This is a genomic window from Kouleothrix sp., from assembly GCF_046328425.1.
Classification (GTDB): Bacteria; Chloroflexota; Chloroflexia; order Chloroflexales; family Roseiflexaceae; genus Kouleothrix.
The window spans coordinates 1-115,343 of sequence record NZ_JAXLWP010000016.1 but is presented as its reverse complement, the minus strand read 5'-3'; the positions used below and the strand labels follow the sequence as shown (position 1 = coordinate 115,343).

Annotated in this window: 85 protein-coding genes and 1 pseudogene (1 of these 86 running past the window's edge); 64 read left to right on the top strand and 22 right to left on the bottom strand. The window is 67.8% G+C overall.

Features of this window, described 5'->3' with window-relative positions:
• Both U0177_RS16155 and U0177_RS16150 read left to right on the top strand, forming a co-directional pair.
• A protein-coding gene (locus U0177_RS16155) for a BTAD domain-containing putative transcriptional regulator (protein ID WP_409571680.1) crosses the window boundary here: on the top strand, window positions 1-38 show its final stretch. 1,996 nt of this gene lie to the left of the window's left edge; the window shows 38 of its 2,034 coding nt (coding positions 1,997-2,034); the start codon falls outside the window, past its left edge; it ends in the stop codon at window positions 36-38.
• 226 nt (window positions 39-264) lie between these two features.
• A complete protein-coding gene (locus U0177_RS16150) occupies window positions 265-561 on the top strand; it encodes a transposase (protein ID WP_409571679.1) in 297 nt (98 codons plus the stop codon).
• Here U0177_RS16150 and U0177_RS16145 read toward each other — a convergent pair.
• The 5 genes from U0177_RS16145 to U0177_RS16125 all read right to left on the bottom strand — a co-directional run bounded on the left by U0177_RS16145 (window position 453) and on the right by U0177_RS16125 (window position 4,028).
• The gene (locus tag U0177_RS16145) at window positions 453-1,052 is read right to left on the bottom strand and encodes a hypothetical protein (RefSeq protein ID WP_409571733.1); all 600 of its coding nucleotides are present in this window, start codon (window positions 1,050-1,052) and stop codon (window positions 453-455) included. The genes U0177_RS16150 and U0177_RS16145 overlap by 109 nt on opposite strands.
• Window positions 1,053-1,488: 436 nt before the next feature.
• Entirely contained in the window at window positions 1,489-3,024 is a 1,536-nt protein-coding gene (locus U0177_RS16140) for a hypothetical protein (RefSeq protein ID WP_409571678.1), read from the bottom strand.
• Window positions 3,025-3,050: 26 nt separating this feature from the next.
• On the bottom strand, window positions 3,051-3,320 hold the full coding sequence (locus U0177_RS16135) for an SIMPL domain-containing protein (protein ID WP_409571677.1): 270 nt from the start codon (window positions 3,318-3,320) through the stop codon (window positions 3,051-3,053).
• On the bottom strand, window positions 3,292-3,522 hold the full coding sequence (locus U0177_RS16130) for a hypothetical protein (RefSeq protein WP_409571676.1): 231 nt from the start codon (window positions 3,520-3,522) through the stop codon (window positions 3,292-3,294). Before U0177_RS16130 ends, U0177_RS16135 begins: the two co-directional genes overlap by 29 nt.
• A 35-nt stretch (window positions 3,523-3,557) precedes the next feature.
• A complete protein-coding gene (locus U0177_RS16125) occupies window positions 3,558-4,028 on the bottom strand; it encodes a hypothetical protein (protein ID WP_409571675.1) in 471 nt (156 codons plus the stop codon).
• A 331-nt stretch (window positions 4,029-4,359) separates the two neighbouring features.
• Between U0177_RS16125 and U0177_RS16120 the strand changes: the two genes are divergently transcribed.
• From U0177_RS16120 to U0177_RS16020, 21 genes are all read left to right on the top strand, one after another.
• On the top strand, window positions 4,360-6,546 hold the full coding sequence (locus tag U0177_RS16120) for an AAA family ATPase (protein ID WP_409571674.1): 2,187 nt from the start codon (window positions 4,360-4,362) through the stop codon (window positions 6,544-6,546).
• 55 nt (window positions 6,547-6,601) lie between these two features.
• Window positions 6,602-7,231, top strand: a complete 630-nt coding sequence (locus U0177_RS16115; protein WP_409571673.1) for a DUF4157 domain-containing protein — start codon at window positions 6,602-6,604, stop codon at window positions 7,229-7,231.
• Window positions 7,228-8,127, top strand: coding sequence for a Pvc16 family protein (locus tag U0177_RS16110; protein WP_409571672.1), 900 nt, complete (start codon window positions 7,228-7,230; stop codon window positions 8,125-8,127). Before U0177_RS16115 ends, U0177_RS16110 begins: the two co-directional genes overlap by 4 nt.
• 104 nt (window positions 8,128-8,231) lie before the next feature.
• Entirely contained in the window at window positions 8,232-9,842 is a 1,611-nt protein-coding gene (locus U0177_RS16105) for a phage tail sheath family protein (RefSeq protein WP_409571671.1), read from the top strand.
• Window positions 9,843-9,904: 62 nt separating this feature from the next.
• A complete protein-coding gene (locus U0177_RS16100; RefSeq protein ID WP_409571670.1) occupies window positions 9,905-10,360 on the top strand; it encodes a phage tail protein in 456 nt (151 codons plus the stop codon).
• A 112-nt stretch (window positions 10,361-10,472) separates the two neighbouring features.
• Entirely contained in the window at window positions 10,473-10,847 is a 375-nt protein-coding gene (locus U0177_RS16095; RefSeq protein WP_409571669.1) for a phage tail assembly protein, read from the top strand.
• Complete coding sequence (locus U0177_RS16090; protein WP_409571732.1) at window positions 10,844-11,011, top strand: DUF6760 family protein; 168 nt, start codon at window positions 10,844-10,846, stop codon at window positions 11,009-11,011. Before U0177_RS16095 ends, U0177_RS16090 begins: the two co-directional genes overlap by 4 nt.
• A gap of 20 nt (window positions 11,012-11,031) precedes the next feature.
• Window positions 11,032-11,184, top strand: a complete 153-nt coding sequence (locus U0177_RS16085; protein WP_409571668.1) for a hypothetical protein — start codon at window positions 11,032-11,034, stop codon at window positions 11,182-11,184.
• Between the two features lie 123 nt (window positions 11,185-11,307).
• Window positions 11,308-11,682: a hypothetical protein gene (locus U0177_RS16080; protein WP_409571667.1), complete on the top strand. Its 375-nt coding sequence runs from the start codon at window positions 11,308-11,310 to the stop codon at window positions 11,680-11,682.
• Between the two features lie 3 nt (window positions 11,683-11,685).
• Window positions 11,686-12,114 (top strand): phage tail protein, encoded by a 429-nt coding sequence (locus tag U0177_RS16075; protein ID WP_409571666.1) that lies wholly within the window; start codon window positions 11,686-11,688, stop codon window positions 12,112-12,114.
• A gap of 2,625 nt (window positions 12,115-14,739) precedes the next feature.
• On the top strand, window positions 14,740-15,162 hold the full coding sequence (locus tag U0177_RS16070; protein ID WP_409571665.1) for a hypothetical protein: 423 nt from the start codon (window positions 14,740-14,742) through the stop codon (window positions 15,160-15,162).
• A gap of 22 nt (window positions 15,163-15,184) precedes the next feature.
• Entirely contained in the window at window positions 15,185-15,883 is a 699-nt protein-coding gene (locus tag U0177_RS16065) for a CIS tube protein (protein ID WP_409571664.1), read from the top strand.
• Window positions 15,884-15,900: 17 nt separating this feature from the next.
• On the top strand, window positions 15,901-17,730 hold the full coding sequence (locus tag U0177_RS16060) for a VgrG-related protein (RefSeq protein ID WP_409571663.1): 1,830 nt from the start codon (window positions 15,901-15,903) through the stop codon (window positions 17,728-17,730).
• A gap of 15 nt (window positions 17,731-17,745) precedes the next feature.
• Window positions 17,746-18,036, top strand: coding sequence for a PAAR domain-containing protein (locus U0177_RS16055; RefSeq protein WP_409571662.1), 291 nt, complete (start codon window positions 17,746-17,748; stop codon window positions 18,034-18,036).
• A gap of 1 nt (window position 18,037) precedes the next feature.
• On the top strand, window positions 18,038-18,439 hold the full coding sequence (locus U0177_RS16050; protein ID WP_409571661.1) for a GPW/gp25 family protein: 402 nt from the start codon (window positions 18,038-18,040) through the stop codon (window positions 18,437-18,439).
• A complete protein-coding gene (locus tag U0177_RS16045; protein ID WP_409571660.1) occupies window positions 18,440-20,473 on the top strand; it encodes a putative baseplate assembly protein in 2,034 nt (677 codons plus the stop codon). It begins immediately after the preceding gene.
• A 15-nt stretch (window positions 20,474-20,488) separates the two neighbouring features.
• Window positions 20,489-21,502, top strand: a complete 1,014-nt coding sequence (locus U0177_RS16040) for a phage tail protein (protein WP_409571659.1) — start codon at window positions 20,489-20,491, stop codon at window positions 21,500-21,502.
• A gap of 9 nt (window positions 21,503-21,511) precedes the next feature.
• Window positions 21,512-26,515 carry an FHA domain-containing protein gene (locus U0177_RS16035; RefSeq protein ID WP_409571658.1) on the top strand — a complete coding sequence of 1,668 codons (5,004 nt, stop codon included), beginning with the start codon at window positions 21,512-21,514 and terminating at the stop codon, window positions 26,513-26,515.
• Window positions 26,516-26,651: 136 nt separating this feature from the next.
• On the top strand, window positions 26,652-27,698 hold the full coding sequence (locus U0177_RS16030; protein ID WP_409571657.1) for an SIMPL domain-containing protein: 1,047 nt from the start codon (window positions 26,652-26,654) through the stop codon (window positions 27,696-27,698).
• A gap of 150 nt (window positions 27,699-27,848) precedes the next feature.
• Window positions 27,849-28,319, top strand: coding sequence for a hypothetical protein (locus tag U0177_RS16025; protein WP_409571656.1), 471 nt, complete (start codon window positions 27,849-27,851; stop codon window positions 28,317-28,319).
• 39 nt (window positions 28,320-28,358) lie between these two features.
• A complete protein-coding gene (locus U0177_RS16020; protein WP_409571655.1) occupies window positions 28,359-29,180 on the top strand; it encodes a hypothetical protein in 822 nt (273 codons plus the stop codon).
• 206 nt (window positions 29,181-29,386) lie between these two features.
• On the opposite strand, the gene U0177_RS16015 is transcribed toward U0177_RS16020, so the two are convergent.
• Window positions 29,387-29,953, bottom strand: a complete 567-nt coding sequence (locus U0177_RS16015; RefSeq protein ID WP_409571654.1) for a hypothetical protein — start codon at window positions 29,951-29,953, stop codon at window positions 29,387-29,389.
• 514 nt (window positions 29,954-30,467) lie between these two features.
• Here U0177_RS16015 and U0177_RS16010 point away from each other — a divergent pair.
• Complete coding sequence (locus U0177_RS16010) at window positions 30,468-34,550, top strand: BTAD domain-containing putative transcriptional regulator (RefSeq protein ID WP_409571653.1); 4,083 nt, start codon at window positions 30,468-30,470, stop codon at window positions 34,548-34,550.
• A 276-nt stretch (window positions 34,551-34,826) separates the two neighbouring features.
• Here U0177_RS16010 and ilvA read toward each other — a convergent pair whose 3' ends face one another.
• The gene (gene ilvA / locus U0177_RS16005; RefSeq protein WP_409571652.1) at window positions 34,827-36,059 is read right to left on the bottom strand and encodes a threonine ammonia-lyase; all 1,233 of its coding nucleotides are present in this window, start codon (window positions 36,057-36,059) and stop codon (window positions 34,827-34,829) included.
• A gap of 309 nt (window positions 36,060-36,368) precedes the next feature.
• On the opposite strand from ilvA, the gene udk reads away from it, so the two are divergent.
• The 6 genes from udk (at window position 36,369) to U0177_RS15975 (ending at window position 41,983) form a co-directional block, all read left to right on the top strand.
• Window positions 36,369-37,001 (top strand): uridine kinase, encoded by a 633-nt coding sequence (udk, locus tag U0177_RS16000; RefSeq protein WP_409571651.1) that lies wholly within the window; start codon window positions 36,369-36,371, stop codon window positions 36,999-37,001.
• Window positions 36,998-37,519: an NUDIX hydrolase gene (locus U0177_RS15995; RefSeq protein WP_409571650.1), complete on the top strand. Its 522-nt coding sequence runs from the start codon at window positions 36,998-37,000 to the stop codon at window positions 37,517-37,519. The genes udk and U0177_RS15995 overlap by 4 nt, the downstream gene beginning before the upstream one ends.
• A gap of 99 nt (window positions 37,520-37,618) precedes the next feature.
• Complete coding sequence (locus tag U0177_RS15990; RefSeq protein ID WP_409571649.1) at window positions 37,619-38,674, top strand: glycosyltransferase; 1,056 nt, start codon at window positions 37,619-37,621, stop codon at window positions 38,672-38,674.
• A gap of 571 nt (window positions 38,675-39,245) precedes the next feature.
• On the top strand, window positions 39,246-40,241 hold the full coding sequence (locus tag U0177_RS15985) for a phosphotransferase family protein (protein ID WP_409571648.1): 996 nt from the start codon (window positions 39,246-39,248) through the stop codon (window positions 40,239-40,241).
• 13 nt (window positions 40,242-40,254) lie between these two features.
• Window positions 40,255-41,073: an alpha/beta hydrolase family protein gene (locus tag U0177_RS15980; protein ID WP_409571647.1), complete on the top strand. Its 819-nt coding sequence runs from the start codon at window positions 40,255-40,257 to the stop codon at window positions 41,071-41,073.
• Window positions 41,074-41,089: 16 nt separating this feature from the next.
• Window positions 41,090-41,983: a 2-hydroxy-3-oxopropionate reductase gene (locus U0177_RS15975; RefSeq protein WP_409571646.1), complete on the top strand. Its 894-nt coding sequence runs from the start codon at window positions 41,090-41,092 to the stop codon at window positions 41,981-41,983.
• Between the two features lie 17 nt (window positions 41,984-42,000).
• Here U0177_RS15975 and U0177_RS15970 read toward each other — a convergent pair whose 3' ends face one another.
• Window positions 42,001-42,636, bottom strand: a complete 636-nt coding sequence (locus tag U0177_RS15970) for a haloacid dehalogenase (protein ID WP_409571645.1) — start codon at window positions 42,634-42,636, stop codon at window positions 42,001-42,003.
• A 204-nt stretch (window positions 42,637-42,840) separates the two neighbouring features.
• A complete protein-coding gene (locus U0177_RS15965; protein ID WP_409571644.1) occupies window positions 42,841-43,548 on the bottom strand; it encodes an HAD family hydrolase in 708 nt (235 codons plus the stop codon).
• A gap of 495 nt (window positions 43,549-44,043) precedes the next feature.
• Between U0177_RS15965 and U0177_RS15960 the strand changes: the two genes are divergently transcribed.
• Window positions 44,044-44,382, top strand: coding sequence for a YnfA family protein (locus tag U0177_RS15960; RefSeq protein WP_409571643.1), 339 nt, complete (start codon window positions 44,044-44,046; stop codon window positions 44,380-44,382).
• Window positions 44,383-44,801: 419 nt separating this feature from the next.
• On the opposite strand, the pseudogene U0177_RS15955 reads toward U0177_RS15960, so the two are convergent.
• The 6 genes and pseudogenes from U0177_RS15955 to U0177_RS15930 form a co-directional block, all read right to left on the bottom strand.
• Window positions 44,802-45,770: pseudogene (locus tag U0177_RS15955) on the bottom strand (hypothetical protein); the annotation flags it as partial.
• Between the two features lie 73 nt (window positions 45,771-45,843).
• On the bottom strand, window positions 45,844-46,824 hold the full coding sequence (locus U0177_RS15950) for a phosphotransferase family protein (protein WP_409571642.1): 981 nt from the start codon (window positions 46,822-46,824) through the stop codon (window positions 45,844-45,846).
• Between the two features lie 33 nt (window positions 46,825-46,857).
• Window positions 46,858-52,137, bottom strand: coding sequence for a protein kinase domain-containing protein (locus tag U0177_RS15945; RefSeq protein ID WP_409571641.1), 5,280 nt, complete (start codon window positions 52,135-52,137; stop codon window positions 46,858-46,860).
• A 117-nt stretch (window positions 52,138-52,254) separates the two neighbouring features.
• On the bottom strand, window positions 52,255-52,905 hold the full coding sequence (locus U0177_RS15940) for a GNAT family N-acetyltransferase (RefSeq protein ID WP_409571640.1): 651 nt from the start codon (window positions 52,903-52,905) through the stop codon (window positions 52,255-52,257).
• A 41-nt stretch (window positions 52,906-52,946) separates the two neighbouring features.
• Window positions 52,947-54,209 (bottom strand): cytochrome-c peroxidase, encoded by a 1,263-nt coding sequence (locus U0177_RS15935; protein ID WP_409571639.1) that lies wholly within the window; start codon window positions 54,207-54,209, stop codon window positions 52,947-52,949.
• Between the two features lie 46 nt (window positions 54,210-54,255).
• The gene (locus U0177_RS15930) at window positions 54,256-54,738 is read right to left on the bottom strand and encodes a FixH family protein (protein WP_409571638.1); all 483 of its coding nucleotides are present in this window, start codon (window positions 54,736-54,738) and stop codon (window positions 54,256-54,258) included.
• Between the two features lie 201 nt (window positions 54,739-54,939).
• On the opposite strand from U0177_RS15930, the gene U0177_RS15925 reads away from it, so the two are divergent.
• Complete coding sequence (locus U0177_RS15925) at window positions 54,940-57,744, top strand: LuxR C-terminal-related transcriptional regulator (protein WP_409571637.1); 2,805 nt, start codon at window positions 54,940-54,942, stop codon at window positions 57,742-57,744.
• Window positions 57,745-59,533: 1,789 nt separating this feature from the next.
• Here the strand turns inward: U0177_RS15925 and U0177_RS15920 are convergent.
• The 3 genes from U0177_RS15920 to U0177_RS15910 form a co-directional block, all read right to left on the bottom strand.
• Window positions 59,534-60,943, bottom strand: coding sequence for an IS4 family transposase (locus tag U0177_RS15920; RefSeq protein ID WP_409571636.1), 1,410 nt, complete (start codon window positions 60,941-60,943; stop codon window positions 59,534-59,536).
• Between the two features lie 174 nt (window positions 60,944-61,117).
• A complete protein-coding gene (locus tag U0177_RS15915) occupies window positions 61,118-63,280 on the bottom strand; it encodes an ADP-ribosylglycohydrolase family protein (RefSeq protein ID WP_409571635.1) in 2,163 nt (720 codons plus the stop codon).
• Window positions 63,281-63,681: 401 nt separating this feature from the next.
• Window positions 63,682-66,696, bottom strand: coding sequence for a tetratricopeptide repeat protein (locus tag U0177_RS15910; RefSeq protein WP_409571634.1), 3,015 nt, complete (start codon window positions 66,694-66,696; stop codon window positions 63,682-63,684).
• A gap of 360 nt (window positions 66,697-67,056) precedes the next feature.
• On the opposite strand from U0177_RS15910, the gene U0177_RS15905 reads away from it, so the two are divergent.
• The 26 genes from U0177_RS15905 to U0177_RS15780 all read left to right on the top strand — a co-directional run bounded on the left by U0177_RS15905 (window position 67,057) and on the right by U0177_RS15780 (window position 101,425).
• On the top strand, window positions 67,057-67,962 hold the full coding sequence (locus tag U0177_RS15905; RefSeq protein ID WP_409571633.1) for a BTAD domain-containing putative transcriptional regulator: 906 nt from the start codon (window positions 67,057-67,059) through the stop codon (window positions 67,960-67,962).
• Between the two features lie 1,391 nt (window positions 67,963-69,353).
• Window positions 69,354-69,611 carry a hypothetical protein gene (locus U0177_RS15900; protein WP_409571632.1) on the top strand — a complete coding sequence of 86 codons (258 nt, stop codon included), beginning with the start codon at window positions 69,354-69,356 and terminating at the stop codon, window positions 69,609-69,611.
• Between the two features lie 22 nt (window positions 69,612-69,633).
• Window positions 69,634-72,234, top strand: coding sequence for a phage tail sheath C-terminal domain-containing protein (locus U0177_RS15895; protein ID WP_409571631.1), 2,601 nt, complete (start codon window positions 69,634-69,636; stop codon window positions 72,232-72,234).
• A gap of 33 nt (window positions 72,235-72,267) precedes the next feature.
• A complete protein-coding gene (locus tag U0177_RS15890) occupies window positions 72,268-72,810 on the top strand; it encodes a phage tail protein (protein WP_409571630.1) in 543 nt (180 codons plus the stop codon).
• Entirely contained in the window at window positions 72,807-73,529 is a 723-nt protein-coding gene (locus U0177_RS15885; RefSeq protein ID WP_409571629.1) for a phage baseplate protein, read from the top strand. The genes U0177_RS15890 and U0177_RS15885 overlap by 4 nt, the downstream gene beginning before the upstream one ends.
• 3 nt (window positions 73,530-73,532) lie before the next feature.
• Window positions 73,533-75,086 carry a hypothetical protein gene (locus tag U0177_RS15880; RefSeq protein WP_409571628.1) on the top strand — a complete coding sequence of 518 codons (1,554 nt, stop codon included), beginning with the start codon at window positions 73,533-73,535 and terminating at the stop codon, window positions 75,084-75,086.
• Window positions 75,083-76,336: a DUF4255 domain-containing protein gene (locus U0177_RS15875; RefSeq protein WP_409571627.1), complete on the top strand. Its 1,254-nt coding sequence runs from the start codon at window positions 75,083-75,085 to the stop codon at window positions 76,334-76,336. Before U0177_RS15880 ends, U0177_RS15875 begins: the two co-directional genes overlap by 4 nt.
• Before the next feature lie 56 nt (window positions 76,337-76,392).
• Entirely contained in the window at window positions 76,393-78,372 is a 1,980-nt protein-coding gene (locus U0177_RS15870; protein ID WP_409571626.1) for an AAA family ATPase, read from the top strand.
• A 396-nt stretch (window positions 78,373-78,768) separates the two neighbouring features.
• Window positions 78,769-79,050: a hypothetical protein gene (locus U0177_RS15865; protein ID WP_409571625.1), complete on the top strand. Its 282-nt coding sequence runs from the start codon at window positions 78,769-78,771 to the stop codon at window positions 79,048-79,050.
• Window positions 79,047-80,561 (top strand): hypothetical protein, encoded by a 1,515-nt coding sequence (locus U0177_RS15860; protein WP_409571624.1) that lies wholly within the window; start codon window positions 79,047-79,049, stop codon window positions 80,559-80,561. The genes U0177_RS15865 and U0177_RS15860 overlap by 4 nt, the downstream gene beginning before the upstream one ends.
• A 25-nt stretch (window positions 80,562-80,586) precedes the next feature.
• On the top strand, window positions 80,587-82,017 hold the full coding sequence (locus U0177_RS15855) for a DUF4157 domain-containing protein (RefSeq protein WP_409571623.1): 1,431 nt from the start codon (window positions 80,587-80,589) through the stop codon (window positions 82,015-82,017).
• A gap of 35 nt (window positions 82,018-82,052) precedes the next feature.
• Entirely contained in the window at window positions 82,053-83,984 is a 1,932-nt protein-coding gene (locus tag U0177_RS15850; RefSeq protein WP_409571622.1) for a DUF4157 domain-containing protein, read from the top strand.
• A 119-nt stretch (window positions 83,985-84,103) separates the two neighbouring features.
• On the top strand, window positions 84,104-84,778 hold the full coding sequence (locus U0177_RS15845; RefSeq protein WP_409571621.1) for a hypothetical protein: 675 nt from the start codon (window positions 84,104-84,106) through the stop codon (window positions 84,776-84,778).
• A 14-nt stretch (window positions 84,779-84,792) separates the two neighbouring features.
• Window positions 84,793-85,095, top strand: coding sequence for a hypothetical protein (locus U0177_RS15840; RefSeq protein WP_409571620.1), 303 nt, complete (start codon window positions 84,793-84,795; stop codon window positions 85,093-85,095).
• A complete protein-coding gene (locus U0177_RS15835) occupies window positions 85,095-86,237 on the top strand; it encodes a hypothetical protein (RefSeq protein WP_409571619.1) in 1,143 nt (380 codons plus the stop codon). Before U0177_RS15840 ends, U0177_RS15835 begins: the two co-directional genes overlap by 1 nt.
• Before the next feature lie 458 nt (window positions 86,238-86,695).
• Entirely contained in the window at window positions 86,696-87,382 is a 687-nt protein-coding gene (locus tag U0177_RS15830) for a phage baseplate assembly protein V (RefSeq protein WP_409571618.1), read from the top strand.
• A gap of 292 nt (window positions 87,383-87,674) precedes the next feature.
• Window positions 87,675-87,998, top strand: a complete 324-nt coding sequence (locus U0177_RS15825) for a hypothetical protein (RefSeq protein WP_409571617.1) — start codon at window positions 87,675-87,677, stop codon at window positions 87,996-87,998.
• 1 nt (window position 87,999) lies between these two features.
• On the top strand, window positions 88,000-88,350 hold the full coding sequence (locus U0177_RS15820) for a GPW/gp25 family protein (protein WP_409571616.1): 351 nt from the start codon (window positions 88,000-88,002) through the stop codon (window positions 88,348-88,350).
• Between the two features lie 22 nt (window positions 88,351-88,372).
• Entirely contained in the window at window positions 88,373-90,463 is a 2,091-nt protein-coding gene (locus U0177_RS15815) for a putative baseplate assembly protein (RefSeq protein ID WP_409571615.1), read from the top strand.
• A complete protein-coding gene (locus U0177_RS15810) occupies window positions 90,460-94,590 on the top strand; it encodes a baseplate J/gp47 family protein (protein WP_409571614.1) in 4,131 nt (1,376 codons plus the stop codon). Before U0177_RS15815 ends, U0177_RS15810 begins: the two co-directional genes overlap by 4 nt.
• Complete coding sequence (locus U0177_RS15805; RefSeq protein WP_409571613.1) at window positions 94,587-96,746, top strand: phage tail protein; 2,160 nt, start codon at window positions 94,587-94,589, stop codon at window positions 96,744-96,746. Before U0177_RS15810 ends, U0177_RS15805 begins: the two co-directional genes overlap by 4 nt.
• 325 nt (window positions 96,747-97,071) lie before the next feature.
• Window positions 97,072-98,868, top strand: a complete 1,797-nt coding sequence (locus U0177_RS15800) for a DUF6519 domain-containing protein (protein WP_409571612.1) — start codon at window positions 97,072-97,074, stop codon at window positions 98,866-98,868.
• A gap of 26 nt (window positions 98,869-98,894) precedes the next feature.
• Window positions 98,895-99,830: a hypothetical protein gene (locus U0177_RS15795; RefSeq protein ID WP_409571611.1), complete on the top strand. Its 936-nt coding sequence runs from the start codon at window positions 98,895-98,897 to the stop codon at window positions 99,828-99,830.
• Window positions 99,831-99,996: 166 nt separating this feature from the next.
• Window positions 99,997-100,350 carry an ArsR/SmtB family transcription factor gene (locus tag U0177_RS15790; RefSeq protein WP_409571610.1) on the top strand — a complete coding sequence of 118 codons (354 nt, stop codon included), beginning with the start codon at window positions 99,997-99,999 and terminating at the stop codon, window positions 100,348-100,350.
• On the top strand, window positions 100,331-100,828 hold the full coding sequence (locus U0177_RS15785) for an SRPBCC family protein (protein WP_409571609.1): 498 nt from the start codon (window positions 100,331-100,333) through the stop codon (window positions 100,826-100,828). Before U0177_RS15790 ends, U0177_RS15785 begins: the two co-directional genes overlap by 20 nt.
• A 180-nt stretch (window positions 100,829-101,008) precedes the next feature.
• Complete coding sequence (locus U0177_RS15780; protein WP_409571608.1) at window positions 101,009-101,425, top strand: VOC family protein; 417 nt, start codon at window positions 101,009-101,011, stop codon at window positions 101,423-101,425.
• A gap of 9 nt (window positions 101,426-101,434) precedes the next feature.
• On the opposite strand, the gene U0177_RS15775 is transcribed toward U0177_RS15780, so the two are convergent.
• From U0177_RS15775 to U0177_RS15765, 3 genes are all read right to left on the bottom strand, one after another.
• Window positions 101,435-102,685 carry a Bcr/CflA family multidrug efflux MFS transporter gene (locus tag U0177_RS15775; protein ID WP_409571607.1) on the bottom strand — a complete coding sequence of 417 codons (1,251 nt, stop codon included), beginning with the start codon at window positions 102,683-102,685 and terminating at the stop codon, window positions 101,435-101,437.
• 260 nt (window positions 102,686-102,945) lie between these two features.
• Window positions 102,946-103,308 carry a VOC family protein gene (locus U0177_RS15770; protein ID WP_409571606.1) on the bottom strand — a complete coding sequence of 121 codons (363 nt, stop codon included), beginning with the start codon at window positions 103,306-103,308 and terminating at the stop codon, window positions 102,946-102,948.
• A 62-nt stretch (window positions 103,309-103,370) separates the two neighbouring features.
• Window positions 103,371-104,201, bottom strand: a complete 831-nt coding sequence (locus U0177_RS15765) for a helix-turn-helix domain-containing protein (RefSeq protein ID WP_409571605.1) — start codon at window positions 104,199-104,201, stop codon at window positions 103,371-103,373.
• 483 nt (window positions 104,202-104,684) lie between these two features.
• Between U0177_RS15765 and U0177_RS15760 the strand changes: the two genes are divergently transcribed.
• The 6 genes from U0177_RS15760 to dapB all read left to right on the top strand — a co-directional run bounded on the left by U0177_RS15760 (window position 104,685) and on the right by dapB (window position 110,623).
• Window positions 104,685-105,866 carry an ABC transporter substrate-binding protein gene (locus U0177_RS15760; protein ID WP_409571604.1) on the top strand — a complete coding sequence of 394 codons (1,182 nt, stop codon included), beginning with the start codon at window positions 104,685-104,687 and terminating at the stop codon, window positions 105,864-105,866.
• 59 nt (window positions 105,867-105,925) lie between these two features.
• Window positions 105,926-106,765 (top strand): ABC transporter ATP-binding protein, encoded by an 840-nt coding sequence (locus U0177_RS15755; RefSeq protein WP_409571603.1) that lies wholly within the window; start codon window positions 105,926-105,928, stop codon window positions 106,763-106,765.
• Entirely contained in the window at window positions 106,762-107,565 is an 804-nt protein-coding gene (locus U0177_RS15750) for an ABC transporter permease (protein ID WP_409571602.1), read from the top strand. The genes U0177_RS15755 and U0177_RS15750 overlap by 4 nt, the downstream gene beginning before the upstream one ends.
• Before the next feature lie 74 nt (window positions 107,566-107,639).
• Window positions 107,640-108,638, top strand: coding sequence for a phosphotransferase family protein (locus tag U0177_RS15745; RefSeq protein WP_409571601.1), 999 nt, complete (start codon window positions 107,640-107,642; stop codon window positions 108,636-108,638).
• 218 nt (window positions 108,639-108,856) lie between these two features.
• Window positions 108,857-109,708, top strand: coding sequence for a class I SAM-dependent methyltransferase (locus U0177_RS15740; RefSeq protein ID WP_409571600.1), 852 nt, complete (start codon window positions 108,857-108,859; stop codon window positions 109,706-109,708).
• 111 nt (window positions 109,709-109,819) lie between these two features.
• A complete protein-coding gene (dapB, locus tag U0177_RS15735) occupies window positions 109,820-110,623 on the top strand; it encodes a 4-hydroxy-tetrahydrodipicolinate reductase (RefSeq protein ID WP_409571599.1) in 804 nt (267 codons plus the stop codon).
• Window positions 110,624-110,821: 198 nt separating this feature from the next.
• On the opposite strand, the gene U0177_RS15730 is transcribed toward dapB, so the two are convergent.
• Window positions 110,822-115,343: amino acid adenylation domain-containing protein (locus tag U0177_RS15730; RefSeq protein WP_409571598.1), on the bottom strand; the 4,522-nt coding region annotated here is incomplete at its 5' end.

Genomic DNA, 115,343 nt, shown 5'->3' with positions numbered 1-115,343 from the left:
CTGCCGCGGCGCAACCGGCAGCATCGGCGGCCAGATAACGACAATTGTCGCTACGACTGTGGTGCGAATCCGATGTACGCGTCCCGACGGCCGCGGGCTATGGCGCCTGAGCCTGGAAAGCCCGTACACCCACAAGCGGTTCGCTGCTTGTGTCGCTCACAACAGCGCAAGCAGGCCGAGGCCGAACGCGGTAGTGGCTAAATCCCGGAGGATATAGTATCCTCGTCGAAGGTGGTCAAGCAATATCTGTAAAGGATAAACCGGATGGTGGCGGTGACCTGCATCCACTGTGGAAGTGATCAGCTTGTGCGCAATGGTCGGGCGTCGAACGATAAGCAGCGCTACCGCTGCCGGGCCGTGTGGACGCCAAAGTCGCGAGAACCCCGCGCCAAATGGCTATACCGATCAACGTCGCGCGCGCCTAAACCTTCAATTAACGTTAGTCTCGTGTGTTATTCGTCTTCGTCGTCAACGCGAGCTTCCGGTCTTGGGAGTGCTTCACCGATGGCCTCGTTAACATCCTCTATGAATGTATCGATTGCCCCATGTACATCCTCGTAATCGCTGAACATTGGTAAGTCTATTTCAGTATCTAGGGTAATATAGTCGAGAAGATCAAATCTAATGCTATTAAATATAAGATTGAGTATGGGTATGATATGGCGCTGGAGATCTAGTTGGTAAGCTGCTACTGCATCCATTATCGCTTGTTTATTAGATATGTACTTATTTGCGGTTACATCCCTCCGTAGCAAACCGTGTTTATCCACCAGCAGTCGGGCCACTGCTGAACCGCCTAATGGTTGGAGTTTTTGCACGGGTACGGGTATCATCCGTTGAACAACCCGATTGGCGACTACTCGCTGGAGTGCCAATATATCTGTCAGTCGCCTCACCGTAGAAGGAATATTTATGGCAAGCCGCCCAGCAATACCAGATTCAGCTGCCGCTAAGTGTGGGTCTTTGTCTCGAGCAAGATGCGAATCGGACAGTCTCCCTTTCTCGCTGTTGGTTTCCCGTCCTAGTGCATGTGTCTTATGAGGATTTGGCATAACCTTCTCCTTTATGCTGTGCTGCGGCCCCACCAGCTCGAATATTACGCTCACCTCGGCCGTAACAACCTACTCGGTCGGCAGCCGGCAACAGTTGGCAGCACGTGCGCGAGTTCACATCCTCGCTGATCGACTGGATGGCCCGCTACCTGCCACTGCTTTGATCGCATATAGCGAGGCAACGCGAAAAGAAGTAGCAGGTTGCGATCCTGCTTGGCCGACGACCTGCAAGCTATTTGATTACCTACTGTGCACAGGATCGCCGTCTGGAAGGTGAACGCCGATATGCGCATCCATGCTTGCTGGCAGAGATGCGCCAGGAAAACGTGCGCAGGTATCTGAAACATCGTGAAGACAGTGTTCACTCCACAATGCCTCAGTGAACCAACGGCTCGGCTCGTCCGTTGAATACTCGTGATGATCAAGCATCTTTCTCTTATGCCTCCCTTTGTCCCCGTTCCTCCAACACTTGACAAATTAATGCAATAGCTACTTCTTGAGGTATAGCGTCCTTCTTTAGATCTTCCTCTATCTTATTAGGTGCCTTTCCTCCATCCAACTCACTTCGAATTCTGTTTAGCAAAAGTAACTTGAGAGCTGCTTCTAGGATTCCCTGGCTAGGTGGCAGAGTTACCTTTTGTTTTGGTTCGGAATTTGCGGCCAGTTCTGGTGTTGGTGCTAGAGCTAGTGGTATAGCATCTAGCCGAAGCAGCATTGCATCACGATCAGCAACTAGAAGAAATCGGCCATTCCTATAAAATCCCTTATATTCGATACCTCTATATTTCTTATTAGGATACTTTGAAAAACGACTATTCTGAAAATCCACAAATGCAGCATGTTCAGGGGTCGCTTTTACTCGATCAGCGACCATAAACCACATCTTTTTCTCTATGTATGCGTCAGATGGCTTGGCTACTCTACCTCCTTCTTTTTCTTCTGTCTGATCTTTCCATTTACCAGGCATTGTTTCGACATTCATTTTCCCTGCCGCCCTCTGTGCATTATCTCTCCGATTATCACTTATTGTCTGTAATGCTTCCTCGTGAGAGGTCCCGTTCCTTTTTAAACTATCATAGCGCTTCTTCTCAGGAGTGGACAGATTATCGAGTGTTGCTTTTTCCCAATTCGAACGAGCTTCTTGTTGTGCATCATGCAAAATAGTTTCTAGGGTTATACTCGTCCTTGCCGTTTCAAAGATTTTTTCCAAATCGCGAGACGAAATAATCCTGATACCTTCGGGATACCTTTTATATACTGATAAATTGACATCTTCAGTTTTCTCCGACCCAATTCCAGGATAAGGATTACCCCGAGCTGTTGTCCACGTCAATCCTGCCATTCCTAGTTCTGGGCGCATCGGCGGTTCACCTGCTTGTAGATTTTTCCCTATCTTCTCAAGTACCTCAGGTGTGACTTTTAGGTGAACGACTATAGCCTTGTAAGCCTGTGAAAGTTCTTTGTTAACCTGGGCTAATCTTGCTCGATCTTTACCAGCAAGATATTTATCAATATTTCCACCAATTGCTTGGTTCAATAGGAGATCGCCTAATGAACGTTTGTAATCATATCTATTAAGTGCGGAAGTGATTTTATATGCCGCCTTTGGATTTGCTAACCTGAGCTGGATCAGATCTGCTCTTGTCAATTCTTTTGTTTCGATCTTTTTCCCATTATCCAGCTTAATCTGTTCTCGCTGCACCATTCTGGGGAGATTTGACTGAGAAGGATGTTGATCCAATCGTGGTAAAGATCCAGATAATATCTGATTGACCGCACGATTCCCGATTGTGCGCTGGAGATGTATTACATCACGCGGTGTTAACGTACTCGGGTCTATCCCAACTTGTTGAATGTTAGTGGCTGTGTAGTCTTGTTGCACTCCCATGTCCATAATATGGTCAGCAGGCTGTGGTAACTGTTGCTTCGCATTTGTTTTGCCATTGTTGCGTGTTCGCTTGCTAGACGGCATAGCTACCTCCTCACCATGGATCAACCCTACGGCCCCACCAGCTTATACACCACGCTGACCTTGGCGGTAACCACCTGCTCGGTCGGCTGGCCCGGCAGCGGCAGCTGGCGGTATGTGCGCGAGTTGACATCCTCGCTGATCGACTGGATAGGCTCCAGTGTGTCGCCAGCCTTAGCCGCGTAGATCTGGGCGTGCTGCTTGGCCAGGTCGAACGCCTTGGCGCGCGCCCGCTCTTGCGCCTCCGTGGTGGCCGCTTCGCTGGCGCTGTTAGGTGATCGCGCCGAAGCTGTTGCCACCCAGGCCCACAATCATCGCCAGCATACCGGCGCCCTCGCCATTCGGGTTGTCGATCGTCACAAGCAGCGGCGTCAGGACACGATACCCCTCGATCACGCGGTCGTCGCCGAGCAGCGGGGCGATCTGCGAATCGGCCACGCTCACCGTCGGGTCGCCAATGCGTCCCTTCATGGCGTCGACGGCCTGCTGATTTGCGGTCACGGCCGCATCGAGCGCTGGACCTGCGGTTTTGATGTCTAGTGCACCACCGCGCGGTCGGGCACAACCGGAACCTCGAAGTAGCCGACCCCGGTGACCGTGCGCATCTCCAGCCGGGTGGCGATCCGCTCGGTCTGCTTGGCAACCCCAGTCAGCTGCTCGATCAACTGGTCGGTTTTGGTGATCAGCTGCGTCAGCTGCAGGTTGACCAGATCGGTCTTGCCGTTGAACTGCTCGGCCTTGGTGTTCAGCTGATTAGTGCCGGTGATCAGCTGTGTGATGCCCTGGTTGGCCTGGTTGGCCTGGTCGCTCTTGGTATTGAGCTGAGTGGTGCCGGCGATCAGCTGCGTGAGGCTCTGGTTGACCTTGTCTGTCTTGCTATTGAACAGGGTAAACTGCTGCGTAACAGCTATGCTATCGCCACCGCCCTGCTGCGCGCACGGCCGGCGCATCGGGATGGACGCGCGAACCAGCAGCGCGCCGGACATGGTGACGGCCCGTCGTCGCATAATAACCTTGCGTAGTGGGAGATCCACTTGATCGGACACAATAGCAGCGCACCGCTAAGAGATCGTTAATTGATGCTATTTTCTTGGTTCGAGTACAGCAGCACGGCGGCTGGAGTCCAAAGTTTCGCGATACCGACTCAGCGTAATAATGCTCTCCGCTTGTGTTTTTCCCCGATCGTTCGATTAGCATACTGGTTGGGCCTAAACGCCTGGTTAACGCTGGCCGCGTATAGTAGGCGACATATCCCGTTTCTCGGCACAAACACAACAACCGGCCACAATCTGACTCATTGCGTTGTTCCTCTTTCGTTTGTCGAAGGTATTACGCCGCATGCTCCACGCACCCACAATCGATCTGCTGCTTGAGCAGCCGGAAGCGGCCGACGACCAGCATCTGCACATGGCGTTGGGCTGGCTGCACCGGCTGCTGGCCTGGCAGATCGGCGTGACCCGCCAAACCTTCGGCGCGCTGGCCGACGACCCATACCGCGGGCTGTACGTGCCCGACGCCGAGGTCGACGTGCTCGCCGCAGCACCGGAAACCCTGCCGCCCGAGCTGGCCGCCGCGCGGGCCGAGCTGGCGGCCGAGCGCGCCACGATTGCGGAGATAAGCGCCGGTTCACGATTGGCTCGCCTCGCACGCCAGTTCAATCTGTCGCCCTTTGATTGCGACGTGCTGCTGCTGGCGCTGGCGCCCGAGCTGGATCTGCGCTACGAGCGGATCTACGGCTACATCCAGGACGACGTGACCAAGAAGCGCCCGACGGTGAGCCTGGCGCTGCGGCTGTTCTGCACGAGCGATGCCGAGACGCTGGCGGCACGCGCGCGCTTCGCACCTGGCGCACCGCTGCTGGCGCACCGATTGATCCAGCTCGCCGACGAGGGGCAGCACCACGCGCCCCTGCTGGCGCGCGCGATCTTGCTCGACGCGCGGATCGTCGACGAGCTGCTCGGCCTGGACGCGCTCGACGCGCAGCTCGCTCCATATGTCGAGCGCTCCCACCCGCGGCGCGGCCTGGATGAGCTGGTGCTATCGCCCGAGCTCACCGCCCAGCTGCGGCGGGCGGCCGCCCAGCCTGATGCCGGGGTGATCCTGGCGCTGCACGGCGGCTATGGCAGCGGCCGCAAGGCAGTGGCCGAGGCGCTGTGCGCCGAGCTGGGCTGCACGCTGCTGCTGGTGGACGTCGGCCGGCTGCTCGAAGGCGACCTCGACCCCGAAGAGGGCGCATACCGGCTGGTGCGCGAGGCCGCGCTGCAGCATGCCGCGCTGCTCTGGCAGCAGGCCGACCTGCTGTTCGGCGACGACGAGCGGGCGCGGCGCTGGCGCCTGGCGCTGCTGGCCGCGCTGGACGCGCACGCAGGGCTGTCGTTCCTGGCCCTCGAACAGCCCTGGCAGGCCCACAGCGCGCTGCGCCATGCGCGGTACCTTGGCATCGATCTGCCGCCGCTCTCGTTCAGCGAGCGCGAGCAGATCTGGCGCGCCCGGCTAGGCGAGCAGGCGCCGGACGACTCCGCGACCCAGGCGCTGGCGAGCACATTTCGGCTCTCGCCCGGCCAGATCCGCGACGCCGCCGCGCTGGCGCGCTCGCTCAATCACTGGCACACGAGCGCGCCAGCGCAGCTTGGGCTGGCCGAGATCTTCGCCGCCTGCCGGGCCCAGTCGAGCGGGCGGCTCGCCGGGGTCGCGCGGCGGGTGCGCGCAACCTACCAGTGGGCCGACCTGGTGCTGCCGGCCGAGCAGGCCACCCAGCTGCGCGAGATCTGCGTGCAGCTGCGCCACCGCCGCACCGTGCTGGAGCAGTGGGGCTTTGATCGCCACCTGGCGATGGGCAAGGGCGTCAATGTGCTGTTCGCCGGGCCATCCGGCACCGGCAAAACCATGGCCGCCGAGGTGATCGCCGCCGACCTCGGCCTGGAGCTGTACAAGATCGACCTGTCGGCGCTGGTGTCGAAATACATCGGCGAGACTGAAAAGAACCTCGATCGTATCTTTCAAGCCGCCGGCGAAGCCAATGCGATCCTGTTCTTCGACGAGGCCGACGCGATCTTCGGCAAGCGCTCCGAGGTCAAGGATGCTCACGACCGCTACGCCAACATCGAGGTTGGCTACCTGCTCCAGCGCATGGAGGAGTACGACGGCGTGGTCATCCTGGCGACCAACCTGCGCAAGAATATCGACGACGCGTTCGTGCGCCGGCTGCACGTTGCCATCGACTTCCCGTTCCCCGAGGAGACCGATCGCCAGCGGATCTGGCGGCAGGTGTTCCCGGCCACCACGCCGCTCGCCGCCGATGTCGACCTGCGGTTCCTGGCCAGGCAGTTCAAGCTATCCGGCGGCAACATTCGCAACATTGCCCTGCTGGCGGCGTTTCTCGCGGCCGAGGATGGCTCGATTGTGACGATGCAGCATATTGTCCGGGCGCTCAGGCGCGAGTACCAGAAGCTCGGCAAGCTGGTGACCGAGAGCGACTTCGGCGCCTATTTCAGCCTGCTGCGGCCGGCCGCTGATGCAGGCTAGCGCTTGCACGGAAATCGGCGATTACCACAAAAACGCCACGACACGAGGAGCAGCTATGCCAAAGCCGCCATCAAGCGAGCAGCGCACACACGCGCAGGTGCAGCGATTCAAGCGCGCCGAGCGTTCGCAGAACAACGCGGGCGTGGCTCAGCAGCCACTTGCTCAGCTTCAGCGTGTGATCGGCAACGCCCAGGTCGCGCGCATGCTCGCCCAGCGGGAAGCAATGCCCGAGGAAGAGGAAGAGAACGGCACGCTTCAGGCGATGCCGGAGGTCGGCCTCGAGGGCGGCCCGGTCAGCGATGCGGTTGCGAGCCGGATCAACGCCAGCCGGGGCGGCGGCGCGGCGCTGGAGAGCGGCATGCGCGCCAGCATGGAGCAGCAGCTTGGCGCCAGCTTCGAGGATGTGCGCGTACACACCGGCGCCGAGTCGCACCAGCTCAACCGCAGCATCAGCGCGCAGGCGTTCACCACCGGCAGCGATATCTTTCTCGGCGCGGGGGCCAGCCCAAGCGATCACAGCCTGATGGCCCACGAGCTGACCCACGTCGTGCAGCAGCGCAGTATGTCGGCCAGCGGGCCAATGACGGTTGGGCCGGCCGGCGACAGCTACGAGCGGCAGGCCGACGCAGTGGCGGCGCAGGTCACCACTTCCAGCCCGGTCCAGCGTGAAACCGAGCCAGAATGATCAACCAGCTCGACAAAACGATCGAGGCAATCCTGATCGACGAAGGCGGCTTCGAGCGCGGCGTGGTCGACATTCACTTCGAGACCCCTAACCGCGAATGGGCGGCGCGGATATCCGCGCCGACGCTGAACTGCTACCTGTTCGACATTCGTGAGAACGTGGAAATGCGCCAGCAGGGCCGGCAGATCGAACCGCAGGAGCCAGGATCGGCCGTGCGCCGCCAGCCCGCGCTGTGGTTCGACCTGACCTACCTGATCACCGCCTGGACTCAGGCGATCGAAGACGAGCACTTGCTGCTGTGGCAGGCGCTGCTGGCGCTGGCGCGCTACCGAGCGCTGCCCACCGAGCGCTTGCCCGAGGCGCTGCAGCAGCGCGCGACGCCGATCTACGCCAGTGTCGCTCGCCCCGATAACGTACTGAAGAGCCCGGGCGAGATCTGGTCGGCGCTTGAAAATCAGCTGAAGCCGTCGCTCAGCTACACGCTCACGCTCAGCATCGAACGTGAGAAGCTGCTGCAGGTCGCGCCGGTGTCCAGCGTGCTGCTCGGCCTCCAGCAGGCCAAGCAGATCAACGGCCGGGCCGCCGCAAGAGACACACCAGCGCTGCGGCGGATGTGGTTCGGCGGGGTAGTGCGTGATAGCGCGGGCCAGGTGGTGCCGGGGGCGCTGGTGCGCGTCGAGCAGGTTGGCATTCAGGCAGTGAGCGACGACGATGGTCAATACCGGCTTGGTTCGCTTGCGCCAGGCAGCTACGTCCTGGTCGCGAGCTACGCTGGGGCGGTCGAGCGCCGCTCGATCGCGCTGGCCAGCCAGCCGGCCGCGGGCGATTCGTCCTCGGCATTTGATATTCAGTTCCACCAGCGCTGGGAGGGCAGCGCCCATAGCCAGCCACCATAGCGCGGCGCGGGTGGAGGTTCGGAGTGGCGAAGCCTCTGCGGTTCCCCTATTGCCGACGAAGTTGAATGGCGCACGCGTGACACGCCGTAGCGAAGGAGAGTGTAATGGCAAGCAGCTACCTATACCCAGGCGTATATGTCGAAGAAGTATCGGGCGGCGCGCGGCCGATTGAGTCGGTTGGCACGTCGACCGCGGCCTTTATTGGCTTCACCGACCGCCGCCCTGCCGAGAACCAGGGCGAGCCGGTGTTGGTCGCCAATTGGACCCAGTACACCCAAAGCTTTGGCGGCTTCGCCTATGGCTTCTACACACCGCTGGCCGTCTACGGCTTTTTCCAGAACGGCGGCGGCGCCTGCTATGTCCAGAGCATGCTCACCGGCGACGAAATCGCGCAGGTCAAAGGCACCGATCTGGCCGGCATCACCACCAAAAAGCAGGCCGCCTTCAAAGTCATGTCGCTAACCGCTCGGTCGCTCAAGCTCGTGGTAACGCCAGGCGAATCGTCAGGTAGTGACGCCGCGCCGGCAGGCCCGCCGCCGTTTAGCCTGGAGGTCTGGGATGCGAACGCCCCGTCGGCGGCGCGCCTCGAAAGCTTCGCAAATCTGAGCCTCAACCCGGCCGACGAGCGCGCGCTGCTGGCGACCGTAAACGCGAAGTCAAAGCTGATCCGGCTGCTACCGGCCGCCGACGCACTGAATCTCCAGGATGTGGCGGTCAAGCAGGCCGACACGGCGCTCAGCGAGACCAGCCAGGCCCTCAAGCCGCTGGTCAGCAGGCGGCTCGCCACGCCCGAGATCGACAAGACGCAGACCCCGCTGGGCGACCAGCCGATCCAGTTCAACGGCGAGGCCACCAATCGCACCGGCCTGCTGGGCCTGGCCGCGACCGACGACGCCGCGATCGTCTGCGCGCCCGACATCATGTATGCGTGGCAGCAGGGCTGGATGGATCAGCAAGGCGTGATATCAGCCCAGAAAGCGCTGATCGCCCACTGCGAGAGCGCCCGCGACCGCGTGGCGATTCTCGACGCGCCGCCCGGCAAAAGCATCCAGGCGATCAAGCAGTGGCGCGAAGACGTGGCCAACTTCAGCAGCGACGGCGGCTTTGCCGCGCTGTACTACCCCTGGGTTCGGGTTGAGAACCAGCGCAGCGGCGAGCAGATCCTGATCCCGCCCTCCGGCCATATCGCCGGGCTGTACGCCCGCGTCGACACTCAGCGCGGCGTGCATAAGGCCCCCGCCAACGAAGAGCTGCGCGGCGTCGCCGGGCTGGAGATCGGCGTCTCCGATAGCGAGCAGGGGTTCCTCAACCCGATCGGCGTAAACTGCATCCGAGCGTTCCCAGGCCGCGGCATCCGCGTCTGGGGCGCGCGCACACTGGCCGACAGCGCCTCGGAGTGGAAGTATGTTCCAGTGCGGCGGCTGTTCTGTATGGTCGAGAAATCGATCCAGCGCGGCACCCAATGGGCCGTGTTCGAGCCAAACGACCTTGATCTATGGGAACGGCTGAAGCGCGACATCGGCGCCTACTTGACGAATGTATGGCGCACTGGCGCGCTGTTCGGCGTCGTCGACCAGCAGGCGTTCTTCGTCAAGTGCGACGAGGAGCTGAACCCCAAGGAGGTGCGCGACGCCGGCCAGGTGATCGTTCAGGTTGGCATCGCACCGGTTAAGCCGGCCGAGTTCGTGATTATCCGCATCCAGCAGACGAGCTAACGCGCCGGGTGTCAAGTGTTGAGCTTCACAGAAGGTGACATGCCCATACAAGGAGGAATACTATGCCAGGAAGAGCGGGCCGAGAAACCGACCCGATGGTTGGTTTTCAGTTCGGTATTGACTTCAAAGACAAGGTCACCGGCTATTTCACCGAATGCAGCGGTCTCGAGTCGGAGACCGAGGTGGTCGAGCATAAGGTGGTTGGCGCGAAGGGTCAGGCGATCGTTCAAAAGGTACCTGGACGGCTCAAGTTCGGTAATATCACGCTCAAGCGCGGCATCACCGCCGACACACAGATCTGGCTCTGGCGGCAGAAAGTGGAGCAAGGCAACATCAACGAAGCGCGCGTCACGGGCTCGATCATTATGTATGACTACAACTTCGAAGAGGTCGCCCGCTGGACGGTCACGAACGCCTGGCCTTCCAAAGTCAGCGGCCCGCAGTTCAAGACCGATGGCAATGAGTTTGGCATCGAAGAGCTGACCCTGGTGCATGAAGGGTTCAAACGCGAGAAGTAGCGACGCCGGCCGGTTCGCCATCGCCGCGCAGCGCGGGCAACAAACGCCGGCGCGCCCGCGTTGCGCGGCTCGAAGATCCACGGCTCAGACTCTTTAGAACGGGGGCAACCCTATGATCGAGACCGCACTGCAAACAGAGTTCGAGTTTATGCTGCCACGCGGATATGTCGACCGCGACGGCACTATGCACCGCAGCGGCATCATGCGCCTAGCGACAGCAATGGACGAGATCGCGCCCATGCGCGACCCACGCGTGCGCGGCAATCAGGCCTACCTGGTGGTCATCCTGCTGTCGCGGGTGATCAAAAAGCTTGGCGATCTGCGCGATATTAACACTGGCGTGATCGAGGCGTTGTTCTCGGCCGACCTGGCCTACCTTCAGGATTTTTACCGCCGCATCAACGAGACCGGCACCAGCACGGTCGAGGTTGTGTGCCCCGAGTGCGAGCATCATTTTGAAATGGACGTCAGCCCAGTGGGGGGATAGTCGGCTACCCTCTCGAGCGGCTCCACGAGGAGGTAGCCTACATCGCCTACCACTTCCACTGGTCGCGTGATGAAGTGCTGGCGCTGGAGCACCGCGAGCGGGCGCTCTGGGTCGAGCGGATCGCGGCGATCAACCAGCAGATCAACCAGGCGGCCGAAGCGTGACAGTGGCAGCAGGAGCACGTATGTCCGATCAGCAGCAGGCCGGCGAGCGCCAAGCCAGTGCGGCTCCCGAGATCAAGCGGCCGATCGATCTGGCCGCGCTCACCGCCGCAGTGGAACGGCTGCTGCGGCGCGACCTGCGGCTTGCGCGCGAGCGCGCCGGCGGCAAGCGCTAGCGCATCGGTGGCGCCATTGGCTCTGCCAACGAATGGGTGCACAGTATGCGGCGTGACAGGTTGAGCGCGAGCGAGCTCACGATCACTAAGACGGCGGCACAGGCCACTCGACTTGCGGAGCGCATGGCCATGCCCGCGGCGTGGGCCTTGCGCATTACCGAGCAGCGCCGGGCGCAGGTGCCAACCTTTGGCGTATATTTCGACCAGCGGCTCGCATCCGTGGCGAGCGCTGGCGCTACCGCCGCGGCGTTCGCGGAGCGCTCTACGCCCGAGACACTTAAGCCGCCCAGGCTCGACATGACGATCGCGCCGTTCGCGCCGCCGCTCCGCCAGATCAGCGCGGCCCGGCAGGGCGCGCCGGTCTGGCAGCGCCCATCCGGCCCACCGCGCGAGCCGCGGCTGCCGCCTGCCGATCGCCGTGCGCCGAGTGAAGCCGCCGGGCTTGCTGGCGAGCTTGCAGCGCTCGGCTGGGGCCGACCGCCCGAGCGTGGAGAATAGAGCATGCCAAACCGAGATCCCTACAGCAGCTACCGGTTCAGAGCCGAGATCAATGGGCTGGCGCAAGTGCACTTCACCGAATGCCAGGGGCTCGAAGTCGAGATCGAGTACGAGGAGCTTGCCGAGGGCGGGCTCAACAGCTTTGTCCACCGGCTGCCTAAAAAAGTCTCGCGCTTTCCGAACCTGGTGCTCAAACGTGGCCTCGCTAGCGATGAGCTGTGGACTTGGCATGCTCGCACCGTCGACGGCTTTATTGAGCGCCGCCCAGTGACAATCACTCTGTATGGCTACGCGGGGATGACGGAGATCCGCTGGAATATTGCCGGCGCGCTACCGATCAAATGGGCTGGCCCATCCTTCAACGCGGGCGAGAATCAAGTCGCCTTCGAGTCGCTGGAGCTCATTCATAACGGGATCAAGCGAGCAAGCTAGGGCGCTATGACCGAGCTGAACGACAATCGAGCGGGCCTCGCAGCGCCGCGCCTTGCCGGGCCGATGAGCCTGACGGGCTCGCATCGCTGGATCGCCAATCGTACCCAAGCGCACCGGCGCTACGCCAGCCGCCTGACGCGGCGCGCGCAGCCAAGCTTCGTGCGCCATGCGGGGCTGCCTTTGGCGCAGCGGCTGCTCGCTCGAATGCACTACGCCGAGTCGAGCCGCGAGTATGCCGCGCTCCCGCTGGTTGCCCGGATCGTTCGGGCCACCCCTTGGGAGAGCGCCGAGATCGTGGGGCCAACAGCCCCTGCTCTGCACGAGGCACTCGCTCGACGCTCCGCGCAAATAGGGCAGCAGCATCGACCTGCGGCAGACGTGCGGCCGCCAAACCTCCTGCAGCGCGCGCTTGAGAGACCAGCCGTGCGCGACGTTACACATGCAGCCCGCATACCAGCACATGCTGCCTCGATGGCTGCGTGGGCGTTCGAGGCCCCCCTCTGGCCCAGGTACGCTTCACACGCCAGAGCAATGCGCGTCAAAGACCTCCAGACGCATGCCAGCTTGGTGGAGCGGCGCAGATTGCCTGACAGCACAGGCCCTTTCACAGCAACGCTGCGCCGTTTGGTGAGCCTAACAAGCACGCTGCCGAACTGGCAATACTCACGCGCGGGCGTCAAAGCTAGCACAGAAGCAGCAATAGTACGTCAACTCAACCTACGCTTCGTCCAACCGGCGGCGCGGCTGAGTGGTACGCAAACCGAATATCGCGCAGCCGAAAGCCAGCGCCAGGCGACCAACCGCAGCGTGCAAGCGACTCAGGCGAGCATGGGGGCGCGTGCTGTACCAAGGCCAAACCCATTGGCGCCAGGTATCGCCGTGCCGTTGGCTCAGCGGATCGCTTCGACATCTAGGCCGCTCGTAGCAGCGCGCTTCTGGCAAATCGCGCGCCAGCATGCAGATCCAGCTGATGGCACGCTGTCCTCCCAAGTGAGTTGGCAGCAGGCTGCCGACACGGTTTGGGCAGGCGCACCGGTGGCCGCACAGGCCCGCGCCGCCCGCAAAAGCGGGCCGCCAGTGCTTGTGTCTCGGGCGCGTCTGCGACCCAGCACCGAGCGGGAGTGGCAGGCTCGAGCGCTAGAACCTAGCCAGCGCCCCGCCAATATGTTGCCGCAAAAGCAAGCCGATCGCACACCAGCCGGCCGTGGCTTGGCAGCAGGCGCAGCGCAGAGCCACACACACCCGCTGCCTGGCCGAGCTTCGAGCCAGCAGCCAGCGGGGCTGCCTGCCCGCGTGCTTAGGCGGCTTGCTAGCACGGCCGGCGATCGCGCGAGCGACACACCGTTCGGCACCGCGCGCGAACCCTCACTTCACCCACAGTGGCAGCCAGTAATGCTGCACGTGTTACGCCGTGCTGAGTCAGCCCCCCGCAGCGCAGATTTTCGCCTGAGTGTGCCTTGGCGCGGCACGGCCGAAACAGACGTGCGTTCCGCGACGCGCGATCCGCTAAACCAAAACACAGCGCAGGTCGAGCGCCGGCTTGCCCCACTGCCGAGAGCGGTCAGCGGAACAGCGGCTTTGGCCCAGCATTTGTTCGTATCGCGCTACCTTGCGCGTGCTGAACGCCCAGTATGGGAGCGGGCAACCGCGGCGCCATATAGTGCCCTGACTAGCCCGACCGCTTCACTGCTACGTCGCCTGGCGCAGCAGGTCGCCCAACGCACAGATGACCAGCTCACCGCCGGCGCGCCGGCACAAGCGTCTAGAGCGAGTGTTGGGCGGGCTGCCGCTGTGTCGTCAACTGAGCCGCGCAGCCAACCTGGCCCGTGGTCGCTAGGCGCTCAGCGTACAGAGGCGCCTCCGCGCCGTGCCGCGCCAGCCCCAATTGGAACCAGCGCGCAGCGCCCCATGCACGCGCTCCACCGCCTTCGGCTCAGCGCTGAGCCTGCCGGGCGTGCGAGCGCGGCCCATCCTGGCGAACGAGCCAGCGGCACCCGCGCGAGCGGCGGGGGGCTGACGCTCCTGCACAGGAGCTTACCCGCCGCGCTGCGGGCGCAATCGGATGCTGGCGCCGCCAGCATTCCAGCGCTAGCGCAGCGCCATAGCCGGATCGACGCGCGCAGCCATAGCGATGCCGCACACCACAGGCCAGCACCGTGGCAGCTGCCCCAGGGGGCAGAACAGCCGGCGCCAGCTGGCACCAGCGCCACACTCTCGGCTCACATGGCTGAGCTTGCGCTTACCCGTATTCAGCGCCAGCTGCTGGCCCAGCAAGCGCCCACGGACGCCAGCGCCACACTCTCGGCTCACATGGCTGAGCTTGCGCTCACCCGTATTCAGCGCCAGCTGCTGGCCCAGCAAGCGTCCACGGACGCCGGCGCCACACTCTCGGCTCGCACGTCTGCGCCTGCCTCGACCCGCGTTCACCAACGGCTTCTAAGCCAGCCGGCAGTCGATTCTGCATTCGCAGGCGGCAGAGCACGAGACGGCGGGCGACAATCTGCAGATGGCTCAAACTCGTGGCCGCTGCTAGCCGATCTGTCGCACATTGTGCGGCGCTTCGCGCTAAGCAAGAGCTCAGCCCTGGCCCGGACTGATGCAAGCATCCATCAGACAGGCGCCAGCATGGTGGCCGATCAGCCGCGCGGCGCAGCAGAAAGCTCTCGGGGAGCAAGCGGCGGCGCGTATATCCCGGTGATCATGCGCTGGCTTGCAGGGCTAGCGGCACGCGGGCCGGCCGGGAGCGCCGAGAGCGAGACAGCGCCCCTACAGGCAAGCTGGAGCAACCGCCGCGAGCATGCTGCTGTGAACCTCGAAGGATCGAGCACTGCGAGCGGCGCGCTGCACCTGCTACAGCCGCTACGCGCGCCGAGCGCGAGCACGCTCGAGTCGACCCAGCCGCTCGCCACACCAGGCGCCATCCAGCGCGCTGGGCCGGGTAGCGACCAGGACACGGATGCGGCCCAGAGCATCGAAGCGCTGGCGCAACAGGTCTACAGCCGGCTGCGCCAGCGGCTGCTCGCCGAGGCCGAGCGGCTGGGCCGATGATCGACATATGCGAGGCCAAACAATGACCGATCGCTATCAGCGCGGCGATATCGCGCCAGCAATCATCAAAAATATGGCGACCAATACTGAGATCAAGTGCATGTTTAACCCGCAGGAGTATAAGCTATCGAAAAGTAATGGCTGGAGCTCGGAGAAGGCGCGCGGCCAGAATCAACCGCACGCCGAGTACAGCGGCGGTGGACCCAACTCGCTGACGCTCAACCTGGTTTTCGACACCTACGAGACTCACGAGTGGTTCGGCAATCAGGCGCGCGAAGACGTGCGCAAATACACCCAAGAGCTGTGGAAGCTCACGCTGATCAATAAATCAGGCATCGACTCCACAAACGGCCAGGGCAAACCGCCTGAGTGCCGGTTCCAATGGGGCAAGCTGTGGTCATTCGTGGGTGTGGTGACCTCAATAACCCAGACTTTTACACTCTTTCTCGCCGATGGCACGCCCGTCCGAGCCAAGATCGACATCACGTTTCAGCAGACCACCGACGAAGACGCCTACCCGCGCCAGAACCCGACCTCGGGCGGCGAGCCAAACGCACGGCTATACGTGGTGACCGAGGGCGATACGCTGGCAGGGATCGCCTATGCCATGTACCGCGATAGCACGGTCTGGCGGCATCTTGCCGAGACGAACCATATCGATGATCCGCTGGCGCTCCGCCCTGGGCAGCGGCTGCTTATTACGCCGCTCTCGCTGCAGTAGATAGCACGCACACAGCCATGACAGATATCAACGCCGAGCTTGATCTGTTCTACATCCGGATCAATGGCGACGATCTGCCCAGGTGGGCGATCACTCAACTGGACGAGGTCATCGTCGAAGATGACCTAGCCCAGCCGGCGGTGTTTACGCTGCGCTTCGAGGATGCTGAGCTGAAGCTGATCGACGGCGCGCTATTCCGGCTGGGCGACGAGATCCAGATCGCCGCGAGCGATGTGCACGGGCGGCGTAAAATCATTCTCACCGCCGAGGTAACGGCGCTGGAGCCGGAGCTGACCCAGGAGCGGATCGAGCTGGTCGTGCGCGGCTACGACCGCGCGCACCGGCTGTACCGCGGTAAAACCACGCGCACATTTGTCAAGCAGTCGTACGCCGACATTTTTAAGCAGGTCGTCCAGGAGGCCGGGCTAAGCGCCCAGGTGATCATGACCAACATGGTCAGCCAGAAGTTCGATTATGTAGTGCAGGATGCGCAGAGCGACATCGCGTTTTTACGCGAGTTGGCGTCCAGCACTGGCTACTGCATCACCGTCGACAAGCGCACCGTCACATTCGCGCCCGACAGCCAGCGCACTGCCGCCGCGCCCTTGCAGGAGTTCGGCGAGACGCTGATGAGCTTTCGGGCGCGGATCACCGTAGCGGCCCAGGCCAACGAGGTCGAGGTGCGCGGCTGGGATCCAAGCGCCAAGCGGCCGATCGTTGGCAGCGCCAGCGCGCCGAGCCAGCATCCCGCGATCAACAATGGCGCGACCGGCGGCGAGAGCGCTAAAAAAGCTTTCTCCAAGGCCGCCAAAGTGGTGGTATGTGATCGGCCAGTGCGGGATGGCCAGGAGGCTCGGACGCTCGCCCAGGCCACCCTCGACGAGCTCGCCGGAGACTACCTATCGATCGAGGCGACCTGCCTGGGCGAGCCGGCCTTGCGAGCCGGCGCGACCGTCGAGCTGCAGAAGGTTGGCAAGCGCTTCAGCGGCACCTATCACGTCACCGCCACTCGCCACGAGTACGCCAACGGCCTCTACCGCACCACGATCTATGTGAGCGGGCGCAACCCCACCAGCATCCTCAGCCCGATCCAAGGCGCCGACGAGCGCCAGCTCGTGCGCGGCGTGGTGGTAGGGGTTGTCACCAACGTGAATGACCCGCAGAAAATCGGGCGGGTGAAAGTGAAGTACCCCTGGTTCGACGAGCGGCTGGAAAGCGACTGGGTGCGAATCGCGGTACCTGGCGGCGGGGCGCAGCGCGGGCTTATGGCGCTGCCCGAGATCAACGATGAAATGTTAGTGGCCTTCGAGCACGGCGATATGAATCGACCCTACATCGTCGGCGGGCTGTGGAACCCCAAAGACAAGCCGCCCGCCGCTGCGGTCAACGGCGAGGGCCAAGTCACGCTGCGCACGATTCGTACGCGCGCTGGCCATACTGTCGAGTTTTTAGAAGATGGCCCAGCTGGCAAGGGCGCGATCGAGATCAAAACGGCGACCGGCTTATTTGTGAAGCTCAGCGATAACGACAAGCTGATTCGCGTCAAGTCTGGCAAGCACACAATCACGCTCGACGACCAGGGCATCGGCGCGGTCACCGTCACATCGGGCGGGACACTGGAGCTGACCGGCGCTGGCAGCAAGCTCCTATTTCGCCAGGGCGCGATGGAGTTGACCGGGCCGGGCGGCGCCAAGCTGGCCTTCACGCCAGCCGGGGCCGAGCTGACCGCGATGGGCAACAAAGTCGCGCTGGCAGCCATTGGCGCCGAAGTGAGCGGATCCGCCAAGCTAGATCTCAAAGCTGGTGCACTGGTCAATGTCCAGGGCGCGCTGGTCAAGATCAACTAGAGAAAGCGAAACTGTATGCCACCAGCAGCGCGTCTCACCGACCTACACACCTGCCCGGCCACCACCGGCCCAGTCCCACACGTCGGCGGGCCAATCGTCGGGCCGGGCGTGCCCAATGTACTAATCGGCGGGTTACCGGCCGCCGGACTCGGCGACCAGGCGGTTTGCGTCGGGCCACCCTCGGTGGTGGTGCGCGGCAGCGCCACAGTGCTGATCGGCGGGCGGCCGGCGGCCCGCCTGGGCGACCAGACCGCCCACGGCGGCGTGATCGTCAGTGGCCTGCCAACCGTGTTGATCGGAGGGTAGTATGCGCTCATATGACCTCATCGGATCGGGCTGGCGCTTTCCGATCGGTATTGGGCCGCGCGGTGGCATCGCCCTCGCGAGCGATGCCGATGAGCTTGAGCAGGCGATGCTGCTGATTCTCAGCACCCCCAAGCGCCAGCGGCTCATGCGGCCCGAGTTTGGCTGCCAGATCCATGATCTGCTCTTCGCGCCGCTCAATACCAGCACACTCACCGCCGCCGAGCACTATGTGCGCGAGGCGCTGGCCTGGTGGGAGCCGCGGGTCGAGATCATCGACGTGCTGGCCGATCCGGCAGCCAATGGCAACGGCGTGATCAAGATCGCGGTTCGCTATATCGTGAAGAGCACCCACGACGAGCGCTCGCTGGTGTACCCGTTCTATACAATTCCTGGGGAGCCGTAGATGCCACTGCCAAAGCCAAACTTGGACGACCGCACCTTCCAGCAGATTGTCGACGAGACGAAGCGCATGATCCCGCGCTATTGCCCGGAGTGGACCGATCACAATGTCAGCGACCCAGGAGTGACGCTGATCGAGCTGTTTGCGTGGATGGTCGAAGGCATGCTCTACCAGCTCAACCGGGTCCCCGAAAAGACCTACATCACGCTGCTTGAGCTGCTGGGTGTCACGCTGCGCCCGCCAGAGGCCGCCACGGCCAGGCTGATGTTCCGACTATCTGCTCCGGCCACGACTATGGTGCCGATCCCGCAGGGCTGCAAGGTCGGCAACCAGGCGCTCGACTCGGAGCCGGCGGTCGACTTCTACACCGACACCGACCTGCTGCTGTTTCCGGCGGAGTGCAAGGCCGTGCTTACCTCAAGCGACGGCGTAACGTATAGCGAGATCGTGCTATCGGAATCCGATGGTCAGCGGGTGTTCAGCAACGAGCCGCGCCCCGGCGAGTCGTTTTACCTGGTGTACGACCACAGCGGCGACAAAGACCTGAGCAACCATGTGCTTGCGCTACATATCGAATGCAAGCACGCCGAGGGCACCGGCGTCGACCCGACCGATCCGCCGCTGACCTGGGAGGCCTACTGCAAGCATGGCCAGTGGGTTCAGCTCGAAGTCGAGCGTGACACGACGCTCGCGCTGAACCAGCCCGGCGTGATCGAGCTCTACATGCCCCCCGATCTGAGGCGCCTGCGGCGGCAAAGGGGCACGAGCGAGATCTGGGAAGGCTATTGGGTGCGCTGCCGCTACAACCCCTCGCCGCTCAGCAACAAGTTCCGCTATAAAGATTCGCCCGAGCTGCTGAACATTACGTCGGCCACTGTCGGCGGCCTCGTCCAGGCCACCCACGCGACGCCGGTCGTCAACGAGATCCTGGGCTACAGCTCCGGCCAGCCGGGGCAGGTGTTCCAGGTGGCGCGCCCACCAATTCTGCCGCGCGTGACCGATCGCGAGATGCTCAACGACGAGGCGAATGACGACGAGGCGAACGATGACGAGGTGATCGAGGTTAGCGAAACGCCAGGGCAGTGGAAGGTATGGCGGGAGCGCGCCAACTTCGGCGCCTCCAAGCCCAGCGACCTGCATGTAGTGATCGACCGGGTGAGCGGCGAGGTGCGCTTTGGGCCGCGGATCCGCGAGCGTGATGGCCGAGCCCATCAGCTGGGCGCGATCCCGCCGCGCGGCAGCGCCATCCGCTTCCGCAGCTACCGATCTGGCGGCGGCGCCGCCGGCAATGTCGCCACCGGCAAGCTCACAGTGCTCAAAGACGCCATTGCCTATGTCGAGCGCGTAACCAACATCCGCCCAGCCACTGGCGGGAAGGATGCCGAGACGATCGAGGCAGCCCAGCTCGCCGCGCCTAAGCGGCTCGCCCGCACTCGTGCCGTCACCGCCGGCGACTTCGAGTTCCTGGCGAAGGAGGCCGCGCCCGACCAGATCGGCCGAGCCTACTGTGTCGAGCCCATCCTCGAAAATGGCCTCGACGAGCCGCCAACAATCATGCTGTACATTGTGGCCGCGGCGCAGGCCTCCGACCGCCGCCTGGACATCGAAAGCGACCTCACGCCCGACGCCGACCTGCTTGAGATTGTGCGCAACTACGTGCACAAGCGCCGCCTGCTGACCACCCGCGTGCATGTGCGCGCGCCGCAATTCAGGCCGCTCGATATCGCCGCCGCGCTTGAGATTCACCCGTCGATCAACCGGCTGGAGGCGCGGCGCATGGCCTTTGAGGCGCTCAACCGACTGATGAACCCGTTCACAGGCGGGCCAGACGGCACCGGCTGGCCGTTCGACCGGCCGCCCTACCAGTGGGAGGTCGAGCACGCGCTAGCGCGCATTCCCGGCGTGATCAGGGTGGTGCCAAGAACAATCAGGATGCAAACCGATAATCGGCCAGTTGACGAGGTCGCGCCCACGAAAGGCGTGCTGTTCGTGGCCGGCAACTTCAGTGAAATCGAGTTCAAGGTAAGGCAGCACTGAAAGGTTCAGCCGCCGATGCAAGACGCCGTGCTTTCATACTGGTGGGCGGGCGGGCAGCCGAAGATCGTCAATTTGCAGCCGGGCACCACCTCAATTACGCTGCTGCCAAGCGGTGAGTCGCGGCCGGGCACCAGCGCAGCCGCGCAGCCGCCTACCGGCACGCAGATCGTCTTTGGCGCGCCGGCCGGCGGCCCAGGCGCCCACGTGGCCGACGTGGCATATGTCGACGGCAAGTGCACCGTCACGCTATACATCGCGCGCGAGGCCGTGGAGATCGAGCCCGCCGAGGCCCATGGCGCGGAGCCGCATGCACTCGATACTGCCAAGCCAAGCGTCCAGGTGCTGGAGAATGGCGACACGCTGCGGATCAGCGCCTTCTCGTTTCGCTTCATCCAGACCAGCCGCTACCTCGCATACCTGCCCCCGCCGTTTCACGCCGAGCCGCGCGACTCCAGTGTGTCGCCACGATTCACCGGCCGCTTCCTCATGACCTTCGAGCGCATGCTCGATCCGCTGGCCATGCTGCTTGGGCAGATCGACGCCTACTTCAGCCCGCACACCGCGCCGGCCTCCATCCTGCCTTACATAGCATCTTGGTTCGACCTAGAAATGTTCGTGTCGCTGACGCCGGAGGAGCAGCGCGGTATGCTGCGCCATGCCTTGGAGATCAACCACTGGCGCAGCACACCATACGGGCTGATGCGGCACATTCAGGCCTGCACGGGCATCATACCCGAAATCGCCGAGTGGTACGCGGCGCCTGACGGCACGCCCACACCGCTTGCAAGCCAGCTGCCCACCTGGCTGCACCACCAGCGCGGACAAACCAGCCCGCCACCAAACGCCCGCGCCGGCTGCTTCTCGATCCTACTGCCGGTCACGCTGGAGCAGCCGCGATCTGGTCTTCCAGCCCCGCGGCTCGTCGAAATCGTCGACGCGATCGCCCGGCTGCACCGGCCGGTCCATAGCGCCTACGAGATCTGGGCGATCGCCGGGGGCGGCGCGGTGCGGTATATTCCGAGCGTATAGGGGCCGCCGATGAGCGATACAAGTGGCAAGACCTTCACGTTGATCATCCCTTCGCCAGCCGGACCAAGCCAGCGAGTCAAACTGAAGGCGGATGGTTCGTTTGAGAACATGCAGCCCGGCCACCAGGCGAGCAGATCAAGCGGCGTGCTGCTGATTGGCAGCGCCCAGGGCAACCATATCCGGCGCGACGACGCAACAATTTCACGCTACCACGCCCAACTACAGTTCGACAACAATGCCAAGACGTGGACGATCAGCGACCTGGGCAGCTCGAACGGTACGCTGTTCGTGTTCTTGGATGAACAGCAGCGCGAACACCGCGAGCAGGTGCCCGCAAACCGCGCCGTGCGCATGAAAGAGTACGAGCGCTGGCGGATCGAGGTGGGCAATCTCAGCATCCGAGTACTCCTCAATCGCAACGAGCAGACCGCCGCAGGCCAGCCGAGTGCGGCTGAGGCGGCACCCCAGGCATCACCTGAGGAGCCACCCGCAGCTCAGGACACGCCCTACCTGGCAGTACGCTACCCCTCCGGCTGGCAGCGTAACATCACGCTCTCGAGCACGAGCTTCAGCATCGGCGCCAGCCACGACAACGACCTACCGCTCGGCAACGACCCGGCAGTTGAGCCGCATCACGCGCTGCTCGTCTACGAAGGCCGACCCGGCGCGCAGGCTACCGACGGGCCAGGCTGGTACCTGCTCAACCTCAGCCAGATCAGCGGGACATTTCTCGACGGCCAGCCGACCGTGGCTGGGAAGCGCGCCCTGCTCAAGCCCAAGCAGGTTATCACGATCGGCGGTGCGCAGATCATCTACTGGCCGGCGCGCGAACGCTGGCTTCTACAGGTGTACGAGCCCGACCGCGAGCTGCGCGAGATCGATCTTAGTGACAGCCCATACACGATCGGCAGCGCCGCTGATAACGATTATGTCGTAGATACTAACGAGCGCCAGCCTAACGATGAGATTGCGCCCTACCACGCGCAGCTCCTAGAAACTGCCCAAGGCTGGGCGCTCTACGACCTGGGCGGCCCAAGCGGCATCCGCATCAACACACTTGGTATGCGGCCGTTCGCCAAGCAGCTACTGCGAGAGAATAGCGAGTTCGAGGTCGGCTCGACCACGTTTGTTATCATTCGGCGCGGCTCGCAGATACCACTGGAACGCCGAAAGCTGAGCATCCAGCTCGACACGCTCACGTTGTACGGCGCGATTGGCGAAACGGTTACATCGACCGTCGAGGTGAAATCAGACAAGACCGACAAGGTTGAGCTGCAGGCAGAGCTACGCTCTACGGACAGCTCGGGGCCGCCGGCGCGAACCAAAAGCTGGATGAGCATGACCTCGCGCCAGCTCAGCCTCGATCCAGGCGAGCGCAGCTTTGTCGAGCTGGCGGTGCAGATCCCGCGCGACCTCGCGCTCGTCGGTCGGAGCTACACTCTGGAAGTGATCTGTCTGAAAGGCGGCGCCGTAGCCGCCAATGCTCAGGCGGCCCTAACGATTCTGCCGCGGTTGGAGCTGCAGCTCACCCCGCGCGAGCTAAGCGCCGTCGCCGGAAGCGCAACAACCGCGCAGCTGACGATCTCCAATCACACCGCTGCTCCTGAGCACATCGATCTTCTGATCAACCCGCTCGGCGATATGCCCGCGCACTGGCTACGCTTTGAAGAAGACCCCGTGCCACTCCAGGCGGGCGAGAGTCGCTCAATCGCTCTCATAGTCCAGCCCGACCTCGTGCCTGCCACTATGGCCAAGCGGTATGCCTTCGAAGTGATCGGCCGCTCCAGCACATTGGGCGAAGCTCGCGCGCCCGGCGAGCTTGTGTTGAGCGCGCCAGTCAGCGTGCGGCTTGAACCCGGCGAGCTGACGGTCGTCGCCGGGCAGGCCATCAGTACGAAAATCGACATCGCGGCATCGCTGGATGAAGACGTCGTGCTGACGGTCGAGGGCCTGCCGGAGCAGTGGGTCACGCTGTCGGAGCGCGGCGCGGTGGCGAAGCCAGGGAGCAGCAGCAAAGCTACTCTGCTGATCCAGACCGCCTGGAGCGAAGGCATGCCCACCGGCCCGCGCCCCTTTCAGATCGTCGGGACGACCGAACGCCTGGGACGGATCGTCTCGGAGGCCACGCTCATCGTGCAGGAGCCAATTCAGCTCACGTTGGCTCCGAGCGAGCTAGCGCTGGCCCCCGGCCAGTCGGCCGAGCTGCTGATTGACATCGCCGCGCATACCGACGCGCAGGTCGACCTCTCAGTGAAAGGCCTACCCAGCGAGTGGGTCAGACTCTCGACTACGCAGATCGACCTACAAGCCAAAGACCGGCAAGCCGAGCGGCTGGAGATCCACCCGCCGGCCACCGCTCGGCTGGGCGACTACGCCTTCCAGCTCATCGGCCGAGCAGCCGGTAACGGTGTGCTGGCCCGCGCTTCCGCATTGCTGCGGCTCGTAGCTACGCCGCCCGCACGGCCGCCGCTGCTAGCGCTGGATCAAACAAACGTGACCTGCGCGCCCGGCCGCCCGGCCTCGTTTAGCGCGACGATTGTCAACGGTGGACCGACTGCGGATACGGTGCGGCTCTTATTGCCAACTGCGCTCGCTAACTGGCAGATACCGCCTCTGCCGGAGGTCCGTCTGGCGGCTGGCACCAGCCACGAGGTCACGATCACGCTTGAGCCGCAGCCTAAGCTGCCGCCCGGCACCTACGTGCTGCCGGTGCGTGCCGAGTCGCAGTGGCTCGGCCAGGCCGAGCTGGCGCTTTCGGTCGTCGTGCCGCCGCGCGCGGGCGTGCGGCTGCGCACCAGCGCGCTGCGCACCATGCCGGGGCAGCCCACGACCACCGAGCTTGAGGTGCGCAGCGAGATCGCCGACGATCTTCAGTTCGCGCTGGTCGGGCCTGTCAAGAACTGGGCGAGGTTCGAGCCGGCGCTGGTGCGGCTAGCGCCCGGCCAGACCGAGATCGTGCAGCTGACGATCACGCCGCCAGTTGAGCACGCCGAGGCGCTCGGCAGCTATAACTTCCAAATACTCGCGCGCGGGCGCGTCGCTAGCCAGGAGGTCGCCGAGGCCGAGCTGACGGTCGTCGCGCCACCGCAGGTGCTGCTCGACTCTCAAATGCTAGCCGTCGCGATCGGCCAGCAGATCACCTGCGATATCACGGTCACCAGCAACGCCGATACCGACGACCTGGTACTGCTATCAGCTGAGCCCGATAAACCAGTTGGTCGGTGGGCCACCTTCTCCGAGGCTCGTCTGTCGCTGCCGCCGCGGGCGACCCGCCAGGTACAGCTAAGTATCACCATACCCCGCCGCGCGACCGACAGCGCCGGCAGCTACCCGCTGCGCCTCGTCGCGGCGGCATACCACGGTGGCCGTACGGTGGTGGGCGCGACTCTGAACGTGCTCAAGCCTAACGAGCTGCGGCTTGACTCAAGCGCGCTCACGACCGCAGCCGGGCAATCGATCGCGACCACGATCAGCGTCACCAACACCGGCGCCGAGCGCGACTACGCAACCCTCGCGCTGGAGGGGCCGCCGCGCAACTGGGCCTCGTTCACGCCCCCAACGCTGCAGCTGGAGCCGGGTGAGACAGGGCGCGCCACGCTCACCATCCAGGTGCCGCGCGAACCAGAGGGGCACGCCGCAGTCTACGACTTCGCGGTCGCCGCCACTTGGGAGCGCTCGCCGGCCCGCCCCTACCGCAACGCCACCCTAACGATCGCCGAGGCCGCCTCAACCTCCGAAGTTGAACAGCTGCGCCGAACCAGCATGCTCAGCCTACTGCTCTCGGAGCAGGCGCTGGCCACCGAGGCCGGCCAAACCGCTACCGCGACACTCGTCGTCAGAAACCTGTCGCGGATTGTCGACCGGGTGAGCTTCTCGGTGCGTGGCATCCGCGAGGATTGGGTCAGCTTCGCGCCGTCGAGCGTGGCGCTGCTGCCGAACGACACCAGCGAAATCACCATGCAGATACAGCCACCGCGTGATTGGAGCAGCAGCGCCGGGGTGCATAACTTCACGGTGCTCGGCATATCCGAACACGACCCGCACGCCGAGGCGCTCGCGCCGGCCGCGCTGCACATCAGGCCGTTCAGCGAGTTCACGCTCGACATGCAGCCGCGCCAGCAGACGCACTGGCGCCGCGGCCGCTACAATCTGCGGATCGTTAACCACGGCAACTACGGCCAGGCCTACGACATCGGCGGACACGACGAAGAGGAGCAGGTGTTGATCGACAAGCCGGCGCTGCGGCCGGTGCTGGAGCCGGGCGCTCAGCGGAGTATTCCGATCGAGGTGACAGCACGGCGCTGGCTGTGGTATGGCGTGCCGAAGATTCACAGCGTGACGTTCCAGGTCGCTCCACTTGGCAGCGCGAGCGGCGGCGAGGCGGTTGCGGTTGCGCCGCGTCAGGAGCAGGCGGCGCGCTTCATCCAGCAGCCGGTATTCTCGATCGGGGTCGTGCTGCTCTTGGGGCTGCTGCTGCTGGCCCTGCTGGCGCCGCTGATCATGGCCTACTGGAACCGCGCGCTCGCGCCGGCGCCGATCGCGCTGCTCCGGCCCACGGTGCCGCTGGTCGAGCCCTCGCCTGTGGCAACCCGGCTGGTCTTCCTGGTGCAGACCCCCATCCCAACCACTGCTCCGACCGCCGAGCCGCCGACCCCGGCGCCCCAGCTGGTGACCGTGGTGGTAACGGAGCAGGTCATATCGCAGGTGGTCGTGACAGCGCCACCGCAGCCGACAGTGGCGCTGCCCACCGCCGCGCCGCCCGAGCCGACGCCCACCAGCACGCCGGCGGCCAACGCGCTATGCGAGCGGCGCGCGCCGATTGAGCTGCGCGGATCGGGCACACCCGCGCGCGGCGTGCTGCTGTACTTTAATGGCCGGGCAGTCGCCGGCACCACGGTGGGCAGCGACGGCATCTGGTCGATGCTGCTAAGCCTGAGCGATGAGTCGCCGCGCACGGTGGTGGTGCGCGACCGACTCACCCAGGCGATCCTATTTCAGAAGACCTGCGCATAGCAGTAGGATCTTCGCTTGCGTGTTTTTTGCCTGCCCCCTTCAGCTAGGCTCAGGGCAGGCCTCGGCAGGCTCGGGAGAGCCGGCAGCTGTTCTGCACATCGCTATAGTATTACGCGAGCGATCGGAGTTGACGAGCATGCGACAGCGATATACCTTCTTGATAGGCACCGCCTCCCTACTGCTGCTGATCGCGGCGGCCCAGAGCCTGCTGGCGGTCGCGCCCGCCGCGCAAGCCCAGACCGGCGGCGGGTCAGCCTCACTGCCGACGATCGTCCTGGACATGAGCCCAGTAGCTGGCGCGATCCGCGAGCAGGGGGCGCAGATGGTTCAGGCCGCCCAGGCGCAGAGCGCCGGCCTCGCCAGGCTCGCCGACGTTCAGGCCACCAGCGTCGCCCAGCTTGTCGATGCCCAGGCCACCAATATCGCCAGGCTGGCCGACGCCCATGCCACCGATGTCACGCAGCTGGTGCAGGAGGCGCAGGCCCAGCGCACCGCGCTCGCCGAGCAGTCGGGCACCGCGCAGGCTGGGGTGCAGTATCTGGCGCAACGCCTGGCCAACTGCACCGTCACCGGCACCGGCTACGTCGAGCTGCCGGCCCAGCCCGACTCGGCCACCGCCCAGGTCGACGTCAAGTCGCTGGAGGTCACGCTCGACGAGGCCCTGAAGAGCAACGCCGCCAAGGTTGCCGAGTTCACGCAGCAGCTGCAGGGCCTCGGGCTCACCGGCGACGCCGTACGTGTCATGAACTCGCAGATCGCGCCGGTGCTAGGCGACGACCGCGCGATCACCGCCTACCGCGTGCTCACGCCGCTGCTGGTGACGGTGGCCCGGCCAGGCGGCACGCCCGGCTCGGAGGTGCTGGCGCAGGTGCTGGCGCTGGGCGGGGGCAGCTTCAAAGACGTGAGCTTCGCGACCACAGACGCTACATCGATCGAGAAAGATGCGCGCCGGCAGGCGTTTGCCAAAGCCAGGGCCCAGGCGGCCGAGTACGCCCAGATGGCGCAGGGGCAGCTGGGCGATATCATCTCGATCAGCGAGGATGTCAACAGCCGCCGCGAGCCGCTCATCCCCGGCCTCGGCAAGCCGACGATCCGCGTGATCAACGCACAGGTCAGCGTCGTGTACGCGCTCAAGGGGCCGTGCGGGCTTCCGACGGCGGTGGCGGCGCCGGTGGGAAGGTAATCAAAAATTCAGCAATATTTTCCAATAGGATATTCTTAAACTGCACCTCTGGACAGCCAGACCACTATGACATACTGACCAAGAGTCAGACTGAAAGAAGCACCCATTACCTATGGTTCGGTGAATTGGCGTTACAGTCCAATGGAGGTAATGATGCCTTCGAAAGAGCAGGAACATTATAGTAAGGCCAACAAAGAACAGTCGTTGAATCCGGCTACCGGAGATTTTGAGCCGCTTGCCGAGCAGCAAACCAACTCTGCCGCTGCCCTCCAAAAGGTCAAGCTTGATCCCAAGACGCGAACCCCGCATGATGTGCTACAACTTCAGCGCACGATTGGTAATCGGGCGGTCAGTGACCTTTTTTCTGAGGCGAAACCACGCCTGGTAATTCAGGCTAAACTCACCGAAGAACCCGCGCTCGACGGAGTGCAACAGGGAAAAACAGAAGGAGGAGAGTACGTTCCGAATGGAGGAGCGCGAGCGATTCAGCGTAAAGGGCTGGAGAAGGGCGTGCTCAATGTAGCCGGCGAGACCCATAACGAGTCGGAAGGTAGAAGGAACGAGGAGAAGCTATTTTCGCAGGAGATAACCAAAGAAGAGGGATACTGGAAGGAGGATTAGTTTAAGACAACCACAATTCTGCGTAAGAAGAGATCGAATATGGCGGAAATGGGGGACTTGCCGGAGCTAATAGGGCTACATATAGTAAACAAAGTAGAGTATGCGGCAGAAGGTGTTAAAACAGGAGCAAAGTCTTGGAAGGAGTCTGGGGATATACAGGAGAAGAATAAGTGGTATTATTATATATCACTCTCGATGAAAACGTGGCATAGGGCGGTGGCGTCATTCACTGCGGCGAAGGATGAAGAGATTAATAAGGGAATAGATTTTTTTGTAGATTCGCTAGTGTCCCTGATGAGTCTACTACAGAAAGCGAAAGAAGATGATCAGGCTAAAGAGTTATTCGCGAAGCGGAGTGCAGAGGTAGAGAACGAGGTGAAGAAAATAGCCCAATCTATTAAAACGAGGATATTAGGAGTGAAGGTGACAGGAATGACAAACGGCCAACTCGACGCAGCAGTACGGAAACAGAGGTCGATAATGATGGCAGTGACCGCAGGGTACTCGCTCGAGAAGGGAACGTGGAAGGTCGGCGATGCACACGTGACCGATATAAAGGGTGGTGGGGGCGGTGGAGGTGTACGCCAAGGTAACACAAACTACCTAACTAGAGATGAGTTCAATACAGAGCTAAGCGAGTGGAGTAAGAAGCAATCCTCCAGAGAAAAATTGGCTGAGTGGGTACAGGATAATTTTATTAACGTGCTTATGGAAGACTTCCCAGCAATACTATCGTTGCAAAAGAAGTACAAAGAATTGAAACAAGGGGATGTACGAGCAAACCAACTAGAGGTGGAATGGGGAAAGTGGCAGACAAACGTCGAAGAGATTCAGAAGAAAGTGGATGGAACGAAGACATAGGAGCATGCAAACTCGGATAGGTGAGGTCATCCAACAAATCGCTCAAGGCGACTGCCGAGTGTGCGTCATGCAATAAGCCTTCATTAGTTGGGGCAACTGGCAGCACACCGGCGATCCGATCTGCTGACGATATGGACAATCTACTACGATCACCTGAAAGCGTTACAGCCTACAAATCACGAAAAATTGCAATCCGGGTTTCGTCGTCATCTCAGCTGGTCAATCTCCCCAACATACCGCGTGAACGACTGATTGGCCTTCTGCAGCTCGCCCTGGATCGCCTCGTCGGGCAGCTCATTCACGAAGCCGCGGTATGCCTCAATCGTGTGGTCCATCGAGTCGAGCAGGCTCAGGTAGGCTGCCTCGGCGCAGCTTGGCACGGCCAGCGCATGGGCCTGCTGGCGCACTGCCAGGAGCTTATCGACCTGGCCGGCCAGCTGCTCCTGCGGCGCGCGCCCGGCGGCCTTGCGCGCGTCGACCCACGCGCTGACCACCGGGTCGAGCTGGCTGATGAAGCCTTTGACCTGGTCGCGACAGCGGCTCGCAGTGGCTGGGTCGAGCGTCGGCAGCGGCGCGGCGGTCGGCTGGGCCGGCACAGTCGCGCCGGCGGCCAGCTGGGGTGTGGTGGTTCCGGTCGGCGCGCCGGCCGCACCGGTGCCACTGCCGGTGGGGGCTGGCAGCAGCCGCGGCAGCAGCACGATCGCCAGGATCAACAGGCCAATCACAAACAGCAGAAAGATCAGCTCCTGCCGCCGGGTCAGGCGTTTCGACATTGGGGGCCTCGCAACCTGTAATACGAACTCCGTTTGATTACTTGTGTTTTTGCGCTGGCTTCGCCGGGCGCCGCACAAGAAAAAGAAGCCTCCGGGGGCGGCGAAGCCGCCCCCGAACCCCCCACCATAATCCAAGCGATCAGCCGGATTTGGTGTAAGCGCTATACCAGCGGCGGAAGCGAAACGTGGGCGTGCAAGATGGTTTGAGGATGGCTCAATAATACTGTCGCCGGGCGCCTCTTGTCAACGGGCAGGCTGCCAAAAAGCTCTGAGATGCGCTCGCCGCCAATGCGACCCACGGCGCTCGCCTCGACGAATATGGTGCGATTTTCCAGCAGCGTAGCCGATCCGAACGGTAAACTCGCCGGGCTGGCACTGAGCACTTCACTTTCACTCCGCTGTCTGCTACACTATCGCCGACCACTGATCTGAAAGTGATCGGAAGCTGCTCGGAATCAGCTTGCTACGTACCCTTCCGGCATTTGCGATCCCATCGCGACGGACAGGAGTGACTATGCAGCTGAGTCTCTCGCGCTCGCCGGCCATCTTGCTGCTTGGCCCGCCCGAGATTCTGATCGGCGAGCGCCGCGTGCGTGCGTTCTCCTCACGCAAGTCGGTCGCGCTCCTCAGCTACCTTGCCCGCCAGCGCCAGCCGGTGCTGCGCAGCCAGCTCGCTTTTCTGCTGTGGGGCGAGAAGTTGGAGGCACTTGGAAGACGCAACCTCAGCCGCGAGCTCAGCCAGCTCGCCGCGATCATCCCTGGCGCCTTCGACGCCGACTACTACACCGTTGCCCTAGCCCCCCAGTACATCGAACAGGTCGATACCTCGCGCTTCGAGACACTGGCGCGCGATGTCGCTCGTGGGCATGCTCGGCCGGATCTCGCCGCGCTTGACGCCGCGCTCGCCCTCTACCGGGGCGAATTCCTGGCTGGGCTGTATATCGACGGTAGCCCGGAATTCGAGACCTGGCTGCTCCGCGAGCGCGAGCTGTGGCAGCGCCAAACCGCCGACCTGCTGGCCTACCTACTGGCACACCACGTTGCGCGCCGCGACGACGAGCGCGCCGAGCACTACGCCCGGCGCTGGCTTGCGATCGAGCCATGGCAGGAGGAGGCGCACCGGGCCCTGATGCAGCTGCTAGCACGGAGTGGGAGGCGCGGCGAGGCGCTCAACCAATATGCGATCTGCCAGCGCGCCCTGGCCGAGGAGCTGGATGTCGAGCCAGCCGAGGAGACGGCTCGACTGGCCGAGCAGATCCGCTCCGGCGCGCTCGATACCGACCTTGTTGCACTCAGGTCACGCGCCTTTGCCGCGACCCACTCCAGCGAGCAGCCGCCGGCGCTCGCGCCGCGCGCCCCAAGCGATCTGCCATACGTCGGGCTGATTGTCGGTCGGCAGCACGAGCTGCAGACGCTGCGACGCTGGCTCATCGACGATCAGTGCCATGTGGTCGCGATCGTCGGGATGGGCGGCATGGGCAAGAGCAGCGTGGCGGCGACACTTGGGGCATCGCTTGCCGATCGCTTCGACCGCGTAATTTGGCGCTCGCTCATCAACGCGCCACAGCTTGGCGAGCTGCTGCGGAATTGCATCCAAGCGCTCTCGGCCGAGACCAGCGCCAGCGTACCCGTAAGCCTGGACTCACAGCTTGATCTCCTGCTCTCGCTGCTCCGTGACCAGCGCTGCCTACTCATACTAGACAACCTCGAAAGCCTTCTGCAAACTGGCACGCGCGCTGGCGCCTATCGCCCAGGCTACGCTGACTATGAGCAGCTGATCGCGCGCGTCGGGCAGGGCCAGCACAAGAGCTGCCTCGTGCTCACCAGCCGTGAGCGCCCACTGGAGCTGGAGCAGCTCGTTGGGACAAACTCACCGGTGCGCGTGCTACACCTGGCAGGTCTCGATCTGGAGACCGGCCTCGCGCTCCTACGCGAGCGCGGCCTAGATGAGGCAGTGGCGGGGCACTCCGCGCTGGTGGAGCACTACTCTGGCAACCCGCTGGCCCTGAAGCTCGTGGCCGCAACGATCCGCGACCTCTTCAAGGGTGATGCCGGCGCATTCCTTCGCGACGAGGCGCCGATCTTCGATGATATCCGCGATGTGCTCGACGAGCAGTTCGAACGCCTCGCTCCGCTGGAGCGCGAGCTGATGGTCTGGCTGGCGATCGAGCGTGAGCCGACGTCGATCGCCGTTCTCCAGACCAACCTCGTCAACCGCGAGACGCAGCGCGCGGTGCTGGAGGCGCTGCGCTCGCTGCAGCGGCGCTCGCTGCTGGAGCAGCACGGCCAGGGGTTTACGCTGCAAAACGTGGTGATGGAGTACACCACCGATCTCCTGGTAGCACAGGTGGTGCAAGAGCTTGAGGTTGGTCAGCTCGGCCTGTTCGCGCGCCACGCGCTCAGCAAGGCCCAGAGCCCCGAGTATGTGCGCCAGAGCCAGATCCGCCTGATTCTAGGCCCAGTGACTGAGTGCCTCACAGCACGGCTGGGGCAGGCGGCCTTGCTGACTATGCTACGAGCCCTGCCTGCACAACTGCGTGGGCGCCCGCAGCTGGCGGCGAGCTATGCAGCCGGGAATGTGCTCGCCATGCTCATCCACCTGGGCGACGAGCTGGTTGGGCTAGACCTGGCTGGGCTGTCCGTCTGGCAGGCCGACCTGCGCGGCGCCCGCACACCTGGCCTCAATCTTGCCCACGCCGATCTCCGCGGGGTTGCGTTCACCCAGAACATGCGCGCGATCACCAGCGTGGCCTTCAGCCCCGACGGCCAGCTCTTCGCGGCAGGGGCCATTGACGGGACGGTGTTTCTGTGGCATTTCGCTGAGCGGCGGCTCATCCGCGCGTACACCGGGCACACCGCGCTGATCAACTCCGTGGTCTTTAGCTCTGACGGCGCGACCCTGGCGAGTGGCGCTTCCGACGAGACCATCCGGCTCTGGGATCTCGCCGACGCGAACGACGCCCGCGTGATCCAGGCGCACGCCGGGGGCGTGATCGGGCTCGCCTTTAGCTCGCGTGGGATGCTGGCAAGTTCTGGCTATGATGGCGCGGTCCGGATCTGGGATACGGCCACGGCGACGCTTCGCCACACCGTGCAGCAGCACGCCCCGCTGACGCTCTGCCTGGCATGGAGCCCCGATGGCTCCACACTTCTGAGCAGCGGGTACGACCCCACGATCTACCAATGGGATGCGGCCACTGGCGCCAGCCTTGGCACGCTCCAGGGGCATACCGATATCGTGCCGAGGGTGACCTATAACCCCGACGGCTGCCTGATCGCCAGCGGCGGCGGCGACCGGACGATTCGGCTGTGGGATGCACACACTGGTCTGCCAGTGCATGTGCTTGAGGGGCATACCAATGTGGTGACGGCGCTCGGGTTCAGCCCTACCAGCGGATTGCTGGCCAGCGGGAGCTGGGACCAGACGGTGCGCCTGTGGGATCTGCGCACCGGCCAGCTCGTGGCGCTGCTGGCCGGCCATACCTCATATGTCAGCGCGCTGGTCTTCAGCCCCGACGGCGTGACGCTCGTCACCGGCGGTTATGACCAGACCATACGGCTGTGGGATGTGCAGACCCGTCAATTACGCACCATGCTGCGCGGCCACACCTCCTGGATCTGGGCGCTGGCATTCAGCCCCGATGGGGCAACGCTCGCAAGCGCCCATCACGATCAGGTTGTCCGCCTCTGGGGCACATCCAGCCGGGCGGTGCGGGCGACCCTGGAAGGCCAAATTCACGAGGTGACCACAGTGGCTATCAGCCCTGATGGCACCACGCTGGCCAGCGCTGGGAACGATCGCAAGGTGCGGCTGTGGGATGTTGGCACCGGTCAGCTCGCCCGGGTCTTCGCGGGGCACATGGCGGCAGTCCACCAGGTTCGCTACAGCCCAGACGGAAAGTGGCTCGCCAGCGGCGATGTGGATGGAACCGTATGGATATGGGATCTTCACGACGATCGGCATCGTAGCGTGCACCATGGCCAGCGACACTCGGCTGGCCCGGTCGCGTGGGGCAGGCAGCCGGAGAGCAGCGATCTGCTCCTCGCGACGCCGACTGATGAATTCGGCATCCAGCTCTGGAACGCACGAACTGGTCAGCCGCTGCGCCTGCTCCGTGGCCATAGCGCGATCATCACCGCCCTCGCAATGAGCATGCGTGGCGCGCTGCTGGTCAGCGGGAGCTGGGATCTAACGGTTCGCCTCTGGGATGTAACCACCGGGCAGCTCACCCGCATCCTACACGGCCACACCAACTATGTCATGGCCACCGCGCTCAGCCCTGACGAGACGCTGGTCGCGAGCGGCAGCCTGGATGGAACGGTGCGTGTGTGGGACTGCGATCATGGCTCAGAGCGGCATTGCCTGCTCGGCCACGTGGGCGGTGTCTTTGCCGTGGCGTTCAGCCCCGACGGCGCCATCCTCGCTAGTGGCAGCGACGACGAGACGATCCGGCTATGGGAGCTTGCTACCGGCGTGTGCGTGGCGACGCTGCGTGCGGAGGGTCCATATAGCGGGATGAATATCGCTGGCGCGATGGGGCTGACCGAAGCCCAGCGGGCGGCGCTCAAGGCGCTCGGCGCCGTCGAGCACCGGTAGGGCCCCTCTGGCAGAGCACTACCATCCCAGCGGGTTGATACCAACTCTGTTTGATTACTTGTGTTTTCTTGTGCGGCGGCCGGCTTTGCCGGGCGCCGCACAAGAAAAAGAAATTTCGGGGGCGGCAAAGCTGCCCCCGAACCTCCACCATAATCTAAGCGCTCAGCCGGATTTGGTATGAACCGCTGAAGCTGGGCACAGGCGGAAGGCTTTCCGTGCCCTGTGCGGGTTTGGTTGTTTGCCGCCGGCATGCCCGCCGCCCACAGCCGGCGTGTGCTACCCCGGCCACAGCCCCTGGCCCTCGCGCTCGATCGGGTAGCCCGCGCTGGCCAGGTGCTGCACCACGGCCTGGCCGTGGGACTCGTCGCGCACCTCAAGCACCATCTCGATGCCGACGCGGTCGACCGGCACCAGCCAGACCGCGCGGCGGTGGAAGATATCGATCACATTCGCGCCCGCGCGCGCGACGTGGTCGATCAGCGGCGCCAGGTTGCCCGGCCGGTCGTCGACGGTCGTGCGCAGCAGGATGTAGCGCCCCTGCTTCACCAGCACCTGCTCGAGCACGCGCGCCAGCAGGTTGCCGTCGATATTGCCGCCGCACAGCACCGTGCAGGCGGTGTCGCCGCCCGACAGGCGCACCTTGCCGGCCAGCAGCGCCGCCACGCCGGCAGCGCCGGCGCCCTCGACCACCTGGCGCGCGTTCTGGGCGGCGTGCGCAATCCCGCGCGCGATCTCGTCGTCGTCGACCGTCACCACCTCGTCGATCAGATCGCGAATAATCGGCAGCGTCAGGTCGCCCGGGCGCTTTACCGCAATGCCATCGGCGATTGTGCGCGCGGTGGCGGCGGTGATCGGCTCGCCGGCCGCGAGCGACTGCGGCACCGGCGCGCAGCCGGCCGCCTGCACGCCAATGATGCGCACATCGGGCATGAGCGCCTTGACGGCGACCGCGATGCCGCCGATCAGGCCGCCGCCACCGATTGGCACCACCAGCACCGAGAGATCCGGCAGCGCCTCGACGATCTCGAGGCCGATCGTGCCCTGCCCGGCGATCACCCGCTCGTCGTTGAATGCGTGCACATACGTCAGGCCGCGCTCTTGCTGGAGCACGCGCGCGTGCGCGCCGGCGTCGTCGAAGCTGGCGCCGTGCAAGATCACCTCGGCGCCTAGCCGGCGCGTGGCGGCCACCTTGGTGAGCGGCGCGCGCTCGGGCATGACGATCGTGGCGGGGATGCCCTGCAGCCGCGCAGCCAGCGCCACGCCCTGCGCGTGGTTGCCGGCCGAGTGTGCGATCACGCCGCGCGCGCGCTCGTCGGCCGCGAGCCGGCTGATCGTGTTGTAGGCGCCGCGGATCTTGAACGAGCCGCTGCGCTGGGTGTTTTCGGCCTTCAGAAACACACGCGCGCCTAGCTCGTCGGAGAGGCGCTCGTCGGACAAAATCGGCGTGGCGTTGATGATCCCGCGCAGCACGCGCCGGGCGGCCTGAATGTCGGCCAGGGTGACGGTCATAGGCGCAACCTCGTTGTTGACGTTTCTTGAGCGGCTGTGCGGCTATTGTACCACTCTCGGCTATAATAGTTTTACAGGGCTTACGCGGTCGCCTGCGATATGGGCTCCTTCTGCCTGCGGCAGCATGGTACTGTATCCTTTGTGCTCAGATTTTGGCGCTTTGCGCCACCTTCTGAGCACCATCCATGAAAAAGTACCGCCAAAGGCTGAGCACGCCAACTGCCTAAGTTCTACAATTGTTTGGAAATACCAATGGTGGGCGCCTGGGCGCTGTAGGCTCCCAGCGTACCATAGAAGGTGGGTTGCGACGTGCATCGGCCTTTGGTGATTGGCGTAGCAGGCGGCAGCGGCTCGGGCAAAACCACCGTGACGCGCGCGATCGTCGAGCGGGTGGGCGCGCAGCGGATCGCGCTGCTGCCGCACGACGCGTATTATTCCGATCTTTCGCACATGCCGTTTGAAGAGCGGCACCGCGTCAATTTCGACCACCCCAACGCGTTTGATAATGGGCTGTACCTGGCGCATATCGACGCGCTGATCGCCGGGCAGGCCGTGGCGCTGCCCAGCTACGATTTCGCCACCTACACCCGCCAGCCCGAGGTGCTGCCGGTGCCGCCGCAGCCCGTGGTGCTGCTCGAGGGTATTCTGATCTTCGCCGACGCCGACCTGCGCGCGCGTATGAATATCAAGCTGTTTGTCGACGCCGAGAGCGACCTGCGGATCATCCGGCGCCTGCAGCGCGACATGATCGAGCGCGGCCGATCGGCTGAGTCGGTGATCGAGCAGTATCTGAAGACGGTGCGGCCTATGCACCTCGAGTTTGTCGAGCCGAGCAAGCGCTACGCCGATATTATCATCCCGCGCGGCGGGCTGAACGCGATCGCGATCGATATGATCGCTGCGCGGATCGAGCTGATGCTGGCCGAGCGGAGCACGGCATGATCCTGCTGGCGACGCTTGTGCACGACGCGGGGCTGGATCTCAGCGGCCCGGCGCTGCGGCGCGAGGCCGTGCGCGCAATCGTGATGCGCGGGCGCAAGCTGCTGCTGCTGCTGTCGCCGGCCGCCGGCGATTATAAATTTCCGGGCGGCGGCGTCGAGGCGGGCGAAACTGACGCAGCGGCGCTGGCGCGCGAGCTGCGCGAGGAGTGCGGGCTGCGGGCCATCCAGGTGCTCGCTGAGTTCGGCCAGGTGGTCGAGCACGCGCGGCCGATCGAGCCAGGCTACGCCGTGTTCAGCATGACCTCGCGCTACTACCTGTGCGAAGCCACTGGCCCGGCCGGCGCGCAGCAGCTCGACGCGTACGAGCGCGCCCTCGGGCTGCTGCCGGCGTGGGTCGATATCGACCAGGCGATCCGCGCCAACAGCGCCGCGCTGCGGGGTGGCGAGCGTGCCGCGCGCTGGGTGCGGCGCGAAACGCTGGTGCTGGAGCAAATCAGCCGACGCATGCTCGGCGGCTAGCGCGCCACGCGGCCAATTTGCCAGCGCCGCGGCTTCCCGCTACAATCGGCAGCAGCAATGTCCCGAGCGGCGCAGGCGCGCCGCCACGAGAAACGCGCTATGACACAGCCACTCGCCGTCTACCCGCTGCCGCCGCAGCTGCCGGCTAACCCCTACCTCGACATGCTCTACGCGCCGATGGGCGCGCTGGGCATCCAGGTGCGCCGCGGCCGGCCACGCGCCGAGCTGCCGCGCCTGGCGTTTGGGCGCGGGCCGCGCATTCTGCACCTGCACTTTTTCGACGAGCTGACCCAGCGGCCGAGCCGCGGCGCGACGGCGCTGCGCAGCCTGGGCTTTGTGTCGCTGCTGAGCCTGCTGCGGCTGCGCGGCGTGCGGCTGGTGTGGACGGCGCACAACCTCCAGCCGCACGAGGCGCACCAGCCAACCTGGGCATGGCTGCTCTACCGCACGGTGGCGCGCCAGAGCGCCGCGATCATCGCGCACAGCCAGGCCGCGCGCGCGCAGCTCGAACGGCGCTACGGCCCGCTGCCGCAGGCACGGGTGATCGCCCACGGCAACTCCATTGGCTGCTACGGGCCGCCGCGCGAGCGCGCCGCCAGCCGGGCCGCGCTTGGGCTGCCGCCCGACGGCCGCGTGCTGCTGAGCCTCGGCGCGCTGCGGCCATACAAAGGGCTGGAAGACCTGCTCGACGCGTTTGAGCGCCTGCCCGCCGCCACGCGCGGCACGCTGCTGATCGCCGGCGCGCCAAAAGACCGCGCCTACGCGGCGGCGCTGGCCCGCCGCGCTGCGCCGATCGAAGGCGCGCGGCTCGACGCGCGCTTTGTGCCCGACGACGCGCTGGCCGGCTACTTCGCCGCCGCCGACGCCGTGGCGCTGCCCTACCGGCAGTTGCTCACCTCGGGAGCGCTGCTGGCCGCGATGTCGTACGCGCGGCCGGTGATTGCGCCGGCGTTTGGGCCGGCGGCCGAGCTGGTGAGCGAGGGCGAGCAGGGCTTTCTGTTCGCGCCCGGCGACGTGGGCGCGCTGGCGCAGGCCCTGGCGCGCGCGGCCGCACAGCCGGATCTCGACGCGCTCGGCCAGAGCGCCCTCGCCAGCGCGCGCGCGCTGAGCTGGGACACGATCGCCCAGGCCACCGCAGCGCGTACCGCTCGCTAACCCATAGCGGAGTGCGGAGCGTGTGAGCGAGGGAGCGGAGAGCGGGGAGCGTAGAGCGTGGGAGCGAGGGAGCGCAGGCCCTAGCTCAACCCGATCGGGGAGGGAGGCACGCACGATGCGTGCCCTACGGAGAAGGCTGTGCCAGTGGCGATCTCAGACGCAACATGCCTCGTGGCGCGGAGTGACGTGTCGGTTAGCCACAAAGCGTGCCCTACGGGAACGAAGGCCGTGCCAATGGCGATATCAGACGCACATGCCTCGTGGCGTGGAGTGACGTGTCGGTTAGCCACGAGCAGATGCGCCACCGAGGCTCAACAGACAAAAGTCATTCTTTATGGGGCCTGGGGCGCTAGCCCCAGCGGGGGAGTGCAGAGGGCGGGCGGCCGCCCTCTGCCGCGGGGCGCGGGGCGCGGAGCCCCCGAAAGCCTCGCAGGGGGCGCGTACCCCCTCCGAAAGTCTCGCAGGGGCGCATAGCCCCGAAAGCCTCGCAGGGGCGCGTAGCCCCCGAAAGCCTCGCAGGGCGCATAGCCCCGAAAGAGCGCAGAGCGAGTGATCGCGCAAGACCCTGAATTTGCGCGCCCCCGCCGGTCGTGCTATTCTCTGGCGCATGTGGAGCAGCCTGAACCGCCCCGAGGCAGATCAAGACCCGCGCGCCTCCGACGCGCGCCGGCGCATCCTGGCGCGCCTGGGCGACTACGCCGCGCTGCTCGTCGGCCCGCTTAACCTGCGCCCGCGCGCCGCGACACTCCACGCCGCCGACGACAGCCGGATCGAGGTGCGCGTCAGCACCGCGTCGAGCCATGTGCTGCTGGTGATCGCGCCCGAGACCGACCTCGCCGCCGAGGTGTACTGGCTGCGCGCGCTGGCGGCCACCAACCTGCCCATCCCGCGGCTGATCGCGCACGACCTGAGCTGCAGCGTCGCGCCGTTCACCTACGCGATCGAAAGCTACGCCAGCGGCGCGCCGCTCGACTGGCTCGAAGACGGCCCGCGCATGCGCGTCGTCGCACGCCAGATTGGCCGGACGCTGCGCCGCACCCACCAGGTGGCCGCGGCGGGGTTTGGCCGGCCCACCACCGCCGGGCGCTGGCCGGCGCGCGGCTGGGGCGATGCGCTACGCGCCTGGCTGGGCGGCCTCGACTTCTGGCCGCGCGCCGGCGAGCTGCTGGGCGCCGAGCTGGCCGATGCGCTGCGCGCCGCCACGATCGATCACCCTGCGCTGGCGTGCGAGCGCGCCAGCGTGCTGCACGGCGCGATCGAGCCCGCGCGCGCGCTCGTGACCGTGGGCGAAAGCGCGCAGATCGAGGCGCTCACCCGGCCCGGCGATATGGTTGGCGGCGACCCGCTCTTCGACCTGGCGCACGCGCTGCTGTCGCGCCACCCGGCGGCGTTTCGCCAGGGCGTGCGCGAGGGCTACACCGCCATGGGCGCGCTCGCGCCCGAGCACGAGGGCCGGCTGCGCCGGATGGGCCTGCTGCTCGAAGCCTGCGCAGCCACGCGCCACGGCGAGGCCGCCGCGCTGCCCGACTTCTGCGCCGCCGAGATCCGCGCGCTCGGCCAGCCGTAACGAGGAGAAAGCCATGCCGATCGCCGACCAGTTTGAGTACGACCGCGCCGCGCCGCCCGACCAGCGCCCGATCGCGGAGGCTGAGTCGGGCGGCGTGGCCGAGCGGCTGTTCAGCTACCGCGCGCCCGGCGGCGAGCGGCGCGTGGCCACGCTCATCCGGCCGGCCGCTGCGGGCAGCTACGCGGCGATCCTGTTCGTGCACTGGTACGAGCCCGAGGCCCACGACTCGAACCGCACGCAGTTTGAAGCCGAGGCCCGCGCGCTGGCCAGGCGCGGCGCAATCGCGCTGCTGGTCGAAACCATGTGGTCGGATCGCGACTGGTTCTTCAAGCGCACCCAGGGCGACGACATCGGCAACTCAGTGCGCCAGGTGATCGAGCTGCGCCAGGCGCTCGACCTGCTGCTGGCCGAGCCGGGCGCCGACCCCGGCCGGCTGGCGTATGTCGGGCACGACTTCGGCGCAATGTACGGCGTGCTGATGGGCGCGGCCGATCGCCGGCCCGCCTGCTACGCGCTGATGGCCGGAACGCCGCGCTTCCCCGACTGGTACCTGTACTACCCGCGCCTGGAAGAAGCGCCGCGCGCAGCTTTTGCCGCCAGCATGGCGCCCTACGATCCAATCGATCACGTGGCGAGCCTCGCGCCGGCGCCGCTGCTGTTTCAGTTCGGCACCGACGACCCGCACGTGCCGCGAGCGCGCGCCGAAGCTTTTTTCGCCGCCGCCAGCGCGCCAAAGCAGCTCGCCTGGTACGAGTGCGGCCACGCCTTGAACGAGCGCGCGCGCGCCGACCGCGAGGCCTGGCTGGCGGCGCGCCTACAGCTGGCCGAGTAGCGCCGAAGGAGCACGCATGCCCGAACGAGTAGGATTGATCGGCCTGGGGCTGATGGGCAAGCCAATGGCGCACAACCTACTGCGCGCCGGCTTCAGCCTCACCGTCTTCAACCGCAGCCAGCCGGCGATCGACGAGCTCGCCGCAGCGGGGGCGCGGCCGGCCGGAAGCCCGCGCGATCTGGCCGCGCAGAGCGATGTTGTGATCACCATGCTGCCCGACGCGCCAGATGTCGAGGCAGTGGCGCTCGGCCGTGACGGCGTGGTGGAAGGCGGGCGGGCGGGGCTGCTGCTGATCGACATGAGCACGATCGCGCCGTCCGCCGCTCAGCGCATTGCCGCAGCGCTGGCCGAGCGCGGCATGCATATGCTCGACGCCCCGGTGAGCGGCGGCGACGTCGGCGCGCGCCAGGCCACGCTGTCGATCATGGTCGGCGGCGCGGCCGGCGACCTCGAGCGCGCGCGACCGGTGCTGGCGGCGCTCGGCAGCACGATCACGCACTGCGGGCCGAGCGGCGCCGGCCAGGTGGTGAAAGCCTGCAACCAGCTCGCCGTGGCGCTGCACTACGCCGCAGCCTCCGAGGCGCTGGTGCTCGGCGCGATGGCCGGCGTCGACCCGGCGGTGATCTTGCGGGTGCTTGGCGGCGGCCTGGCGCAGAGCCGCGTGATGGATCTGCGCGGCGCGACCATGGCCCGCCACGCGTTTGCGCCAGGCGGCAAGGCCAGGTTTCACCGCAAAGACCTAGGGATCGTCCTCGAGCTGGCGCGCGCGCACGGCGCGGTACTGCCATTCAGCGCGCTGGCCGACCAGCTGTACACCGCGCTGGTGCAGCACGGCGGCGGCGACCTGGATCACTCGGCGCTGCTGCTTGAGATCGAGCGGCTGTCCGGCTTCGCGCTCGCGCCCGAGTAGGGCGGCGGAGCGGCGGCTCAGGCGCCGGGGCCGATTTTGCCCTCGAACGCCGCAAGCGCGGCCACGAGCTGCTCCTGGCGCAGCGCGGCGGTCATATCGCCACGGGTGCGCTCGAGCACCGCGCGCAGCGCGTCGGTGGTGCGGCGTAGCCCGCCAGTGATCGCGTCGGGGTAGTCGACCGTCACCAGCATGCTGTAGACATCGTCCATCGCGTCGAGCAAGGTTTCGCCGCGCGCGACCTGGCCATGGCGCAGGCCATCGAGGATGGCGCGGCGCAGCTCGGAGGCCGCCTCGGCCAGGCCATTCAGGTAGGCCGCCGGGTCGACGCCGAGCGCCGCCGGGCCTGGCGGCGGGTCGCCGTGGAGAAACGCGTACACCAGCGCGGCCTCGGCGTACTCCTTGAGCGCGTCCTGGGTGTAGCCGGCAAACAGCAGCGCCGGAGCGTCGGCGAGGCCGGCGCGCAGGCCGTGGGCAGTCTCGGCGGCGGCACCAAGCAGCTCGGCGGCCTCGGCGAACTCGCCGCGATGCACCGCGCGGATGGTGTTGGCGCACTGGCGAATCAGCGAGCGCGATGTCGCGATCGCGCGCTCGCGGGCGGCGTGGCTGGCCTCGATCTGGGCGACAGCCTCGGCGACGATTGCCTCGATGGTCATGGGCTGGTTCCTCCCGCCAGGTATGTGTCTGCTGCGGCGCGCGGCGGCTTCGCCCCGCGCCCCCACCAAGTGCCGTATTATACCAACTCCGTTTGATTACTTGTGTTCTTAGGCGGCGCCCGCGCCGGGCGCTGCACAAGAAAAGTTAGTTTGGCGGCTTCGCCGCCCGACCCCGAACATACAGCAAGTGATCAGCCGGATGTGCTAGCCGGCCTCCAGGCTCGCGATCAGGCCGGGCAGAATGCCAAGGTGCGCGATCTCGTAGAACCCCGGCTGGCTTGCCAGCGGCAGGTCGGCGGCTTCGTGCGCCCAGGTATACTCGTGCGGCACATACACCGCGCTGGCGCCCAGCGCCAGCACCGGCAGGATGTCGGAGCGCAGCGAGTTGCCGACCATCAGAAAGCGCTCGGGCGCGACGCGGTGGCGCTGCAGCAGCGCAGCATAGATCTCCTGGCGCTTATCGCTCACGATCTCGACCGCGCGGAAGTGCCCGGCCAGCCCCGAGCGCGCGATCTTCTGCTCCTGGTCGCGCAGGTCGCCCTTGGTGATCAGCATGAGCGTGTAGGCGCCGGCCAGGTGCGCCAGCGTGTCGGCCACATGCTCGAGCAGCTCCACGTCGGCCGACAGCATGGCCCTGGCCGAGTCGATGATTGCCTGGATCTCGCGGCCGGTGACGCGGCCCTCGGTCAGCTCGACGGCCGTCTCGATCATCGAGAGCGCGAAGGCCTTGACGCCATAGCCGAAATGCTGCAGATTGCGCATCTCGGTTTGGAAAAGGCGCTCGTCGATCCAGTCGGGGCTGTGGTAGTGCGCCAGCTGCTGCCGCAGCTGGGCCTGGGCCTCGACGTACAGGCGCTCGCAGTGCCAGAGCGTGTCGTCGGCGTCGAAAGCGATGATATCAAAGCGTGGCATCGGTTGTACTCCCATCAATGTCGCTCTATACTACCACACCTGCGCGCGGCGGCACGCTTTTCGGCGCCACGAGGCATGCGCCACCGGCGCGGCGCTTGAGCCGGCATTCTTTCAATTTACAGGACTTACGCGGTGTCCTCCCGCGTGGGAGGGTTGGAGGGCGGCTTTGCCGCCCCCAAACCCCCACCGCGTAACTCGTGTCAATTTACAGGACTTACGCGGTGCGCGTTTTTGCCTTCGGCAGAGCGGTACTTTTCCATGGATGGTGCTCAGATTTTGGCGCAAAGCGCCAAAATCTGAGCACAAAAGAAAGTGCAGTACAATGCTGCCGCAGGCAGAAGGAGCCGATATCGCAGGCGACCGCGTAAGTCCTGTCAACTTAGGGCTTACGCTGTTGGCGTGCTCAGCCTGCAGCAGAGGGGGGCTGGCGCCCCCAAGCGCCCCACGCGGGGGCACGGCATACGCGGCAGTACCTTTCGGAAAAGAGGCGATGGTATGCTAGCAGGGGTCAAGGCGGTTGGGCTGTTTGCGATCGCGGCGGTGTGCGAGCTAGGCGGCGCCTACCTGGTGTGGCAGTGGCGGCACGCCGGCCGGCCGGCGCCGTTCGTGCTGGCGGGCGTTGTGGCGCTGCTGCTCTACAGCCTGGTGCAGACCGCGCAGGTGTTTAGCTTTGGCCGGGCGTTCGCGGCGTACGGCGCGGTGTTTATTCTGGGCGCGACGCTGTGGGGCTGGGCGGTAGACGGGACGGCGCCGGACCGCTGGGATTGGCTTGGCGCGGGCATCTGCCTGGTGGGCGCGGCGGTGATGCTGTGGATGCCGCGCCCGGCCGGCTAAGCCGGCACGTGGCGCGGCCCCTGTCGCGGTCAGCGCCGCAGCATCGGCAGGAAGCGCTGAGCCGGGTTGGCGATCAGCGTGGCCGCAACCTGGCGCGCGCCGGTGGTGCGCGTCACGGTGGCGCTGTTGACGATCACGCCGGTGGCGGCGCTGTCGAGCGTCACGGTGTAGTCGATCGCCACCGCCACGCCGATCGCCGGCGCGCCCGACCAGCTGATCGTGCGGCTGGCGCCGTCGTAGCTGGCGGCCGGCAGCGTGTTCGGCGTGATGCTTGGGCCGGCGACGAGCGTCAGGCCGGTGGGGAGCTGGTTCGCCAGGCCGACCGCCGCGCCGTCGCCGCCGATCTGGATCGAGTAGCCGACCGCCTGGCCCTGGCGCGCGCCGCCAGCCGACACAGCCATGCGCTCGCCGCCGGGCGGGCGCGCCTGGCCCGAGTCCTGGCTGATCTGCAGCGACGACTCGTCGATCGCCTCGAAGTCGCTGCCGTGGATCTGGCGCAGCTCGGCCACGAGGGTATCGTCGTCCCAGCCGGGGTCGGGCGCGCCGCTGAGATACCAGCCCGTGCCGTTGTCGGCCACGATCATGCCATATTTCTTCAGCGCGGTGAGTATCACGCGGGTTTGGTCGGAGAAGCCGGCGATGTTGACGCTGGCCTTGAGGCGGAAGCGCAGACCGTTGGGCGGCACGCGCGTGCCGGCCGGCGGGGTAGCGGGGCAGCTATCGGGCACGGCCTTGTGGCGCGCCGGCCAGATATAGTAGTTGGCGGTGCAGGGCACCGTGAAGCGCAGGGCGTGATTGATCGCGCCGGCGCGTACTTCGTCGTAGCGCGTCAGGCCGGGCAGGATGGGCAACCCGGCCGCGTCGGCCGATGTCTTGCCGTCGGTGCGCAGCGCGTTCGAGCCAAGGTCGAACACCGCGCCCGACCCGGCGAGCCAGCCGTCGCCGGCGGGCTCGCTGGCCCATGTCTCGTAGAGCTTGCACGACCCCTGCACCAGCGTGAGGATATGCCGGTCGCCGCCGGCCTCGATATGGGGCGACGACGGAATCGGGTACGGGCCAGGGTCGCTCTCGTCGGCATAGGTGAAGCTAACCGGCACGAGCGGCTGGTTCTGCGGCACGATATTGAACGGGATGCCATAATCGCCATACTTGGCCGAGCCAAAATCGGGGTGCATGCCGGTGCTGGCGCCGATGTTGGCCACATACTCGGCCGAGTGGGCATCGACCGGCAGCTGGTCGATCGGCGTATTCCAGATATTGTCAGCGGGGAGGATCTGGCATCCCTCGAGGCTGGGCGCCTGAGCGCGGGTAGTGGCGGGCTGAAGCGTCGCGAGCAGCACGGCCAGGCTGGTGGCACAACACGCGGCAAGAGTGGCTTTTCGGCGCATAAGGTCAGCTCCTATGCTTGTTCGAAACGACAATGCGAGCGGGCCGGCACTGCCAGTATAGCATATTCGCCACTTAGAGGTGGCGAATACTCGCTTCGGCGCGGGCAAGGTAGCGCGCGTACTGCTGTTGAACCTCGCCAAGCCAGCCGGCCGGTCGCTCGACTAAACGCGGATCGAGGCCGCGCGGCACCTCGTAGAGAAAGCGCGCCCAGCGGGTAGCCCACCAGATCCACATGATTGTGGTATATGTCGTGATCCGCTCGATCGCCTGAGGGTCGTTCATGCGCACAGCATAGGCAGCGATGAGTTGCTCCCAGGCGGCTGGCGGCACGGCGGCGTAGGCGGGATGGGTGATCAGGTCGGCCCAATCGAAGGCCGGATCGCCCCAGCCGCTGTTCTCCCAATCGACGGCGGCCCAGCCCCGGGCGCTCCGGATGAAGTTGCGCCAGTTACCGTCGACGCGGCACAGCGCGCGCGGCGGCGCATCCCACACTGGCGGCGTCCATTGCTCCAGCCAGCCGACGATCGGCGCGAGCGAGGGCGGGCGCTCGGCCGTGGGGATGCGCGCAAGGTGCGTGAAAATCAGCTGCCGGCCATCCGCGCCGGAAGAGAGATTGAGCACCGCCTCGGCCAGCGGCGCCGATATGGCCAGCGGAGTAATGCGGTGGAAGGCGCAGTATAGATCAAGAAGGTGCTGCCAGTCGGCCTGGCTTGCCGGCGGGCCAGCGAGCACCGGCCCGTCGAGCCACATCTGCACGACCAGCGGCTGGCGGTAGCGCTGCTGCTCGTGCCAGACGGCGCGCGGCGCGCACGCGACCCCAGCGTGAGCCAGCGCCACAAGCGCGGCGTACTCGCGCCCGGCGCGGTCGCGGTCGTCGCGCAGCGTGAATTTGAGTGCGTAGTCGCCGTGGGCGTGCGTGGCGCGGTAGAGCAGATTATTCGCGCCGCCCGCAACCGGGCTGATGTGCCAGCCCCGCCAGCGCCGAGCAGCGACCACCGGGTTGCAGTCGAGGTAGCCGGCCAGGGCTTGCAGCTCGTGGCCGATCTCAGTCAATTGGATGCTCTCTCTCTGCGAAGCCGCCTGCAGCTAGCGCAGCGCCGCGATCGTAGCGTCGTCGAAGGGGTTCTGGCCCGCCTCCAGCGCGCCGAGCCAGCGCTGGCGCTCGGTGCGGCTGGCGTCGTAATCGCGCTTGCCCTGCGACCACGCCACGAACTGCTTGAAGTCCTCGATCGCGCCGGCCGTATCGCCGCTGAGCGCGCGCGCCAGGCCGCGGCTGTCGTGAATATCGCCGTTCTGCGGATCGAGCTCCACCGCGCGGTCGCAGGCGCTGAGCACCTGGCGCGCGCCGCCCCACAGGCTGCCGTACCAGCACAGCGTGTTCAAATCATCGGCCGAGATGTCCAGCGTCGGGTCGAGGCGCTGGGCTTCAACAAAGGCGGCTATCGCATCTTGTACCTTGCCCTGCTGCGCCAGGCGCCCGCCGTTCGCCAGCTGGTGCCGCGCGGCCAGGCTGCCGGCCTCGCGCTCGGGGTCGAGCTGCTGGCTCGGGTCGAGCGCCAGCGCCTGCTTGAGCAGCGCGACTGCGCCAGCCACATCGCCTGCGCGCGCCTGGTCGCGGCCCTGCGTCACCAGGCCGTCGGCTGCGGCGGCGCGCGCCTCGCGCTCGGGGTCGAGCTGCAAGCCTGGGTCGAGCGCCAGCGCCTGCTTGAACAGCGCGACTGCGCCGGCCTGATCGCCTGCGCGCGCCTGGTTGCGCGCCGCCTCGAGCACGCTCGGGTGAACTGGCGCGGCCGCGCAGGTTTTGTGGTACGGCTCGTCGCCGAGGTACTGGCGCCACTCTTCCCACGACAGGTTGCGGTTGGCCAGCTGGCACGCCTGGGCCTGCCAGCTCGCGAAGCGCACATCCCAGAGGATGATCGTCGAGTCGCCGCTACCCGAGGCCAGCGTCTGGCTGTCGGGGCTGAACGCCACCGTGCGCGCCCAGCTGCTGTGCCCTAGCAGCCTGCGCCCGAGCTGCTGGCGCGCCTGCGCGTCCCAGAGCGCCACGCTGCCGTCCTGGTCGGAGATGGCCAGCAGCCGGCCGTCGGGGCTGAAGGCCACGCCGTTCACGGTATTGTTCTGAATAAACGGCCCGCCGATGCGCTGGCGCGTCGCGACATCCCACAGGATCATGGCGCTGTCCTGGCTGCCCGAGGCGAGCGTCTTGCCGTCGGGGCTGAACGCCACTGCCCACACGCGCCAGCTGTGGCCGCTGAGGGTTGCGATGCGCTTGCCACTGGCGACATCCCACAGGATGATGCGGTTGTCGGCGCCGCCGGAGGCGAGCGTCTTGCCGTCGGGGCTGAACGCCAGGCTCAGCGCCCAGTCGGTGTGGCCGGCGAGCGGCGCGCCGCGCGAGCGGCGCGTGGCCACGTCCCAGAGGATGATCGTGTTGTCGTCGCTGGCCGACGCCAGGGTTTTGCCGTCGGGGCTGAACACGACGCTGCGCACGCGATCGGTATGGCCGCTGAGCGGCTGGCCGATCGGCTGGCGCGTGGCGACGTCCCACAGGTTGATGATCCTATCGGCACCGCCCGACGCCAGCGTCTTGCCGTCGGGGCTGAACGCCACGCTCCAAACGCCCTGGGTGTGGCCGCGCAGCGGCCGGCCGACGGGCTGGCGCGTAGCTGCGTCCCACAGCATCACGGTACTGTCGTCGCTGCCGGAAGCGAGCAGCGTGCCGTCGGGGCTGAACGCCACCGCGATCACGCTGTCGGTGTGGCCCGCAAGCGCCTGGCCGAGCTGCTGGCGCGCGGCGATGCTCCAGAGGCCGACGGTGGTGTCGTCGCTGGCGGATGCGAGCAGCGTGCCGTCGGGGCTGAACGCCACGCTCTGGATGTTGCCGGCGTGCCCGCTGAGCGGCTGGCTATCGATCGGCTGGCGCGTGGCTACGTCCCAGAGAATGACGGTTTTGTCGGCGCTGGCCGACGCGAGGGTTTTGCCATCGGGGCTGAACGCCAGGCTGTAGACTACCGAGGTGTGGCCGGCGAGCGGCTGGCCGATCGGCTGGCGCGTGGCTACGTCCCAGAGAATGACGGTTTTGTCGGCGCTGGCCGACGCGAGGGTTTTGCCGTCGGGGCTGAAGGCGACGCCGCGCACCCAGTCGGCGTGGCCGGTCAGCGGCTCGCCGATCGGCTGCTGAGTAGCCACATTCCACAGCCGGATGGTGCTGTCCCAGCTGCCCGAGGCCAGCGTCTTGCCGTCGGGGCTGAAGGCCACGCTGCGCACCCAGTTGGTGTGGCCAGTCAGCGGCTGGCCGATCGGCTGGTGAGTGGCGGCGTCCCAGAGGCGAATGGTATTGTCGTTGCTGCCCGAAGCGAGGGTTTTGCCGTCGGGGCTGAACGCCACGCTCCAGACTGCGCTGCCGTGGCCCTGCAGCGGCTGGCCGATCGGCTGGTGGGTGGCGGCGTCCCAGAGGCGGATGGTATTGTCGTCGCTGGCCGAGGCGAGGGTTTTGCCGTCGGGGCTAAACGCCACGCTAGTGACCCAGCTGGTGTGGCCGGTCAGCGGCTGGCCGATCGGCTGGCGGGTCGCGACGTCGCGCAGGATGATCGTGCCATCCTGGCTGGCCGAGGCGAGGATCTTGCCGTCGGGGCTGAACGCCACGCTGTAGACAATATTGGAATGGCCGGGCAAGAACGACACCAGGCGCGGGCTAGCCTCAAGGCCGGCCAGCAGGCTGCCGCGCACCTCGACGGCCTCGGGATCGAGGCGGGCAGCCTCGAGGGCCAGCAGCACGGCGCGGCTGCTATCGCCGGCGTTGATCAGCGACTGGGCCGCGAGCTGGCGCGCGAGCGCGGCCTGGCGCTGCTGGCGCGCGAGGTTGCGCTGCTGAAACGCGAACCCGCCCAGCAGCGCGGCGGCCAGCAGCAGAATGCCGGCGCTCGCCAGCGCGGCGGCGAGCCAGAGCGCGCGGCGGCGCAGGCGCTGGCTCGCCGCCGCCTGGATCTCGGCGCGCTGGCGCTGCTCTTCGGCGAGCGCCTGGGCCTGGGCCAGCTCGCGCTGCTGCTGCTCGCGCTCGCCCTGCGCCTGCCGGTCGCGCTGCGCCAGGCTGGTGTCGAGGTAGGATTGCTCGTGGGCATTCAGCGCGAGCGCGCCGCCCGAGGCAACTGCGGCAAACTGCGCCAGGCGCGCGCCGCTGGCCAGGAAGCTGGCGTCGTAGCGGCTGGCAGCCCACTCGGCGGCGGCAGCGGCGAGCTGACGCTGGATGCGCAGCTCGGCGCGCGCGGCGTCGAGCCAGGCGCGCAGGCGCTGCCAGTGGCGGATCAGCGCCTCGTGCGCCACCTCGACGGTCGGCTCGCGCGTGGCCGGGTCGCGGTCGAATGTCAGCAGGCGCGCGCGGCCGTACACCTCCAGCACGGCTTCGAGCGCCGACTCGGCCTCAGCGGCGGCCGCAGGCGCCTGGCGGGCCGCCGCCGGGCCGCCGCTCAGCTCGGCGTAGCGCGCGCGGCGCCGGGTATCTTCGGCGCCCTCGCCCAGGTTGATCAGCCGCAGAAACAGCTGGCGCGCCGCCGGCTGCGCCGCTGGCGGCAGGCCGGCGTACAGCGCATCGGCGCGGCGCGCGAGGGCGCCCTGCATACCCCCGCTGGCGCGGTAGGCCGCCAGTGTCAGCGCCGCCCCAGTGCGCTGCTCAAACAGCTCGGTAAGCGCGTACTGCAGCAGCGGCAGCGCGCCCGGCTGCGCGCCAACATCGCCGACGATCGCCGCCACCAGGTCGGGCGCTGCCGCCACCCCAACCCGCTGGGCCGGCGCGGCGATCGCCTGCTCAAGCTCGCCCGGCGCGAGCGGCAGCACCACCTCGGTGCGCTGGCGCAGCAGCGCGCCAAACTCCGGGTACAGCAGCGGCCGGTCGTAGAAATCGGCGCGCAGCGTGACGACCACGCGCACGCGGCTGTACGGGTCGGTCGCCGCCGCGACGATCGTATCGAGAAAATGGCGCCGGCGCGCCTCGTCGGCCACCAGCGTGAACAGCTCTTCGAACTGGTCGATCACCAGCACCACCTCGGTCTCGTCGCCGCCAGGCACCGCCTGGTCGACCACGCGCAGGAGGCCGCGCGAGTCGAGCAGCAGCGGCGCCACCAAGTCGTCGGGCGGGTCGACGGCGACGCGCACGAGCGCCTGGGCCAGCTCCTCGATCGGCTGCGCGCCAGGGTGCAGGTCGAGCACAAACCAGCGCTCGGCGCCGGGCAGCGCGCCGCGCTTGAGGGCGGGCACGAGGCCGGCGCGCACCACCGACGATTTGCCCGAGCCCGAGGGGCCGACGACGGCGAGAAAGCGCGCGAGGGGGTGCGGCTCGCGCATGCGCGCCAGCAGCTGTTCGGTGAGGGCCGCGCGGCCGAAAAAGTCGGCCGCATCGGCTTCGCCAAAGGCGCGCAGGCCCTTGTACGGGTTCTCGGCCTGCTGGGGCGCGAGCAGCTGGGTTGGCACGCGGATCTGGCCGGTTTCGTAGGGCGAGCGCGGCCGTTGCGGCGCGGCGCGCCCTGCCGCCGTGCCGGGCTGGTCGAGCGCCTCGCGCAGCGCAGCGACCATGGCCGCGACATGGGGGTAGCGCTCGGCCGGCTCCTTGGCGGTAGCGCGCTGGATCACCAGATCGACCGCGCCGGGCAGGTCGGGGCGGCGGGCGCGCACCGGCGGCAGCGGCTGGTTCACGTGCATGAACATCATGGCCATGGGCGTAGGCGCGTCGAACGGCAGCTTGCCGGTGAGGATCTCGTAGAGCATCACGCCGAAGCTGTAGATATCGGTCTGCGGCGAGATCGGCTCGGCCTTGATCTGCTCGGGCGCAAGGTAGGCCGGGCTGCCGACCACCACCTGCTGGTCGGTCTGGTACGGCGACAGCTGCTTGCCGATATCTTTGGCGATACCGAAGTCGGCCAGGTAGGTATTGCCCTCGTCGTCGAGCAGAACATTGCCCGGCTTGAGGTCGCGGTGCACAACCCCGCGCCGGTGGGCGGCCGCCAGCGCGCCGCCGATCTGGTCGAGCGCGCGGTCGAGCAGCGACAGCGGCAGCGGCCCCCGGCGCAGCAGGGCCAGCAAGCTGCCGCCGCGCAGGTAGCGCATCACCAGGAACGCGCCGTTGGGCTGGCGCCAGTAGTCGTAGAGCGGCACGATATACGGGTGCTCGAGGCGCGCGACCAGCTGGGCTTCGCTCTCGAAACGGCGGATGAACTCGGGCTGGTTGGCGTGCTGCGGCAGGATGATCTTGATCGCCACGTCGCGGCCGACGACGTGCTGGTAGGCGCGGTAGACCACGCCGTAGCCACCTTCGCCAACCGGCTCGCGCAGGTCGTAGCCGCGCACATTCAGGGGCAGGTGCTGTTCGCTCATCGCTTGCTTCTCGGCTTTTTACGCGGCGTTATTATATCAAAAGCGGGGCGGGCGCGGCGACCGCACCCGACCCGCAGCGCAAAATGCGCCTTCGACCCTGCCCCTGCCCGTGCCCGATCAGGGCGCGGCGCCGCACGTACACGTATGCGCCGGCTGGCCCGTGGCCGGCCAGCACGCCGGCTCATCACCGCCCTGGCAGCACCAGCACGGCGCCAGCGGCTCGCCCACCAGCGCCAGCCCCAGCAGCGCCGCGGCAGCCCGCGCGCGCTCGGGCGCGCCGAGCGCGGCCAGCCGCACCTGGCGCCCGGCGTCGAACGATAGCTCGGCCACCGGGGCAAAGCCGGCTTTGCGCATCCCCGCGCCCGACGGCTGGTTCTCGGGCGCGTAGATGATCCAGAAGCGCTCGGCCGCCTCGGCCTCACTCCGCATGATCGCCTGGAGCAGGCGCGGGTAGATGCCACGCCCGCGCCACGCCGGCAGCGTCGCGAAATCCCACAGGTAGCGATCGGCCACCGGCAGGGCGAGCTTCAAGGCCAGCTCGCCAATCGCGGCAGCGCGCGTCGCGACCCAGCCGTAGGCCACTGGCGCGCCGCCCTGCGCGGCGACATAGGCGCGGTGCCCGTCGCGCCAGCGGGCGCGCACCTCGCCGGCCGTGATGCGGTTGAGCCTGCTCAGCAGCGCGGCGTCGTCGCACACGGCGGCGCCGAAACCGGCCAGCGGCGGCAGCGGCGGCAGTGTGTCGCAGCGCCACCAGGTTGCAAGGGCCATGTCTCACCTCCAGTGAAGTTTGCGGGTATCGCTCGTGCGCGCTAGGGATGGCAGCCGGTGCAGCCGGGCGCGCTGACCTGGCCGCTCAGGCTGCGCAGAAACGCCTCGATCTGGCCCAGCTCGCGCTCCGAGAGCTGCAGCGGCTTAAGCTCGGAGTGCCCGGCCGGCGCAGCCGGCGCGCGATTGTAGTGCTCCAGCACCTCGCGCAGGCTCGCGAACTGGCCGGCGTGCATATACGGCGCCCGCTCGGCGACATTGCGCAGCGACGGCGGCTTGAACTGCCGCTCCAGCGCGTGATCGTCGGCCTTGGCGAAGCGCAGCTCGCCGCAGTCTTCGGGCGCCGCGTCGCTGTAGGCGCTCAGGCAGTTGAACTCGTCGGCCAGCACCTGGCGCACGCCCTGGGCCCGGCCGCTGTCGGCGGGCAGCCCCGGCGCGGCAGGCACGCCGGTGTTGTGAAAGTCGTTGTTGGTGAGCAGCGGGCCGTTGTGGCAGTTGACGCACTGCCCCTTGCCGATGAACAGCCGCAGGCCGGCCTGCTCGTCGGCGCTGAGCGCGGCGCGCATGCCCGCGCTGTCGTTCTGCAGCAGCGCCGCGACGTACTGGTCGAAGCGCGAGGCTCCGGGCATGATCGTGCGCTCGTATGCGGCGATCGCCTTGCCGATGTTGGCGTAGATCCGGCTGACCGCGTCGCGGTCGGCGGGGGCCATGCGCTGCCACGCGGCGCGCGCGGCGGCGTCCTCAACCGGCCCGGCGGCGGCCGGGAAGCGCGCCGCGTCGGCCAGGCTTGGCAGCGGCCCGAACACCGCCTCGTACTCGGCGCGGTAGTGCTGGTCGATCAGGTGGGCATACTGGCCGCGGCTGCCGCCGTGCTCGACGGCGCTCTCGAGCGGGCCGAGCGCCTGTGCCCACAGGCTGTCTTTGCGGCCATCCCAGAACAGCCACGGGCTGTAGGCCGTGCCGGCGAGCGGCATGGTGCGGCGGGCTGTCGTGCCCACGCCCTGGCCCAGCGGCTTGCCATCCTGGAAATCGCGCGCGGGCAGGTGGCAGGTGGCGCAGGCTACCTGTCCATTGACGCTCAATCGCGTATCGAAGAACAGCTGCTGGCCGAGCGCTGCTGCGCGCGTGTCGTCGGCCAGGCGGTTCGACGGGTCGGGCGGCAGCGGGGCGAGGCTGCCGATCCACAGGCCGCGCAGCGTCGCGACCTCGGCCTGGCTCCAGGCGGCGCGCGGCCACAGCAGGTAGCCGGCGATGGCGGCCAACACGATCGCGGCGCCGGCCAGGCCGATGATCCATGGTTTTTTCATACGCACCTCACGGTTCTCTGCTACGAGCCAGATGCTACGGGCGCTGCTACTGCAGGATCATGTTGAAGCGCACGGTATCGTGCTGGCCGGCCGCGTCGATCGTGAAATCGACAACCCACCAGCCGCCCATCTGGAACTTCATGCCCTCGACCAGGTAGTCGCCGCCGCCAAGGTTGCGCGTGACCTGCGGGCGCGTCGGCAGGCCGTGGCCGTGCTGCGGCATGTCGCCGTCGACGCCGATGCTGGCGTCGGTCACCGGCCGGCCGTCGGCGGTTGCGACGTGGATCGTCCAGCTGTGGATCTGGTTGATCACGATCGGGCTGCGGCGCGGGGCGTAGCTCACCTGGTAGGCGCCGGCGTTCGAGCGGCGCGTCGTCGACAGATCGAGGTCGGCCGGAACGTAGCTCATGCGGAACAGCATGAACCCGAGCCATGCGGCCAGCGCCAGGGCGAGCGCGCCCGCGACGATGGCGGCGCGGCCGAGGGTGCGGTGGCGCGCGGGCTGCGCGACACTGATGATATTGCTCATGGTCGTAGCTCCTATCTTCTTCGGCTGTCGCCGCGGGGACGGCCGTTGTGCTCGCGAGGCCTGTCTGCGGCGCCGGCCGCCCGTCGCGGCCGTTGGGTGCACTGTAGCAGAGGCGCGGGTGCGGCGGCATCACCCGCCGAGGGTGATATCGGGGGTGATGCGGCTCGGAAAAACTCGCGCGCGATGGTATAATGCCGGCCAATGACATCCATCGGTACAATCTCCGGCGCCAGCGCGCGCGCCGCCGGCCTGCCACTGCTCTCCACCAAGCTCTACCTGCCCGCCCCGCGCGCCACCACCGTAGCGCGGCGCAGGCTGATCGCGCGCGTGCTCGAAGGGCTGAGCACGCGGCTCACGCTGTTCGCGGCGCCGGCCGGGTTTGGCAAGAGCACGCTGCTGGCGCAGGCGCTTGGCGAGGCGCGCCGCCTGCCGGACGCCCCGCGGATCGGCTGGGTGGCGCTCGACGGCGGCGACAACGACCCGACCCGTTTCTGGAGCTACGCCTGCGCCGCGCTCGAGCGCGCGAGCCCCGGGCTGGGCGCGCAGCCGCTGGCGCTGCTGCGCGCCGCGCCGGCCGAGCACCAGGCCGCGCTCGCCGAGCTGCTGAACGCGCTGGCCGCGCACCCCGAGCCGGTGGTGCTGGCCTTCGACGACTACCACGCGATCGTCAACCCCGCCATCCACAGCGCCGTCGCGGCGCTGCTCGCGCACGCGCCGCCGCAGCTCCACCTGCTGATCGCCGGCCGAACCGAGCCGCCGCTGCCGCTGGCGCGCTGGCGCGTGAGCGGCGAGCTGGTCGAGATCCGCGCGGCCGATCTGCGCTTCACCGCCGCCGAAGCGCTGGAGTTTCTGGCCGGAACCATGGGCCTGCGCCTGGATGCCGAGCATGTGGCTTTGCTCGAGGCGCGCACCGAGGGCTGGGCCGCCGGCCTGCAGCTGGCGGCGCTGTCGCTGCAGGGCCAGGCCGACGCGCGCGGCTTTATCGACAGCTTCAGCGGCAGCCACCGCCACATCGTCGACTACCTGACCGAGGAGGTGCTCGCGCGCCAGCCCGAGCATATCCGCACGTTTCTGCTCGAAACCTCGATCCTCGGCCGGATGTGCGGCCCGCTCTGCGACGCGGTTGTCGGGCTGGCGGCCGCCGACGAGCGCCCGGCGCCTGCTGCCGGCGCGGCAGCCGACTCGTACAGCCGCCTTGTGCTCGACGAGCTGGAGCGGCAGAATCTATTCCTCATCCCGCTCGACGACCAGCGCGGCTGGTATCGCTACCACCACCTGTTCGCCGATCTGCTGCGGCACCGGCTCGGCCACGAGCAGCCGGCGCTGGTGGCCGAGCTGCACCGCCGCGCCGCGCGCTGGTTCGAGCGCCAGGGCGCGGTTGCCGAGGCTATGGGCCACGCCCTGGCGGCCGGCGAGAGCGAGCTGGCCACGCGCCTGCTGGCAGCCCACGCCGGGCGGCTCGCGGCCAACGGCGAGATGCAAACGCTGCAGCGCTGGCTCGACGCGCTGCCGCGCGAGCAGATGCTGGCGAACCCGCGCCTGTGCCTGGCCCAGGTTCAGGTGCTGCTGTTCGAGCGCCAGGTTGCTGTGCTCGAGCCGTACATCCAGGCGGCCGAGGCGGCGCTCGCCGGCGCGGCAGAGCCCGATGCCGTGGCGCTGCGCGGCGAGCTGCTGAGCCAGCGCGCCCATATCGCGATCGAGTGCGGGGCGTTTGCCGATGCGCTGGCGCTGGCGCGCCAGGCGCAGGCGATGCTGCCGGACAGCGAGCACTGGGCGCGCAGCACCAATGGCCTCATGCTCGGATACGCGCTGATGGTGCTGGGCCACACCGCCGAGGCCGCGACCGTGCACGCCGAGAACATCCGCCGGTCGCGCGCCGCCGGCAACGCACTAAGCGCGCTGTTCAGCGCCACCGAGGTAGTGAAGCTGGCGATGCTGCAGGGCCGGCTGGGCGAGGCGCGCGCCAGCGCCGAGCAGGCGCTGAGCTGGGTCGCGGCCGAAGGCTGGGAGCAGCTGGCGCCGGCCAGCGCGCTGCACATCTGGCTCGGCAATGCGCTGCTGGAGCAGGGCGACCTCGCGGCGGCCGGCGAGCAGCTGGCGCACGCGATCAGGCTCAGCGGCCAACGCCCGACGATCACTGCCGCGCGGTCGCACGCCTTCCTGGCGCGCCTGCGCCAGCTCGAGGGCGATACCGCCGCCGCCAACGTTGCGCTGGCCGAGGTCGATCGGATCTGCCAGGGCTGGCAGCCCGGCGGCGAGCGCGCGTTCTTCGAGGCGTATAGCGCGCGCGTGCGCGTGATGCAGGGCGACATGCCGGCCGCGCGGCGCTGGGCCGGCCAGCGCGCACCCTGGAGCCCCAGCGAGTCGCCGTCGTACTTTCGCGAGATCGAGCTGCTGACGCTGGCGCGCGTGGCGCTGATTGCCGAGGCCGAGCCAGACGACGCGGCGGTTGCCGAGCAGCTGGCCTGGCTGCGCGAGCATGCCCAGGCCGGCGGGCGCACCGCCGTGGTGATCGAGGCGCTGGCGCTCGAGGCGCTGGCCCACCGGCGGCACTCGCCGGCGCTGGCCCACCAGCGGCTCGACGCGGCGCTCGCGCTGGCCGCGCCCGAGGGCATGGTCGGCGTCTTCGCCGAGCTTGGCCCGCCGATCGGCGGCATGCTGGCCCAGAGCCAGGCGCGGCGCGCTCCCGACGACCCGCTGCGGCCCTACCTGGCGCGCCTACTGAGCGTGGTTGCGCGCGCGCCCAAGAGCGCGCCGGAGCAAGGCGCGCCGCAGGCCAGGGCGGCTTTGCCCGGCGCCGAGGCGCTCACCGAGCGCGAGGCCGAAGTGCTGCGGCTGTTCGCCGCCGGCCTGACGAGCGCCGAGATCGCGCGGCACTTCGTGGTGTCGATCAACACGGTGAAGACCCAGCTCAAGAGCATCTATGGCAAGCTTGGCGCCCACAGCCGCGCCGAGGCCGTCGCTCGTGCCCGCGAGCTGGGGATCATGGAGCGTGGGGGCGAGTGAGCGGAGAGCGCAGAGAGCAGAGCAGGGAAGCGAGTGAGTGCATTACCCCGAGAGCGAGAAGGCGCGCACGATGCGCGCCCTACGGGAAAGAAGCCCGTGCCAGCGGCAACGTCAGGCGCTCAGGCCGTGGGGCAAGCCAACACATTCTGCCGTGCCACGCGGCATGCGCCACCAAGGTAGCGGGAGCGACGGCGTTCTTTTGAGCGTAGAGCGAGTGAGCGGAGAGCGGAGAGCGCAGAGAGCAAAGCAGGGAAGCGAGTGAGCGCATTACCCCGAGAGGGAGAAGGCGCGCACGATGCGCGCCCTACGGGAAAGGCCGTGCCAGCGGCAACGTCAGGCGCTCAGGCCGTGGGGCAAGCCAACACATTCTGCCGTGCCACGAGGCATGTGCCACCAACGTAGCGGGAGCGACGGCATTCTTTTGAGCGTAGAGCGAGGGAGCGGAGAGCGGAGAGCGGAGGAGCGCATTACCCCGAGAGGGAGAAGGCGCGCACGATGCGCGCCCTACGGGAAAGAAGCCCGTGCCAGCGGCAACGTCAGGCGCTCAGGCCGTGGGGCAAGCCAACACATTCTGCCGTGCCACGAGGCATGTGCCACCAACGTAGCGGGAGCGACGGCATTCTTTTGAGCGTAGAGCGAGGGAGCGGAGAGCGGAGAGCGCAGAGCGCAGAGAGCAGAGCAGGAAGCGAGGGAGCGCATTACCCCGAGAGGGAGAAGGCGCGCACGATGCGCGCCCTACGGGAAAGAAGCCCGTGCCAGCGGCAACGTCAGGCGCACATGCCTCGGGGCAAACCACCACCCGCATCTGCGCCACGAGGCATGTGCCACCAACGGTGTACACACGACGGCATTCTTTTGAGCGTAGAGCGAGGGAGCGGAGAGCGGAGAGCGCAGAGCGCAGAGAGCAGAGCAGGGAAGCGAGTGAGCGCATTACCCCGAGAGAAGGCGCGCACGATGCGCGCCCTACGGGAAAGAAGCCCGTGCCAGCGGCAACGTCAGGCGCTCAGGCTGTGGGGCAAGCCAACACATTCTGCCGTGCCACGAGGCATGTGCCACCAACGTAGCGGGAGCGGCGGCGTTCTTTTGAGCGTAGAGCGAGGGAGCGGAGAGCGCAGAGAGCAGAGCAGGGAAGCGAGTGAGTGCATTACCCCGAGAGCGAGAAGGCGCGCACGATGCGCGCCCTACGGGAAAGAAGCCCGTGCCAGCGGCAATGTCATGCGCTCAGGCCGTGGGGCAAACCACCACCCGCATCTGCGCCACGAGGCATGTGCCACCAACGGTGTACACACGACGGCATTCTTTTGAGCGTAGAGCGAGGGAGCGGAGAGCGGAGAGCGCAGAGCGCAGAGAGCAGAGCAGGGAAGCGAGGGAGCGCATTACCCCGAGAGGGAGAAGGCGCGCACGATGCGCGCCCTACGGGAAAGAAGCCCGTGCCAGCGGCAACGTCAGGCGCACATGCCTCGGGGCAAACCACCACCCGCATCTGCGCCACGAGGCATGTGCCACCAACGTAGCGGGAGCGACGGCATTCTTTTGAGCGTAGAGCGAGGGAGCGGAGAGCGCAGAGCGCAGAGAGCAGAGCAGGGAAGCGAGGGAGCGCATTACCCCGAGAGGGAGAAGGCGCGCACGATGCGCGCCCTACGGGAAAGAAGCCCGTGCCAGCGGCAACGTCAGGCGCACATGCCTCGGGGCAAACCACCACCCGCATCTGCGCCACGAGGCATGTGCCACCAACGTAGCGGGAGCGACGGCATTCATTTGTGGGGTCTGGGGCGAAGCCCCAGCGCGGCTATCCATTACCCATAAGTGACTGGGGCGACGGAGGATCCCCACCGCGCAGCAACAACCAAGTCGCGGCAATGTCTTCCAATCGTATCAAGCCTCGCCAGAGCGTCTTCACTCCCGGCTCCCCGTCGCCGCTGCGCCCCAAAAACCCGCCCAACTGTGCCACCATCCGCACCGCCTCGCGTAAACTTGGCGGCTCGGCCGGCGGTTCTGCTTTGCCCTGTATCGTACACACCAGCGCCTCCCATTCGTGGCGCGCAAACACCTCCGTGCACACGACCTCCGGCCTCTTGCGCGCCTGATATGTCAGCCACAACAACCGCCAGGCCACAATACAACACACTGCCAGCGCGCGCTCCAGCCGCTCGGCCGTTTCCAGTTGCACCTGCTCAACCCCGCAGCCGCTCTTCAATACATAGTGATAGCGCTCGATCAACCAACGTGCTCGATATGCCTCTACCACCACAATCGCCTGTTCCCAGCTCGTGACTGGCAAACTGGTCCACAGCAGCCAGCGCAATGGCTTGACCCCTACCGGAGGCTCGCGTTCCTCGACCACCACCAGTTGCAGCGTCGGACGGGGTGCCGAGGCCGGGCGTGGATAGTCCTGTGGTGGCAGGAGTTGGACGCTGGTCCAGCCAATCTGCACCGTCGCCGTACGAGCGACGCGCGAGCCGTTGCCAGGAATGCTGACGGTGCGACTGCCCTGCCAGCTGACCGTCTTGGCGACATCCTGCAGCTTCACTCCGCCGACCAGACCCCGATTGTAGGTCGCACGAATGACCAAATCGGTACGCTGCTCTCGCGGTTCGATGAACAGCGGGTAGATGTCGGCCTCACGATCGGCGACCACAATCAGGTGCAGAGGTGCGGGGAGGGCTTTCTGTGCCTCGACCAGGGTGGTCAGCCAGCGCTGGCTCTCGCGCTCGACCTGCGGCGGGCGCTTGCGCGGCTTGCGGGCCTTGCTTGGCGCAGGGCGTGCCCAGACGGATTGATACACCAAGCCGAGTGGAACGCCATCGATGGTTGCGGCCAGCGCGGAATGGACTTTTAAGCCGCGACTGCCGGCGTGGTCAAGCGCGCCCAAGCCAGTCGTGTGCGGATGAGCGGTGTAGACGAGTTCAGTGGTGTCTTGCAGCACCAGAACGGTATCGTGCGCAACACAGCGGGCACGAGTGGCGTCGAGATGGGCGGCACGAATGGTGTCGGCAGCAACCTGCTTGGAGGCGAAAAAGCGATAGGTGGCCTTGGTGGCAGCCCAGGAGCGGCTGGCCAGAGGAATGCTGGCGGTCGGGTTGGCGAGCTTGTCGGCAACGATATGAACAAGCCGCTTGGTAAGGCGCGCATCGCCGAAGTTGGCCGTCGCGAGTTCTTGAGCAGCCCAGCAGTGATGATTTGAGAGAAGTGTATTCATCAGGTCAGAGTATCACATCGTGTTCCATGACTTGTGGGTAATGGATAGCAGCGCGGGAGTGCAGAGGGCGGGCGGCCGCCCTCTGCCGCGGGGCGCGGGGCGCGCAGCCCCCGAATTGCCTCGCAGGGCGCGGGGCGCGCAGCCCCCGAATTGCCTCGCAGGCCCCGAATGGCCTCAGGCACCAAGCAAGTGAGCGAGTGAGCTGGGAAGCGGGCGCACGGCCACGTCGTCGAAGGCGGCGCGGCCTTCCTCGCAGATCATGGCCGCCGCGCCGCCGCCGAGCAGCGGGCTGATCTCGGGCAGCTCGATCGGCGGCATGTCGCCGGCCCAGCCGCGCGCCAGCTGGCCGGACAGCTCGAGGTGCAGCCGGTAGGTGTGGCCCGGCTGCCAGGCCAGCGGCACCTCGGTGGCGCGGCTGTGCTCGGTCAGGTGCTCGGTCAGGCGCTCGCTCAGGCGCAGCACCGCGCGGCCCTGCGCGTCGCGCGCTAGCGTCAGCGCGACGTAGCGGCGCATGCCCTGCGCGCGCGCGCCAATGCCGCAGGCTACAGCCATGTGCGGCGTCACCAGCGCCTCGACGTGGTAGTCGGCCCACTCGCGCGTGCCCTGCGTCAGCAAGCCGACGCCCTCATCCTGCATGAGGCGGTAGGCTTCGTCGTGCCGAGTCTCGTAGTGATCCACGCCATCGACCCAGGCGCGGCTCCAGAGCGTGCCGCCCTCGGCCGGCCGGCGGAACAGCGTGTCGGCGACGCCATCCCACGTCAGCTCGTCCAGGTAGATCGTGCCGTCGCCGCGCGGCGTCCCGGCGATCTCGAGCCCCACGGCGGCGATCGGCTGGCCGCCGGTGTCGGGCAGGCGCCACTCGAAGGCGTGGCGCGCCCCGGCCGGCAGCGTGGCCGCAGGGCCGTCGATACGCGCCAGCCGATCGCCGGCGCCGTAGGCATACGCCAGCAGCTGCACGCTCAGCGCGGCGCGGTTGCCGGCGTCGGCGGCGGCGCTGGCGCGCAGCTGCTGCCCAGGGTACAGCGTGGGCGATGCCAGCAGCGTGTAGCCCGGCATGTCGATCGCCTCGGGCGGGATAAATGTGGCAGTGGTGGCGCGCGCCGCCCGGCCGGGCGCCAGGCCGCGCGCGCGCAGCGCCAGCACGCGCGTACCGCGCTGGCTGTGGCCGGCCACGTTCTCAATCGTCAGCGTGCCGCGGGCGTCGGCGCTGTCGTCGGCGCGAAAGCCCTGCACGCTGCCGGGCTGCTCGAAATGGAAGCGCGCGCCGCCCTTGGGCGCCAGCGGCGGCTCGCCGGCCAGCGCGCGGCCGGCATTCACCACCATATAGGCTTCGCGCAGCGCGTCGGTGATCGCCCGGCCGCCATCGGCGGTCGGCAGGTACATGCGGTCGGCCACCGGCCCGCGCCAGTCTGGCCCGGCGTCGATGCCGGCCAGGCCATTCTTGATCCCCAGCAGGCAGCCGACGTTCCCCGAGTTGCAGTCGGTATCCCAGCCGGCGGTGTTGGTGATCATCAGCGCGCGCTGCATATCGTCGCCGCCGTACAGCAGCCCCAGGTGGATCAGCGCGTGGTTCGGCACCATATGGCAGTTGCCGCCGAAGCGGTCGTAGCCGTAGTGCGCCACGATCTGCTCGCGCGCCTGTTGCCAGTCGTGATACTCGGCGTGCCACTCGCGGATGTCGTCGATCATGCGGTAGATCAGCGAGTCGCGCGGGATGAGCCGCACCGCCGTGTCGATCAGCGCCTGCAGGTCGCTCTCGACAAACGCCTGGGCCTCCATGGCGGCGATCACCTGGGCGCCGTGGATCGCCGCGCCGTCGTGGCTGACGCTCGCGGCGCGGCCGGCCAGCGCGGCGGCCAGCTCTGGGTCGCCGGGCGCGACCATGGCCCAGCCGTCGATGAAGATCTGCGCGCCGATCTGCTCGGCCACCACCTGGCCATTCGTGGCGATTGCGCCGCTGGCGGGCGCGGCCACGCCGCGCTTGAGCCGGATGAACGCGGTGTGCTCGGTGGAGTTGCCCATGCCGCCCCACCACAGGATCGTGCGGCGCTCGATGATGTAGTTGAGCCAGGTCTGGCCGATCTGCGCCGCCGTGATCGCGCGGCTGTTGCCGTAGTCGGGCAGGGCGCGCAGAAACGTGAAGGTGCCGGAGATGTCGTCGTCGGTGACGATCAGCGGGGCGCCGCGCCGCTCGTGCACGTAGTACCAGATCTCGCCAAGCTCGCGCATGATCCGGTCGTACGCCCAGCCCTCGAACGGGCGGCCGAGGTACACGCCGATGATCTTGCCGAGCACGCCGGCATACACGCGCTCGGCGTAGTCGTGGGGGCTAGGCATCACTCTTTCCTCTGCTGTTGTGTGCGTAGGCCTGGTTGAACCCAAACTTCCGGAAATTGAACCCTGCGGTATTATACGCTGTTCGCTTGATCGCTTATCGATTGTGTTGCACAACGTGGCTTCGCCACGTCGTGCAACACAATAACAGAACTTACGCGATCGCCTGCGATATCGGCTCCTTCTGCCTGCGGCAGCATGGTACTTCGCTTGCTTTTGTGCGGAGATGTTGGCGCGGTTTTTCCGCGCGCAGCGCGGAAAAACCGCATATCTGGCATGTAACGCGGTTCCGCTCTGCCGAAGGCAAAGACGCGCACCGCGTAACTCCTGACAATAAGCTATTTGGGGGCAGCTTCGCTGCCCCCGAACCCCGGCATAAAGCAGGTGTTCAGCCAAATTTAGTGTTATAGCAAGCCCACCGGCGCGGTTGAATCTGGGGCGAAGGCGGCCAGCGCGGCGGCTTGCTCGATCGTCAGGCGCTGGCCGCGCGCCCAGGCATCGCCGTAGGGCTGCGCCAGCGCGGCCCGCGCGCGCGCGAAGGCCAGCCGGTCGGGCGGCCACATGGCCGCGCCCACGGCGGCGAAGTACGCCTCGGCGAAGCCCAGCAGCGCGGCCGACCAGCGCCGTTCGTCGTCGCCGGTGGCCTGTGCGAGCCGCGCCTGCGCCAGCCCGGCCAGGCACTCGGCGATGCCGCGGCAGTTGCCCCAGGTGCGGAACAGCGCCATGCTCTCGTGAAAGCCGGCCTCGGCGGCGCGTGCGTCGCCCTGGGCCAGCGCCAGCGCCGCCAGGTTGTGCAGCGCGCGCGCGACATCGGCCTGGGTGGCGAGCTGGCGAAACAGCTCCAGCGCCTCGTGGTAGTGCGCGGCGGCGCGCGCCAGGTCGCCACGGTAGCGCGCGACTTCGCCGAGGTTGTTGAGCGCCTGCGCGATCCCCCAGGTGCTGCCGGTGTCGGCGCGGTGAATCGCCAGGCAGTCGCGGTAGCACGCCTCGGCCGCGCCGGGCTCGTCGCGGCCGAGCGCCACGTCGCCCAGGTGCAGCCGGGCGGTCGCCACGCCCTGGCGGTGGCCGAGCGCCTCGAAGCGCGGCAGGCTTTCTTCGAGCAGCGCCTGGGCTGCGGCGTAGTCGCCCTGGTTCAGCGCCACCGTGCCAGCCATAAACGGCGCCAGCGCCTGGCTGAAGCGATCGTCGAGCGCGCGCAGGATCGACAGGCTGGCCTCAAGGCGCGCGCGCGCGACGCGCAGCTCGCCCTGGTACAGCGCCATCGAGCCGGCGCCCAGCAGGGCTACGCCGCGCGCCCAGCTCGCCTCGCCGGCGGAGGTTTGCGCCAGGGCGCGCTCGAACGCCGCCCGGCCCTCGCCGACGGCGCTGTGCAGATACCAGAACCAGTACAGACGGTAGGCCAGCTGCAGCCACGGCACGCCGGCGCCGGCCATGCCGGGCCACAGCAGCGCGGCGCGCAGGTTATCGAGCTCGGCGGCCAGCCGGTTCAGCCAGAGCACCTGGCGCGGCCCGGTCAGCTCGGCCTCGCCCTGAGTAGCCAGGTCGAGGCACCATGCCTGGTGGCGCTCGCGCAGCGCGGCGGCCTCGCCGGCCGCGTCGAGCTGCTCAAGCGCGTACTGGCGCATGGTTTCGAGCATGGTGTAGCGCCGTCCGCCGTCGGCGTCGCGCGCCACCACCAGCGACTTATCGACGAGCCGGGCCAGCAGCGGCAGGATCTCGCCGCGCGCCAGCCGCGCGTCGGCGCACACCACCTCGGCCGCATCCAGCGTCCAGCCGCCGGCAAATACCGCCAGGCGGCGGAACAGCACGCGCTCGGGGTCGGCCAGCAGGTCGTAGCTCCAGTCGATCGCGGCGCGCAGCGTCTGCTGGCGCGAGAGCGCGGTGCGGCTGCCGCCGCGCAGCAGCTGGAAGCGATCGTCGAGGCGCGCGGCAATCTGTCCGACGCTGAGCGCGGGCACGCGCGCGGCGGCAAGCTCGATCGCCAGCGGCAGGCCGTCGAGCCCGGCGCAGATGCGCACCAGCGCGGGGATCTCGTCGTCGCGCAGCGCGAACTGCGCCCACGCCGCCGCCGCGCGGTCGAGGAACAGCTGCGGCCCTTCGTACTGCGCCAGCTCGGCGCGGCTGGGCGTGGGCTGGCGCGGGTCGGGCAGCGAAAGCGCCGGGGTGAGCCAGGCGACCTCGCCGGCGATGCGCAGCGGCTCGCGGCTGGTGGCCAGGATGCGCAACCAGGGGCAGCGCGGCAGCAGCGCCTCGGCCAGCCGCGCGCATGCGTCGATCAGGTGCTCGCAGTTGTCGAGCACCAGCAGCAGCCGGCGCGTGGCCAGGTAGCCGGCCAGCTGGTCGCGCAGCGGCGCGCCCTGGCCCTCGCGCACGCCCAGCGCGCGCGCCAGCTCCTGGTCGATCAGCGCCGGGTCGGCCAGCGCCGCCAGCGCCACGAAGCACGCGCCCGCAGGGTAGGCCGGCATCTCGGCGCGCGCGACCTCGAGCGCCAGGCGGGTTTTGCCGCTGCCGCCGGCGCCGGCGATCGTGAGCAGCCGGGTGCCGCTCAGCAGCTCGCGCAGCTCGGCCACCTCGCGCGCGCGGCCGATAAAGCGCGTGAGCACCACGGGCAGCTGTGGCCGCGGCCCAGGCTGCGGCGCGGGCGCGGCAGGCGCGATCTCGCCGCCGAGAATATCGCGGCGCAGCTGCTGGCTCTGCGGGTCGGGCTCGAGCGCAAGGTCGCTGCGCAGCGTCCGCTCGAGCAGCGCGTACTGGCTGAGCGCCGCCGCGCGGTCGCCGGCCTGGGCGGCCAGGCGCATCAGCGCGCGGTGCAGCTCTTCGTCGGCCGGGTCGCCGGCCAGCGCCTGCTGCAGCGCCGCGCGGGCGCGCTCGCGCTCGGCGGGCTGCTCGGCCCACTGCGCCAGGTCGAGCGCGAGCGCGCGAAACGCCTGCCGCAGATCCGAGCGGCGCACGTCGAGCCAGGCCTCGTACGGGTCGTCGGGCAGCAGTTCGCCGCTGTACAGGTCGAGCGCGGCCAGCGCCCCGCCGATGTCGCGCTCCTGGCGAGCGCGGCGGGCGGCCACCTCGAACGCTGGCGCGTCGGCCCACACCAGCCCCGGCTCGCCCAGGCGCAGCTGCAGGTCGCGCAGCGCCAGGAACGGCGCGCGCGGCTCGCCCGCCACGCTCAGCGCGCGGCGGGCGGCGTACAGCGCCTGGTTCAGGCTATTGACAGCCGCGCGCGGCGGTTGGTCGGGCCAGAGCGCCGCCAGCACCTGCTCGCGATGCAGCTGGTAGCCGGGGGCAAGCGCCAGCAGCTTGATCAGCTGCCGGGCCGCGCGCAGGCGCAGCTCGCCGGCATCAATGCTGCGGCCATCCACCGCGACCGCAAAGCCGCCGAGCAGCCGCACCCGCAGCGCAGCGCCCTGTGTATCCTGTGTCATCGGTGCTCCTGGAAGAATGCATCCTGGCCATCAGTATACCGCACTGCCGTGCTATTGCGCCGGCGGCGGCGCATTCCAGGGCGGCTCAAGGGTGGCGAGTAGCCAGTGTACCATGGCCGTAGGCCTGCGCGCCACGCAAGATACGTAATTTTCCTGATGTGCCGGACCGGAGTTGTTGCTATAGTACAGCAACATAGACGGGTATGCCCATCCACAGTGCGCCTTGCTCGTACACCACCAAACTATCCCGCCCGCATCCCGAACAGTGCCAAAAAAACAGCGACCTATTCCTCCGCGCGATCGCAGCGTCGTGGTGGCGGGCCGATGGACGACCTCCTTTCGGACAGAGAAAGCGAGGCCATGGTGCAAGCGCTTCAGATCACGCTATTCGCAAAGCTGGACATCCGCCGGAATGGGATGGCGCTCGCTCGGCTGCCGGCCAAGGCCGAGGAGCTGCTGTGCTATCTGCTGCTGCGCCCCGGCCGGCCACATACCCGCGAGGCGCTCGCCTGCGAGCTGTGGGCCGACGCGCCGGCCGCGCAGTCGAAGAAGTACCTGCGCCAGTGCCTGTGGCAGCTCCAGCAGGCGCTCGAGCCGGCCGAGGCGGCGCACCCCGCGCTGCTGCGCGTCGAGCACGAGTGGGTTGGCGTGCACCCCGACGCGGCGATCGAGGTCGACGTCGCGCAGTTCGAGCGCGCCTTCGCCGGCGTGCGCGATCAGCCGGGCGCCGCGCTGAGCGCCCAGCAGGCCCAGCAGGCCCAGCAGGCCGCCGCACTGTACCAGGGCGAACTGCTGAGCGGCTGGTACCAAAGCTGGTGCATGGTCGAGCGCGAGCGCTACGAGTCGATGTTCTTCGCGCTGCTCGATCGCCTGATCGAGTACTGCCTGGCGCGCGGCCAGCTCGGCCAGGGGATCGCCTATGGCATGCGGCTGCTGCGCAGCGACTACACCCACGAGCGCACCCACTGCCAGCTGATGCAGCTGTACGCCCTCGCCGGCGACCGCAGCATGGCGCTGCGCCAGTTCGAGCAGTGCGCCGCCGCGCTGGCGCGCGAGTTCGGCGTGCGCCCCACCGAGCAGACGCTGGCGCTGTACCAGCGTATCCGCGCCGGCGAGCTCGGCCCGGCGCCGGCCGCGCCCGCGGCAGCCCCCCCCGACCGCGACACCCTGACGGCGCTGCTCTCCGACCTGGCCAGCCTGCGCGGGTCGATCGCTCAGCTGCAGAACGATGTCGAGCAGATCAAGCGATCGCTCTGCGGCCCGTAGCCCCCACCCACAGCGGAGCGAGAGAGCGGGGGAGCGTTGGGGCGGAGAGCGTTGGAGCGCATTGTTCCATCAACGTCAGACGCTCATGCCTCAGGGCAAACCCGCAGCCGTATCCGCGCCACTGTGGGGTCTGGCGCATAGCCCCCGAAAGCTCTCATAGAGGCAAGCACGAGGCGCGCACGATGCGCGCCCTACGGGAAAGCCCGTGCCAGCGGCAACGTCAGATGCTTATGCCTCAAAGGCAAACCCGCACCCGTGCCCGCGCCACTGTGGGGTCTGGCGCGTAGCCCCCGAAAGCTCTCATAGAGGCAAGCACGAGGCGCGCACGATGCGCGCCCTACGGGAAAGCCCGTGCCAGCGGCAACGTCAGATGCTTATGCCTCAAGGCAAACCCGCACCTCATTCTGTGCCACTGTGGGGTCTGGTGCGTAGCCCCGAATGCCCGCATAGGCAAGCACGAGGCGCGCACGATGCGCGCCCTACGGGAAAGCCCGTACCAGCGGCAACGTCAGATGCTTATGCCTCAAAGGCAAAGCCGCGGCCATCCGCACCACTGTGGGGTCTGGCGCGTAGCCCCGAATGCCCTCATAGAGGCAAGCACGAGGCGCGCACGATGCGCGCCTACAGGAAAGCCCGTGCCAGCGGCAACGTCAGATGCTTATGCCTCAAAGGCAAACCCGCAGCCGTATCCGCGCCACTGTGGGGTCTGGCGCGTAGCCCCGAATGCCCTCACGGGGGCAAGCACGGCGCGCGCACGATGCGCGCCTACGGGAAAGCCCGTGCCAGCGGCAACGTCAGGCGCTCATGCCTCCAGGGCAAACCCGCACCCGTATCCGCGCCACTGTGGGGTCTGGCGCGTAGCCCCCGAATGCCCTCATAGAGGCAAGCACGAGGCGCGCACGATGCGCGCCCTACGGAAAGGCCGTGCCAGCGGCAACGTCAGACGCTCATACCTCAGGGCAAAGCCGCACCTCATTCTGTGCCACAAGGCATGCGCCACCAACGATTGTACACACGACGGCATTCTTTTGTGGGGTCTGGGGCAACGCCCCAGCGCGGGAGTGCAGAGGGCGAGGCGGCCGCCCTCTGCCGCGGGCTGGGGGCGCGTAGCCCCGCAGCGCTCGCAGGAGAACGGGGGGCGCGTAGCCCCCGAAAACCCTCAGGCGCAGAGCGGGCAACGGGGGCGCGTAGCCCCCGAACGCCCCAGCAGACGCCCCAGCAGACGCCCCAGCAGACGCTCCGGCAGACGCCGGCATGCTAGGCTTGCCGCCACACGCTTGGCACGCGCGCCGGCGCGACACGATCGCACCGGCATAGCCCGGCCCTTCAGCCTGCTTCTAACCTATCCGGCGCGGGCAGTGCTGCCGCGCACGCGCCGTGGAGACGCCGCTATGGGCGACGCGCCCACCGACTCTTCTGGCGAGATCGAGCCCGGTGTCCACGCGTTTGTCGTGCGGGTCTGGCGCGTCGAGGGCCAGCGTGCGGCCTGGCGCGGCCACGTGACGCACGTGGGCGGCGGCGAGCGCTGCTACGTCACAAGCCTGCGCCAGATCGACAATTTCATTGGGCTGTACCTGCGGGATCTTGGGGTGCGCCCGCCGCTGCGCTGGCGGATCCGCCAGTGGCTCGGCCGCTCCATATGGCCATAATCTGTCGTAAGGAGAACATGCCATGCCGGTCACGCCGACGTACCCAGGCGTCTACATCCAGGAGCTTGCGAGCGACGTGCGCACGATCGTGCCCGTCGATACAGCCACCACCGCGTTTCTCGGCCGGGCGCTGCGCGGGCCGGTGAACCAGCCGGCCACGATCTTTAGCTTCGAGGAGTTCGAGCAGCAGTTCGGCGGCCTGTGGATCGAGAGCAAGCTCGGCTTCGCGGTGCGCGATTTCTTCCTCAACGGCGGCAGCAAGGCGATCATTGTGCGCGTGTTCAACCCGAGCGCCAGCGGCAATCCGCGCGCCACGCTCAGCGCGTTCAGTGCCACAACGCCGCCGGCCGACGCGGTGACGCTGTACCACTCGCTGCGCGAGCGCCCCACTGTGACTTCGCTGGCCGCCGCCGCCGACGAGGCGCTCGCGCTGGCTACCAAGGCCAAGGCCGCTGCCCTCGACAGCGACCTCGAGGCCAAGACTGCAGCCGCCGACGCGGCCAAGCGGGCGAAAGATGCCGCCGACGCCATCAAGGCCGCCGCCGACGCAGCCCAGCAGGCGGCGCAGCAAGCCGTCACAGCCGCTGCTGCAAACGTCACACCAGAGCAGAGCAAGGCCCTGGCGCTCGCGAAACGCGAGGCGGCGCTAGCCAAAGCCAGCGCCGACAAAGCCGGCGCCGCGCTGGCTCTGGCCAACGCAAGCAAGGCGCTCGCCCAGGCTACCAAAGACGCCGGCGCAAACCCGCCCGCTCCGGCCTTGACCGCCGCCGTAACCACACAGCAAACCGCCTTCAATAAGCTCAAAACCGACGCTAGCGCAGCCCTGGAAGCTGCCAAAGGCGAATTGCAGACCAAGCAACAAGCCGTCGATGCCGCCGGCAGCGGAGCGACCGCTGCCCAGACACAAGCGCTGGCCGACGCCACCGAGGCTGTGGCCACCGCCCAGGCCGTGCTTGATACTCTGAGCGCCAGCCCCGCCGACGATAGCACCGCCGCCGTTCAGAGGCAGGCAACAGCTCAGGAAGCTCTGACGGCTGCCGGCGACGATGCGAACAAAAAACCAGCGGCCCAGGCCGCACTCAAACTTGCGACAGATGCCGCCAAAGCTGCGGCCGACAGCGCCGACGCGGCGGGCAAGATCGCGTCGGCAAAACAGGCGATCGATGACGCCACCGCGCGCCTGGCCACCGTCGGCGCGGTGGTGAAGGCAGTGAAAGACGCTGCCGGGAAGGGCAACGCCAGCCCCGCCGACGTGCTCACGGCCGCCCAAGGCGCAATCAGCGCGCAGGCCACCAGCACGAAAACCATAAGCCTGCGGGCGCGCAGCCCCGGCGCGTGGGGCAACCGCCTGGCCGCGCGCATCACCAAAGTCGACGACGACGTGCGCGACCAGCTTGCCGCGCAGTACGACGTGCTGCCGGGCGAGCTGTTCACCCTGACCGTGCGCGACACCCGCACCGGCGACGAAGAGGTGTACCCGAACGTCACGTTTGGGCCGGGGCAGCGCCAGCTGCACAAGGTGCTCGGCCAGCAGTCGAGCCTGGTGGTGGCAACCGGCGATCCCCCAGACGCCCCGGCGCTGTACGCCGCCAGCAGCCTGCCCAGCGGCAAGCTCAAGTGGTGGGACGACAGCTCCACCGGCAGCTTGGTGGCCGCCGCCGACGCCGCCAACGACGGCGAGGCGCTGACGATACCGGTGATACTGGGCACCGACAGAGACGACCCGCCCGAAGGCGCGCCGGTCGACAGCGACGACCAGGCCATCACCCGCGGCATCCGGGCGCTCGACCAGGCCGACCTGTTCAATATGCTGTGCATCCCGCCCTACGACAGCAGCGACAGCGTTTCCAGCGACGTGCTGGCCGAAGCGGTGGCCTACTGCGAGAAGCGCCGCGCCATGCTGATCGTCGACCCGCCGGCCGAGTGGACGAAGTACCAGGATGCCAAGCTGCCAATCTCCGGCGTGGCGCCCTCGGCCAACGCGGCGATCTTCTTCCCGCGTATCCGCAAGCGCAACCCGCTGCGCGACAACCAGACCGAGAACTTTGTGCCGTGCGGCGCAGTGGCCGGCGTGATGGCGCGCACCGACTTCCGGCGCGGCGTGTGGAAGGCCGCCGCCGGCCTCGAGGCCACGCTCAACGGCGTCGAGGGCTTTGCGGTGGCGATCGACGATAACGCCAACGGCGTGCTTAACCCGCTGGGCATCAACTGCCTGCGCGTAATGCCCGCCGCCGGCCCGGTGGTCTGGGGCGCGCGCACCACCGTCGGCGACGACCGGCTGGCGAACCAGTGGAAGTACATCCCGGTGCGGCGCATGGCGCTGTGGATCGAAGAGACACTGTACCGCAACACCCAGTGGGCCGTGTTTGAGCCGAACGACGAGCCGCTCTGGTCGTCGCTGCGGCTGAACATCGGCAACTTCATGAACGGCCTGTTCCGCCAGGGCGCGTTCCAGGGCAAGTCGCCGGCCGATGCCTACTTCGTGCGCTGCGACGCCAGCACCACCACCCAGACCGACATCGACCGCGGGATCGTGAACGTGATCGTCGGCTTCGCGCCGCTGAAGCCCGCCGAGTTCGTGATTATCTCGATCAAGCAGATCACCAACCAGGGCGGCGCCTAGCACCCGGCGCGCAGCACCTAAAGGAGCACTCCTATGCCCAAGCCTGAGTTCGAGGTCAATACCGATCGCTTCGACCCATACAAAGCCTACCGCTTCCGCGTGAAGTGGGATGGCAAGTATGTGGCCGGCATCAGCAAGGTAAGCGGCCTCACGCGCAAGACCACGCCGGTGAAGCACCGCGAGGGCGGCTCGCCGGGCATTCAGTACACCTCGCCGGGCCTGACCGAGTACGACGCGATTACGCTCGAGCGCGGCGTGACGCACGACCCCGAGTTCGAGAACTGGGCCAACCTGGTGTGGGAGAAGAAGAACGGCGTCGGCAGCTTCGGCGAGGCCAAGGGCACCGAGGTGGCGCTGAAGAAGTTCCGCAAGGATATCACGATCGAGCTGTACAACGAGGCCGACCAGAAGGTGCTGGCGTATAACGTGTTCCGCTGCTGGGTGTCGGAGTATACCGCGCTGCCCGACCTCGACGCCAATAGCGCCACCAGCGTGGCCATCCAGAAGATCAAGCTCGAAAACGAGGGCTGGGTGCGCGACGCCGACGTGAAGGAGCCGACGGAGTACGGCGGATGAAGCTGAGCGCGCGCGACATTGTGCGGGCGTGGGACTGGGGCCAGGATAAGCACCCGGTCGACCGGGCGCTGGCGCTGCTGGCGCTGGCCTGCCCGGATCTGAGCTACGACGCGCTGGCCGACCTGACGGTCGGCCAGCGCAACGGCCGGCTGCTGGCGCTGCGCGAGCAGGCGCTCGGCCCGCAGCTGCGCAGCCTGGCGAGCTGCGCGGCATGCGGCGCGGCGCTTGAGTTCACGGTGCCAGTCGCCGCGCTCAGCGACGACGAGCCGGCCGCGCTGGAGCACACGCTCGACCACGCCGGCTACCGGCTGCGCTTCCGGCTGCCTACCAGCCGCGACCTTGCGGCGGTGGCCGGGCTTGGCGCGGCCGATGCTGGGCGCGCGCTGCTGATCGCGCGCTGCGTGCTGGCGGCCGAGTACGGCGGGCAGCCGCTCGCCCCGGCCAGCCTGCCCGATGCGCTGGTCGCCGCGCTGGCCGAGGCTGTCGAGCAGCACGACCCGCAGGCCGAGACGCGGCTGCGCCTGACATGCAGCGCCTGCGGGCACCGCTGGTCGGCGCTGTTCGATATTGGCACGTTTTTCTGGACCGAGCTGGACGGGATTGCGCGGCGGCTGATGGGCGACGTGGCGACGCTGGCGCGCGCCTACGGCTGGGGCGAGGCCGAGATCCTGGCGATGAGCGCCGCGCGCCGGCAGATGTACCTCGAAATGACGGGCTAATTAATGAGCGACGTGTTCAGCAATCTGGCACACGCGGCCGGCGGCGCGCCGCCACAGGTGCGGCCCAATGTCGGCTCGCGCTTTGGCGCGCCGCCGCCGCTGGCCGGCGACGATCTGCCGGCGGCGCGCGAGCGCGAGCTGCCCGACCTGGCGCTGCCGTCCCTGGTGGCGCTTGGCGAGCCGGCGCTGTGGGGGCTTGCTACGCTGCGCGAGATGCGTCTCGCCGCGCCGAGTGAGTTGCCGCCCGCGCCGAGTGACCTGCCGCCCGCGCCGAGTGAGTTGCCGCTCGCGCCGAGTGAGTTGCCGCTCACGCCGAGTAACCTGCCGCCCGCGCCGCGTGACTTGCCGCCCGCGCCGAGTGACTTGCCGCTCGCGCCGAGTGAGTTGCCGCCCGTGCCGCGTGAGTTGCCGCCCGCAAGGAAAGACAGAGAACCTTTGTTGACCAACTACCTAAGCCCGACCACCCCGGCAAGCGGATCGAGTGAGCTAGTGCCCAGGCAACAAAGTGATCTCGTCGTTTCTGCCCCACTGAACATCCATGTCATGCTGAACGACGTGAAGCATCTCGATGCTGATGCAGCGAGCGGTGTCGCTGCGCTCAACCCTGACGCCTCGAACATCCCTGTCATGCTGAACGAAGTGAAGCATCTCGATGCTCAAGCGGCGAGCGGTGTCACCGCGCTCAACCCTGCCGCCTCGAACGTCCCTGTCATGCTGAACGGCGTGAAGCATCTCGACGCCGAAGCAGCGAGCGGTGTCACCGCGCTCAACCCTGCCCCACTGAACATCCCTGTCATGCTGAACGACGTGAAGCATCTCGATGCTCAAGCGGCGAGCGGTGTCGCTGCGCTCAACCCTGACGCCTCGAACGTCCCGGTCATGCCGAACGAAGTGAAGCATCTCAGTGCCGAAGCAGCAAGCGGTGTCGCCGCGCTCACCATGACAAGGAAAGACAGCGAACCTTTGTTGACCAAGCGCCCAGGGCCGAGCGACATGCCTTTTACCTTGGGTGATACGCCAGGTGAACAGGGCAAGACCACAAACCTACGCACCGAGCGCGCATCGCTAGCGGAACCTGAGATACCTGCGCCAATCGCGCCCGCGCCTGCGCGTGCTGCCGCTGAAAGCACACAAACCACAGCTGCTTGGTTGAATGCGCCAATCGCGCCAGCGCCCGCAGCCAAACAAGCGCAGCCTTGGGCATCGGCGGCGGGGCTTGCGGCGGCCACAGCCCCCAAACCCGCCGCGCCGGGCGAACGGGCCGCCGCCGGCATATCTTTCGCCACTCATGCGGCGGCGACGAGCACGGCAATCGCTCGGGCAAACGCGCAGCCGCGCGGCCAGGCCGCCGAGCCCGCCAGCATCCAGCCGGCCGCGCCAACTCCCGCCCCCGCGCGCCACGAGGCAGCACCGCCAGCGCCGACGATTCACGTATCGATCGGCCGCGTCGAAGTGCGCGCGATCGATCCGCCACCCGCGCCGCCGCGCCGGCCCGCCCGGCCGGCATCCGGCATCGCGCTCGACGCCTACCTGCGCGGCGGGGCGGAGGAACTATGAGCAGCGCGCTGGCCATAGCGGGCGTCACTGCGGTGTTAGCCGACCTGCTCAGCGGCTGGTTGGCCGAGCAGCCGCTGCCGCGCAGCCTGGGCAATCCCAAGGTCAGCGCGCTCGCGCCCGACCTGGTCGACACCGGCATGGGCAAACCCGGCCAGATCAATCTATTCATGTACCAGGCGACGCTGAACCCGGCCTGGCGCAGTGCCGGCCCGCCCGCCCGCGACGCAAGCGGGCGCCGCATGGCAAACCCGCCGCTCGCGCTCGATCTGCACTACCTGCTGACGGCCTACGGCTCGCAGAACTTCCACGCCGAAATGATCCTCGGCTACGCCATGCAGCTGCTGCACGAGACGCCGATCCTGCCGCGCGACGAGATCAACCGCATCCTCCTGGCGCACGCCGAGCGCGCCAACGACGATTTTTCGGCCACCGGCCTGGCCGATCAGCTCGAGCAGATCAAGATCAGCCCAGCGCACCTCAACACCGAAGAGCTTTCCAAGCTCTGGTCGGCGTTTCAATCGCGCTACCGGCCAAGCGCGGCCTACGAGGTGTCGGTGGTGCTGATCGAGAGCAGCCGGCCGGTGCGCGCGCCGCTGCCGGTGCTGACGCGCGGCGCGAATGATCGCGGGCCGGGCGTGCAGGAGGGCATCATCCCGCCGTTCGCGACGCTGACGGCGGCGGTGCCGCCCCACCAGCAGCCGGCGATCTGCCTTGGCGAGCTGCTGACGCTGGCCGGCTTCCACCTCGACGGCGCATCGGTGGCAGTGCGCTTCGCCAACCGCCGCCTGCCGGCGCCACTGGTGCTTGCGCCGCGCGCCGAGGCCAGCGCGAACAGCCTGCAGGTGCAGCTCGCCGGCGCGAGCGACGCGTGGCAGGCCGGGGTGTATGCCGTCAGCGTGGCAGTGACCCAGGCCGACGGCTCGATCCAGACCAGCAACGCGCTCGCCGTTACGCTGGCGCCACACATCGACGCGATCAGCGCCAGCCGCACGCCCAGCGGCGTGGAGGTGCTGGTCGAGTGCAGCCCGGCGATCTGGCCGGGCCAGGCCGCCGCGCTGCTGCTGGGCGAGCGCGAGCTGCAGGCCGAAGCATTCGGCCAGAAAACCAGCCGGCTCACATTCCGCGCCGAAGAGCTGCCGCAGGGGAGCTACCTGGCGCGCCTGCGCGTCGACGGCGTCGACAGCCTGCTGGTGGATCGCTCCACCACGCCGCCGCGCTTCGACCCGGCACAGAGCGTGGTGGTTCCGTAAGGCTGGTTGCGCGGCGACTGGCGAGGTGCTGTTGTAAAAAAGAAAGCGAAAAACCCATGACGGCAGCAATGCCTCGCGCGTGGTACACCGACAACCAGCGCTACATCATAGCCGGGCTGGCCGCGCTCGCCGAGGGGCTGCGCCGGCAGCTTGCGCCGGCGGGCGCAGCCAGCGCCGAGCCGGGCGGCGACCCGTGGAGCGCTGCGGACGCCATCGCCGAGGCAATGGCGCCGGCGCCGGCGCTGGAGCAGCTGCGGCACGCGTTCGGGCTTTCGCCATTCGAGCGCGACGTGCTGCTGCTATGCGCTGGCGTCGAGTTCGACGGCGGCTTTGCGGCGCTGTGCGGCGAGGTGCAGGGCGACGCGCGGCGCTGCTACCCGACCTTTAGCCTGGCGCTGGCGGCGCTGCCCGGCGCGCACTGGGATGCCCTTACCGCGGCCGGGGCATTGCGGCACTGGCGCCTGATCGAGCTCGAGCCGGGCTACTCGCTCACCGCCCGGCCGCTGCGGATCAGCGAGCGCGTGCTGCATTTTCTTGCCGGCGTCCAGCACATCGACGAGCAGCTGGCCGGGTTTGCCGACGCCGTGCCCGCGCCGGGCGAGCTGCTGCCCTCGCAGCACGACCTGGCCGCGCGCATCGCCGCCGCGTGGTCGATGGCCGGCAGCGACACGCCGCTGGTGCAGCTGTGCGGCGGCGACGCCGCCGACAAGCGCGTGGTGGCGGCGGCTGCATGCGCCGCGCTGGGGCTTGAGCTGTACGCGCTGCCGGCCGACGCGCTGCCGGCGAGCCCCGGCGAGATCGACGCGCTGGCGCGGCTGTGGCGGCGCGATGCCTTGCTCGGCGGCTGCGCGCTGCTGATCGAGTGCGACGAGATCGAGCAGAGCGACACAGCGCGCGTGCGCGCGGTCGGCCGCATGGCCGAGCGGGCCGGCGGCGCGCTGGCGATTGCCTGCCGCGACCGCATCGCCACATCGCAGCGCGCGGTGGTGCTCGAACTCCACCGGCCGGCGGCCGACGAGCAGCGGCGCTGCTGGCGGATCGCGCTTGGCCCCGCCGCCGAGCGCCTGAATGGCCAGCTCGACCTGCTGGTGGGCCAGTTTAGCATGGGCGCGCGCGCCATTCAGCACGCCAGCATCGAGGCGCTGGGCGCAGACGACCTCGGCCAGGCGCTGTGGGACGCATGCCGCCGCCACACGCGCCCCAAGCTCGACGACCTGGCGCAGCGGATCGAGGCGGTGGCGACGTGGGACGACCTGGTGCTGCCCGAGGCGCAGCGCGAGCTGCTGCGCGAGATCGCGCTGCACGTGCGCAACCGCACGCTGGTGTACGAGGGCTGGGGCTTCGGCGCGAAGAGCGCGCGCGGCCTGGGCGTAGCCGCGCTGTTCGCGGGCGCCAGCGGCACCGGCAAAACCATGGCCGCCGAGGTGCTGGCGAACGAGCTGCGGCTCGACCTGTACCGGATCGACCTGAGCCAGGTGGTGAGCAAGTACATCGGCGAGACCGAGAAAAACCTGCGGCGGGTGTTCGACGCGGCCGAGGGCTGCGGGGCGATCCTGCTGTTCGACGAGGCCGACGCGCTGTTTGGCAAGCGCTCCGAGGTGCGAGACAGCCACGACCGCCACGCCAACGTCGAGGTGAGCTACCTCCTGCAGCGCATGGAGGCCTACCGTGGCCTGGCGATCCTGACGACCAACCTGAAAGATGCGCTTGACAGCGCGTTTCTGCGGCGCATCCGCTTCGTGGTGCAGTTCCCATTCCCCGACGCGGCGCAGCGCGCGGCGATCTGGCGGCGCGCCTTCCCGGCCGCCACGCCGACCGCCGGGCTGGAGGCTGAGAAGCTGGCGCGTCTGAATGTCGCCGGCGGCAACATCCGCAACATCGCGCTGGGCGCGGCGTTCCTGGCCGCCGACGCGGGCGAGCCGGTGGGCATGGCCCACCTGCTGCGCGCCGCACGCCGCGAGTACGCCAAGCTCGAGCGCGCGCTCACCGACGCCGAGACAAAAGGCTGGATCACCGGGGAGCGTTTGAGCGTTTGAGCGTTTGAGTGGGGGAGCGTTTGAGCGGAGAGCGGGGGGCAATCAACCATCGTAATGCGCTCCGTGGAGAATTGCCAGACGCCGTGGTTATAGCCACGAGGCATGCGCCACCGGCGCCATAGCGGGAACAGCATCAGATCAGGGGTCCAGGGGCGAAGCCCCGGCCGGGGGTCGTTAGGGGCCGCGGCCGGCCCCTGACCGCGGGCGTGGGGCGCGCCGCCCCACACATACGCAGGCGTGGGGCGCGCCGCCCCACACATACGCAGGCGTGGGGCGCGCAGCCCCACACATACGAAGAAGAACCTAACCCACAGGCGTGGGGCGCGCAGCCCCACACACACCTGCCAAGGAAGCAAAAGCCTGGGGCGCAGCCCCACCAGCCAGAGCGCAAGCGCAATGAACATCAACCTATCGATCGACAGCATCATCCTGCACGGCCTCGACACCGACCGCCACGCAGTTGCCGCAGCGGTTGAGCGCGAGCTTGGCCGCCTGCTCGCCGAGCGCGGCCTGCCGCCCGAGCTTGCCGCCAACGACGGGGCGATCAGCGTCGCGCTGCCGGAGGTGCGCGTGCCGCGCGGCCTGCGCCCCGACGCGATCGGCGCGCGCGTGGCCGAGTCGATCTACGCCAGCGTGGCTGGCGCGCCGGGCGAGCCACTAGAGCGAGGTACGCGATGAAGGGCCGCGTGAAAGCCGGAGAAGCCCGCAGGCGGGGCGCCGCGCGCGAGGCCGCGCCGGCCGTGCCTGCACCTGTGCAGGAAGCGCCGCAGCTTGAGAGCGCCGCCGGGCTGAGGCACCACTTCGGCGCGGTCGGCGTCGTGCGAACGATCGAGCAGCCTGAAGCGGAACCTACGGTGCAGCTAGCCCAGCGGCACCAGCTGACAGAGCACAGCGGCCCGGTCATTCAGCGCAAGTTCCGCTTGGCCGAGCCTGAGCGGGAGGACAGCTTCGAATATGTCTGGGTCGAGAACGACCAGGCGCCTCCGGATACAAAACGCTATCGCTGGGGAGGGCGCTTTGTGGACATTGGCGGCAAAAACGAAGCAGACCTGCTTTTTGAGGTAACGGAAGGCAACTGGTACTGCATCGCCAACATGTTTGGCGCCGGCACTCCCAGTCTGTGGCAACCCCACAGCGAATACGATCGGGAGATGCTGCGGCAGGCCGAGGAGAATCTCAGCTCGTTCATGCTGAAGAAGGAGCCGGCGCCGCAGGGTGAGATCGGCAAGATGAACTTTCGCTTCCCGCCCGCGACAGGGGTGCTCTATCACAGCGGGGCGCCGCCCCAGGGATTTGAGCCGCAGCAGCACCCGAATGTGCGGCCGCTGCCCGTCGACGAAAGCACGCTCAGGGCCCGCCAGCTCGACCAGAGGATGGACAACCTTGGGCGAGCACAGCAAGGGCTGCCCACCTCATACGATCAGCGCGCCACGACGGGTACGGGCTACGTCTATATACGAACCCCGCAAGAGCGCACAGGAGTTGACACAGAGTCTCCCGATGACAGGAGCAAGTTTATCTTCAGCGGCCAGAGCGTGGCACAGTCGGGGGTCGGCGAGCAGCAGCTGCACCATATGCGCCAGCGCGCGATCGAGGTTAATCGCCAGCTCCCTGCGCTTCAACAGCTCCAAGAGCAGAGATTTGTCGGCGAGGCCAGGGGCATGAGCCGCGACGCGGGGCAGGTCGCGGCAATGCGTGGCCTCAACGCCGCCGCGTACGCGATGGGCATGCAGGCGCCAAACGCCGGCGCCACCGACTGGGAGTGGCTGCACATTCGCGGAGCGCGGCTGGGCGGCAAGACAAACGCGACGAATCTTGTCGCCGGCACCTCCAGCACAAACTCGCATATGATCCCGTACGAGCACCAGATTCTCGAGCTGTCGAAGATGGCGGATCAGCAGCATCCGCTGTTTGTGTTCTGGACAGTGGCGCATCACGATCGCGTTGGCGTGAGAATCATCATAAGCTGGAAGGCGCCAAACGGGCTCGTCAGAGACGGGCAGGAGAGCAGACCGGCGTGGGGATCCCAGAGCTTCGACCCGGTCAGGGGCGCGATCTACGACCGGCTGGATCGCGACCTGGTATGGACGCCGCAGCTCCAGCCACGGCCGACCTTGCCTCCGGTTCCTCTGTTTGGCGACATGTCGTCGTCGAACTCCGAAGGCTCGGCCATGGATGTGTCGAAATAGGCCAGCTTGTTGCGAGAGAGGGCTGATGAAGACGCACATGCACAGCAAAAAGGGCAGCCAGCACAGGCCGGTGCCGAGCAATGGCGTGCCAGCCCCCGCCTCGGCGCCCGCCAGTGCGCCCGACGTAGCCGCGCCGAGCCACAGCTTCGGCGCGGTCGCGGTCACCGCCGCGCCGCAGGGCGCCATGCAGCCCAAGCTCGCCGTCGGCGCCGCCCACGACCCGTACGAAGACGAGGGCAGCCAGGTGGCGCAGCGGCAGGAGGCGCCTACGAACAACACTGGCCTGCCCGATGCGCTGAAAGACGGCGCCGAAAGCCTCTCGGGCGTGCCGCTCGACGATGTCAAGGTGCACTACAACTCTGGCATGCCCGCCAGCGTCGATGCGCTGGCCTACACCCAGGCGAGCGATATCTATGTCGGCCCAGGCCAGGAAAAGCACCTGCCTCACGAGGCCTGGCATGTCGTGCAGCAGAAGCAGGGCCGCGTGCAGCCGACGCAGCACCTGAGGGGCGTGGCGATCAACGACGATCGCGCGCTAGAGCAGGAGGCGGAGAGTATGGGAGCCAAGATGCACAGTTTACCCGCGCAAGCACGACCTATGCGCAAAGAAGGGCCGCACATTCAGCAAGGAATATCGGCCGCAATCCAGATGGCAGGCCACGAGGAAGATCTGTGTGTGGTGGGAAACTGGATTGTGAAGCGGGCCGATAAAACAGAGATTGAGCAATATACAAATAGAAGGGTTCCATCGACTGCGCCCAAATTTGGCGGGCCTTTTTACACCGCCGACGACGCACGTGCATTTCTACAGGCTCACAATGAGATAATCTCGCCAAAGCAGGATGAAAAGATTACAAAAATGGCCGAGCCAATGGCCAGGGGCGGCAAAGGGTTTATGATCTTGGCAAATGTAACCTCTGGAATAGCTGATCCACAAATGCGCGACTTAAAGATGGGAACGTCAACAGCCGACAAGGACGATCAGATACGCCACGGCGTGGCGGAACCCGAGCTTACAGCTAAAATGATCAGACATGAATTTATGGATTATAAAAGTGGATCGAGTGAACGGGGCTATCGTGACGAGGATCAATGGAAAGTGGCATGGACGGGCGATAACTTGGTTGAATTAAAAAGAGTTCTCGATCATGCAAGCACGTCTGCCCTGCGAGGAGTAGAGCAAGATCTAGATAGTTTCGAGAACTGGTTGCTGGCCACAAATGTGGTCTACGTTGGCATGAGTATTCTGGTGGTAGTCGGAAGCAATATTGGCAGAGCGGTGCCGATCGATTTTGAACACCCGATATATGCATCAGAAGCTTCATTTGCCAACCACAAGCAGGGAATTGAGCAAGGTCTTGCGCACCTAAAGAACGAGATCCAAAAACGCTTACGCCCATACTCAACCAATAGACAGGGCGAAGGCAACAGGTATATTACAGATAAAGACCTCTAGCGAGGCTTTTGCTCGGCGAACAGAGCAGGAAATAGATGAAGTTTCACAAGCACATAGCGCACACACCTACCGCGCACATCGGCGTGCCAGCCCGCGCCTCGGCGCCCGCCACTGCGCCCGACGTAGCCGCGCCGAGCCACAGCTTCGGCGCAATCGCCGTCACCGCGGCGCCGCAGGGCGCCATCCAGCCCAAGCTCGCCGTCGGCGCCGCCCACGACCCGTACGAAGACGAGGCCGACCGCGTCGCCGGGCAGGTGATGCGCCTGACCGACGCCCAGGTGCAGCGCGTCACGCCTGAGGACGATGAGGACACGATCCGCGCCAAGCCGGATATCCAGCGGCTCACGCCCGACGAGGACGAAGACACGATCCGCGCCAAGCCTGGCGCGCAGCGCACAGCCGAGGGCAGCTTCGATGCCAGCGCGGCGGCCGAGGCGCGCATCGCGGCGCGGCGCGGCGGCGGCAGCCCGCTGCCGGATTCTACCCGCGCGTTCATGGAGCCGCGCTTCCGCGCCAGCTTCGCAGGCGTGCGCATCCACGCCGACGCCGAGGCCGACCAGATCAGCCAGAACCTCAGCGCGCGCGCCTTCACCACCGGCCAGGACATCTACTTCCGCCAGGGCGAGTACCGCCCGGGCAGCAGCGGCGGGCAGGCGCTACTGGCCCACGAGCTGACGCACGTGCTGCAGCAGGGAGCTAGTTCGCCGCACCGGCCTCAGCAGAAGACGATGCCAGCACGCATATCTGGCAATAGCCTATCTGGCAAAAAAGTACAGCGATACCCCTCTATTGGCGAAGACCAGGATAATGTTCGCGAGGCCGAAGAATGGCAAAAAATCGAGGAGTTTTTAAGAAAACATAACCAGCATATTTTTCATGGGTTTTCGATTGAGCAAAAAATAAAAGATGTAAACGGCACATTTATCGGAGCGCAAGGTGCAAAAGAGCTAAGCGCGCAGCTACTCACGCACTTAAATCAAAGTTTAAGCGACAAAGATCATCCCCGTGGACAAAAAGTTGTTATGCGCAAGCTGACCGAGATCATGGAGCTGGTGAGAAGTGCCAGGCACGAGCTTAAAAATGATGGGCAAAGAGCTCTAGAAATATCTCGGCAATTATATAACGACCAGGGGCTCTGCTATGGATTTACCGAAATTTACAAGAGACATGCCGCTTGGGAAAAGGCGCTCTGGGATGCAATCGTCAGCTGGCATCCATCGGGCGGTTCTACAGAGGACGAGCTGAGTAACCTAAACGAACACCTGAACCAAACAATTAATTGGGCAAGTGGCGATAAGCAAGAAAGAGCAAATGAGGCGGTGCTTTTATTAAAGGAAGCTTGGAAATATATGATCGAACAAGAAAATGAATTAGAGTTAGAGGAGAAGCAATATGGAAAATTTACCGAGGCATTTTCCGGAGACGCTCTAACAGGCACCAAACCACAGCGCGAACCGATTTCACTGGGTCAAACAACCAGGTTGATCAAGTCGCCGGAAGATGTTGAGGTTTTAATTGAGCGGGTTAAGGAGGTGATTGAAAAGTTACCAAAACCAATACCTCCCAAACTAGTCATGGAAATAAGTACTGCATTCCACTCAATGATGGCATCATATCAAAACAATGAATTGCTATTTTTCGACCCTGAACTATGGGGTGTTGAGTCGTGTGATTGGGAGGGACTGAAGAGCAAGTTGAACATGACCTTGCAGGAGCTTGGGCGTTTCGGCGAATCTGAACAAGGTTTCGCTCTGGATATCGAGATTCACGCCCAGGTGGACAAAAACAAACAAGCAGCGTCTCAAGAGCTAGACGACATTTTAAACAGCCTGTTTGAGCAAAGCAAAGCGTCTTTTCAAGGAATTGAAGAGAATGCCGATGCTGCTGATTTTCTTCGTGATTACAATAAGCCCATGTACTATGCTCTGTTCGGCGAAAAAGACAAAGACGCAGCCGAAGATCAATGAGCATATTGAGCGTAGAGCGAGCGCAGAGCGTAGAGCAATCGGCCGTCCCGACGCGCTCCGGCGTCAATCTACAGGATCCTATGTCGGGTCTTCGCTATAAAGTATGAAGGACACTGCCCATGCCCATCCAATTCACTGCCCCGCGCTGGGTGAAGGGCGCGCTGGTGGCGATCGACCTGGCCAACCAGGGCGCTGCGCCGGTGACGATCCCATTCCAGTACAACCCCGAGTCGCTCTCGCGCAACCTGACGCCGCGCGCGGCCCAGCGCGAGGCCGGCCGCGCCGAGGCGCTGGGCTTCGCCGGCGCGCCCAACGAGACGTTCACGGTGAAGGTGCGCATCGACGCGACGATCGACGCGGCGCTCGCCGCCGGCGCGGCCGCCGACGATATCGGCATTCACCACCTGCTGGCTGCGCTCGAGGTGCTGCTCTACCCGCGCAGCGAGCAGGTGAGCAAGAACGACAACCTGCTCAAGCAGGGCCAGATCGAAACCGGCGGCGGGGTGTACGACGCGCCGCTCACGCTGTTTGTGTGGGGCCCGAACCGCGTGCTGCCGGTGCAGCTCACCAGCGTCGACGTCACCGAGGAGCTGTTCGACGCCGACCTCAACCCGCTGCGCGCCGACCTCACGCTGAAAATGAGCGCGCTCAGCTACTCGGATCTCGACCCCAGCCACAAGGGCTATAAGCTGTTCCTGACCTACCAGAAGAACAAAGAGCAGATGGCCTCGCGCGGCGTCACCGGCAACGCCGCCAAGTACATCGGCGCCGAGGCTGCGGCCAAGCTGCGCTGAGCGAAGGAGCCCGTATGGACGACCCGAACAGCCGCTACAGCGCCACCGAGCGCGCGATCTACACCGGCCCCGACGGCCGCCCGGTCGCCTACCGGCGCCGGCGCTTTCTGCCGCAGGGCGAGCGCATGCCGCTGCTTGGCGAGGCCGCCGTCGGCATCGCCGACCGGCTCGACCTGATCGCCAACCGCGCGCTGGGCGACCCGCTGCAGTTCTGGCAGATCTGCGACGCGAACAACGCGCTCAACCCGTTCGACCTGACCGCCGAGCCCGGCCGGCTGCTGCGCGTGCCGGTGCCGCAGTTCGAGGAGCCGCGCTGATGCTGCCAGCCGTGATTGTTGGCCTGCTCGTCGGCGAGCCGCAGGCCCCCGAGAAGGCGCCGCCGGCCATGCTGGGCGCGCTCACCGGCGTGAAAGTGATGCAGGGCCAGGCCGGCGGCGGGCGCGACTACCAGGGCTTCCAGCTGACGTTTGCCGCCGAGCGCGGGCGGGCGGTGCGCGAAGACTTCCCGCTGCTCAGCGCGCCGCTGCTGATGCCCGGCAAGCGCGTGGTGATTAGCGTGACGGTGCAGGCCCGGCCGCGCGTGCTGCTCGACGGGATCATCACCTACCAGCAGCTGGCGGTGGGCGACTCGCCCGAGCTGATCGTCACTGGCAAGGACATCAGCGTGCTGATGGACATGGAGCACGTAGCCAAGCGCCGGCCGGGCCAGGGCGCCAAAGAAGCCGCGCTGGCGATCCTCGGCGAGTACGCCAAGTACGGCGTCAGGCCGGCGGCCTCCGACCCCAAGGCCGCCACCACGCCCACCGAGGATCAGCGCGCGCCCATCCAGGCCGCCACCGACCGCGAGCACCTGCGCCAGCTCGCCGCCGCCAACGGCTTCATCTTCTGCATGAAGCCCGGCCCGACGCCCAAGCAGAGCACCGCCTACTGGGGGCCGCTGGAGCTGGCCGCGCCCGAGCAGGACGCGATCACCAGCAACGCCGGCGCCGGCACCAACGTGGCCGAGCTGCGCTTCAGCTACGACGGCCTGGCCGCCAGCCAGCTGACCGGCGCCTACGCCGACCCCGACGCAGCCGAGCCGGTGCCGATCCAGGCGCTGAAGCGCGACGCCGACACATCGCTGGCCAAAACCCAGGCGCTCGGCGGGGCGTTTGTGCGCAAGCGCCGGGTGGCCGACGCGCCCTTCAGCGCCGCCGAGGCCGGCGCGCTGGCGCACGCCATGGCTAACCGCTCGGCCGACGAAGCCGTGGTGGCCGAGGGCCTGCTCGACACCGCGCGCTACGGCAACCTGCTGTTCGCGCCGGGGATCGTGGGCGTGCGCGGCGCCGGCGAAACCTACGACGGCGACTACTACGTGCGCAGCGTCACGCACGAGATCACCCCCGAGCGCTACACCCAGCGCTTCCGGCTCTCGCGCGAGGGGCCCGGCACGCTGACGAAGACAGTCAAGGCGGGCTAGATGCACTTTCAAATCGCCACAATCAAACTGCCACAAAGGCACGAAGACACAAAGAACGTCCGGCTTTTCAAATTGCCACAAAGGCACGAAGGCACAAAGAATGTCCGGCTTCAGAATGCCTTCGCATCTTTGTGCCTTTGTGGCAAGCGCCCATGTTCCAATTGCCACAAAGGCGGTACTTTTCGTTTCATGTGCTCAGATTTTGGCGCGAAGCGCCAAAATCTGAGAGTCTGTTTGAAAAGCCTGTTGTACCACCAAGGCACCAAGGCACCAAGCGGTAATAACGCTGAGAAAGCTCCAACACGGCACACATGATCTTGGTGTCTTCGTGTCTTGGTGGTTACTTCTCAAACAATTTCTGAGCACATGAAGAAAGGCAGTACCTTGCTGCCGCAGGCAGAATCGATGATGACGCGGGCCAGCGCGTAGCTCGTGTATGTGAAAGGTGTTGGGTCGAGATGTTCTACGGCAAATATCGCGGCAAGGTGCTGAAAAACGACGACCCGCTCAAGCGCGGCCGGATCATGCCGTCGGTGCCGGCGGTGCTTGACGGCGAGCTGACATGGGCTGAGCCGTGCGTGGCCTACGCCGGGCCGAAGCTGGGCTGGTTCGCCGTGCCGCCCATCGGCGCCAACGTCTGGATCGAGTTCGAGGCCGGCGACCCGAGCCGGCCGATCTGGACTGGCTGCTTCTGGGGCACCACCGAGGCCGAAGGCCCGCCGCCCGACGCCACCGAGGGCGCGGCCGGCGACCGCAAAGTATTCCAGACCGACAAGATCGGCCTGGTGCTCGACGACAAGGCCCAAAAGCTGACGATCAAGGTCGTGACCGACGACGCCGGCACCATGAAGATCGAGATCGACAAGGCCGGCATTCTGCTCAGCGCCGACGCCAAAGTCACCGTGACGGTATCGCCCGACAAAGCCGAGCTGAAAAAGACGCCCTGCACCGTCGAGATCGCCGACGCGATCACGCTCAGCAAGGCCACCGCCAAGGCGACCGTCGGCGACAGCGTGAAGCTCGAGAACGGCGCGGCCTCGGCCGAGGTGGCCGCCGCCTCGATCGACCTGAAAAACGGCGCGTCAAGCGTCAGCATGTCGCCGGCCAGCGTCAATATCAACAACGGCGCGCTGGAGGTGATCTAGCCACAAAGGCGCGAAGACTCAAAGAGATAGGACTTACGCAGTTGGCGCGTTCAGCCTTCGGCAGAGCGGTACTACGCTCCGTATCGTGTCCATTTTCCGCGCTGTGCGCGGAAAATGGACACAGAAGATGAACAAGTACCATGCTGCCGCAGGCACCATGCACGACTTCGGGAAGCCGAACAGCGCAAGTGCGTAAGTCCTAAGAGCCTCGCGTATGTGACGCGTCGACACAAAAGCGCTTTCGCGCATTCGTGGCAAGCCGTCTCTGGGTGTTGTAGTAGAGGAGCGATCTATGCCTGGCTTTCTCCTGCATGTCGGCGCGATCGTCTTGTGCGCGCACGGCGGCACGGCGCAGCCCACCGTGCCGAACCCGCGCGTGAAGGTGATGGGCCAGCCGACGGTGTTCCAGGCCGCGCCGTACGTCGTGGCCGGCTGCAGCTTCCCGCCGCCGCCCGTGGCCAACGGCCCGTGCGTCACCGCGCAGTGGCTGCTGGGCGCGCTGCGGGTGCGCAGCAACGGCATGCCGCTGCTGCTGCAAGACAGCCAGGCGTTGTGCGTGCCCACCGGCACCCCGCTGACGATCGCCATGACCCAGACGCGCGTGAAAGGAATGTGAGATGCAGGTTGGCTTTCCCTACCGGATCGACCGCGCCGGCCGCACCGCGCAGGCAGGCCGCGAGGCGCACATCCGCGCCATGATCGAGCAGGTGCTGTTCACCGTGCCGGGCGAGCGCGTCAACCGCCCCGACTTCGGCACCGGCCTGCGCCAATACCTGTTCGGCGCCGGCAGCGACGAGACGCTCACCGCCGTGCAGTTCCTGGTGCAGGGCGCCCTGCAGCAGTGGCTCGGCGACCTGATCGAGGTGTACGGCGTCGAGGTACGCGGCGAAGAATCGACCATGACCGTGACGGTGCGCTACCAGCTGCGCGAGACCGGCCAGCCGCTGGTGGCCGAGTTCCGCGCATAGCGCCCGCGCCCAGGAGTGCCGCATGAGCACCGAGCAAGCCCCGCCCCATATCGACTACCTGGCCCGCGATTTCGCCGGCTTTCGCCAGCTGCTGCTCGATCACCTCTCGGTGACGGTGCCGGGCTGGCAAGAGCGCGCCGCCGCCGACCAGGGCAACGCGCTGATCGACCTGCTGGCCTACGCCGCCGACTACCTGGCCTACTACCAGGACGCGGTGGCGACCGAGATGTACCTCGGCACCGCGCGCCTGCGCCGATCGGTGCGCCGCCACGCCCAGCTGCTCGACTACCACCTGCACGAGGGCTGCAACGCTCGGCTGTGGGCGCGCGTGCGCGTCAGCGCCGACGTGGCGCTGCCCAGGGGCACGCAGCTGCTCACCGCCGCCGAGGGCGACCGCGCGCCGGCGGTGGTGGCGCAGGGCAGCGCCGACTACGCCGATATGCTCGCCAAGGCGCCGGTGGTGTTCGAGACCATGCACGCGGCCTCGCTGTTCGCCGAGCATAATGAGATCGCGCTCGATGGCCAGGGCGAGCTGCCGGCCGGGACGGTGACGGCGACGCTGCAGGGCAGGCTGCCGAACCTGGCCGCCGGCGACGTGCTGATCTTCGCCGAGGTGCGCGGCCCGTCCACCGGGCGCCCCGCCGACGCCAGCCCGGCGCGCCGCCACGCCGTGCGGATCAGCCGGATCGAGCGCGCCGCCGCCACCACGACGATCAGCTGGGACGAAGAAGACGCCCTGCCATTCGCGCTGGTGACGAACCGCGACTTTGGCGCAGGCGCCCGACCGATCAGCGTGGCCTGGGGCAACATTGTGCTGGCCGACCACGGCCGCACGATCGCCGACGAGCAGCTGCCGCCGATCCCCGCGGCCGCGCGCTACCGCCCGCCGCTGCGGCTGGCCGGCCTGACCCACGCCGTGCCCTACGAGCACGCCCGCGCGCGCGTTGGCCAGTCGGCCGCCGCCACGATCGAGCAGGAATGCGCCGCAGCCATGCCGGCGATCGAGCTGATCGAGCTGTGGCCCAGGCCGCTATCGCTGCAGGCCGGCACGCCGTCGCTGCTCACCTTCAAGCAGTTCCCCGCCGGCTCGGGCGGCTACTTCCCGACCAAGCCCTGGGCGCTGCGCCGCGACCTGCTGAGCAGCGGCAACCTCGCGCGCGAGTATATCGTCGAGATGGAGGACGACGGCACGGCGTATCTGCGCTTCGGCTTCGCCGACGGCGGCTGGCAGCCCAGCGTGGTGGGCGCGAGCCTGCTGGCGACCTACCGGATCGGCGGCGGGCCGCTGGGCAATGTCGGCCGCGACTCGCTCGCGTCACTCGCGCTCGGCCCGGCCGCGCTCGACAGCAACACCCCGCCGGGCGGCGCGCTCCCCACGATCGACGAGATCATCCGGCGGATCAGCGACGCCTCGAACCCGCTGCCGGCGCGCGGCGGCGCCGCGCCCCAGCGCATCGAGGTAGCGCGCATGCACGCGCCGCACGCCTTTCGCTCGTGGCAGCCGCCCGACGACACCGGCGCCGAGTACGACCCGCGCGCCTACGACGCCCAGTCGCGCTGCGTCACCCCCGCCGACTACGCCAGCATGGCTATGCGCCACCCCGAGGTGGCCGAGGCCGTGGCCGAGCCGCGCTGGACCGGCAGCTGGACGACGCTGCTGGTGTATGTGCGCCGCCGCGATGGCTGGCCCGAAGACGCGGCCTTTCGCGAAGAGCTGCGCGCGTTTCTCGAGCCCTACCGGCTGGTCGGCTACGACCTGGCGGTGGCGCCGCCGTGCTATGTGCCGCTCGACGTGCAGCTGGTGGCGTACCTGCCGCCCGATCGCCAGCAGAGCGTGGTGCGCGCGGCGCTGATGCAGGCGCTGTTTGGGCCAGCGGGCTTTTTCGACCCGGCCGGCTTTGGCTTTGGCCAGCCGGTGCACCGCAGCCGCCTGATCGCCTGCGCCGCCGGCGTAGATGGCGTGGCGCGCGTGCGCGCCGGCCGCTTCCGGCGCGCCGGCACGGCCAGCGACGCGGAGCATATCGCCGTCGGCGCGCTTGAGATCGCGCGGCTGTCGCCTGCGCGCGATGGCGTGGGCCAGTTCAGCTTGATGATCGAAGGTGGCATTGCATGAGCGATCTGCCGCGCCCGCGCGCCACGCTGACGCGCTACAACCCGCCCGGCCTCGCGGCGCTGCGCTACGCCGGCGGGCGCTACAGCGCAACCCTGGCGCGCATGCTAGCGAGCCTGCCGGCGCAGCGCGCCGGCGACGCCGCCCCGCTCGAGGCGCTGAATCGCGACAGCCAGGGCGACTGGTCGATCGCGCTGGTGCAGGCCTGGGCAGCGGTGACCGAGGTGCTCGGCTTCTACCAGGAGCGCATCATCAACGAGGGCTACCTGCGCACCGCCGCCGAGTATCGCTCGGTGCTCGAGCTGGCGCGCGCGATCGGCTACGAGCTGCGCCCCGGCGTGTCGGCCAGCGCGCACCTGGCCTTCACCGTGCTCAGCACCAAAGACGACCCGGCGCGCCAGGTGGTGCTGCCGGCCGGCGTTGCGGTGCTGAGCGTGCCGCCACAGGGCCGGCTGCCGCAGACCTTCGAGACCGACGCCGCCTTCACGGCGCGCGCCGAGTGGAACGACATCCGCCCCGAGCTGGTTCACAGCGGCCCGGTGGCCGAGATCGCGCGCAACGCGACCGGCCTGCGGCTGGCTGGCGTGGCGGCAGGCCCGCGCCCCGGCGACCTGCTGCTGCTGCTGGCCGATGCGCCGCCCGGCGCGGCCGCGCTGCCGGAGTGGCTGCTGGCCGAGGTGCGCGCCGCCACGCCCGACCCACGGCGCGGCCAGACGGTGCTGAGCTGGGCGATTGTGCCGGGGGTTGGCAGCGCCGGCGCGAGCCTGCGCGACGCGCGGGTGTACGCGCTGCGCCCGCCGCTGGGCCTGTTCGCCTACAGCCGCGGCGGCGTCTACGCGCTCGAGCGCCCAGGCCTCGCCGGGGCGCCAGCGGCGCTGGGCATGCCCGCGATGACCGTGCGCGCGCTGGCGCGCGAGCCGGGCGGGGCGCTGCTGGCCGCCGCCGACGCCGGCGTGTTCCGCTCGCTCGACGGCGGCGAGAGCTGGCAGAGCGCGGGAGTCGGCCTGGCGCGCCGGTCGTTCCACGCGCTGGCGCTGGCCGAGGCCGGCCCGATCTACTCCGGCGGCGACGGCGGCGCGGTGTTCGTGTCGCTCGACAGCGGCGTGAGCTGGACGCCTGTGTCGGGTGAGGTGCCGCCGCCGCCCGCGCGCGGTGGGGTTGGCCCGCTGCCGCGCACGGTGGTGCGCGCCCTGGCGGCCTACGGCCGCGCCGGCCAGGAGTGGCTGGCCGCCGGCACCGACGACGGCGTGCTGCTCTCGGCCGACCGCGGCCGCAGCTGGGCGCCGGCCAACCACGCGCTGCCCAACGCCGACCCGAAGAGCGGCCTCGCGCCGGTGCCCGTGCGCGCCCTGGCGCTGGCGCGGCGCGGCACAAGCGCCGAGCTGTTCGCCGGCACCGACGCGGGCGTGTTCCACATCGCGCCGCCACCGAGCCAGGCCGGCCGCGCCGCGCTGCTGGCTGTGCCGGCGCTGCTGGTGCTGCTGGCGGTGCAGCTGTTTGGGCCATTTTGGCTGCTGGGCCGGCTGTTCCACCTCGTCGCCCAGCTGATCAACACGCTGATCGGCGTGGTGAACGCGCTGGCCTTGCAGCTCTTCCAGATCCTTGGCAAGGAGCTGCCGGAGAAGCCGCCGGTGCCGCTGATCGAGCAGGCCAGCTACAGCTACGCCTGGCTTGCCACCCAGATCGCGCGCCTGCCGATTGTCGGCCCGGCGCTCAAGGCGGCCTTCACGCTCAAGCAGCTGGTCTTCGTCACCGACGCGCTGCTGCTTGCGCTGGCGCTCGGCCTGGCGATCTGGCTGCTCGCCCGCGCCTGGCGGGCCGGCGCCCGCGCGCCCTGGGTGAGCCTGGGGCGGCCGGTGCGCGCGCTCGTCGCCGCCGCCGACGGCCGGCTGTTCGCCGGCACCGAGCAGGGCCTGTTCTGCTCGAATGACGGCGACGAGCAGAGCGGCGGCTACCTCGACCGCGCCGGCCGCGCGCTGACGCGGGCGCTGTTTGGCGACCTCGCGCGCAGCTGGCGGCCTGTCGCCGACCCGGCGCTGGCCCAGGCGAATGTGAGCGCGCTGGCGTATACGCCGGCGGGCGAGCTGCTGGCCGCGCTGGCGGGTGGCCAGGTGCTGCGCTCGGCCGACGGCGGCGCCAGCTGGGCCGACCTCGGCCGGGCGCCGCTGAAGACGCCGCTGGCGCTCGCGCCGCTGGATGCCGCCCTGCTCGCCGCCGGCGCGCCGCTCGACGACCCCGCCGAGCCCGGATGGCCGCGCGCGGCGCGCCACGGCGGCCTGCTCGACCTCGCGCTGCCCGCGCCCGACCTGGCTGCTGGCGACTTGGTGCTGCTGCGCCAGCCCGACGGCCCGGGGCCCGCGCCGGCCCCACGCCTGGCGCGCGTCGTCAGCGCGAGCCTGATCGACAGCCGCGACCCGGCCCGGCCCGCCCGGCTCACGCGCCTGGCGATCGAGCCGCCCGGCGACCTCGGCGACTTCGACCATGCCGGCGTGCGGGTGCTGCCGCTTGGCCCCGAGCTGAGCTGCAGCGACGAGCGGCCGGTTGGCTTCGAGCCGTCCGGCCAGATCGACTGCGCCGGGATCGTGCCGGGCCTCGCGGCCGGCCAGCTTCTGGCGATCAGCGGGCGCCGCGCCCGCGCGACACCGCCCCCCGGCGCCGCGCTCGAGTCGCCCGATGGGCTGCGCGCCGACCCGATCGCGGCCGACGACTTGCTGCTGGTGCTGGCGCCGCCGCAGCCGGGCCAGCCCGCCTGGCGCGTGCGCACCCGCGCGGGCCGCGAGGGCCTGCTGCGCTGCGCACCCGGCGCGCTGCGGCTCGAGCCGGCGCACGACGACGACGAGGTTGTGAGCGAGCTGGCCGAGCTGGCCCTGGCCGAGCACCGCGACGGCCGCACCATCCTGAGCTTCACGCGCGCGCTGGCGAACATCTACGACCGCGCGAGCGTCGCGCTGTGCGCCAACATCGTGCCCGCCAGCCACGGCGCCACGGTCAAGAACGAGCTGCTGGGCAGCAGCGACGCGATGAGCGTCAACCAGCGCTTTCTGCTGAAGCAGCCGCCGCTGGCCTACCTGGCCACGCCGGCCGGCGCCGCAAGCACGCTCACGCTCACCGTGAACGGCGTGCGCTGGAGCGAAGTGCCGTTCCTGCACAATCGCGCCCGCAACCAGCGCGTGTTCGTGCTGCGCCAGGACGCCAGGTCGGGCGAGCCGAACGTGCCGCCAGACACCGCCGCAGGCGGGCCGATCGCCGCGCAGCCGCCCACCTTTCCGTCCAGCGAGGTGATCTTCGGCGATGGCGTGAATGGCGCCGGCCTGCCAACCGGCACCTGGAAGATCGAGGCGACCTACCGCAGCGGCGGCGGATCGCCCGGCAACCTGCCGGCCGGCAGCCTGACGGTGCTCCAAAGCGCGCCGCGCGGCGTCAAGGCCGTGACGAACCCGCTGCCCAGCGGCGGCGGCGCCGACCCCGAGCGCATGAGCAGCGCGCGCGCGCTGGCGCCGCAGGGGCTGCGCGCGATGGAGCGGATCGTGTCGCTGGCCGACTTCGAGGATTTCGCCCGCAGCTACCCCGGCGTGCTCAAGGCGCAGATGCGCCAGCTGGCGCGCGGCCGCCAGCGCCTGCTGCACCTGACGATCGCCGGCGCCGAGCTGGCCGACGGCGCCGACGACGCCCTGCCCGCCGCGCTTGCCGGCGCGATCGAGCGCCAGCGCGCCGCGCCCACCCCGCCGCTGTATATCGACCACTGCGACACGAACTACTTCCACGTGCGCGCGCGCCTGCTGATCGAGCCGGCCCACGCCGCGCGCGCCGACGCGATTCGGGCCGCAGCCCGCAGCGCGCTCGCCGACGCATTCGGCTTCGCCAGCCGCGCGCTGGGCCAGAGCCTGGCCAGCTCGGATATTATTCGCGTGCTCCAGGCGCTCGAAGGCGTGGCCGCCGTGGAGATCGGCGCGCTGTACCTGCGCGGCCATGCGCCTACGCCCGGCGTGGGCAGCCAGAACCCCAACGCCGCCGACGTATTGCTGGAGGCGCGGCCCACCCGGCTCGACGGCGCGCGCATCCTGCCGGCCCAGCTGCTGCTGATCAACGCCAGCGCCGACGACGGAATTGTGTTGGAGACGAGCGTATGAGCGAAATCGAGCGCTTCTACCAGCTGCTGCCGGCGATCTACCGCCAGCACGACGCCGCCGCCGGCGAGCCACTGCGCGCCATGCTGGCGGTGCTCGAGCGCGAGCTGCGCACGATCGAGCGTGATGTCGAGGCGACCTACGATAACTGGTTCGTGCAGACGTGCGACACCTGGGTGCTGCCTTACCTGGCCGATCTGGTCGGCATCCGCACGATGAGCCACCAGCGCCGCATTCTGGGCACGCAGCGCCGGCAGGTGGCGAATACGATCGCCTACCGCCGCCGCAAAGGCGCGCTCAGCGTGCTCGAGTACGCGCTGCGCGACGTGACTGGCTGGCATGTGCGCGCGGTCGAGCTGTACCAGCAGATCGCCGCCACACCGCACGTGGCCGCGCACGGTCGCCCTCCCGCCGCCAGCGCCAACCTGCGCGACGCGCTGGCGCTCGACCATGCCGGCGGGCCGTTCAACCAGATCGCCCACAGCGCCGACGTGCGCGCGCTCAGCCCGGCCGAAGGCGCGCGCGCCGGGCGCTACAACCTCGGCAACCTCGCGCTGTTCGTGTGGCGGCTGCGCGCCTACACCGTGCGCGAGGCCCAGCCCTACCCGCTGCCGGCGCCCCACGGCTCGGCGTTCGCGCGCTTCGCGCTGCACCCAACCGGCCGGCCCATGCAGCTGTTCAACCAGCCGCAGCTCGTCGGCGATATCGCCGGGCGCCTCACTGCCCGCCACCTGCCGCTGGCGCTGCACCGCGCCGAGCTTGCGGCCGACCTCGACGAGTACGCCCGCACCTACGCCGCCACGCGCGCCGAAGATCGCGCGGCCAGCAGCCGCTTCTACGGCCCCGACCGTGGGCTGCAGCTCGCGCTGGCGTGGCCCGGCGGCGGCGCCGAGCCGCTGCCGCCAATGGCGGTGGCCTGCGCCGACCTGGCGGCCCTGCCCGACGGCGCGCTCGATCGGCTGCGCCAGCACGGCAAGCGCGCGGTGATCGACCCGCTCAGCGGCCACGTGGCGCTGCTCGACCCTAGCGCGGCCGGCGCTACGCTGCGCGCCACCTACAGCTACGGCTTCAGCGCCGAGATCGGCGGCGGCCCCTACCACCGGCGCAGCCAGCAGCCGAGCATCGGCGACGCCAACGTGATCGCGGTGGCGCGCGGCAGCAGCGTCCCAACGCTACGCGAGGCGCTGGTGGCCTGGAATAGCCACTGCCAGAGCTGCCTCGCGCACGGCGCCGAGCCGCACGGCATCATCCGCCTGCTCGACAACACCCGCCACGGCGACGACGGCCTGGGCGACCTGGTGGTGTGGCTGCCGCTCGGCGCCAACCTGACGATCGCCGCCGACAATGGCGTGCGCCCGGCGATCGGCCCGGGCTGCGACCTGCTGGTGCGCTTCGATGGCCCCGGCGAGCAGCCGAGCGCCCTGAGCAGCATAGCCAGCCTGGCGTCTCAGCCGGACGACGCCTACACTGGCGATATTCGCGCGCGGCGCCTGCTGATCGACGGGCTGCTGATCGACGGCAGCCTGCGCGTCGGCCAGGGCCGGCGCGCCAGGCCGGCCGAGGGGCGGATCGACCTGGCGATCGAGCACTGCACGATCGTGGGCGGCGCCACCCTGCACCTGGCCGAGGGGCGCGCGCGCATCGCGCAGCTGGCGATCCGCTCGAGTATTGTGGGGCCGCTGCGCGCGCCGCCAACGCTGCTGGGCGTGTTCGCCAGCGATTCGATCATCGACGGCGCGCCCGGCCGCGAGGCCAAGGCCACGGCGTTCGCCAGCCTGAGCGGCGACGAAGGCGCGCGGGTCACGCTCGAGCGCGTCACGGTCTTTGGCGATGTGCGGGCGCTGGCGCTGAGCCTGCGCGATAGCCTCGTCGCCGGCGCGGCGGCGGCGGCTGGCAAGCCGTTTGTGCCCGCCAGCGACAGTGCGATTGTCGATGCGGGCGCGAGCGCGGCGCTGTTCACCAGCACGCGCTATGGGCAGCCGGGCTATGCGCAGCTGCGCCCCGCGAGCCCGGTGGCCCACCGGCGCGGCGCCACCGACGGAACACAGCAGGGGGCCTTCGCCAGCCTCTACACTGCCCAGGCCGAAGACAACCTGGCACCGGTTCTTGAAGAATACCTGCCGATCGGGCTTGAGGCCGGGTTCTTTTTTGTTACATAGCCGCTTACGCAGAGCGATACTTTTTCATGTTCTTAGGAGCTACGCACTTGCGTGATTCGGCTTCCTCACGGTACGGAATTGAGCCTGCGGCAGCAGGGTACGTGCTCATCCTCTGTGTCCAATTTCCGCGCTCCGCGCGGAAATTGGACACGATATGGAGATAGAGTACCGCTCTGCCGAAGGCTGAGGGCGCCAACTGCGTAAGTCGTAGTTTTGAAAGGGTGGTTTGGAGGGACGAAGTCGCTCCAAATATCACTGCTGCCGCAGGCAGACGAGCCCATATCGCGAGCAACCGCGTAGCTCGTGCCATATAACGGAGTAAGCAATGAAAGGCGACTACTCGCGCGCGAGCTTCAGCCCGCGCAAGCGCTACACCAGCGTACGGATGCAGCAGGGCCGCGTGCAGCTCGACGCCGACTGGAACGAGCAGGCCGATATCACGCGCGACGCAATCGCGGCGCAGGCGCGCGACCTGCTTGGCCCCGGCGCGGTTCCCGCCGAGTCGGCCGGCTTCGCGCTTACCCTGGTGACGCACCAGCGCGGCCAGAGCGACACGCCGCAGCCCGATATCGAGATCGGCGCGGGGAGCTTCTACGTCGGCGGGCTGCGCTGCGAGAACGAGCAGCCGGCCTGGTACGCCGACCAGCCCGGCGCGGCCGATCTGTTCGGCGGCGAGGACGGCCGCGCCAGCCTGCTGTACCTCGACGCCTGGGAGCGCCACGTCACCGCGCTGGAAGACCCCGATCTGCGCGAGCCGGCGCTGGGCGGCCCCGATACCGCCACGCGCACCCAGGTGGTGTGGCGCCTCGCGGCGCTGCCATTGGGGGCCGGCACCGCCGACTGGAGCGACGCCTGGCGCGCGTTTGCCGATGCCCAGGCGCGCAGGCCGCGCATGGCCGCCAGCGCCGGCGCCGGCGCGCCCGGCAACCAGCTCTACCGCGTCGAGATCCACGCCGCCGGCACGGACGGCGCCAGCTTCAAGTGGTCGCGCGAGAACGGCGCGGTGGCGTTTCAGGTGCTCAATGCCGAGCGCGTAGGCGACGCCAGCGCCCCGCAGCTGCGCGTAACGTGCGCGCTGCTCGAGCGCGACCGGCTCGCGCTCTGCGCCGGCGACCCCGTCGAGCTTGAGGACGACGCGAGCGCGCTTGGCGCGGCGCGCTCGCTGCTGGGCCGCGTCGCCGAGGTGCGGCTCACGCCCGGCGAGGACGATCAGCTTGGCGCGCTGGTTGGCGAGGTACGCATCGAGGCCGGCGCCGAGGGCATTGGCGCGCTGCTGGCGCGCTGGCAGCCGAAGGCCTTCGGCGCGCTCCACCCGCTGCTGCGCCGCTGGGATCGCAACGCCACAAGCGCCGAGTGGGCGCCGCGCCAGATTGCGCCCGGCCGGCAGTACGAACTTGAGAATGGCATCTGCGTGAGCTTCGACGCCGCCGACGGCTACGCGGCCGGCGACTACTGGCAGTTCGCGGTGCGCGCCGGCGCCCCGGCGCTGCGATTGCCTGCCCGACCGCCCGACGGCGTGGTGCACCACCTCGCGCCGATCGGGCTGCTCAGCGGCGGCGCGGGCCAGTGGCAGATCGCCGACCTGCGCAAGCCCTTCGGCACACTGCCGCAGCTGCACGCCGCGATCGACGACGAGCGCCGCCGCATCGACACCTCGGCGATCGACCTGGCGCGGCTGCGCGCCGACTTCGAGGCGCTGCTCGACGAGGTGAGCTACCTGCGGCGCAAGGTCAAAGACCTGCGCGGCCAGCTCTACGACGACTACCAGGCCGACGACGCGCTCGCGCCCGGCGACATGGTCGCGCCCAACCCGGCCCAGCCGGGCTATATCGTGAAAACCCAGGAGGCCAACGAAACCATGGCGATCGGCGTGGTGAGCGAGGTGCTGGCACTGCACGGCGCGCCGCGCTACCGCGTGGTGAGCTATGGCCGGGCGCCGTGCAAGGTCGTTGGCCCGGTTGCTGCCGGCGATATGCTGGTGGTGGCCGACGAGGACGGCTATGCCCGGCGCGCCGGCCTGTTCATCCGCCCCGGCACCGTCCTCGGCAAGGCCCTAGCCGATGCCGTACCCGACGAATCCGGGCGCTTCGGCCTGGTCGACGCAATGGTCACGCTTGGCTAGCCGGCGTGCTGCCGAGGAGGCTTTCTATGATCAATCTTTCACGGCGGGCGGCGGCTGTGATCGCGGTGCTGTTGAGCCTTGTGCTCGTGCTGACGCTGGCGCTGAGCGCTACCGCCTTGGCGATGCGCGGCCCGGCGGCCGAGTCTGCTGTGCCCACGGCTACGCCTGAGCCCGCCACCGGCACGCCCACGGCTACGCCTGAGCCCGCCACCGCCACGCCCAGCGTCACGCCCGAGCCTGCCACCGGCACGCCCAGCGCCACGCCCGAACCCGCCACCGCCACGCCCAGCGCTACGGCCACGCCCGAACCCGCCACCGACACGCCCAGCGCTACGGCCACGCCCGAGCCCGCCACCGACACGCCTGTCACATTCCAGTGCCGCCTTGATTGTCACGGCCAAGGCACGGCCAGCCCTACGCCGAGCATCACGCCCAGCCCCACGCCGGCGCCTGTCAACCTGCTGGGCAACGCGTCGTTCGAGCAGCCGCCCAACATCACCGAAACGCGCTGGACGTTCGATCCGGTAACGTCAGCGGCCGAAGGCGATTGGAGCGAAACGTTCGGCAAAACCGGCACACACGCGCTCTTCATCGAAAGCAGAATATTTCGGCAAGGAGGATTGCCGGGGTGGAATACCGCCGCGCCAATCGCGATCGAAAGCGGCAAGACCTACACATTCAGCGCGTGGGCCAGCAGCCCCGATGGAGCCAAAGCATCGATCTCAGTGGACATGTACGACGCGAAAGATAGGTTTCTCGTCGGCTATAGTACGCCGTGCCTCACGGTAAGCCAGGGCTGGGAGCAGCTCTCGGTCGAGGTTTCCAATCAAAAGCCGATCGCCGCACGCGCCACACAGGTTCGGCTGGGACTCAAGCAATGTTTCAGCACAGCCGACGCCAACAAGCCGGTCAGCTCAAGCGTTTTCTACGACGACGTGTTCTTCGGCGTTATGCAGCAATAAGGCGCTTCCTCTGCAGGCAGCGGCGCACCCAAGGCGATGGGGCGGCTTCGGCTTTGCCGAAACCGCCCCATTGCACCATACCTCCACCGAAGGCAGCAGCGCCAACCCAGCCACTGATCCTGTTCATAGCCCTTGACATATTCCCATATGGGTATATAATAGACACATGGCACGAGCAGCGACGACAACCGATGTATTCAACGCGGTGGCCGAGCCGCGGCGCCGGCAGATCCTCGACATCCTGGCGGACGGCGAGCGCTCGGTGAACGACCTGGTAGCCGAGATCGACCTGGCGCAGCCGCTGGTGTCGAAGCACCTACGCGTGCTGCGCCAGGTCGGCCTGGTGAGCGTGCGCGACGAAGGCCGGCAGCGCTTGTATCGGCTCCATGGCCCGGCGCTCAAGCCCATCCACGACTGGGTGGCGCGCTACCAGCGCACCTGGAACGAGCGCCTCGACGCGTTGGACGAGCTGCTCAACGAGCTTCAGAAGGAGGAACACAATGGTCGCACTGGCGAGTAAAGGCAGCGCTGTGGTGACGCTTCCAAGCGACACGCAGATCCTGATCACGCGCGACTTCGCGGCGCCAAAGCACCTGATCTACGCAGCCTGGACAACCCCCGAGCTGATCAGGCGCTGGTGGTCGGCGCGGCGCGGCGCGGTGACGGTCGCCGACGTCGATCTGCGGGTCGGCGGCAGCTGGCGCTGGGTGATGGTCACCGATGAAGGCTTCGAGGTGGCCTTCCACGGCGAGTACCGCGAGCTTATCCCCGGCGAGCGGATCGTGTGCACCGAGGTGTACGAGGGCTTTCCCGAGCCCGACGCCGCAGCGCTGAATACGCTGACGTTGGCCGAGCAGAATGGCCACACCAGGCTAAGCATCCTGGTGCAGCACCAGAGCCAGGAGCATCGCGACGCCCACATCAACTCGGGCATGGAGGCCGGGATGCAAGACGCGCTCGACCTGCTTGAGCAGGCGGTGCTCGAGCCCGAGCAGTAGTGCGGGTATGCTTCGTGGGCGCGGGGGTGGCTTTGCCGCCCCCGCGTATCTCTTCAAAGTACTCAGCCTTCTTTGTGTGCGGCTTTCCACGCGGAGCGCGGAAAACCGCACACAGGTACGGAACAAGTGCCGCTCTGCCGAAGGCTGAGTGCGTCACCAAGCACATAGGAGGCACAGTTAATGGACTGGAAGCTTGAGCTCGTGCTGCTGCCGGTGGCGGATGTCGAGCGCGCCAAGGCGTTCTACACCGAGCAGCTTGGCTTTACGCTGGACGTCGACTACCAGCCCAGCGACGCGTTTCGCGTCGTGCAGATGACCCCGCCGGGCTCGGCCTGCTCGATCAGCATCGGCGTCGGCACTACCACGGCCGCGCCAGGCTCGGTGCAGGGGCTGCACCTGGTGGTGAGCGATATCGAGGCGGCACACGCCCTGCTGGCCGGGCGCGGCGTCGCCGCCAGCGCGATCTTCCACTTCGAGGCGGGCCAGCAGGCGCCTGGGCCGGATCCCGAGCGCCGCGACTACGGCTCGTTCGTGGCGTTCAGCGACCCCGACGGCAACAGCTGGCTTGTGCAGGAGGTGCGGCAGCACGCGCGCTGAGCGGCGCGCCTATGCCGCAGCGGCGCCGGCTTCGGCCTGGGGGCGCGCCAGCAGCAGAAAGGCCGCCAGCGCGGCAAGCGGCAGGCAGGCCATGATCAGCGCCATGGGCAGCGCGGTTGCGGCGCCGCCAATGCCAGCCAGCGGCGCGATCGCCGCCCCCGCGATAAACTGCAGCACGCCAAGCAGCGCCGAGGCGCTCCCGGCCGTGCGGCGCTGCTCGGCCATCGCCAGCGCAGTCGCGTTGGGCGAGATCAGGCCAATGCTCGATACCACCAGGAACAGGCCGAACAGGATCCCGGCCAGCCCGCCGCCCAGCAGCACAATCGCCAGCAGTAGCAGCCCGCCCAGCGCCGCGTAGCCAAGCCCAATCGCCAGCAGCCGGCGCGGGCCGACCCTGCCGGCCAGCCGCCCGCTGACCTGGCTCGCGGCGACGATGCCGAGCGCATTGGTGCCGAAAATAAAGCTAAACAGCTGCGGCGACACGCCATAGATACTTTGCAGCACAAACGGCGAGCCCGAAATATACGTGAACATCGCCGCGAATGCCAGCCCCGACGCCAGCGCGTACCCCACAAACACCCGGTTGGTCAGCAAGGCGCGAAACGTGCTCAGCGTGTCGGCAATGCCGCCGGTGCGCCGCTGCTCGGCCGGCAGGCTCTCGCGCAGCCCCCACGCCGCCAGCGCGAGCAGCCCGACGCCGATCAGCGCGAGCAGCACAAACACGCCGCGCCAGCTGGTGAACGTGAGCATCTGCGCGCCAATGATCGGCGCGAGGATCGGCGCCAGCCCATTCACGAGCATCGTCAGCGCGAAGAAGCGCGCCACCTCGGCGCCCGAGAACAGGTCGCGCACCACCGCGCGCGCGATCACCACGCCGGCCGCGCCGGCCAGCCCCTGCAGCAGCCGGCAGGCGATCAGCGCCGGCAGCGTCGGCGCGGCGGCGCACAGCAGCGAGGCCAGCGCGTACAGCAAAACCCCGGCGAGCAGCGGGCGGCGGCGCCCCAGCCGATCGCTCAGCGGGCCGGCGATCACCTGCCCGACGGCCAGGCCAAGCAAGCACGCGGTCAGCGTCAGCTGGGCCTGCGAGGCGTTTCCGCCAAACTCGTGGGGCAACGCCGGCAGCGCCGGCAGGTACATATCGATCGACAGCGGGCCAAACGCCGAGAGCGCGCCAATGATCACGACGAGCCGGGCGCGGCCGGCCTCCGAACGATCGGGCGGTACGATCAGCGCTTCAGCTGGTTCGTTGGCAGTGCGCATGCTGCAGTATCACTTTCGTTGTTCCAAAGGGGGTTGCACCCCCTGGCTCACTACTTTTTATGACTCATTTACACGACTTACGCGGTGTTCTCGCGCGTGGGAGGTTTTCGGGGGCGGCTTTGCCGCCCCCGAACGCCCACCACCCTACAATATATGCTTTTGGCCAACCGCGCAAACGCGCGGCGCAAGCAAAAGAGGGCTCGGAAGCGGCAATGCCGCCCCGAGCCCTCAGCTCCGTGAAGCAAGCGTGGCGATCCGGCTCAGCCGCGCATGCGGTAGATCGTAAGCCGGTGGCCGTCGGGATCGAGTGCGTCGAACCCACCGCCCCAGCCCATCTGCTCGACGTCGCTCACCGTCGCCCCGCGCGCCGCAAGGCGCTCGCGCGTAGCCTCTATGTCGTCGACGGCGAAGCCCAGCTCGACGCTGCGCGAAGGCTCAAACTGCGCGCCAGGCGCCGAAGCGTCTTGCAGGGTCAGCGTACACGCGCCGGCACGCAACAAGGCGAACGACGGCGGATGCGAGCGCTCCACGTCCTCGACGAGCCCAACGCCTTCGACATAAAACCGCTTTGCCTGCTCGATGTCGCGTACGAACAGGTTGACATTGCCAAGTGTTGTCGCCATGGCGGCCTCCTTTTCTTCCCACCCACGCCGGGAGGGACAGCGCAAGTATAGCGGCGGCGCGCTCAGGCGTCTTGCATATTTCGGCCAGCTGCGAACAGCGCGCGAAGGCGGCGCATATCGCTGGCGAACTGGCGCGGCGTGCGTCCGCTGAACGCGCGAAACTCGCGCTGCATGTGCGCCTGGTCGCTGTACCCCGCCTGCAGCGCAATGTCGGCGAGCGGTATGCCGGGCGTCTGCCACAGGCTGGTGCACACATACTCGAACCGGGCGAGGCGCGCGAATTCTTTCGGGCTGGCTTGGATGGCGCTGTGAAAGCGGCGGCGCAGCGAGCGCTCGGAAAGGCCGAGCTGGTGCGCCAGCGCTGGCAGGGCGATATCGCCGTGCTGCTCGATCAGTGCTCGCGCCGCCTGGATGGCGCCGGCGTCGTCCAGCGAAGCCTCGAGCACCTGGCGCAGCAGGATGCGCTGCAGCTGCTCTAGCGCCCATTCGCCGTCGTGCGGCGCCGCGGCCGGGCCTGGCGCGGGCGGCAGCAGCTCGGCGGCGACCCACAGCAGCCCGGCGGCGGATGGAAGGCCGGTGGGCCGCAAAAACGCGCCGATGATCGGCTGCAGCGCCCAAGGGTAGAAGCGCGCCCGCACCACCTGAACCAGACCCTCGGCGGTAATGCGCAGCGGGCTTTGCAGCAACCCCACGGCGTAGCACGCGGGCAGCGGAAAGGTTCGATCCGGCAGCACGAGCGCGCACGGCGCGCCTATATTCCACACAAGCTCGATCATGCTGTCGGGGAAAATGTCGAACGTGGCGTGCGGCGCCGCAAAGTGGCGCTCGGAGATGCAGAAGCTATGCACATACGGCGCGAGCAGCTGGTGCGGCGCGTATTCCCGAGCTGGCATGGGCGCTCCTCTAAGGGCCTGGCCGCTATTGTACAGGCTACCGCAGGTTTGATCCGAGTTTTCAGGACAAAGGACGAAAGGCGGAAGACGGGGCTGTTTCGTCTTCCATCTTTTATCAAACCCGGTTCGGGGGTGTGCTAGCCTGCAATAGTATACTCCGCCCGAGCGCGTATGGATGCGGCTGCGCTACGGTGCACTGGCATTGCGCCGCCGCCGCTGTGACCGATTTATAACCACTTGTTAACCAGAATTCAAACGTGCCTGTGGTATCGTGGTAACCGGCTTGGGCGTTGCTGCCAATAGCGCACAGCGGTATTCTGCCTGGCTGCGCCGGCACCCCGGCTCTTTTTTTTGGCTGTGATTACTTTATAAAATAGATCAAAAATATCAAGTATAATATGCACCTGCAGACTGTAGCAGCTCGGCGTGGAGCGGCTTGGCTGGATAGGAACAGATGATGTTGGAAGAAAGGAACGACAGACCATGCACACTCCACTCGTAGCACGCTGGCGGGCCGCTGCAGCCTTGCTGCTGATGCTCGCGCTGCTGGCAGCCTGCGGCCAGAGCGGCGCCCCCGCCGCCGCACCCACGGCTGCGCCAACCGCCGCGCCGACCGCAGCCCCCGCCGCTGCGCCAACCGCTGCGCCGACCGCAGCCCCCGCCGCCGCGCCAACCGCCGCACCCACCGCAGCCCCCGCTGCCGCCACCGCGCCTACCGCCGTGCGGCTGGCGTACTTCCCCAACCTGACGCACGCAGTGGCGTTGGTGGGCGTGCAGCGCGGCACATTCAAAGACGCGCTCGGCCCGAATGTCGCGCTCGAGACCAAAACCTTCAACGCAGGCCCGGCGCTGATCGAGGCGCTGTTTGCCGGCGAGGTCGACATTGGCTACGTCGGGCCAAACCCAGCGATCAACGGCTACGTCAAGAGCAAAGGCGACGCGCTGCGAATTATCGCCGGGGCCTCGAGCGGCGGCGCGCTGTTTGTCGTGCGGCCCGAGGCCAGTATCAAAACCGCCAAAGATCTCGACGGCAAGAAGCTCGCCAGCCCGCAGCTGGGCGGCACGCAGGACGTCGCGCTGCGCTTCTACTTGCAGGAGAACGGCCTGCAGACCGCCGACAAAGGCGGCAGCGTGCAGATCATCCCAACGCAAAACCCCGATATCCTGACGCTGTTCAAGCAGGGCCAGCTTGACGGCGCGTGGGTGCCTGAGCCGTGGGCCACTCGCCTGGTGATCGAGGGCAAGGGCCAGGTGTTTGTCGACGAGCGCACGCTCTGGCCGGGCGGCAAGTTCACCACAACGCTGGTGGTGGTGCGGCGGCAGTTTCTGGCCGATCACCCCGACCTGGTGGCGAAATTCCTCCAGGCTCACGTCGACACCGTGCAGTATATCGCGGCGCATGCCGACGAGACCAAGAAGATTGTGAACAGCGAGATCGAGCGTATTACCAGCAAGCCGCTGCCGGCCGGGGTGCTCGACAAATCGTATACCAATCTCGACATCACCTACGACCCGCTGGCGCCGACGCTGTTTAAATCGGCCGAGAGCGCGTTTGCGCTGGGCTTTCTGGGCGAGAGCAAGCCGGATCTGACGGGGATCTACGATCTCGATCCGCTGAACACGGTGCTGGCGGCAAAGAGCCTGCCGGCTGTGAGCGCAAAGTAGTGGAACCGCCCGGCAAAGAGCCTACCGCCCATGAGCGCAGAGTAGTGAAAGGGCCTGGCATGGTGCTACAACGGCAGGGGCTTGATGCGCTGGCCGCGCCGGCGCGCGGCCAGCACGCCGGCGGGGTGGCGCTCAGCATCGCCGATGTCGGCAAGACATTTACCGTACGCGGGGGCGCAGTCGAAGCGCTGCGCCCCACGAGCGTCGAAGTTGCGGCGGGCGAGTTTGTGTGCCTGCTGGGGCCGAGCGGCTGCGGCAAATCGACGCTGCTGAGCATTGTGGCCGGCCTCGAGCCGGCCAGCAGCGGGTCGGTGCTGGTGGACGGCCAGCCGGTGCGCGGCACCGGCACCGACCGGGTGCTGCTGTTTCAGGAGGCCGCGCTGTTCCCCTGGCTCGACGTGCAGGCGAATGTCGAGTTTGGCTTGCGCCAGGCCGGGGTTGCGCGGAGCGAGCGCGCCGCAATCGCCCGGCGCTTCATCGACCTGGTGCATCTCAGCGGCTTTGAGCACCACTCAATCCACCAGCTTTCTGGCGGGATGCGCCAGCGCGTGGCAATCGCGCGCGCGCTGGCGATCGACCCGGCTGTTCTGCTGATGGACGAGCCGTTCGGCGCGCTCGACGCGCTGACACGCGATCGGCTGCACGCCGAGCTCGAGGCGATCTGGGCGGCTACGCGCAAGACGGTGCTGTTTGTGACGCATAACGTGCGCGAGGCCGTGGCGCTAGGCGATCGCGTGCTGGTGTTCTCGCCGCGGCCTGGCCGTGTCGTGCGCGAGTTCCGGGTGAACCTGCCGCGGCCGCGCACGCTCGAGGACCACGCGCTGATCGACCTCGCGGCCGAGATCCTGGCGGTGTTGCGCGGCGCGGATGAGCTGAGTGCGCTCGAGGTAGGCCGATGAGCGCGCTCAGCCAACCGGCGCCAGCCTGGGCGCCGCGCCTGCTCGCCGGCCGCTGGCTGCGCCGAGCGCTATTCTACCTGCTGATGCTGGCGCTGTGGGAGGCGCTGGCGCGCAGCGGGATCTGGCCCGAGTACCTGTTCCCCGGCCCGCTGACTGTCGGCCAGACGCTGATCGCCGGCATACGCAAGGGCCTGTTCATCACCGGCGCGCTGGTGAGCCTGCGGCGGATCGCGCTGGGCTACAGCATCTCGCTGGCGCTTGGGCTGACGCTCGGGCTGCTGATCGGCCGCGTGCGCGTGCTCGAAGAAACAATCGGCTCGCTGGTGGTGGGCCTTCAGGCGCTGCCGAGCGTCTGCTGGCTGCCGCTGGCGATCCTGTGGATGGGCCTGAGCGAGCGGGCGATCATCTTTGTGGTGGTGATGGGCGCGCTGTTCTCGATCACACTCGGCGTCGAGGCCGGCGTGAAGAACACGCCGCCGCTATATCTCAAGGCCGCGCGCAACCTGGGCGCGCGCGGCGTGGCGCTGTATACCCAGGTTATTCTGCCGGCCGCGCTGCCCGCGGTGCTCAGCGGGCTGAAGCAGGGCTGGGCGTTTGCCTGGCGCTCGCTTATGGCCGGCGAGCTGCTGTATTTCACGCTCAGCCTGGGCAACCTGCTGCAGACCGGGCGCGACCTGAACGACGCCGCTGAGGTGCTGGCGGTGATGCTGGTGATTATTTTCATCGGCGTAGCTGTCGATCAGCTGCTGTTCTCGCCGATCGAGCGGCGCGTGCGCGAGCGCTGGGGCCTTTCGGGCTAGCGCCACGCCCGGCTACAGTGCGGCGCCTGGTGTATGCAGCGCGCTGAAATCGTGCTACACTACGGCCCATGCCAATGCTCGACCAGCTGCAAGCGCGCCTCCAGGCGTACTACGCGAGCCACGGCGCCGGCCAGCCCGGCGCCACGGTTGGCCCGCTGTCGGCGCTCACCGGCGGCTGGGCCAGCCGCCTTTACACTTTTACGCTCCGGCCGCACGGCCCCGCCGGCGCCGAGGCGCCCACGCTGGTGCTGAAAACCTACGCGCCGACGGCGCGCGGGCGCGAGCACGCAACCCGCGAGTGGCGCGCGCTGCGCGGGCTACACGCGGCCGGCCTGGCCGTGCCCCACGCCAGCCTGTGCGAGCTCGACGCAGGGGCGCTTGGCGCGCCGTTCGTGGTGATGGAGCACATCGCCGGCCAGCCGCTGTGGGAGGCGCTCGCGCAGGCCGAGCCAGCCGAGCGCGACCGGCTCACCCGCCTGTTTGTGGGCCGCCTGGCCGAGCTGCACCGGCTCGCGCCACAGCTGCTGGAGCCAACATTCCGCATGGCCCGGCCACACGCCCCGCTCGAGCGCGAGCTGCGGCAGCTGCGCCGCGACGCCCGGCGCTCGCGGCACACCACGCTGGCCGGCGTGGTCGACTGGCTCGAGCAGCGCCAGGCGGCGGTGCCGTGCGCGCAGCCGGCGATACTGCACCGCGACTACCACCCCTGGAATGTGCTGCTCGACGCGGCAGGGCGCCTGTGGGTGATCGACTGGGACTGGCGCATTGGCGACGCGCGCTTCGACCTGGCCTGGGCGCTTATGCTGATGCGCCGCAGCCACTTCGACGCATTCAGCGACGCCGTGCTGGCCGAGTATGCCCGCCAGAGCGAGCGCGCGATCGAGCAGCTTGAATACTTCGAAGTGCTCGCGACCATGCGCTGGCTGCTGAATGTTGCGCCGGCGGTGGAGCCGTGGCAGCTGCGGCGCGACCCGACGCGCGAGGAATTTCGCGAGTTTCTGCGCGAGCCGGTGCGCAATGCCGCCCTGTTCGTGCAGGCGCAAACCGGCCTCGCGGTGAGCGTGAACCTTTGAAAGCACTACCTTCAAATACGGTGAGCATAGGACGCTTGCCACTTACGCGGTGGGGGGTTCGGGGCGGCAAAGCCGCCCCCGAAAACTTCTTTAGCTGGCGCCGCGGCCACGGCCGTGCCCGCGACCGGGCAAAAAAAGATGATTTTGGAAGGCCTGCGCCCTCCAAGCCCCCCATGCACGGCGGTAGCGCCGCGCCATGGCGCGAAAGGCCGGAACATATGCAACCAACAGACGAGCGCACCGATTACCTGAATTTCGGCCTCGACCTGGCCGACCCCGCGTTTGTGAGCTGCTACGACGAGCTGCCGCTGTGGTCGGCGGGCTTTGGCGAGCTGCTGCTGCGCCACGTGCCGCTGCGGCCGGGCATCAGCGCGCTGGATCTCGGCTGCGGCACCGGGTTCCCGCTGCTCGAGCTGGCCCAGCGGCTGGGGCCGGGCAGCCGGGTGTACGGCATCGACCCGTGGCGGGCGGCGCTGGCGCGCGCGGGCCGGAAGGCCGGCCTGTGGCAGGTAGCGCAGGTGCTGTGCGTCGCCGGCGACGCCGCGCGGCTGCCGTTTGCCGATGGCCAGATCGACCTGATTGTGTCGAACCTCGGCATCAACAACTTCGAGAGCCCGGCCGCAGTGTTCGGCGAATGCCGGCGAGTGTGCGGCCCAGGCGCCACGCTAGCGCTCACCACAAACCTGCAGGGCCACATGCACGAGCTGTACGAGGTGTTCGCGGCGGTGCTGGCGCGGCTTGGATTGGCCGAGGCGCAGGCGCGGCTCGGCCGGCACATCGCGCACCGCGCCACGGTCGAGTCGCTTGGCGACCAGATCGCCGCAGCGCGCTTCCGGGTTGCGCGCGTGGTCGAGCAGGATGCCTGGCTGCGCTTCGCCGACGGCAGCGCGCTGTTTCGGCACTTCTTCATCAAGCTGGCCTTTCTGGATGGCTGGAAAGCCGTGGTGCCGGCCGCGCAGCAGCCGGCCGTATTCGGCGCGCTCGAGCAAGCGCTGAATGCGCACGCCGCGCGCCAGGGCGAGCTGCGGCTGCGCATCCCAATGGCATACGTCGAGGCGGCGCCAATGTAATACCAAACCGCGTAACTCGTGTCAATTGACAACTCGCATCAAGGAGATTAGGATCGGCGCCACAATTGCCGGGCCTGCGCACCAGGCGCCGCGCCCCAGGAGCCATTATTTATGAGCATTCGTGTTTGCCTTGCCGGCGCAACAGGATGGGCCGGCTCGGCGCTGGCCCGCGCGATCGCCCAAACCGACGATATCGAGATCGTGGCCGCGGTATCGCGCTCGCACGCCCAGCGCACGCTGGGCGACGTGCTGTCGGAGCCGCGCCTGGCCAGCCCGATCTACGCGAGCGCCGCGCAGGCGCTGGCGCAGCCGTGCGATGTCTTTTTCGAGTACACCAAGCCCGACGTAGCCAAGGGCAACGTGCTGGAGGCGCTGCGGCAGGGCGCCCACGTGGTGATCGGCACGTCGGGGCTGAGCGACGCCGACTACGACGAGATCGGCGCTGTCGCGGCGGAGCGCCAGCGCGGCGTGCTGGCGGTGGGCAACTTCGCGCTGACGGTGGTGCTGCTGCAGAAGTTCGCCGAGATAGCCGCGAAGTACATCCCGCAGTGGGAGCTGATCGACTACGCGCACGACGGCAAGAAGGACGCGCCGAGCGGCACCGTGCGCGAGCTGGCCGCGCGGCTCGCGCGCATCCGCCCCGCCGAGCTCACCGTCCCGCTCGAGCAAACCCAGGGCATTGCCGAAACGCGCGGCGCGCGCGTCGGCGGCTCGCAGGTGCACGCTATCCGGCTGCCCAGCTTCACGATCTCGGCGGAGATCATATTCGGCATGCCCGACCAGCGGCTCACCATCCGCCACGACTCGGGCGGCAGCGCCCAGCCGTATGTCGACGGCGCGCTGCTGGCGATCCGCAAGGTCGCCTCGTTCACCGGCCTGCGCCGCGGGCTCGACAGCGTGCTCGACCTGGGGTAGTACCAACGCCGCTTGATCGCTTCTTTGTGCGCTGCCCTGCCCGGCTTCGCCGCCCCCGAACTTCTGCGTGCGGTTTTTCCGCGTTCGCTTGACCACGTAGAGATTGCGTTGCACGACGTGGCTTCGCCACATCGTGCAACGCAATAAGAAATTTGGGGGCGGCGAAGCCGCCCCCAAACCCCCACCAACGGGCGCGGGCTAGCCCTGCGGCCAGCCCAGCAAGTCGCCGAGCCGCTGATCGGGGCGCGCCACGATCGCCATCAGCATGGCGTGCAGCTCGTTCAGCATGCGCTCGGCGGTGGCGTCGTCGAAGCAGCGCTGGTAGTACGAGAGGTACAGCGAGACCGCGTGCAAGGCCCACACCGTCACGCGCATGGCGTGCTCGGTCTGGGTCGTGCCGGTGATCGACCGCAGCAGCTGCTCGCTCTTGGCGATCACCACCGGGTCGATCGGGAAGTTCTCGAACGTCAGGTAGGTTTCGAACAGCGGCTGGTCGGCCGGCACATCGCTCCAGGCTTTGATATCGAGCAGCGGCGCGTACTCAAACCGGCGCTGCTCGACCTGCCGCATCTGGAAGGCCTTGAGCCAGGCGAGCAGCGGGGTGGCGGGCGCGAGCGCCACGCGCATCGGCAGGAAGTTGTTGAACGGGCCGATCATCGACTCAACCCCGGGCAGCTCGGCCGGGCGGCCCGCCACCGCCGAGCCAAACACGATCTCGCGCTCGCCGGTGTAGCGGCCGATCAGCAGCGCCCAGGCGCCCTGCAGCAGCGTGTTGAGCGTCAGCTGGTGCTGGCGCGCCATAGCGCGCAGCGCCGCGTCGTCGCGCTCGGGTAGCACCATCTGCTGCTGGCCGTACCCGGTGCCCGGCGTGGGGCTGTTGCCGGGCGTGCGCGCGGCCAGCGGCGTGGGCCGGGTGAAGCCCTTAAGCTCGGCGCGCCAGAACGCCTCGGCTGCGGCGAAGTCGCGCTGCTTGAGCCAGGCGATGTAGTCGCGAAACGGCCGCGGCGGCGCGCCATCGAAGTCGCGCCCCTCGCAGGCGGCCTCGTAGCAGTCGAACAGCTCCTTCACCAGCAGCGGGAAGCTCCAGCCCTCCTGCAGCATGTAGTTGAAGCCCCAGAAAAAGAGGTACGATTCGTCGGACACCTGGAACAGCGCCAGGTGGGTGAACGGCGCCCTGGTAAGGTCGAAGGGCGTCTGGCGGTCGCGCTCGATGTACTCGGCCAGCGCGGCGCGGCGCTCGGCGGGGGTGCGCGCGCGCCAGTCCTCGCGGGCCACGGCGATCGGCATGGGCGGGTGCACCAGCTGCAGCGGCTCGGCCAGGCCCTGCCACGCGAACGAGGTGCGCAGCACCGGGTGGCGCGCGATCACCTGCTGCCAGGCCCGGGCGAACGCCTCCGGCTGCAGCCGCTCGATCGAGAACACCTCGTAGATCAGGTACAGCCCCGGCAGCGGGTTGGCGAGGTACTGGCGCAGCATGTGGCTCTGGGCCGAGCCGAGCGGGTAGATATCCTCGATCGGGCCGCGCTCGGCCAGCAGCCTGTCGAGCTGGGCCTGGCTCAGCTGCGCCAGCGGGAAATCGGCGGGCGTGCCGCCGCCCGTGGCAGGGCGCGCGGCCGGGGCGGCGCCGGCCTCGGGTGGCGCAACAGGCACGGCCACCGCCGCAAGGTCGGCGATCGTCTGGTGTTGGAACATCTGCTGCGGCGTGATCCGCAGGCCGGCGGCATTGGCGCGCGCGATGATCTGCAGGCTGATGATCGAGTCGCCGCCGAGCGCGAAGAAGTTGTTGTGGATGCCAACCTGGTCGAGCCGCAGCACCTGGCGCCAGATCTCGGCCAGGGTTTGCTCGGCCGGCGTGCGCGGCGCCACGATTGCGTCGGCGTCGAGCTCAAGCAGCAGCGGCGCGGGCAGCGCCGCTCGGTCGAGCTTGCCGTTGGGCGTCAGCGGCAGGCGCGGCTGGATCACAAACGCCGCCGGCACCATGTACTCGGGCAGGTGCTCTTGCAGGTAGCGCTGCAGCTCGGGCGCGAGGCGCTGCGCGAGCTTGGCCTGGAGCGGGTGGTTGGCGAAGAGGCCCCAGTCGGCAGGCTCGGGCCGCGCGGCCGGCGCATCGGCTGCGGCGGGGGCGGCCAGCGCGTCGCGGCGGCGCAGCACTACGTCGAAGCTGCCATCGGCGCGCCCGCCCGGCCAGCTGACCGCCACGGCGTAGGGCAGCTCGTCGGCCAGCCGCCAGAAATCCTCGGGGTCGAGCGCCGGGCGGGCGCGCGCGGCCAGCGCGGCGCGCAGCTCGCCAACCGTATCGGGCGCGGCGGGGCCGGCCAGCACGGCGCGCGCGTCGGCGGCGGCTTGGATGCGGGCGTTCGGCACGCCGGCCAGCCCGAGCGCGTCGGGCGCCTGCTGGCGCAGCTCGGCGCGCAGGTCGGCCAGCGACCAGCCGGTATCGGCCCAGTCGCGCCAAGGCGGGGCGGCGGGGCTGGCGGCCGGCGCCCGGCGCAGCACCACGTCGTAGCGGTAGCCGGTCAGCTCGTTGTGGTCGTGGCCGCGCTTCAGCTGCACCTCGGCGAAGGCCAGCGCCGGCCAGCGCTCGCACAGCTCGGCGAACAGCGCCGGGTCGATCGCCAGCTCGTGCTCGTTCGCGCAGCTGCGCTGCACGCGCTGGCGCAGCCGGCGCGCGGGCAGGCTGTCGTCGGCGGTGTGCAGCTGGACGGCGGTGTGGAAGGTCTCGAGCAGCGGCAAGCTGCGCAGGTCGCCCAGGAAGATCGCGCCGCCCGGGGCGGTGACGCGCGCGGCCTCGGCCAGCACGGCCAGCAGGTACTCGGCGCTGGGAAAGTACTGCGCCACCGAGTTCAGCACCACCACGTCGAACGCGCCGTCGGCAATACCGGCCAGGTCGTGCGCCGGGCGCTGCTGCAGCGACACCTGCGGCAGATCGCGGGTGTGTGCGGCCAGCTCGGCCAGCGCCACGGCCGAGACGTCGGTGCCGACGTAGGCCGCGCACGCGGGGGCGAGCCGCAGCAGCAGCAGGCCAGTGCCGCAGCCCAGCTCGAGCACGCGGCGCGGCGCCAGCGCGCTGATCCGCGCGACGGTCTGGTCGACCCACTCGCGCATGGCCTCGGCCGGCAGCGCCTCGCCGGTGAAGCTGCTGTTCCAGCCGACGATGTTGAAGGCCGGGTCGGCGGCGGGCGTGGCCTGGGCGTAGGTCGTGTCGAACACGGTCTGCCAGTCGTGCAGCTGCTCGTCGGGCAGCGTGCCCACACCCCACGCCAGCGCGTCGTCGGCGGGCACGATGTAGGCCACCAGCCGGCGCTGGCCGGGCTCGTCTTCCCGCACCATGGCCACAGCCTCGCGCACGGCGGGGTGGAGGGCCAGGCGGGCCTCGATCTCGCCCAGCTCGATCCGCATCCCGCGCAGCTTGATCTGCTGATCCGCCCGCCCCAGGTACTCGATGCTGCCGTCCGCCGCGTACCGCGCCAGGTCGCCCGTCCGGTACAGCCGCGCCCCCGCCGCCCCGCTCACCCCGTCCGGCACGAACCGCTCCGCCGTCAGCTCCGGCCGGTGCACGTACCCCCGCGCCAGCTGCACCCCGCCGATGTACAGCTCGCCCACCACCCCCACCGGCACCTCCTGGTGCTGCGCGTCGAGCAGAAAGATCTGCGTGTTGGCGATCGGCCGGCCGATCGGCACGCTCGCCCGCGCGTCGCCGCGCACGCACGCCCACGCCGTCACGTCCACCGCCGCCTCGGTCGGCCCGTACAGGTTGTGCAGCCCCGCCTCGGGCAAGCGCGCGTGCGCCCGCGCCTGCAGCGCCGCCGGCAGCGCCTCGCCGCTGCAGATCACGCGCGTGAGGCTGGCGCAGCGCGCAAGGTCGGGCGCGTCGAGGAAGGCCGCGAGCATGGAGGGGACGAAGTGCAGGGTGGTGATCTGCTGGGCGTGGATCAGCCCGACGAGGTAGGCGGGGTCTTTGTGGCCGTCGGGGCGGGCGAGAACGAGGGTGGCGCCGGTGAGCAGCGGCCAGAAGAACTCCCAGACCGAGACGTCGAAGCTGAAAGGGGTCTTCTGCAGCACGCGGTCGGCGGGGGTGAGCTGGTAGGTCGCCTGCATCCAGCGCAGCCGGTTCACGATCGCCCGGTGGCTGATGCCCGCGCCTTTGGGCAGCCCGGTCGAGCCCGAGGTATACAGCACATACGCCAGGTTGTCGGGGTCGATCCTCGGCGGCGCGGGCGGTGCATCGGGCCAGGGCTCGTCGAGCAGCAGCACCGTCGCGGCGTGCGCGGGCAGCCCGGCGGCGAGGTGGCGCTGGGTCACGATCACGCTCGGCCGCGCGTCGTCGAGCATAAACGCCAGGCGCGCGGGCGGGTAGGAGGGGTCGAGCGGAAGGTAGGCGCCGCCGGCCTTCAGAATGCCCAACAGGCCGATCACCAGCTCGAGCGAGCGCTCGGCGCAGATGCCGACCGGGCAATCCGGGCCGACGCCCAGCGTGCGCAGGTAGGCCGCCAGCTGGCTGGCGCGGGCGTCGAGCGCGGCGTAGCTGAGGGCCTGCGGGCCGTCGGGATGGTCGTAGCACAGCGCGGTCGCGTCGGGGGTGGCGCGCGCCTGCGCGGCCAGCAGCACGTCGAGGCGCTGCTCGGCCGGGTACGCTACCGCCGTCGCATTCCAGCCGCGCAGCTCCACCCGCTCGTCCGGCGTCAGCAGCGGCAAGGTGTCGACGCGGCCGTCGGGGTCG

Coding starts and splice junctions, on each gene's coding strand:
- U0177_RS16150 (WP_409571679.1), top strand. CDS start 265: ATGGTGGCGGTGACCTGCATCCACTGTGGAAGTGATCAGCTTGTGCGC.
- U0177_RS16145 (WP_409571733.1), bottom strand. CDS start 1,052: ATGCCAAATCCTCATAAGACACATGCACTAGGACGGGAAACCAACAGC.
- U0177_RS16140 (WP_409571678.1), bottom strand. CDS start 3,024: ATGCCGTCTAGCAAGCGAACACGCAACAATGGCAAAACAAATGCGAAG.
- U0177_RS16125 (WP_409571675.1), bottom strand. CDS start 4,028: ATGCGACGACGGGCCGTCACCATGTCCGGCGCGCTGCTGGTTCGCGCG.
- U0177_RS16120 (WP_409571674.1), top strand. CDS start 4,360: ATGCTCCACGCACCCACAATCGATCTGCTGCTTGAGCAGCCGGAAGCG.
- U0177_RS16115 (WP_409571673.1), top strand. CDS start 6,602: ATGCCAAAGCCGCCATCAAGCGAGCAGCGCACACACGCGCAGGTGCAG.
- U0177_RS16110 (WP_409571672.1), top strand. CDS start 7,228: ATGATCAACCAGCTCGACAAAACGATCGAGGCAATCCTGATCGACGAA.
- U0177_RS16105 (WP_409571671.1), top strand. CDS start 8,232: ATGGCAAGCAGCTACCTATACCCAGGCGTATATGTCGAAGAAGTATCG.
- U0177_RS16100 (WP_409571670.1), top strand. CDS start 9,905: ATGCCAGGAAGAGCGGGCCGAGAAACCGACCCGATGGTTGGTTTTCAG.
- U0177_RS16095 (WP_409571669.1), top strand. CDS start 10,473: ATGATCGAGACCGCACTGCAAACAGAGTTCGAGTTTATGCTGCCACGC.
- U0177_RS16085 (WP_409571668.1), top strand. CDS start 11,032: ATGTCCGATCAGCAGCAGGCCGGCGAGCGCCAAGCCAGTGCGGCTCCC.
- U0177_RS16080 (WP_409571667.1), top strand. CDS start 11,308: ATGGCCATGCCCGCGGCGTGGGCCTTGCGCATTACCGAGCAGCGCCGG.
- U0177_RS16075 (WP_409571666.1), top strand. CDS start 11,686: ATGCCAAACCGAGATCCCTACAGCAGCTACCGGTTCAGAGCCGAGATC.
- U0177_RS16070 (WP_409571665.1), top strand. CDS start 14,740: ATGGTGGCCGATCAGCCGCGCGGCGCAGCAGAAAGCTCTCGGGGAGCA.
- U0177_RS16065 (WP_409571664.1), top strand. CDS start 15,185: ATGACCGATCGCTATCAGCGCGGCGATATCGCGCCAGCAATCATCAAA.
- U0177_RS16060 (WP_409571663.1), top strand. CDS start 15,901: ATGACAGATATCAACGCCGAGCTTGATCTGTTCTACATCCGGATCAAT.
- U0177_RS16055 (WP_409571662.1), top strand. CDS start 17,746: ATGCCACCAGCAGCGCGTCTCACCGACCTACACACCTGCCCGGCCACC.
- U0177_RS16050 (WP_409571661.1), top strand. CDS start 18,038: ATGCGCTCATATGACCTCATCGGATCGGGCTGGCGCTTTCCGATCGGT.
- U0177_RS16045 (WP_409571660.1), top strand. CDS start 18,440: ATGCCACTGCCAAAGCCAAACTTGGACGACCGCACCTTCCAGCAGATT.
- U0177_RS16040 (WP_409571659.1), top strand. CDS start 20,489: ATGCAAGACGCCGTGCTTTCATACTGGTGGGCGGGCGGGCAGCCGAAG.
- U0177_RS16035 (WP_409571658.1), top strand. CDS start 21,512: ATGAGCGATACAAGTGGCAAGACCTTCACGTTGATCATCCCTTCGCCA.
- U0177_RS16030 (WP_409571657.1), top strand. CDS start 26,652: ATGCGACAGCGATATACCTTCTTGATAGGCACCGCCTCCCTACTGCTG.
- U0177_RS16025 (WP_409571656.1), top strand. CDS start 27,849: ATGATGCCTTCGAAAGAGCAGGAACATTATAGTAAGGCCAACAAAGAA.
- U0177_RS16020 (WP_409571655.1), top strand. CDS start 28,359: ATGGCGGAAATGGGGGACTTGCCGGAGCTAATAGGGCTACATATAGTA.
- U0177_RS16015 (WP_409571654.1), bottom strand. CDS start 29,953: ATGTCGAAACGCCTGACCCGGCGGCAGGAGCTGATCTTTCTGCTGTTT.
- U0177_RS16010 (WP_409571653.1), top strand. CDS start 30,468: ATGCAGCTGAGTCTCTCGCGCTCGCCGGCCATCTTGCTGCTTGGCCCG.
- ilvA (WP_409571652.1), bottom strand. CDS start 36,059: ATGACCGTCACCCTGGCCGACATTCAGGCCGCCCGGCGCGTGCTGCGC.
- U0177_RS15995 (WP_409571650.1), top strand. CDS start 36,998: ATGATCCTGCTGGCGACGCTTGTGCACGACGCGGGGCTGGATCTCAGC.
- U0177_RS15990 (WP_409571649.1), top strand. CDS start 37,619: ATGACACAGCCACTCGCCGTCTACCCGCTGCCGCCGCAGCTGCCGGCT.
- U0177_RS15980 (WP_409571647.1), top strand. CDS start 40,255: ATGCCGATCGCCGACCAGTTTGAGTACGACCGCGCCGCGCCGCCCGAC.
- U0177_RS15975 (WP_409571646.1), top strand. CDS start 41,090: ATGCCCGAACGAGTAGGATTGATCGGCCTGGGGCTGATGGGCAAGCCA.
- U0177_RS15970 (WP_409571645.1), bottom strand. CDS start 42,636: ATGACCATCGAGGCAATCGTCGCCGAGGCTGTCGCCCAGATCGAGGCC.
- U0177_RS15965 (WP_409571644.1), bottom strand. CDS start 43,548: ATGCCACGCTTTGATATCATCGCTTTCGACGCCGACGACACGCTCTGG.
- U0177_RS15960 (WP_409571643.1), top strand. CDS start 44,044: ATGCTAGCAGGGGTCAAGGCGGTTGGGCTGTTTGCGATCGCGGCGGTG.
- U0177_RS15945 (WP_409571641.1), bottom strand. CDS start 52,137: ATGAGCGAACAGCACCTGCCCCTGAATGTGCGCGGCTACGACCTGCGC.
- U0177_RS15940 (WP_409571640.1), bottom strand. CDS start 52,905: ATGGCCCTTGCAACCTGGTGGCGCTGCGACACACTGCCGCCGCTGCCG.
- U0177_RS15935 (WP_409571639.1), bottom strand. CDS start 54,209: ATGAAAAAACCATGGATCATCGGCCTGGCCGGCGCCGCGATCGTGTTG.
- U0177_RS15930 (WP_409571638.1), bottom strand. CDS start 54,738: ATGAGCAATATCATCAGTGTCGCGCAGCCCGCGCGCCACCGCACCCTC.
- U0177_RS15925 (WP_409571637.1), top strand. CDS start 54,940: ATGACATCCATCGGTACAATCTCCGGCGCCAGCGCGCGCGCCGCCGGC.
- U0177_RS15920 (WP_409571636.1), bottom strand. CDS start 60,943: ATGAATACACTTCTCTCAAATCATCACTGCTGGGCTGCTCAAGAACTC.
- U0177_RS15915 (WP_409571635.1), bottom strand. CDS start 63,280: ATGCCTAGCCCCCACGACTACGCCGAGCGCGTGTATGCCGGCGTGCTC.
- U0177_RS15910 (WP_409571634.1), bottom strand. CDS start 66,696: ATGACACAGGATACACAGGGCGCTGCGCTGCGGGTGCGGCTGCTCGGC.
- U0177_RS15905 (WP_409571633.1), top strand. CDS start 67,057: ATGGTGCAAGCGCTTCAGATCACGCTATTCGCAAAGCTGGACATCCGC.
- U0177_RS15900 (WP_409571632.1), top strand. CDS start 69,354: ATGGGCGACGCGCCCACCGACTCTTCTGGCGAGATCGAGCCCGGTGTC.
- U0177_RS15895 (WP_409571631.1), top strand. CDS start 69,634: ATGCCGGTCACGCCGACGTACCCAGGCGTCTACATCCAGGAGCTTGCG.
- U0177_RS15890 (WP_409571630.1), top strand. CDS start 72,268: ATGCCCAAGCCTGAGTTCGAGGTCAATACCGATCGCTTCGACCCATAC.
- U0177_RS15885 (WP_409571629.1), top strand. CDS start 72,807: ATGAAGCTGAGCGCGCGCGACATTGTGCGGGCGTGGGACTGGGGCCAG.
- U0177_RS15880 (WP_409571628.1), top strand. CDS start 73,533: ATGAGCGACGTGTTCAGCAATCTGGCACACGCGGCCGGCGGCGCGCCG.
- U0177_RS15875 (WP_409571627.1), top strand. CDS start 75,083: ATGAGCAGCGCGCTGGCCATAGCGGGCGTCACTGCGGTGTTAGCCGAC.
- U0177_RS15870 (WP_409571626.1), top strand. CDS start 76,393: ATGACGGCAGCAATGCCTCGCGCGTGGTACACCGACAACCAGCGCTAC.
- U0177_RS15865 (WP_409571625.1), top strand. CDS start 78,769: ATGAACATCAACCTATCGATCGACAGCATCATCCTGCACGGCCTCGAC.
- U0177_RS15860 (WP_409571624.1), top strand. CDS start 79,047: ATGAAGGGCCGCGTGAAAGCCGGAGAAGCCCGCAGGCGGGGCGCCGCG.
- U0177_RS15855 (WP_409571623.1), top strand. CDS start 80,587: ATGAAGACGCACATGCACAGCAAAAAGGGCAGCCAGCACAGGCCGGTG.
- U0177_RS15850 (WP_409571622.1), top strand. CDS start 82,053: ATGAAGTTTCACAAGCACATAGCGCACACACCTACCGCGCACATCGGC.
- U0177_RS15845 (WP_409571621.1), top strand. CDS start 84,104: ATGCCCATCCAATTCACTGCCCCGCGCTGGGTGAAGGGCGCGCTGGTG.
- U0177_RS15840 (WP_409571620.1), top strand. CDS start 84,793: ATGGACGACCCGAACAGCCGCTACAGCGCCACCGAGCGCGCGATCTAC.
- U0177_RS15835 (WP_409571619.1), top strand. CDS start 85,095: ATGCTGCCAGCCGTGATTGTTGGCCTGCTCGTCGGCGAGCCGCAGGCC.
- U0177_RS15830 (WP_409571618.1), top strand. CDS start 86,696: ATGTTCTACGGCAAATATCGCGGCAAGGTGCTGAAAAACGACGACCCG.
- U0177_RS15825 (WP_409571617.1), top strand. CDS start 87,675: ATGCCTGGCTTTCTCCTGCATGTCGGCGCGATCGTCTTGTGCGCGCAC.
- U0177_RS15820 (WP_409571616.1), top strand. CDS start 88,000: ATGCAGGTTGGCTTTCCCTACCGGATCGACCGCGCCGGCCGCACCGCG.
- U0177_RS15815 (WP_409571615.1), top strand. CDS start 88,373: ATGAGCACCGAGCAAGCCCCGCCCCATATCGACTACCTGGCCCGCGAT.
- U0177_RS15810 (WP_409571614.1), top strand. CDS start 90,460: ATGAGCGATCTGCCGCGCCCGCGCGCCACGCTGACGCGCTACAACCCG.
- U0177_RS15805 (WP_409571613.1), top strand. CDS start 94,587: ATGAGCGAAATCGAGCGCTTCTACCAGCTGCTGCCGGCGATCTACCGC.
- U0177_RS15800 (WP_409571612.1), top strand. CDS start 97,072: ATGAAAGGCGACTACTCGCGCGCGAGCTTCAGCCCGCGCAAGCGCTAC.
- U0177_RS15795 (WP_409571611.1), top strand. CDS start 98,895: ATGATCAATCTTTCACGGCGGGCGGCGGCTGTGATCGCGGTGCTGTTG.
- U0177_RS15790 (WP_409571610.1), top strand. CDS start 99,997: ATGGCACGAGCAGCGACGACAACCGATGTATTCAACGCGGTGGCCGAG.
- U0177_RS15785 (WP_409571609.1), top strand. CDS start 100,331: ATGGTCGCACTGGCGAGTAAAGGCAGCGCTGTGGTGACGCTTCCAAGC.
- U0177_RS15780 (WP_409571608.1), top strand. CDS start 101,009: ATGGACTGGAAGCTTGAGCTCGTGCTGCTGCCGGTGGCGGATGTCGAG.
- U0177_RS15775 (WP_409571607.1), bottom strand. CDS start 102,685: ATGCGCACTGCCAACGAACCAGCTGAAGCGCTGATCGTACCGCCCGAT.
- U0177_RS15770 (WP_409571606.1), bottom strand. CDS start 103,308: ATGGCGACAACACTTGGCAATGTCAACCTGTTCGTACGCGACATCGAG.
- U0177_RS15765 (WP_409571605.1), bottom strand. CDS start 104,201: ATGCCAGCTCGGGAATACGCGCCGCACCAGCTGCTCGCGCCGTATGTG.
- U0177_RS15760 (WP_409571604.1), top strand. CDS start 104,685: ATGCACACTCCACTCGTAGCACGCTGGCGGGCCGCTGCAGCCTTGCTG.
- U0177_RS15755 (WP_409571603.1), top strand. CDS start 105,926: ATGGTGCTACAACGGCAGGGGCTTGATGCGCTGGCCGCGCCGGCGCGC.
- U0177_RS15750 (WP_409571602.1), top strand. CDS start 106,762: ATGAGCGCGCTCAGCCAACCGGCGCCAGCCTGGGCGCCGCGCCTGCTC.
- U0177_RS15745 (WP_409571601.1), top strand. CDS start 107,640: ATGCTCGACCAGCTGCAAGCGCGCCTCCAGGCGTACTACGCGAGCCAC.
- U0177_RS15740 (WP_409571600.1), top strand. CDS start 108,857: ATGCAACCAACAGACGAGCGCACCGATTACCTGAATTTCGGCCTCGAC.
- dapB (WP_409571599.1), top strand. CDS start 109,820: ATGAGCATTCGTGTTTGCCTTGCCGGCGCAACAGGATGGGCCGGCTCG.